The organism is Vogesella urethralis, from assembly GCF_007644045.2.
In the GTDB taxonomy this organism is placed as follows: domain Bacteria; phylum Pseudomonadota; class Gammaproteobacteria; order Burkholderiales; family Chromobacteriaceae; genus Vogesella; species Vogesella urethralis.
On record NZ_VMDW02000047.1, the window covers coordinates 1 to 96,848 of the forward strand.

General features: G+C 62.9%; 80 protein-coding genes, 2 tRNA genes and 1 pseudogene. 41 read left to right on the plus strand and 42 right to left on the minus strand.

Annotated elements, in window-relative coordinates:
* Positions 1-192 precede the first annotated feature (192 nt).
* Together FLQ03_RS01840 and FLQ03_RS01845 are read right to left on the minus strand one after the other, a co-directional pair.
* A complete protein-coding gene (locus FLQ03_RS01840; RefSeq protein ID WP_240802178.1) occupies positions 193-381 on the minus strand; it encodes a site-specific integrase in 189 nt (62 codons plus the stop codon).
* A gap of 304 nt (positions 382-685) precedes the next feature.
* Positions 686-1,386 (minus strand): annotated as a pseudogene (locus tag FLQ03_RS01845) (IS5 family transposase).
* A 1,207-nt stretch (positions 1,387-2,593) separates the two neighbouring features.
* Between FLQ03_RS01845 and FLQ03_RS01850 the strand changes: the two are divergent.
* Both FLQ03_RS01850 and FLQ03_RS01855 read left to right on the plus strand, forming a co-directional pair.
* On the plus strand, positions 2,594-3,658 hold the full coding sequence (locus FLQ03_RS01850) for an extracellular catalytic domain type 2 short-chain-length polyhydroxyalkanoate depolymerase (protein ID WP_144373033.1): 1,065 nt from the start codon (positions 2,594-2,596) through the stop codon (positions 3,656-3,658).
* Positions 3,659-3,699: 41 nt separating this feature from the next.
* Complete coding sequence (locus FLQ03_RS01855) at positions 3,700-4,131, plus strand: hypothetical protein (protein ID WP_144373034.1); 432 nt, start codon at positions 3,700-3,702, stop codon at positions 4,129-4,131.
* 169 nt (positions 4,132-4,300) lie between these two features.
* Here the strand turns inward: FLQ03_RS01855 and FLQ03_RS19060 are convergent, their stop codons facing one another.
* From FLQ03_RS19060 to FLQ03_RS01870, 3 genes are all read right to left on the minus strand, one after another.
* Entirely contained in the window at positions 4,301-4,996 is a 696-nt protein-coding gene (locus FLQ03_RS19060) for a hypothetical protein (RefSeq protein WP_170252281.1), read from the minus strand.
* A 227-nt stretch (positions 4,997-5,223) separates the two neighbouring features.
* Positions 5,224-5,979 carry a substrate-binding periplasmic protein gene (locus FLQ03_RS01865; RefSeq protein WP_144373035.1) on the minus strand — a complete coding sequence of 252 codons (756 nt, stop codon included), beginning with the start codon at positions 5,977-5,979 and terminating at the stop codon, positions 5,224-5,226.
* A 186-nt stretch (positions 5,980-6,165) separates the two neighbouring features.
* Positions 6,166-6,702, minus strand: coding sequence for an REP-associated tyrosine transposase (locus tag FLQ03_RS01870; RefSeq protein WP_144373036.1), 537 nt, complete (start codon positions 6,700-6,702; stop codon positions 6,166-6,168).
* Between the two features lie 348 nt (positions 6,703-7,050).
* Between FLQ03_RS01870 and FLQ03_RS01875 the strand changes: the two genes are divergently transcribed.
* The gene (locus FLQ03_RS01875) at positions 7,051-7,680 is read left to right on the plus strand and encodes a hypothetical protein (protein WP_144373037.1); all 630 of its coding nucleotides are present in this window, start codon (positions 7,051-7,053) and stop codon (positions 7,678-7,680) included.
* Positions 7,681-8,243: 563 nt separating this feature from the next.
* Here FLQ03_RS01875 and FLQ03_RS01880 read toward each other — a convergent pair.
* From FLQ03_RS01880 to FLQ03_RS01890, 3 genes are all read right to left on the minus strand, one after another.
* Entirely contained in the window at positions 8,244-9,266 is a 1,023-nt protein-coding gene (locus FLQ03_RS01880) for a ParA family protein (RefSeq protein WP_144373038.1), read from the minus strand.
* Between the two features lies 1 nt (position 9,267).
* Complete coding sequence (locus tag FLQ03_RS01885) at positions 9,268-9,606, minus strand: hypothetical protein (RefSeq protein ID WP_144373039.1); 339 nt, start codon at positions 9,604-9,606, stop codon at positions 9,268-9,270.
* 72 nt (positions 9,607-9,678) lie between these two features.
* Entirely contained in the window at positions 9,679-12,495 is a 2,817-nt protein-coding gene (locus tag FLQ03_RS01890; protein WP_144373107.1) for a valine--tRNA ligase, read from the minus strand.
* 198 nt (positions 12,496-12,693) lie between these two features.
* On the opposite strand from FLQ03_RS01890, the gene FLQ03_RS01895 reads away from it, so the two are divergent.
* Complete coding sequence (locus tag FLQ03_RS01895) at positions 12,694-13,911, plus strand: GGDEF domain-containing response regulator (RefSeq protein WP_144373040.1); 1,218 nt, start codon at positions 12,694-12,696, stop codon at positions 13,909-13,911.
* Positions 13,912-13,981: 70 nt separating this feature from the next.
* On the opposite strand, the gene FLQ03_RS01900 is transcribed toward FLQ03_RS01895, so the two are convergent.
* Positions 13,982-14,815, minus strand: coding sequence for an SDR family oxidoreductase (locus FLQ03_RS01900; RefSeq protein WP_144373041.1), 834 nt, complete (start codon positions 14,813-14,815; stop codon positions 13,982-13,984).
* A 147-nt stretch (positions 14,816-14,962) separates the two neighbouring features.
* On the opposite strand from FLQ03_RS01900, the gene FLQ03_RS01905 reads away from it, so the two are divergent.
* The 6 genes from FLQ03_RS01905 (at position 14,963) to folE2 (ending at position 21,374) form a co-directional block, all read left to right on the plus strand.
* The gene (locus FLQ03_RS01905) at positions 14,963-15,934 is read left to right on the plus strand and encodes a TerC family protein (protein ID WP_144373042.1); all 972 of its coding nucleotides are present in this window, start codon (positions 14,963-14,965) and stop codon (positions 15,932-15,934) included.
* Between the two features lie 138 nt (positions 15,935-16,072).
* On the plus strand, positions 16,073-16,306 hold the full coding sequence (locus tag FLQ03_RS01910) for an exodeoxyribonuclease VII small subunit (protein ID WP_144373043.1): 234 nt from the start codon (positions 16,073-16,075) through the stop codon (positions 16,304-16,306).
* A complete protein-coding gene (locus FLQ03_RS01915; protein ID WP_144373044.1) occupies positions 16,296-17,192 on the plus strand; it encodes a polyprenyl synthetase family protein in 897 nt (298 codons plus the stop codon). Before FLQ03_RS01910 ends, FLQ03_RS01915 begins: the two co-directional genes overlap by 11 nt.
* A 19-nt stretch (positions 17,193-17,211) precedes the next feature.
* Positions 17,212-19,065, plus strand: coding sequence for a 1-deoxy-D-xylulose-5-phosphate synthase (gene dxs, locus FLQ03_RS01920; RefSeq protein ID WP_144373045.1), 1,854 nt, complete (start codon positions 17,212-17,214; stop codon positions 19,063-19,065).
* 89 nt (positions 19,066-19,154) lie between these two features.
* Positions 19,155-20,447 (plus strand): MgtC/SapB family protein, encoded by a 1,293-nt coding sequence (locus FLQ03_RS01925; RefSeq protein WP_144373046.1) that lies wholly within the window; start codon positions 19,155-19,157, stop codon positions 20,445-20,447.
* 129 nt (positions 20,448-20,576) lie between these two features.
* Positions 20,577-21,374 carry a GTP cyclohydrolase FolE2 gene (gene folE2 / locus FLQ03_RS01930; protein ID WP_206210830.1) on the plus strand — a complete coding sequence of 266 codons (798 nt, stop codon included), beginning with the start codon at positions 20,577-20,579 and terminating at the stop codon, positions 21,372-21,374.
* A gap of 2 nt (positions 21,375-21,376) precedes the next feature.
* Here the strand turns inward: folE2 and FLQ03_RS01935 are convergent, their stop codons facing one another.
* On the minus strand, positions 21,377-22,168 hold the full coding sequence (locus FLQ03_RS01935; RefSeq protein WP_144373048.1) for an alpha/beta fold hydrolase: 792 nt from the start codon (positions 22,166-22,168) through the stop codon (positions 21,377-21,379).
* Between the two features lie 153 nt (positions 22,169-22,321).
* Here FLQ03_RS01935 and dsbD point away from each other — a divergent pair, with 153 nt between their 5' ends.
* Positions 22,322-24,070: a protein-disulfide reductase DsbD gene (dsbD, locus tag FLQ03_RS01940; protein ID WP_144373049.1), complete on the plus strand. Its 1,749-nt coding sequence runs from the start codon at positions 22,322-22,324 to the stop codon at positions 24,068-24,070.
* Between the two features lie 262 nt (positions 24,071-24,332).
* Here dsbD and FLQ03_RS01945 read toward each other — a convergent pair whose 3' ends face one another.
* Positions 24,333-25,475 carry an acyl-CoA dehydrogenase family protein gene (locus FLQ03_RS01945; protein ID WP_144373050.1) on the minus strand — a complete coding sequence of 381 codons (1,143 nt, stop codon included), beginning with the start codon at positions 25,473-25,475 and terminating at the stop codon, positions 24,333-24,335.
* Positions 25,476-25,666: 191 nt separating this feature from the next.
* Positions 25,667-26,851 (minus strand): acetyl-CoA C-acyltransferase, encoded by a 1,185-nt coding sequence (locus FLQ03_RS01950; protein ID WP_144373051.1) that lies wholly within the window; start codon positions 26,849-26,851, stop codon positions 25,667-25,669.
* Positions 26,852-26,988: 137 nt separating this feature from the next.
* On the opposite strand from FLQ03_RS01950, the gene arsN2 reads away from it, so the two are divergent.
* From arsN2 to FLQ03_RS01965, 3 genes are read left to right on the plus strand one after another with little or no spacing between them, the layout of a single operon-like run.
* Positions 26,989-27,414 carry an arsenic resistance N-acetyltransferase ArsN2 gene (arsN2, locus tag FLQ03_RS01955; protein ID WP_144373052.1) on the plus strand — a complete coding sequence of 142 codons (426 nt, stop codon included), beginning with the start codon at positions 26,989-26,991 and terminating at the stop codon, positions 27,412-27,414.
* A 31-nt stretch (positions 27,415-27,445) separates the two neighbouring features.
* A complete protein-coding gene (locus FLQ03_RS01960) occupies positions 27,446-27,874 on the plus strand; it encodes a VOC family protein (RefSeq protein ID WP_144373053.1) in 429 nt (142 codons plus the stop codon).
* A gap of 60 nt (positions 27,875-27,934) precedes the next feature.
* Positions 27,935-29,248 (plus strand): serine hydrolase domain-containing protein, encoded by a 1,314-nt coding sequence (locus FLQ03_RS01965; RefSeq protein WP_144373054.1) that lies wholly within the window; start codon positions 27,935-27,937, stop codon positions 29,246-29,248.
* Positions 29,249-29,326: 78 nt separating this feature from the next.
* On the opposite strand, the gene FLQ03_RS01970 is transcribed toward FLQ03_RS01965, so the two are convergent.
* Positions 29,327-29,731: a MerR family transcriptional regulator gene (locus FLQ03_RS01970; RefSeq protein WP_144373055.1), complete on the minus strand. Its 405-nt coding sequence runs from the start codon at positions 29,729-29,731 to the stop codon at positions 29,327-29,329.
* Positions 29,732-29,932: 201 nt separating this feature from the next.
* Between FLQ03_RS01970 and FLQ03_RS01975 the strand changes: the two genes are divergently transcribed.
* From FLQ03_RS01975 to FLQ03_RS02040, 14 genes are all read left to right on the plus strand, one after another.
* On the plus strand, positions 29,933-30,781 hold the full coding sequence (locus tag FLQ03_RS01975; RefSeq protein WP_144373056.1) for a 3-hydroxybutyryl-CoA dehydrogenase: 849 nt from the start codon (positions 29,933-29,935) through the stop codon (positions 30,779-30,781).
* Between the two features lie 307 nt (positions 30,782-31,088).
* Complete coding sequence (locus tag FLQ03_RS01980; RefSeq protein WP_144373057.1) at positions 31,089-33,071, plus strand: AMP-binding protein; 1,983 nt, start codon at positions 31,089-31,091, stop codon at positions 33,069-33,071.
* Positions 33,068-33,856, plus strand: coding sequence for an ABC transporter ATP-binding protein (locus tag FLQ03_RS01985; protein ID WP_144373058.1), 789 nt, complete (start codon positions 33,068-33,070; stop codon positions 33,854-33,856). Before FLQ03_RS01980 ends, FLQ03_RS01985 begins: the two co-directional genes overlap by 4 nt.
* A 110-nt stretch (positions 33,857-33,966) precedes the next feature.
* A complete protein-coding gene (locus tag FLQ03_RS01990; protein WP_144373059.1) occupies positions 33,967-34,854 on the plus strand; it encodes a branched-chain amino acid ABC transporter permease in 888 nt (295 codons plus the stop codon).
* 3 nt (positions 34,855-34,857) lie between these two features.
* The gene (locus FLQ03_RS01995) at positions 34,858-35,922 is read left to right on the plus strand and encodes a branched-chain amino acid ABC transporter permease (protein ID WP_144373060.1); all 1,065 of its coding nucleotides are present in this window, start codon (positions 34,858-34,860) and stop codon (positions 35,920-35,922) included.
* Positions 35,923-36,098: 176 nt separating this feature from the next.
* Positions 36,099-37,406 (plus strand): ABC transporter substrate-binding protein, encoded by a 1,308-nt coding sequence (locus FLQ03_RS02000; RefSeq protein ID WP_144373061.1) that lies wholly within the window; start codon positions 36,099-36,101, stop codon positions 37,404-37,406.
* A 61-nt stretch (positions 37,407-37,467) separates the two neighbouring features.
* The gene (locus FLQ03_RS02005) at positions 37,468-38,286 is read left to right on the plus strand and encodes an ABC transporter ATP-binding protein (protein ID WP_144373062.1); all 819 of its coding nucleotides are present in this window, start codon (positions 37,468-37,470) and stop codon (positions 38,284-38,286) included.
* Between the two features lie 332 nt (positions 38,287-38,618).
* Positions 38,619-39,854: a phenylacetate--CoA ligase family protein gene (locus tag FLQ03_RS02010; RefSeq protein WP_144373063.1), complete on the plus strand. Its 1,236-nt coding sequence runs from the start codon at positions 38,619-38,621 to the stop codon at positions 39,852-39,854.
* A gap of 222 nt (positions 39,855-40,076) precedes the next feature.
* Complete coding sequence (locus FLQ03_RS02015) at positions 40,077-41,576, plus strand: CoA-acylating methylmalonate-semialdehyde dehydrogenase (RefSeq protein WP_144373064.1); 1,500 nt, start codon at positions 40,077-40,079, stop codon at positions 41,574-41,576.
* Between the two features lie 65 nt (positions 41,577-41,641).
* A complete protein-coding gene (locus tag FLQ03_RS02020; RefSeq protein WP_144373065.1) occupies positions 41,642-42,802 on the plus strand; it encodes an acyl-CoA dehydrogenase family protein in 1,161 nt (386 codons plus the stop codon).
* A gap of 449 nt (positions 42,803-43,251) precedes the next feature.
* Positions 43,252-44,031 (plus strand): enoyl-CoA hydratase, encoded by a 780-nt coding sequence (locus tag FLQ03_RS02025; protein WP_144373066.1) that lies wholly within the window; start codon positions 43,252-43,254, stop codon positions 44,029-44,031.
* 167 nt (positions 44,032-44,198) lie between these two features.
* Positions 44,199-45,320 (plus strand): enoyl-CoA hydratase/isomerase family protein, encoded by a 1,122-nt coding sequence (locus FLQ03_RS02030; protein ID WP_144373067.1) that lies wholly within the window; start codon positions 44,199-44,201, stop codon positions 45,318-45,320.
* A 21-nt stretch (positions 45,321-45,341) separates the two neighbouring features.
* Positions 45,342-46,229 (plus strand): 3-hydroxyisobutyrate dehydrogenase, encoded by an 888-nt coding sequence (mmsB, locus tag FLQ03_RS02035; RefSeq protein ID WP_144373068.1) that lies wholly within the window; start codon positions 45,342-45,344, stop codon positions 46,227-46,229.
* Positions 46,230-46,494: 265 nt separating this feature from the next.
* On the plus strand, positions 46,495-48,234 hold the full coding sequence (locus tag FLQ03_RS02040; RefSeq protein ID WP_144373069.1) for a DEAD/DEAH box helicase: 1,740 nt from the start codon (positions 46,495-46,497) through the stop codon (positions 48,232-48,234).
* Between the two features lie 109 nt (positions 48,235-48,343).
* Here the strand turns inward: FLQ03_RS02040 and FLQ03_RS02045 are convergent, their stop codons facing one another.
* From FLQ03_RS02045 to FLQ03_RS02105, 13 genes are all read right to left on the minus strand, one after another.
* Complete coding sequence (locus FLQ03_RS02045; protein ID WP_144373070.1) at positions 48,344-48,943, minus strand: tetratricopeptide repeat protein; 600 nt, start codon at positions 48,941-48,943, stop codon at positions 48,344-48,346.
* Between the two features lie 152 nt (positions 48,944-49,095).
* Positions 49,096-50,148, minus strand: a complete 1,053-nt coding sequence (rsgA, locus tag FLQ03_RS02050; protein WP_144373071.1) for a ribosome small subunit-dependent GTPase A — start codon at positions 50,146-50,148, stop codon at positions 49,096-49,098.
* Positions 50,149-50,463: 315 nt separating this feature from the next.
* Positions 50,464-51,216, minus strand: coding sequence for a competence/damage-inducible protein A (locus FLQ03_RS02055; RefSeq protein ID WP_144373072.1), 753 nt, complete (start codon positions 51,214-51,216; stop codon positions 50,464-50,466).
* 4 nt (positions 51,217-51,220) lie between these two features.
* Positions 51,221-51,994, minus strand: a complete 774-nt coding sequence (locus FLQ03_RS02060; protein ID WP_144373073.1) for a YdcF family protein — start codon at positions 51,992-51,994, stop codon at positions 51,221-51,223.
* A gap of 106 nt (positions 51,995-52,100) precedes the next feature.
* Positions 52,101-52,811: an ABC transporter ATP-binding protein gene (locus FLQ03_RS02065; protein ID WP_144373074.1), complete on the minus strand. Its 711-nt coding sequence runs from the start codon at positions 52,809-52,811 to the stop codon at positions 52,101-52,103.
* Entirely contained in the window at positions 52,808-53,578 is a 771-nt protein-coding gene (locus tag FLQ03_RS02070) for an ABC transporter ATP-binding protein (protein ID WP_144373075.1), read from the minus strand. The genes FLQ03_RS02065 and FLQ03_RS02070 overlap by 4 nt, the downstream gene beginning before the upstream one ends.
* A gap of 3 nt (positions 53,579-53,581) precedes the next feature.
* Positions 53,582-54,640 carry an ABC transporter permease subunit gene (locus FLQ03_RS02075; RefSeq protein WP_144373076.1) on the minus strand — a complete coding sequence of 353 codons (1,059 nt, stop codon included), beginning with the start codon at positions 54,638-54,640 and terminating at the stop codon, positions 53,582-53,584.
* Between the two features lie 18 nt (positions 54,641-54,658).
* A complete protein-coding gene (locus tag FLQ03_RS02080; RefSeq protein WP_144373077.1) occupies positions 54,659-55,588 on the minus strand; it encodes a branched-chain amino acid ABC transporter permease in 930 nt (309 codons plus the stop codon).
* 496 nt (positions 55,589-56,084) lie between these two features.
* Entirely contained in the window at positions 56,085-57,434 is a 1,350-nt protein-coding gene (gene astB / locus FLQ03_RS02085) for an N-succinylarginine dihydrolase (protein ID WP_144373078.1), read from the minus strand.
* Positions 57,431-58,891: a succinylglutamate-semialdehyde dehydrogenase gene (astD, locus tag FLQ03_RS02090; RefSeq protein WP_144373079.1), complete on the minus strand. Its 1,461-nt coding sequence runs from the start codon at positions 58,889-58,891 to the stop codon at positions 57,431-57,433. The genes astB and astD overlap by 4 nt, the downstream gene beginning before the upstream one ends.
* Positions 58,891-59,922: an arginine N-succinyltransferase gene (astA, locus tag FLQ03_RS02095; protein WP_144373080.1), complete on the minus strand. Its 1,032-nt coding sequence runs from the start codon at positions 59,920-59,922 to the stop codon at positions 58,891-58,893. The genes astD and astA overlap by 1 nt, the downstream gene beginning before the upstream one ends.
* Entirely contained in the window at positions 59,919-60,956 is a 1,038-nt protein-coding gene (gene aruF, locus FLQ03_RS02100; protein ID WP_144373081.1) for an arginine/ornithine succinyltransferase subunit alpha, read from the minus strand. The genes astA and aruF overlap by 4 nt, the downstream gene beginning before the upstream one ends.
* Positions 60,957-61,061: 105 nt before the next feature.
* Positions 61,062-62,282 (minus strand): aspartate aminotransferase family protein, encoded by a 1,221-nt coding sequence (locus FLQ03_RS02105; protein WP_144373082.1) that lies wholly within the window; start codon positions 62,280-62,282, stop codon positions 61,062-61,064.
* Between the two features lie 525 nt (positions 62,283-62,807).
* Here FLQ03_RS02105 and FLQ03_RS02110 point away from each other — a divergent pair.
* On the plus strand, positions 62,808-63,791 hold the full coding sequence (locus FLQ03_RS02110) for a response regulator transcription factor (RefSeq protein WP_144373083.1): 984 nt from the start codon (positions 62,808-62,810) through the stop codon (positions 63,789-63,791).
* A 94-nt stretch (positions 63,792-63,885) separates the two neighbouring features.
* Positions 63,886-64,926, plus strand: a complete 1,041-nt coding sequence (locus tag FLQ03_RS02115) for an oxidoreductase (RefSeq protein ID WP_144373084.1) — start codon at positions 63,886-63,888, stop codon at positions 64,924-64,926.
* Positions 64,927-64,930: 4 nt separating this feature from the next.
* Here FLQ03_RS02115 and FLQ03_RS02120 read toward each other — a convergent pair whose 3' ends face one another.
* Both FLQ03_RS02120 and FLQ03_RS02125 read right to left on the minus strand, forming a co-directional pair.
* Positions 64,931-65,674 carry a response regulator transcription factor gene (locus FLQ03_RS02120; RefSeq protein ID WP_240802179.1) on the minus strand — a complete coding sequence of 248 codons (744 nt, stop codon included), beginning with the start codon at positions 65,672-65,674 and terminating at the stop codon, positions 64,931-64,933.
* Positions 65,656-67,692 (minus strand): PAS-domain containing protein, encoded by a 2,037-nt coding sequence (locus FLQ03_RS02125; RefSeq protein ID WP_144373085.1) that lies wholly within the window; start codon positions 67,690-67,692, stop codon positions 65,656-65,658. The genes FLQ03_RS02120 and FLQ03_RS02125 overlap by 19 nt, the downstream gene beginning before the upstream one ends.
* A 175-nt stretch (positions 67,693-67,867) precedes the next feature.
* Between FLQ03_RS02125 and FLQ03_RS02130 the strand changes: the two genes are divergently transcribed.
* The 3 genes from FLQ03_RS02130 (at position 67,868) to FLQ03_RS02140 (ending at position 71,863) form a co-directional block, all read left to right on the plus strand.
* On the plus strand, positions 67,868-69,508 hold the full coding sequence (locus FLQ03_RS02130) for an acyl-CoA synthetase (protein ID WP_144373086.1): 1,641 nt from the start codon (positions 67,868-67,870) through the stop codon (positions 69,506-69,508).
* A 382-nt stretch (positions 69,509-69,890) separates the two neighbouring features.
* Positions 69,891-70,202 (plus strand): DUF485 domain-containing protein, encoded by a 312-nt coding sequence (locus FLQ03_RS02135; protein ID WP_144373087.1) that lies wholly within the window; start codon positions 69,891-69,893, stop codon positions 70,200-70,202.
* Positions 70,202-71,863: a cation acetate symporter gene (locus FLQ03_RS02140; RefSeq protein WP_144373109.1), complete on the plus strand. Its 1,662-nt coding sequence runs from the start codon at positions 70,202-70,204 to the stop codon at positions 71,861-71,863. The genes FLQ03_RS02135 and FLQ03_RS02140 overlap by 1 nt, the downstream gene beginning before the upstream one ends.
* Positions 71,864-72,054: 191 nt before the next feature.
* Here the strand turns inward: FLQ03_RS02140 and pnp are convergent, their stop codons facing one another.
* The 7 genes from pnp to rimP form a co-directional block, all read right to left on the minus strand.
* The gene (gene pnp, locus FLQ03_RS02145; protein ID WP_144373088.1) at positions 72,055-74,190 is read right to left on the minus strand and encodes a polyribonucleotide nucleotidyltransferase; all 2,136 of its coding nucleotides are present in this window, start codon (positions 74,188-74,190) and stop codon (positions 72,055-72,057) included.
* A gap of 169 nt (positions 74,191-74,359) precedes the next feature.
* The gene (gene rpsO, locus FLQ03_RS02150; protein WP_144373089.1) at positions 74,360-74,629 is read right to left on the minus strand and encodes a 30S ribosomal protein S15; all 270 of its coding nucleotides are present in this window, start codon (positions 74,627-74,629) and stop codon (positions 74,360-74,362) included.
* A gap of 72 nt (positions 74,630-74,701) precedes the next feature.
* Positions 74,702-75,625: a tRNA pseudouridine(55) synthase TruB gene (truB, locus tag FLQ03_RS02155; RefSeq protein WP_144373090.1), complete on the minus strand. Its 924-nt coding sequence runs from the start codon at positions 75,623-75,625 to the stop codon at positions 74,702-74,704.
* Positions 75,622-76,065, minus strand: coding sequence for a 30S ribosome-binding factor RbfA (rbfA, locus tag FLQ03_RS02160; protein ID WP_144373091.1), 444 nt, complete (start codon positions 76,063-76,065; stop codon positions 75,622-75,624). Before rbfA ends, truB begins: the two co-directional genes overlap by 4 nt.
* 130 nt (positions 76,066-76,195) lie before the next feature.
* Entirely contained in the window at positions 76,196-79,126 is a 2,931-nt protein-coding gene (gene infB, locus FLQ03_RS02165; protein WP_144373092.1) for a translation initiation factor IF-2, read from the minus strand.
* Between the two features lie 46 nt (positions 79,127-79,172).
* On the minus strand, positions 79,173-80,648 hold the full coding sequence (gene nusA / locus FLQ03_RS02170) for a transcription termination factor NusA (protein WP_144373093.1): 1,476 nt from the start codon (positions 80,646-80,648) through the stop codon (positions 79,173-79,175).
* Positions 80,649-80,696: 48 nt separating this feature from the next.
* Positions 80,697-81,125 (minus strand): ribosome maturation factor RimP, encoded by a 429-nt coding sequence (gene rimP / locus FLQ03_RS02175; RefSeq protein ID WP_144373094.1) that lies wholly within the window; start codon positions 81,123-81,125, stop codon positions 80,697-80,699.
* A gap of 281 nt (positions 81,126-81,406) precedes the next feature.
* Here rimP and FLQ03_RS02180 point away from each other — a divergent pair, with 281 nt between their 5' ends.
* The 4 genes from FLQ03_RS02180 to dapE all read left to right on the plus strand — a co-directional run bounded on the left by FLQ03_RS02180 (position 81,407) and on the right by dapE (position 85,826).
* Positions 81,407-83,083, plus strand: a complete 1,677-nt coding sequence (locus tag FLQ03_RS02180; protein ID WP_144373110.1) for a long-chain-fatty-acid--CoA ligase — start codon at positions 81,407-81,409, stop codon at positions 83,081-83,083.
* 149 nt (positions 83,084-83,232) lie between these two features.
* Positions 83,233-84,348 (plus strand): PilT/PilU family type 4a pilus ATPase, encoded by a 1,116-nt coding sequence (locus FLQ03_RS02185; RefSeq protein ID WP_144373095.1) that lies wholly within the window; start codon positions 83,233-83,235, stop codon positions 84,346-84,348.
* A gap of 3 nt (positions 84,349-84,351) precedes the next feature.
* Positions 84,352-84,702, plus strand: coding sequence for an ArsC family reductase (locus FLQ03_RS02190; protein ID WP_144373096.1), 351 nt, complete (start codon positions 84,352-84,354; stop codon positions 84,700-84,702).
* Positions 84,699-85,826: a succinyl-diaminopimelate desuccinylase gene (gene dapE / locus FLQ03_RS02195; protein ID WP_144373097.1), complete on the plus strand. Its 1,128-nt coding sequence runs from the start codon at positions 84,699-84,701 to the stop codon at positions 85,824-85,826. The genes FLQ03_RS02190 and dapE overlap by 4 nt, the downstream gene beginning before the upstream one ends.
* A 79-nt stretch (positions 85,827-85,905) precedes the next feature.
* Here the strand turns inward: dapE and recR are convergent, their stop codons facing one another.
* From recR to hrcA, 5 genes are all read right to left on the minus strand, one after another.
* Complete coding sequence (recR, locus tag FLQ03_RS02200) at positions 85,906-86,505, minus strand: recombination mediator RecR (RefSeq protein ID WP_144373098.1); 600 nt, start codon at positions 86,503-86,505, stop codon at positions 85,906-85,908.
* 70 nt (positions 86,506-86,575) lie between these two features.
* The gene (locus FLQ03_RS02205) at positions 86,576-86,914 is read right to left on the minus strand and encodes a YbaB/EbfC family nucleoid-associated protein (protein WP_144373099.1); all 339 of its coding nucleotides are present in this window, start codon (positions 86,912-86,914) and stop codon (positions 86,576-86,578) included.
* A gap of 6 nt (positions 86,915-86,920) precedes the next feature.
* A complete protein-coding gene (gene dnaX, locus FLQ03_RS02210) occupies positions 86,921-88,936 on the minus strand; it encodes a DNA polymerase III subunit gamma/tau (RefSeq protein WP_144373100.1) in 2,016 nt (671 codons plus the stop codon).
* A 67-nt stretch (positions 88,937-89,003) separates the two neighbouring features.
* Positions 89,004-90,026, minus strand: coding sequence for a lytic murein transglycosylase B (gene mltB, locus FLQ03_RS02215; RefSeq protein WP_144373101.1), 1,023 nt, complete (start codon positions 90,024-90,026; stop codon positions 89,004-89,006).
* A 37-nt stretch (positions 90,027-90,063) separates the two neighbouring features.
* Complete coding sequence (hrcA, locus tag FLQ03_RS02220) at positions 90,064-91,083, minus strand: heat-inducible transcriptional repressor HrcA (RefSeq protein ID WP_144373102.1); 1,020 nt, start codon at positions 91,081-91,083, stop codon at positions 90,064-90,066.
* A 222-nt stretch (positions 91,084-91,305) separates the two neighbouring features.
* Here hrcA and recA point away from each other — a divergent pair, with 222 nt between their 5' ends.
* The 4 genes from recA (at position 91,306) to FLQ03_RS02240 (ending at position 96,593) form a co-directional block, all read left to right on the plus strand.
* Positions 91,306-92,370: a recombinase RecA gene (recA, locus tag FLQ03_RS02225; RefSeq protein ID WP_144373103.1), complete on the plus strand. Its 1,065-nt coding sequence runs from the start codon at positions 91,306-91,308 to the stop codon at positions 92,368-92,370.
* Positions 92,370-92,834 (plus strand): recombination regulator RecX, encoded by a 465-nt coding sequence (gene recX / locus FLQ03_RS02230; protein ID WP_144373104.1) that lies wholly within the window; start codon positions 92,370-92,372, stop codon positions 92,832-92,834. The genes recA and recX overlap by 1 nt, the downstream gene beginning before the upstream one ends.
* 156 nt (positions 92,835-92,990) lie before the next feature.
* Entirely contained in the window at positions 92,991-95,621 is a 2,631-nt protein-coding gene (gene alaS / locus FLQ03_RS02235; RefSeq protein ID WP_144373105.1) for an alanine--tRNA ligase, read from the plus strand.
* A 138-nt stretch (positions 95,622-95,759) separates the two neighbouring features.
* A complete protein-coding gene (locus FLQ03_RS02240; RefSeq protein ID WP_170252282.1) occupies positions 95,760-96,593 on the plus strand; it encodes a type 2 periplasmic-binding domain-containing protein in 834 nt (277 codons plus the stop codon).
* A gap of 57 nt (positions 96,594-96,650) precedes the next feature.
* On the opposite strand, the gene FLQ03_RS02245 is transcribed toward FLQ03_RS02240, so the two are convergent.
* Both FLQ03_RS02245 and FLQ03_RS02250 read right to left on the minus strand, forming a co-directional pair.
* Positions 96,651-96,726: transfer RNA gene (locus FLQ03_RS02245), tRNA-Asn, on the minus strand.
* A gap of 45 nt (positions 96,727-96,771) precedes the next feature.
* A tRNA-Asn gene (locus FLQ03_RS02250) sits at positions 96,772-96,847 on the minus strand.
* Position 96,848: the final 1 nt, after the last annotated feature.

Below are 96,848 nucleotides of genomic sequence, written 5' to 3' on the forward strand. Positions count from 1 at the left end.
GGGCTGTCACCGGTAGAGTACGAGAAGCAGTATTTCCAACGGCTCAAGAGTGTCTAGAGAAGCTGGGGCGATTCACTTCAGAGGTTAGCAGACCTAGGATCGGTCCTTTGCACAAGACAGCTCTGGCCGAAAAGCTCGGTGGCGACACGAGATTGCCGCCACCTGCTGGAAAAGTGTTGCAGTAACGACTACCTAAATTTCGATCTGCTCAGAAATTTCCAGAGCATCATCGACTTCGATCCCGAGATACCGCACCGTGCTTTCTAACTTGGTATGACCAAGCAAGATTTGCACCGCTCGCAGGTTCTTTGTCTTCAGAGGGGGCTTTTGGCCAATCAGCTTGCCTTTGTTCCATGCTTCACGTTTCTGAGTGGTGCCCATGACAGACTCCTTTTTGGTGGAAAGGAATCTGATTATTGGTGGCTACGCAGTACGACGAGGCGGAGACCGCGGATCGGCCTTAGCTACCATAGAGAGACGTGCGCCGTCGTGTCCGTTTGCTGCGGTAAATCGGACTCGCACAGTCAAGCGACTGATTCGCCTGATCGCAGGGCAGAGTTGCCTACGAGAGCCGAGGCAGCCCAGACAATACAGCAAAGCCTTCCGCAAATTGCATGCTATACATCATCTAGGCTTTGTTGCATAAATCAGCCGCAGGTCGAACTACCCCAATCCCCAGACGGATTTATCCCATACGGACCGTTTGCGGCGCGCCCAGGGCTGTGAAGCGATTCAAAATCGCGGCACAGATTTGAAGCCCCGCCACCTGCCGGTCAAAGTCCCGTGACTTGACGTGGTCCGCCAGTAACTTGAAGCAGTGCATCTTCGTTTCGACCAGACTGCGGCGATGGTAACCACTCCACTTTTTCCAGAGCGTGCGCCCCAGATACTTCACTGAGCGTAGCGACTCGTTGCGAGCCTGATTGCCCGGTGCATTCCCTTTCCAGAACTGGCCGTTTCGACGCGGAGGAATGATGGCCGCAGCCCCTCGCTCCGCTATCGCTGCGTGACACAGACGTGTGTCGTATGCGCCATCCGTGGTCACCGTCACCAACTTCTCGGTCGGTGGTATTTGCGACAGCAGCTCCGGCAGCATCGTGGCATCGCCCGTACGATTATCGGTCACTTCCATTGCCCGGATTTCCAGCGTTTGCGCATCTATGCCCAGATGCAGTTTGCGCCATTGGCGGCGGTAGTCAGCGCCGTGAGACAGAACTGGATGGCAGCATAGGAGAAAGTGGGCTGCCGTCCGCGTCTACCGGTGGCCACAGCCTGCCAGTTCATATCCTTGTCGAGCCAGAGAAGAAGCTGCCCTCGCTGCTTGAGGGACTGGTTGTAGGCCTGCCAGTTGATAGTTTGGTACTTGGGAGGGAGGGGCTTGCTCATGCGGTCATTCTACCGGACAGGCGCAAGCCCTGATTTGTGCAACAAAGCCTTGGTTTGCCACAAAATATGGCACAGAGGCACTTTCTATCAAGCAACAGTGAATTCCTTGAAGAAGTGACGCATACCAATGCGTTTTAGCATCCAGCGGGAGCAAGACTGAATCGCGGCGGCATTTATCTGATACCTCCAGGCTGCTTTACCGGCCATAGTGGACGAGATCCACGATACTTGCGTTCGTCCGCTATGGCCGACGATCTACCATGAGAGCTCACCTGCTCGGTTGCAGGTTAAATCGTACGATGTGCCTGCCCAACTACCTAGAATTGCTCGGTAGTTGCCGCTGCCCTTGTCGCTTGGTAGGTCATTAGACTGAGCCTGTCATTGTGACACCGGAAAGTAGAATGCCCTTCGACACCCCGTTACACGAGGAAATTGGTGGTGATATACTTCGCTTCATAGACACAGGGTTTTCCGGAAACGGTCGTGCCCTGTACTTTGAGGAAAAGCCCGCCCCGAGCGGGCTTTGGCCTTTCTGAGGCCCCTCGTGTTGGCCTAGCGCTATGCAGAACTCGTGCATTTGTTGCACAAGTTGGGATAGTACGCCCCCACCCAAAGCAATGTGCAAAGAATGCACACATCTGCCAGCCCCATCCGTCAGAAGCATAACGCCTATCAGTATGTGCACATACTGTGCCTCACCTGACCTAACTTCAAGCGTTTTCCGCTTCAACTACCAACTCATACGCGGCTTTACGCTTACCGTGAAGAAGCGTCTATTGAGACCAGGTGCCATGACATTACTATGTGGGAATACATAATTATTTTCACAACAGAATTGCTGTTCTTAATAGCATTTCAGAGGAAACATGGTCATAACTATGTAAATTTACCCACAATACAGCAAGTGATGATGATGGCCAGTACCCCGTCGCTGAAGGCTTCCAGCCTGGTTTTTCCCATGATGACTCCCCTTGGTGTGTGGTGTGGCCAGTATAGGCAGCCGCGGCAAAGGGGATTAACGAAGCACATAGCCATTTTGCAGTGCAACAATCATGCATATTTCATACAATGGACATACGCACTGCCGACAATGCAAACAAGCCGGCAGTTGGCCGCGCCACATGCCGGCCAGGGCGCAGGCAGACAGCGTAGCAGCAGGCCATGCCACAGCAGCGTTGACGGACCCTCACCAGACAGGAGCCATACCATGCAGCAAGTGTCGTCCCAGATCGTGCCCTTGGCACAATACGCGGTAGCAAAAGGGGAAAGTTCGGTGTCCGGTCTGTCGTCCGGCGCCTTCATGACCGTACAGCTGCACCTGGCGCATTCGGCCAGCTTCGCCGGTGCCGGCGTGGTGGCCGGCGGCCCCTACCGCGGCGTGGAAACCTTTCGCGGCGCCGCCTGGCTGGCAGAAGACGCCTACGAACTGAACGCGCTGCAACTGTGCATGGCACCGCTGACGCCGGAGCTGGCCCCGCCGGCGCGGCTGTCGGTAAAGCTGGCGCAAGAAGCCGAGCGCGACGCGCTGATCGACCCGCTGTCCAACCTGGCGCGGCAGCGCGTGTACGTGTTTACCGGCAGCGCCGACAGCGTAGTGAACAGCGCGGTGGTGGCGCAAACGCGCGACATGTACCGCCTGCTGGGCGTGCCCGACAGCCAGCTGGCCTACGACGACCAGCTGCCGGCCGGCCACTCGCTGATTACCGACAACCCGGAAGACTCGCCGCTTGGCAGCAACCAGCCGCCCTACCTCAACAATGGCGGCTTCATGCAATCGCACCGCATCCTGCAGCACATCTACCCCGGGCTGGCCGCCCCGGTTGCGCAAGCCAGCGGCCAACTGCTGCGTTTTGACCAGCGCGAATTCTTTGGCAACGACCCGCACGCTAGCATGGCCGATTTTGGCTACGTGTACGTCCCGCAAGCCGTGCTGGATGGTGCCCCGGCACGCGTGCATATCGCCCTGCACGGTTGCAAGCAAGGCTACAGCTACGTCAGCTACACGCTGGGTCAGGCCGATACCGCCACCCAGCCGCCGTACGGCAACCGCTACATCACTACCACCGGCTACAACACCATTGCCGACAGCAACAACCTGATCGTGCTGTACCCGCAAGCCGCCGGCAGCGACAGCACGCTGGCGCAAAACCCGGACGGCTGCTGGGACTGGTGGGGTTACACCAGCCGCAGCGCCGACTACCCCGACTATTACTCGCGGCAGGCACTGCAGATCCGCGCCATCCACGCCATGCTGCAGCGCCTGGGCGGCTAAGCCCGTACGCCCGGCCCCACCCACTACCGAGAGGACACACCATGACCCACGCCGACCACGCCCTGCCGCAGGCCGCCGCCCTGCCCGCTCACGCCCCCCGCCACGGCCAGCTGCTGGGCAACCTCGCCAGCCGCCACCAGCACAACCTCGGCGCCAGCCTGGCGCTGCTGCCGGCGCTGCTGCACACCGATACCTGGCTGGGGCTGGCCCAGCTGCAAGCGGCCAGCCTGCAAAAGCTGCTAGCGCAGCAAGACAGCTGGCTGGCGCAATGGCAGGGTTGGCTGCACAGCGCCAGCCAGCTGGGGCAGGCCAATACCGTCTCCAAGCTGATGGAACAGGAAGTGAACCTCACGCTGCGTGCGGTGCAGATCCTGGGCCAGCAAGCCGTTGACCTGGCCAGCCTGCAAGAAAACCTGGAAGTGAACTACGGCTACTGGGCCAGCCTGCAGGCACCACGCACCGAAGCGCGCTGAATGGCCGGCGCGGGCGCTGCCACGCCTAGCGGCGGCAGACCCGCGCCAAGGGTTGGCCGCCCGCTGCCTGCCCATGGACAACACAACGCCAGTTTGCACTTGCAAACTGGCGTTGTGTTGTACGCCGGCTTCGCGCCACGGCGAAGCCTGTCATTACCGCAAGCCCGCGTCAGGGCTCGCGAAACCGCCCCATCAGTTGCGTCAGGCGGCCGCTACGCAGCAGGTGCTGCAACTGCCAGCCCAGGCTGTCCGCCAGCGCCTGCTGCCCCGGCGCCAGCCACAGATAAACCGGCTGCGCCTCCACCCGGCGCCACGCCAGCGTTTGCGCGTAAGGCGCCAGCGCCGCTTCCATTTGCGGCCGGTAATGGAACAACAAGCAGTAGCGCACGCGGCCGGCTTCCACTTTTTTCAGGCAGGACTCATCGCTGGGAGAAGCCTCGCGCCGCAGCATGCCCTCGGTACGCTGCTGCAAGATCAGGATGCCGTGGGTGTAAGCCAGCCGCTCGCTGCCGACATGCGCCAGCTGGCGGGGCAGGCTGTCGCCACGGCGTGCCACCAGGTACAGCCAGGCCGTACTGAGGTAGGGCTGTACCCGAATCGCGTCTGGCACCAGGCTGCCGTACAGCGCGATGCGGCTGATATCCCCCACCACCTGGCCGCCAGCCAGCGCCTCCAGCGCCCGCTTGGGCGGCAGGTACTGCAAACGGTAGCTATCGGGCAATGGCGCAAACGCCTGATCAAGCACCTGCTTCAGGCGCGCCACGTGCGGCTCGTCCAGTGGCAAGGGCGACACCAACACCAGCGGTTCGGCGCTGGCATAGCCAAGCAGCCCGCACAACCAGGCACACAACACACGGCGCATCATCCGACCCTCCCCGCAAGGCTTTTACCCAGCGTAGAAGCCGCCATTGCCCACGGCAAGCTATCGCGTGTTTTTATCGAAAAGTGGCCGCCCCACCCCGCTGCAGCAGCGCTCAGTGCCGCACCCGGCGGGCGTGTCCGTCGCGGCAGGCGGACACGCCAGGCGGACGGGTGTGCCGCCGTCATGGCGGATGGCCGCGCAGCAGGCCGCGCCCTGCCGGCAAACCGTGGCTACCAGCCACGCGGGCAGGCCACCCCTTTCAGCAAGCGGGCATACTCGGCGCTGGCCTTAAGCCGCTGCAGGCCGCGATTGAAATCCGCCAGCAAGGCGGCGCTGCCCGGCAACTTGCGCGGCAGCAGCAGATGGGTAGTGAATTTGTCGGTCAGCAAGCGCGGATGCGCCTGCAGCTTTTCGGCCTCGGCCACCGAAAAGTGCCTGGCCAGCAGATAACACGCCACATTGCGCTCGATCGGCACCAGGTCTACCCGATGCGCCAGCAGTTTGCGCAAGGCCAGCAGGTCATCCGGCGTGGCGTCGCCTCGCAATTTGCCCTCGCGCAGCCCTTGCCACAGCTCGGGCGTGTACGTGTAATTGGCGATGATGGCCAGCCGGTACGGCTGCAGATCAGCCAGCGTTGTCCAGTCGAACGCGGTATCGCGGCGATGCACGAACACCCACTGCTCGGTCAGCACCGTGTCGCTTACCAGAAAGCGGCGGTTACGCGCCTCGCTGAAGCCCCAGTACGCGGTAGCATCCCAGCGGCCATTGGCCGTCTCTTCCAGCGCCCGCGTCCACGGCATGAAGTGGTACGTCACCGTATGCCCGGCCAAGGCAAACGCCTGGCGCACGATCTGCAACGCCACGCCCTGGTCGCCGCGCTCTTGCGTGGCGTAGGGCGGCAGCTCGCCGGTGGCAATACGCAAGGCATGCCCCTGCGCCAACGGCAGTAACAGCAGCAGCAACAGTACACACAGGGTCTTGGGCATGGCGCGATCCGGATGACATCCGGGTGCATCATATCGAAATTTTGCCGCCGCATCACATTACCCTGCCCCGGATACGCCCAGCCTGTTGTGGAGCGGCTGCGGCCAACCTTGCGCGGCATGGGGTAGATAGCGCCTTGTCATTCAGCTGCAAGCTGCAGGCCACACCCTAACCTAACCGGTTCCGGTTCATTCAATCCAGGCGGCACACCGGAGCTCACCCTCGTCGACACCACACCAATCTGGCGGATAGATGCCAGCTGCCACATAACGATGAAAAGACGATAACGGCCAATTCGCCACACACGACACCAGGCCGTGCTTTAGCGGGTTGCGATGGATGTAATCGACGTGACGGGAAAAATCTTGCTCGTCGCGCAGGGCATGCTCCCAATATCGGCGCTGCCACACCCCACGCTCCCCCTTGCTGATACGGCTTGCCGATGGGGGCAGCAGATCACCAACACAACGGGAAAAACCGGCCTTGATACGACGCCAGCGCTGCGGGTACGCCGTATCTCCCTGCGGCAGCGTCCAGATACAGTGCAGATGGTCCGGCATAATCACCACTGCCGGCATCTCGAAGGGAAAATCACGCATCACCACACGAAAAGCAGCACGCAGATGATCCACATGCCGCACCAGCGCATCCGAACGGCGATCCACCAACGCCACCGTGAAGAAATAGCTGCCACCGGGCACATAATAGCGACGGTAATTGGTCATCGATTACCTCCACAACGCAGTCCGCCGGAAGCCGTAGGATGGGTGCAGCGCAGCGGAACCCATCACCACACATGCACCGGCATTCGATGGCATAGCGCCAGCACCCGCACACCCCGCAGTACAAGCCGCAGGAAACGTAGGATGGGTGCAGCGCAGCGAAACCCATCACCACACATTCACCGGCATTCGGTGGTACAGCACCAGCGCCCGCACACCCGGCAGCACAAGCCGCAGGAAACGTAGGATGGGTGCAGCGTAGCGGAACCCATCACCACACATTCACCGGCATGCGGTGGTACAGCACCAGCGTCCGCACACCCCGCAGCACAAGCCGCAGGAAAACGTAGGATGGGTGCAGCGCAGCGGAACCCATCACCACACATTCACCGGCATTCGGTGGTACAGCACCAGCGCCCGCACAAGCCGCAGGAAAACGTAGGATGGGTGCAGCGCAGCGAAACCCATCAACACATATTCACCGGCATTCGCCAGCATTCGATGGGTTACGGCGCCAGCGCCTCCACCCATCCTACGCGGTTTGGCGACGCAAAAGAAAGTACCCCGCCGCCGCGCGGAAAGCGGCAGATCATCACGCCGCGCAACGGCACGCAAAACAAAAAGGTTGGCCGCAATATCGTGACAGCATGCGGCCAACCTTTCATTTTGTCGTGCAATCACATGACAGGTCTTGAATCCGCTGCGCGGATGATGATTACAGCCGGTTCCGCCCGGCAGGCAGGAAGGGGGCGGGTCGCCGCCCCCTTTCATCCCCCCTCGCCCCCGCGGTCCGCGAAACCCCGGCAAAAAGCCCACCGCAAGGCGCTGCCGAACTCGCCCTTCGCTAACGGCTCCGGGCTCAAACAAATCGGCCGCTTGCGCGTGCGAATTTTCGATTCGCCCAGCACAATCCTTGCGGCAGACTTTTTACCGGCGCTCCCCAAGGGGGCATGGGTCGCAGCACAAAGTTGGCCGCAGTAACGTAAATGTTTGCGGCCAACCGCACAGGGTACGGTAAACGTTAGGCTTCACTTACGTGGTGGGCACAACCTCCGGTTTTGCCCACCCTACGTCAAACCACTACCGCACCGGCGCCGCCCTGTCCCGTTGGCGCGAGCCGGGTAAAACGGTTTGCCCCAGGTTTTAAGCAGCCGATTTGTTTGAGCCCCGCGCCGTTAGCAAGGGGCGAGTTCGGCGGCGCCTGGGGCGGGCCGTTTGACACGGGGTTTCGAGCAGCCCCGGGTCGCCTTTTCTTTGGGTACTTTCTTTTGGCGACGCAAAAGAAAGTACCCCGCCGCCGCGCGGAAAGCGGCAGATCATCACGCCGCGTAGCGGCACACCAAACAAAAAGGTTGGCCGCAATACCATAAAGGCATGCGGCCAACCTTGCGGGGCGTGGCAACCGTGGGGATTCGGAGCGTAGCCCGGATAAGGCGCAGCCGCATCCGGGGAATACTTCCAACCACCGCGTACCAGATAATAACCAACCCCGGATGCGCCGTTGGCTTATCCGGGCTACGCACTAGGGGCTAAAATTTCAAAAATTACTTCCGGCCTTTAAACATCACAAATCCAATTAAAAGCAAACCAATAAAAGCCACAAAAAATGCCAAGAACCTAGAAAGCAACTCAAAGTCACTAAAGACCTTCAGGATACCATCTTGCCCATAAAGACCATAAATAAAACCAAAAGCTATTAAAAAGAATCCATACACAATTATTATTCTGTCTCGCAAGCCAAAATACTGCAAACGACTTTCAATAGCAGATGGCGCCAGAGCCCTTCTCTCAAAACGAATCCTACCCGTAAAACCCTCTTTATCGACCAGCCTATTCCAAACCTGCGCCAATGCTTCTTTGTAAAGAGTCCTAGAGATTTCATCCCAAAAATTCTTAGTCCCGAAGCTGCGCATAACATCCATATCAAATGGTATATTACCAAGGTGTGTTATACCCCCAGACAACGACGACCCTTCACTTTTGTTAGTCACCCTGTAAATTGGCGAATCAGAATCCAACCTCAGCTGTTCAATTAAGTTATCTGTAGTTATTTTTGATATATCGTCTGGCTCTTCAACACAAATTGTCACATCGGAATACAAATGACTAGCTGCAATCAATTCATCATAACCAGCTCTACTGTCGAGAAAAATATAATCATAATCACCATCAATCTTATCAATCAACCCTGATAACAACCTACCAGCCTCGGCTTTACTGTCCGGCATTAAATCCTGAAATTTAAGAATTTCATCAACTCGAGCAACGGATGGAAGAACATTAAAATTCCTGTATCGCGAAATGGAAAATTTACTTTTACCTGAGCGATCAACATCACCTTTATCTATAAAATATTCAGAAACCGACATTTCATCAATATCTGTCAGCTGAATGCGCTCTTTCTTATGAAAATATAGCAGTGCTGTCAATCCTCTCACAAAAACATCAAGATCAACAACAACAACAGAGTGATCCTCCGCACCCAGCATATCAGCCATGACTGCAGTCAACAGAGTTTTCCCTGTACCACCCTTACCACTAACTATATTGATAATTTTTGCAGCCACGCTATTTGCCCCTATAAATAACAAAGATAGAAATCAAACCTTGAAAAAAAACCCCAAGAACTAAAACAATAGGAGCAAGCACTTCCAAAGCCGCGTAATTAACCGCACCCCAATCGCCCCAGTATTTATACAAAACAATTGGCAATAAAAAGAATGAAAACCAAATCAGTCCGACAGAAATTTTCCCATAGTTGTTATCAACCATCGACTTTCTTTTAGTTAGCTTGGCAAAAAATTCAAAATAAACATAAATCCACAAATGCCCAGAAAAGAAAGCCATAATCAATACCGCCGGCGCAGTCACAAAGCCAAATATATACTCAATCGCTTTCTTTTCCATTTAAATCTCATTTGTCATTTTCGGAAGTGAATTTAAAGGGCTTTCGCCCTTTAAATTCACTTCCCAGATAGGTTAAACCAACTTGGCGAGCTGCACCTTGATCTTGTCCAGCTTGTCATTCAGCTCGGCCAGCTGCGCCTTGTCGCGCTCTACCAGGTGCGCCGGGGCTTTATCGATGTAGCCCGGTTTCTCCAGTTTGGCGGTCAACTTGGCCAGCTCTGCTTCCACCTTGCCCTGCTCTTTGGTGAGGCGGGCGGTTTCGGCGGCTTTGTCCACTTCCACCTTCAGCATCAGGCGGGCGTCGCCGGACATGGCTACCGGGGCGTCGTCGGCCGGCAGTGCCGCTACGATGCTGCCTTCGGTCAGGCGGGCCAGCAGCTTCAGGTACGGCACGAAGTCGGCCACCGAGGCGTCGGCGGTTTCGATGAACAGCGGCGCTTTTACCGCCGGGCCGATGCCCATTTCGCCGCGCAGGTTGCGCACGGCGTTCACCATGTCCTTGAAGGCATCCATGCGCGCGTTGGCGGCGGCATTGATCTTCTCCGGAACGGCTACAGGCCACTGCGCCAGCATGATGCTGTCGGTGTGCTTGGCGTTGGCCAGCGGGGCCACGGTTTGCCACAGTTCTTCGGTGATGAACGGCATCAGCGGGTGGGTGAGGCGCAACGCCACTTCCAGCACGCGCACGATGGTGCGGCGGGTGGCACGCTGCTGTGCTTCGTTACCGTTTTGCAGCTGTACCTTGGCCAGCTCCACGTACCAGTCGCAGTACTCGTTCCAGATGAATTCGTAGATCACCTGGGCGGCGAGGTCGAAGCGGTAGGTTTCCAGCGCGTTGGTGACGTCGGCTTCGGCTTGCTGCAGGCGGCCGATGATCCACTGGTCAACAAAGCTGAATTCCAGCGGCAGGGTTTCGTCCTGGCCGCAGTCTTTGCCTTCCACGTTCATCATCACGAAGCGGGTGGCGTTCCACAGTTTGTTGCAGAAGTTGCGGTAGCCTTCGGCGCGTTTGAAGTCGAAGTTCACCGAGCGGCCCAGCGTGGCGTAGCTGGCCATGGTGAAGCGCAGCGCGTCGGTGCCGTAGGCCGGAATGCCGTCCGGGAACAGCTTTTCGGTGGCTTTGGCGATGGCAGGGGCTTTTTCCGGGCGGCGCAGGCCGGTGGTACGTTTTTCTACCAACGGGCCCAGGGCGATGCCGTCGATCAGGTCGACCGGGTCGATGACGTTGCCTTCCGACTTCGACATCTTCTTGCCTTCGTGGTCGCGCACCATGCCGTGGATGTAAACGTCACGGAACGGTACTTTGCCGGTGAAGTGCTTGGTCATCATGATCATCCGGGCAACCCAGAAGAAGATGATTTCGTAACCGGTTACCAGCACGTTGCTGGTAACGAAGGCGTTGAGGTCCGGCGTGTCTTGCGGCCAACCCAGGGTGGAGAACGGCACCAGAGCCGAGCTGAACCAGGTGTCCAGTACGTCCTGTTCGCGGCGCAGGGTCTTGCCCGGCGCTTTGGCCTGGGCTTCGGCTTCGGTGCGGCCAACGTAGATGTTGCCGTCTTCGTCGTACCAGGCCGGAATCTGGTGGCCCCACCACAGCTGGCGGCTGATACACCAGTCCTGGATGTTGTTCATCCACTGGTTGTAGGTGTTGACCCAGTTTTCCGGGATGAAGCGCACTTCGCCACTGGCCACGGCGTCGATGGCTTTCTGGGCGATGGACTGGCCGGTGGCGTCGCCGTCACCCACTTTGCTCATCGCCACGAACCATTGGTCGGTCAGCAGCGGCTCGATCACGGTACCGGTACGGTCGCCGCGCGGCACCATCAGTTTGTGCGGTTTGGTTTCCAGCAGCAGGCCCTGGGCTTGCAGGTCGGCCAGCATGGCCTTGCGTGCGTCGGCGGTGCTCAAGCCGGCATAGGCAGCCGGCAGCTCGATGCTGCCCTGGGCGCTGCCGTCAAAGCCGAATACTTGCGCTTTGGTCAGGATGGTGGCGTCCAGGCTCATCACGTTGATCAACTGGGTGCTGTGGCGCTTGCCGACTTCGTAGTCGTTGAAGTCGTGGGCCGGGGTGATCTTGACGAAGCCGGTGCCGAATTCTTTGTCGACGTACTCGTCGGCAATCACCGGAATCTGGCGGCCGGTAAGCGGCAGCTCGACCAGCTTGCCTACCAGGTGGGCAAAGCGTTCGTCGGTGGGGTTCACCGCCACGGCCACGTCGCCAAGCAGCGTTTCCGGACGGGTGGTGGCCACGGTGATGAACTCGTCGCTGCCCACTACCGGGTATTTGATGTGCCACATATGACCGTCTTCTTCCTCGGAAACCACTTCGAGGTCGGAGATGGCGGTGCCCAGCTTGGCGTCCCAGTTGGACAGGCGCTTGCCACGGTAGATCAGGCCTTGCTCGTACAGGCGCACGAACACTTCGGTCACCACGTCGGCGCGCACGTCGTCCATGGTGAAGTATTCACGGGTCCAGTCTACCGAGCAGCCGACACGGCGCATCTGGCTGGTGATGGTACCGCCGGATTTTTCTTTCCATTCCCATACCTTGGCGGTAAAGGCGTCGCGGCCCAGGTCGAAGCGGCTGATGCCCTGCTCGGCCAGCTGGCGCTCTACCACGATCTGGGTGGCGATACCGGCGTGGTCGGTACCCGGAATCCACACCGTGTTGTCGCCCTTCATGCGGTAGTAGCGGGTCAGGCCATCCATGATGGTCTGGTTGAAGGCGTGGCCCATGTGCAGCGTACCGGTCACGTTGGGCGGCGGCAGCTGGATGGCAAAAGACGGCTTGGTGGTGTCCATGTGCGGCTTGAAGTAGCCGGACTGTTCCCATTGATCGTACCAGCGACGTTCGATGTCGCCCGGCTCGTAACTCTTGGCAAGTTCCATGGTCATGGTGTGAATTCGATAGTGAGGCAAAAATGGCTGAAATTATAAACCGATCTGCTGCACTGCGTCCTGCCCGCTGCCAAGAACGTCTTGCAAACCGCACAAACGATGCGACAACGGACATGAAAGCCATGTATATATGGAAGTGATCCCCACTTTTTTGGCACGGTTGGCCGCAACGCGGCCGTGCAGACACGCATGAGCAACAAAATCCTACTGGTAGAAGATAACACCGCGGTGCTGCGCACCATGCAGCGCATCATCGAGAACGACGGCTTCGAGGTGGTGTGTGCCACCACGCTGGCCGAGGTGCAGGCCATCCTGCAGTACGACGCCGATTTCATGGCCTGCGTACTGGATTACTGCCTGCCCGATGCACCGGACGGCGAGGCACTGCCGCTGGTGCTGAAACAGCAGATCCCAACCATCGTACTGACCGCCCGCAGCGACATGGAAACGCGCGAGAAAGTGTTGCTGCAGCCGGTGGTGGACTACGTGCCCAAAGACACGCCAGCCGCCTTCGAATACACCATCAAGATGGTGCGCCGCATTAAGGCCAACCCCGGCATCCGCGTGCTGGTGGTAGACGATTCGGCCACCATCCGCGGCTATCTGCGCCAGCTGTTGCGCCGCCATCGTTACGAAGTGCTGGAGGCAGCCGAGGCCGATACTGCGCTGCGCATGTTGCGCGACGACCCCAGCATCCGCCTGGTGCTGTCCGACCACGACATGCCGGGCAAGAGCGGCGTGGTGATGGTGAGTGAAATCCGCCGCTTCCGCAGCCACGAAGAGCTGGCCATCATCGGCATTTCCGGCAGCCAGGACCCGGCCATGACCGCCCGCTTCATCAAGGCCGGCGCGGACGACTACCTGAACAAGCCGTTCAACCACGAAGAGTTCTTCTGTCGCGTTACCCGCAACATCGAGTTCGTGGAAAACTTGCGTGCGCTATCGCGTGCGGCCAACGAAGACCCGCTGACCGGGCTGCCGAACCGCCGCTATTTCTTTGAAAACGTGCTGAAGCAGACACGGCCGTTTGGCGTGGCGATGGTGGACATCGACCACTTCAAGGCCATCAACGACCAGTTTGGCCACGATATCGGCGACCTGGCGCTGAAACTGCTGGCCGACCTGCTGCGGGCGCACTTCCCCGGCCGCCACATTGCGCGCTTTGGCGGCGAGGAGTTCGTGATCCTGCTGCAGGCGGAACGCGAGCAAGACATGCAGCCGGCGCTGGAAGCCTTCCGCGAGCAGGTATCGCAGATGGTCTACCCCACCGCCATGGGCGACTTGCGCTTTACGTTAAGCGTGGGCGTGGCCGCCGGCCAGAACGACATCAGCGCGCTGCTGAAGCTGGCCGACGACCGCTTGTACAAGGCCAAGCAACAGGGCCGCAACCGGGTGTGCATGGACTGAACACCCACGGTCGTCTTGTAGAAAACAAAAGCCCGCAGATTGCGGGCTTTTTGCTGGGCTGCGGCCAAGCTCAGGCAGCCTTGTTCAGCACCCAATCCAGCCAGCGCGTAGGCAGCAGGCGCTTCAGGTACCAGAACACCTTGGTCGGCGTGGTCACCCGGTAGCGTGCCGCCGGCCGTGGCGAGGCCAGCGCCTTTTCCACTACCGCCAGCACGGCAGTGCCCGGCAGCGTGAACGGCGCGGCGTGGCCTTCTTTCTTCAGCCGTGCCAGCTGCTTCTGGTAGCTGTCGCGGTGGGCGCTGGCGTCGATGTCCACATTGGCCAGAAACTTTTGCAGCGCATTGGGGCGGAAACGGCTTTCGATCGGGCCCGGCTCGATCAGGCTGACATGGATACCGGTGCCAGCCAGCTCCAGCCGCAGCGTGTCGCACAGGCCTTCCATCGCATACTTGCTGGCGTTGTAGGCGCCACGGTATTTCATGGCGGCAAAACCCAGTACCGAGCTGTTGAACAGGATGCGGCCACTGCCCTGGCGCCGCATGACCGGCAGCACGGCGTTGGTGAGTTCCCAGGCGCCGAACAGGTTGGTTTCAAACTGGGCGCGCATGGCCGGGCGCGAAATGTCTTCTGCCGCACCGGGCTGGCCGTAGCCTGCGTTGTTGAACAGCGCTTCCAGTCGGCCACCGCTACGGCGCAGTACCTCGTCCAGCGCCTGGCGAATACTGGCGCTGTCGTCTACATCCAGTAGCAGGGCATCGGCAAAACCGTCGGCCTGCAGGCGGGCAACGTCTTCGGCACGGCGGGCGCTGGCAAACACACGCCAGCCTTGCTGCTGCAGGCCGCGTGCCACGTCCAGGCCGATACCGCTGGAGCAGCCGGTGATGAGGATGTTTTTTTGCGCCATCAGTGAACCTGTGAAGAAAGGGGTGAGTCAAATTCGCGCATATGTAACAATATGTACATCGCAGCCGGACAGTACGCATGATTAACAAAACCGGCAAATAATAACAAATCCGCAACCACTGCCTTCACTCAAGGAGTATTCAAGACAATGGAACAGGCCCTCCCCTCGATCGGATCGCCTTTCTTCTACACGGTGTTCTTCGTGGCCGTGCTGATCATGATCGTCATCGATATGGTGGCGCTCAAGCAGAGCGGTTCGCACAAAGTCTCCATCAAGGAGGCCGCCACCTGGTCGGCCATCTGGGTTGCCGTGGCGTGTGCCTTCGGCGGCTGGCTGTGGTGGTACCTGGCCACCGACCCGGCCTATGGCGAAGCCGTTGCCAACCAGAAAACCCTGGAGTTCTTTACCGGCTACGTGATTGAAAAATCGCTGGCGGTAGACAACATCTTCGTGTTCCTGATGATTTTTGCCTTCTTCAAGGTGCCGGCGGAATACCAACGGCGCGTGCTGCTGTACGGCGTATTCGGCGCCATCATCCTGCGTACCATCATGGTGTTCCTGGGCGCGGCGCTGGTGAAGGAATTCAGCTGGATCCTGTACGTGTTCGGCGCCTTCCTGCTGTTTACCGGCCTGAAGATGATGCTGCCGGAAAAGGACGAAGAGCAGGACCTGGCCAACAACGGCCTGCTGAAGTTCCTGCGCAAGCACCTGCGCATGACCGACGAGTACCACGGTGAAGCCTTCTTCGTGGTGAAAAACGGCCTGCGCTACGCTACCCCGATGTTTGTGGTACTGGTGTTCGTCGAGCTGTCGGACGTGGTGTTTGCCGTAGATAGCATTCCGGCCATCTTCGCCGTCACCATGGACCCGTTCATCGTGCTGACGTCCAACATCTTTGCCATCCTGGGCCTGCGAGCGATGTTCTTCCTGCTGGCCGACGTGGCCGACCGCTTCCACCTGCTGCGCTACGGCCTGGCCATCGTGCTGTCGTTCATCGGCATGAAGCTGCTGCTGCTCAAGGTGTACCACATCCCGGTAGCGATCTCGCTGGGCGTGGTGTTCAGCGTGATTACCGCCTCGGTCATCGCTTCGCTGATGTTCCCCAAGAAAGCCGGCTAAGCCCGAGCCCCCGCCCCGGCGGGGGTTTTGCTTTGGGCCGGCCGTATCGCGTGCATGTCATGCAGGTTGCCGCTTTGTTGCGAAGCGGAAAACCCCTACAATGGCGGCCAACCTTATCGATGCAGAAGGACAAGCGCCGTGGCCAAAACCGCCAAAGCCCAGGCCAGCTTCGAAAGCGCGCTGGCGCAGCTGGAAGACATCATCCAGGCAATGGAAGGCGGCGACCTGCCGCTGGATACCGCCCTGACCTCGTACAAGCAGGGCATCGAACTGATCAAGTTCTGCCAGGGCAAACTGGCAGACGCCGAACAACAGCTGCGCGTGCTGGAAAACGACGAACTCAAGCCGCTGGACCTCACCGATGGCCAATAACCCCTTTACCGGCTGGATGACCCACACCCAGCAAACCGTGGAAAGCACGCTGGAAGCGCTGCTGCCTTCCGCCGAGCGCGCACCGCAGGTGCTGCACGACGCCATGCGCTACAGCACGCTGCAAGGCGGCAAGCGTGTGCGCCCGCTGCTGGCGTTTGCCGCCGGCGAGCTCACCGGCGCCGACGCGGCCAACGTGGCACGCGTGGCCTGTGCCGTGGAGATGATCCACGCCTACTCGCTGGTACACGACGACATGCCGTGCATGGACGACGACGTACTGCGCCGCGGCAAGCCCACCTGCCACGTGCAGTACGACGAAGCCACCGCCCTGCTGGTGGGCGACGCGCTGCAAACGCTGGCCTTCGACGTGGTAGCCACCCCGCTGCCGGGCGTAGACGCCAGCCGCCAACTGGCGATGGTGAAACTGCTGGCCCATGCCAGCGGTCACGCCGGCATGGCCGGCGGCCAGGCCATCGACCTGGCCAGCGTCGGCAAGGCGCTGGAGCAACCGCAGCTGGAATTCATGCACATGCTGAAAACCGGCGCACTGATCCGCGCCGCCGTGCTGTTGGGTGCCTACTGCGGCCAGGCAATGAGCAGCGCAGAACAAGACGGCCTGGACCACTTTGCCAAGCGCATGGGGCTGGCTTTCCAGGTGGTGGACGACGTGCTGGACTGCGAAGCCGATACCGCCACGCTGGGCAAGACCGCCGGCAAGGATGCGGCCAACGACAAGCCTACCTATGTAAGCCTGATGGGCCTGGGCGAGGCCAAACAGTTTGCCCGCGACCTGTACGACGACGCGCTGGCGGCGCTGGCGCCGTTTGGCGACCGTGCCGAACGCCTGAAACAGCTGGCCGACTACATCGTGGCCCGCTCGTTCTGACCATAACAAAAGCAAGATCATGACTACATTGCTCGACACCATACAGAGTCCCGCCGACCTGCGGAAACTGGACCGCAGCAAGCTGCCGCAGCTGGCAGACGAGCTGCGCGCGTTTCTGGTTGATTCGGTCAGCAAGACCGGGGGCCACTTTGCCTCCAACCTGGGCAGCATCGAGCTGACCATCGCCCTGCACTACGTGTTCAACACGCCGGACGACCGCCTGGTGTGGGACGTGGGGCACCAGACCTACCCGCACAAGATCCTGACCGGTCGCCGCGAACAGATGCACACCATGCGCCAGAAAGGCGGCCTGGCCGGCTTCCCCAAGCGCGACGAGTCCGAGTACGACACCTTCGGCGTCGGCCACTCGTCCACCTCTATCGGTGCCGCGCTGGGCATGGCGGTGGCCGCCAAGCTGCAGAACCTGCCGCGCAAGAGCATCGCCATCATCGGCGACGGCTCGATGACCGCCGGCCAGGCGTTCGAGGCGCTGAACAACGCCGGCGCGATGGACACCGACCTCTTGGTGATCCTGAACGATAACGACATGTCGATCTCGCCCAACGTGGGTGCGCTCAACAACTACCTGGCCAAGCTGATGAGCGGCCGCTTCTACGCCGCCGTCAAGGAACGCAGCAACAAGGTGCTGGGCATGGCCCCCCCGCTGCGCGACATCGCCAGCAAGATGGAAGAGCACGTGAAGGGCTTCTTTACCCCCGGCACGCTGTTCGAAGAGTTCGGTTTCAACTATATCGGCCCGATCGACGGTCACGACCTCGACGTGCTGGTGGATACGCTGAAGAACATCAAGAGCCTGAAAGGCCCGCAGTTCCTGCACATCGTCACCAAGAAAGGCCAGGGCTACAAGCTGGCCGAGAACGACCCGGTGAAGTACCACGGCGTCACCAAGTTCGACCCGGCCTGTGGCCTGGCCGGCAGCAAGACGGGCGGCAAACCGCAGTACACCCAGGTGTTCGGCGACTGGATCTGCGACATGGCCAAACTGGACCCGCGCCTGGTGGGCATTACCCCGGCCATGCGCGAGGGCTCCGGCCTGGTACGCTTTGAAAAAGAACACCCGGACCGCTACTTCGACGTGGCCATCGCCGAACAGCACGCGGTGACCTTTGCCGCCGGCATGGCCTGTGACGGGCTGAAGCCGGTGGTGGCGATCTACTCCACCTTCCTGCAACGCGGCTACGACCAGCTTATCCACGACGTGGCGCTGCAGAACCTGCCGGTGGTATTTGCCATCGACCGCGCCGGCCTGGTGGGCGCCGACGGCCCTACCCACGCCGGCTCGTTCGACCTGTCCTACCTGCGCTGCATCCCCAACATGACGGTAATGGCACCGTCGGACGAAAACGAATGCCGCCAGATGCTGTACACCGCGTTCAGCCTGGACACCCCCACCGCCGTGCGCTACCCGCGCGGCACCGGGCCGGGCGCCAGCATCGAACAGGCGATGGCCGCACTGCCGCTGGGCAAGGGCGTGCTGCGCCGCCAGGGTAACGGCAAGGTGGCGATTCTGGCCTTCGGCAGCATGGTGCAGCCGGCGCTGGCCGCGGCCGACGCGCTGGACGCTACCGTCGCCGACATGCGTTTTGTCAAACCGCTGGACGAGGCGCTGATCCGCGAGCTGGCCGCCAGCCATAGCCTGCTGGTGACCGTAGAAGAAAACGCCATTCTGGGCGGTGCCGGCAGCGGCTGTGCCGAAGTGCTGGCGGCAGCCGGCCTCTGCGTGCCGATGTTGCATCTGGGCCTGCCGGATGACTATGTTGAACATGGGGACCCGGCCGGGCTGCTGAGCGATTGCGGCCTGGACGCCGCCGGCATCCGGCACAGCATCGAAACGCGGTTGGCCGCAGGCTAGCCTGCCGCTGCCCGACAGGCCTGCCGCCCTGCGCCGCAGGCCTTTTTCTTTGCCGCGGGCCGCAACACTACCGTCAACAGGAAACAATCATGACAAGCCTGGACGTCAACCAGTGGCTACAACTGGACAACACCCCGTACGCCGCGCTGCCGATGCTGCTGTCCAGCCTCGGCATCGGCTTGCTGATCGGCGTGGAGCGCGAACGCAAGCGCCGCGTGCTGGCCGGTATTCGCACCTTTCCGCTGGTAAGCCTGCTGGGCACCATGCTGGCGATGCTTGCGGCGCAAACCACGCTGCCGTGGCTGATGCCGGCCGGGCTGCTGGCGGTGGCCATGCTGGGCTTTCTTCCGCTGGGCAACGGCGGCGGCGAAAGCCCGGGCCCGGAGCCGCGCACCACCTCGGTGATCGCGCTGCTGATTGCCTACACGCTGGGGCTGATGGTGGGGCTGGGCAATACCGAACTGGCCATCGCGCTGGGCATCATCACTACCGGCCTGCTGTACCTGAAGCCGGAGCTGTCCAACTTTTCCAACCAGCTGGAGCGGCAGGATCTGCTATCGCTGCTGCAGTTTGCCGCACTGACCTTCATCATCCTGCCCATCCTGCCCAACCAGGGCTTCGGCCCGTACCAGGCCTTCAACCCGCACCGCATCTGGCTGTTGGTGGTGCTGATCGTCGGCGTTGGCCTGGCGGGTTACCTGGCGGTGAAAATTCTGGGCGAGCGCGTGGGCGCGCCGGTGCTGGGCATTCTGGGCGGCCTGGTATCCACCACCGCCACCAGCCTGGTGTACGCGCGCGAGGCGGCGGCCAACCCTGGTTCGCTGCGGCTGTGTACCAAGGTGATCTTGCTGGCCAATATGGTGCTGTTTGTGCGCCTCAGCCTGCTGGCACTGGCCATCGCGCCATCTGGCGCCCGTAGCGTGGCCGGCATGATGCTGCCGGCGCTGCTGGCGGGCCTGGCCACCATTTTCTTGCTGGGCAAACGCAGTGCCACCCCGGAAAACACGCCCGAGCTGACGCTGAAAAACCCGGCCAAACTCAGCATTGCGCTGGGGTTTGCCGCCATGTTTGCCGTGGTGATGCTGTGCTCGGCCTGGCTGCGCGACCTGTTTGGCGAAAGCGGCTTGTACGTGGTGGCCATCGTATCCGGCCTCAATGACGTGGACGCCATCAGCCTGACCGCGCTGGAGCTGTTCGGCCAGCAGCAGTTGGCGCTGACCCCGCTGCTGGTGAGCATGGCGCTGGCCGTGTTCACCAATACGCTGTTCAAGTTTGGCCTGATCGCCAGCATCGGCGGCCGCGACCTGGCCCGCGCCTGCGCGCCGGCACTGGGTATGTCGATGCTAGGCCTGCTGCTGGGGCTATGGTTGGCCGCAAGCTAGCCGCCGCAGTCACTCACCACCCTATCCAGCCCGCCCTGCACTGCACGGCGGGCTTTTCTTATCCGTTTGCCGTAACTATCCATCGATGGCAATATGTTATACAGTAACATTTTTAATCGAATGCCGATCATGACCGCGCTTGCCATTCCCGACGTACAAAACCACCCCGACCTGCGCCGCATCCCCATCCGCGAAGTGGGCATCAAGGGCCTGCGCCACCCGTTGGCCATCCGCCAGCCGGACGGCCAGCTGCAGCACACCATTGCCGACTGCCAGCTCACAGTGGCGCTACCCGCGACGCAGAAAGGCACCCACATGTCGCGCTTTGTGGCGCTGATGCACGAGCAGCAGGCCGCGCTGGACGCCGAGGGCTTCGAGGCGCTGGTGCGCGCCACGGCAGCGCGGCTGGAAAGCGACAGTGCCCGCATCCGGCTAAGCTTCCCCTACTTCCGCCACAAGACGGCGCCGGCATCGGGTGTGGTTAGCTTGCTGGACTATCAGGTATGCCTGGACGGCAGCCTGCAACACGGCCACTACCGTTACCGGCTGCAGGTGACGGTACCGGTGACCAGCCTGTGCCCGTGCTCCAAGCAGATTTCGCGCTACGGGGCACACAACCAGCGCTCGCACATCATCATCGAAGCTGAAGCCAACAATAGCCTGAACGCCGACACGCTGATTGAATTAGCCGAGGCGCAGGCGTCGTGCCAGCTGTACGGCCTGCTAAAGCGCAGCGACGAAAAAGTGGTGACCGAGCAGGCGTACGACAACCCCAAATTCGTGGAAGACCTGGTACGCGACGTGGCTGTCGCACTGCAAGGCGTGGCCGGTATCCGCCACTTTGTGGTGTCGTCGGAAAACTTCGAGTCCATCCACAACCACTCGGCCTACGCCCGCATCGACAGCCGCGACCTGCAGGCCAGCTGAGCTCAGCCCGCCTGCAATAGATTGAGCACGAACGCGGCGCTGGCCTGCGGCTGCTCCATCGGGAACAAATGGCTGCCGGGGTGCCAGTGAATGCGGGCGCCGAAGTGCTTTTGCATGAAGGCCAGATCACTGGGGCCGGTAACATCGCTGCCTGCGCCGGCCACGTAGTGCATCGGCACCTGCAGTTGGCCGCGCAGCTGCCAGTAATGGTGCGGCAGCGTGCCATAGATATCGTGCTCCACCTGCGGGCGGAATAGCAGGCGGCGGCCACCCTGGCCGTTGTCTTCGGTACCCAGCTCGGCGTAGTCGTGCAGCACTTCGGGCGCCCAGCGCGCAAACGCGGCCTTGCGCGCAAAGTAGTCGTACACCGACGCCACGCTGGCCCAGTTATCGCGCCGCTTCAGGGTGCCGGTACCGCCGGGGGTCACGTTCTGGATAAAGCCCAGCCGCTTGGCCAGCCAGATGCCGAAGGCGCGCTGTGGCGACAACAGCGGCGAATCCAGCAACACCACGCTGCGAAAGCGCTCGGGGGCACGGATGGCCGCCAGGAACAGCAATATGCCGCCCAGCGAATGCCCCACCGCGTGCACCGGGCCGTGATAGCGCGCCTGCATGAAGGCCAGCATTTCGTCCACCAGCTGCGGCCAACCATCGCTTACCGGATAGCGCGGGTCGTGGCCGCTGCACGGCAGATAACCCACCTCGTAACCGGCCTGCTGCCACACCGCGTGCAACTGGCGGTACATCGGCGCCGGAAAACTGTTGGCGTGGGCAAAGTGAATGGTCTTATCCATATTGTTCTCCTCTGACGCGACATTAGCATAAGCAAACACTCGTTTAAACGCCTGCTGCCACCACGGTACGGTGGCTGTGATAAGCTGCGTCGCGCCGGAACGCCCTGCTGCCGGCGTGGTCTACCCCTGTTCATTTGTCTGCCCGAAACCATCATGCCCGCATTGTCGCGTCTGTTTCACTGGCTGTTCCCCTTGCTGCTGCTGTTGGCCGCCCTGCCGGCCAGCGCGCTGGACCCGAACGACCTGCTCCCTCCCGAAAAAGCGTTTGCCGCCCGCTTGGAACAACAGGGCCAGCAACTGCTGGTGCACGTGGATATCGCCCCCGGCTACTACCTGTACCGCGACCGCACCCGCATCGGCAGCGAGCCGGCCGGCGTGGTGGGCAGCCCGCAGCTGCCCGCCGGCGAAGCCAAGCAAGACCCGTACTTCGGCTTGCAGCAGGTGTACCACCAGCGTGTGACCTTCACCGTACCGATCACCCGCGCGCCGCTACCGGACAACTTCACGCTGCTAGCCACCATCCAGGGCTGTGCCGACGCCGGCCTGTGCTACCCGCCGTACACCCACAAGCTGAAGCCGGGCGACGGCCGCCTGGCCGACTGGCTGGCCCCGGCTGCCAGCGCTGACGACGCCGCCCCGACGCTGAGCCGGCAGCAATGGCTGGGCACGCTGCTCACCTTCCTGCTGGCCGGCATCGGCATGGCGTTTACCGCCTGCATGTACCCGCTGCTGCCGATTGTTTCCAGCATGGTGGCCGGCCAGGGCCAGCGCCTCAACAAGACGCGCGGCTTTGTGCTGACCTTTGCCTACGTGCAAGGCCTGGCGCTCACCTACACCGCCGTCGGCGTGATTGCCGGCAAAACCGGTAGCCTGCTCACGGTCTGGTTGCAGCAGCCAGCGGTGATTCTGGCCGCCAGCGCGCTGATGGTGGTGTTTGCGCTGGGCATGTTCGACCTGATTACCATCCAGCTGCCGTCGGCGCTGCAAAGCCGGCTGGCCAACCACAGCAACAAGCTGGGCGGCGGCCGCCTGGCCAGCGTGTTTGCCATGGGCGCGCTGTCGGCGCTGCTGGTCGGCCCCTGCGTGGCACCGCCGCTGGCGCTGGCGCTGGGCTACATCGGCCAGACCGGCGACGCGCTGCTGGGCGGGGCCGCGCTGTACAGCATGGCGATGGGCCTGGGCCTGCCGCTGCTGCTGGTGGGCACTTTTGGCGGCCACATCCTGCCGCGCGCCGGCGCCTGGATGCAGCAAGTGAAATACACCTTCGGCGTGGTAATGCTGGGCGTGGCCATCTGGATGGCAGGCCCCTTCCTGCCGGTCTGGCTGACCATGCTGCTGTGGGCGTCGCTGGCGCTGGGCAGCGCCTGGTGGCTGCTGCTGAGCCGGCAGCGGCCAACAGCACGCGGCGCCGGACGCTGGCTATTGAGCGCCATTGCCACCATGCTGACGCTGGCCGGCCTGCTGCAAATCGTCGGTGCCGCCACCGGCGCGCCGTCGCCGCGCTTGCCGCTGGCCGCTATCTGGCAAGGCCAATTGGCCGCCAAGCCGGCGTTCCAGCGCATTGCCAATAGCGCCGAGCTGGACGCCGCGCTGGCACAGGCCAAAGCTGCCGGCCAGCCGGTGTTGCTGGATTTTTACGCCGACTGGTGTGTGAGCTGCATCGAGATGGAAGAAACCACCTTCCGCCACCCCGACATCGCCGCCCGCATGGGCAAGCTGCGGCTGCTGCAGGCCGACGTAACGGCCAATAACGCCGAACATCAGGCGTTGCTGAAACGCTTCGGCCTGTACGGCCCGCCGGGCATCATGCTGTACAACGCACAGGGCGAGCTGGTGCACAAGGTGATTGGCTACCAGGACGCCGGCGACTTTGCCGCTTCGCTGGACAAGGTTGGCCGCTGACAGCATGGGTGGCCAAAGACGCAAGGGCCGGTGCACGCACCGGCCCTTGCCAGGCTGCACACAACTTACCCGCCAAAGCGTTACCGGCCCCGGCAAAGCCGGGCCGCACTCCATCGGCTGTTGAATTGGCAGCCTTACCGTTCACAACACAAAGCCCGTGTGCATGGCAAACAGGCTTTGTCTGCCATATCGCAAGGGCCGGTGCACGCACCGGCCCTTGTCACGTCTGCCCTGCGGCCAACCCTGGCCGCCAGCCCGGCACTTAGCGCAACGCGTCTTCCAGCGCCCGCGCAATCACCAGCTTCTGCACGTCCGACGTGCCTTCGTAAATCTGCGCCACGCGCACGTCGCGGTAGATGCGCTCCACCGGGTAGTCGCTCAGGTAACCGTAGCCGCCCAGCGTCTGGATGGCCGCCGAGCACACTGCCTCGGCCATTTCCGACGCCATCAGCTTGGCCATGCTGGACTCCTTCAGGCAAGGCTTGCCGGCGTCTTTCAACGCGGCAGCGTGCCACACCAGCTGGCGGGCCGCCTCCAGCCGCGCTGCCGCCTCGGCCAGACGGAAACCCACCGCCTGATGGCGGATGATGGGCTGGCCAAAGGTGTGGCGCTCGGTGGCGTAGCGGGTGGCAAACTCTAGCGCCGCCCGTGCCATGCCCAGGCACTGTGCGGCAATGCCGATGCGGCCGGATTCCAGGTTGGCCAGTGCGATCTTGTAGCCCTCGCCTTCCGCCCCCAGGCGGTGGCTGGCCGGCACCCGTACGTTATCGAACACGATCTGGCAGGTGTCCGACGCGTGCTGGCCCAGCTTGTCTTCCACCTTGGCCACGGTGTAACCCGGGGTGGCGGTCGGCACCAGAAACGCACTGATGCCCTTCTTGCCGGCTGCCGGGTCGGTTACCGCAAACACGATGGCCACGTCGGCGTGCTTGCCGTTGGTGATGAACTGCTTGACGCCGTTGATGACGTAATCGTCGCCGTCGCGCACGGCGCGGCTGCGCAGGTTGGCCGCGTCGGAACCGGCGTCCGGTTCGGTGAGGCAGAACGCCGACAGCCATTCGCCACGGGCGATGCGGCGCAGGAAAGTATCCTTCTGCCAATCATTACCGAAGCGCTCGATCGGGCCGCACCCCACCGAGTTGATGACCGAAATGATGGTGGACAGCGCGCCGTCACCGGCAGCGATTTCCTCGATCACCGCCGCCAGCGTCAGGTAATCGAAGCCGGCGCCGTCCCAGTCCGGCGATACCGTCAGGCCGAAGCAGCCCAGCTCGCCCAGCCCGCTCAGCGCCTGGCGCGGAAAGCTGTGCTCACGGTCCCACGCCGCCGCATGCGGTGCGACCTCGCTGGCCACGAAACGGCGTACCGCGTCCACGACCTGTTCTTGTTCTGTTGTCAGCAACATGCTGATTCCTTTGCTTTTCTATGCGTACTAGCGGCCAACCCTGCCTGTGCAGGCAAAGGCAAACCCTTTTGCCACGAAAGACACGAAAACCACGGACAAAACCTCCACAAGAACGCCGCCCATTTGGTGTTTTTCGTGGATTTCGTGGCTAAAAGATATCGGCCTGCGTGCCTTCCGTGGCAGAAAACAAGTTACACCAGCTCTACCGCCAGGGCGGTGGCTTCGCCGCCGCCGATACACAGGCTGGCCACGCCGCGCTTGCCGCCGCGCGCCTGCAGCGCCGCGATCAGCGACACCACGATACGGGCGCCGGACGCGCCGATCGGGTGGCCCAGCGCGCAGGCACCACCGTTGACGTTGACCTTGGCGTGCGGCAGACCCAGGTCGTGCATGGCGGCCATGGTCACCACGGCAAACGCTTCGTTGATCTCGAACAGGTCGACGTCGTCCGCCGTCCAGCCGGTTTGGGCAAACAGCTTTTGCATGGCGCCCACCGGGGCGGTGGAAAACCACGCCGGCTCGTGCGCGTGGGTGCTGTGGCCAACAATGCGCGCCAGCGGGGTCAGACCCTGCGCCAGCGCGTCGCTTTCGCGCATCAGCACCAGCGCGGCAGCACCGTCGGAAATGGAGCTGGCGTTGGCCGGCGTCACGGTACCGTCCTTGCGGAAAGCCGGCTTCAGCGTGGGGATCTTGTCCAGGTTGGCCTTCAGCGGCTGCTCGTCCACGCTCACCACCTCGTCGCCCTTGCGGCCGCTGATGGTGACCGGTGCAATCTCGCCGGCAAATGCACCGCTTTGGATGGCCTGCTGTGCACGGGTCAGCGACGCGATGGCGTATTCGTCCTGCGCGGCGCGGCTAAAGCCGTACTTGTCTGCGCAGGCTTCGGCAAACACCCCCATCAGCTGGCCCTTGTCGTAGGCGTCTTCCAGGCCGTCGAGGAACATGTGGTCCTTGATCTCGCCGTGGCCCAGGCGCAGGCCACCCCGTGCTTTCGGAATCACATACGGCGCATTGCTCATGCTTTCCATGCCGCCGGCCACCATCACCTTGGCCGCACCGGCTTTCAGCAGGTCGTTGGCCAGCATCAGCGCCTTCATGCCGGAACCGCACATCTTGTTGATGGTGGTAGCACCCGCCGCCAGCGGCAGCCCGCCCTTGATCGCTGCCTGGCGCGCCGGCGCCTGGCCTTGCCCGGCAGGCAGCACGCAGCCCATGATCACCTCTTCCACCGCATCCGGCGCAATGCCGGCACGTGCCACTGCGGCGCGGATGGCGACCGCGCCCAGGTCGCTGGCGCTCTGGCTGGCAAATACGCCCTGAAACCCACCCATGGCCGTACGGGCCATACCGACAATCACGATCGCTTCGTTGTGCATGATTCACGCCTCCGGTTAGATAACGTTTACGTTAACGTAAACATGGCAATCTTTTCAAGCCCGACACGGTACGCTGTGGCGTAGACACCGCAGCACAGATGGCATCATCATGATGCAGACAAAACAAGGTGACTACCATGCAAATCGACACCCTGGCCCAAGCCGAAGCCGCACAGCCACTGTTACACGCCGCCGGCCTGCCCTGCGACGATGTTTTCAGCCGCCCGGATCTCACCCTGTTCGGCATCCAGCAACACGGTCAATGGCTGGCGGTGGCCGGCATCGAGCGCCACCGTCACGACGGTTTGCTGCGCTCGGTCGCCACCGCGCCTGCCGCGCAAGGCCAGGGCCTGGCCAGCCACTTGTTGCAGCACGCCGAGCAGTGGGCCAGACACCAAGGCATGACCTCGCTTTATCTGCTGACGACCAGCGCCGCCCCCTACTTTGCCCGCCACGGCTACCAGCCACAGGTGCGCGAACAAGCACCGCAGGCCATCCGCCACAGCAAGCAGTTTGCCGGCCTGTGCCCGGCCAGCGCCACGCTGATGCACAAGACGCTGTGACACGCGGCCCCCCACCCTGCGGAGAAAAACCATGTTTTCGCACATCTGCATCGGCATCAACGACTTCGACCGCGCCCTCGCCTTCTACCGCCCGCTGATGCAGGCGCTGGGCATTCGCGAACGCTTTTGCGACCCGTCGCGACCGTGGGCCGGCTGGCAAAGCGAACCCGGCCCGCGGCCGTTGCTGCTGATCGGCAAGCCACTGGACGGCCAAACCGCCACGCCCGGCAACGGCCAGACCATCGCCCTGCTGGCGGCCACACGCAGCCAGGTGGACACAGCCTACCAGGCCGCACTGGCACACGGCGGCCGCTGCGAGGGCGCTCCCGGCCTGCGACCGCACTACCACGCACATTATTACGGCGCCTACTTTCGCGACCCGGACGGCAACAAATTGTGCGTGGTATGCCATGAGGCCGACGCCACCGCGACAGTCGGGCCAGACCGGACCACAACCTGACTTGCGGCCAACCCCGCCGCGACCAGCCCCTCCAACAGCCCTGCCCCGTGAAGGAATGCCATGCTTTCATCTCAAAAACACACTCTGACACTGCTGGGCAGCCTGCTACTGGCCAGTACCGCCCATGCCAGCAATACCCCGCCCGATGCCGCCGCCAGCGACCCGGCCACCTTGGGCTGGATGGTGGGTTCGCCACCACCCGCCGACAAGATCATCCGTTTCGAAGACGGCAGTTACTTCCGCTTTCCGCAAATGCGCTGGAGCGTGTCGCACTTTCGCCAGCTCATGCCCACCGTCAACATCTCGCGCGGGCTGGGGGCCACCACCACGCTGCCACGCGCACTGCGCAGCGATATCGACACGCTGACCTTCACCCCGACCGGCAGCAAGCAGCCCATCAGCTGGCAACAGTCGCTGGCGGCCAACTACACCGACGGCATGCTCATCCTGCACAAGGGCAAGGTGGTGTACGAACGCTACTTCGGGGTACTGAAGGCCGACGGCCAGCACGGTGCGATGTCGGTGACCAAAACCTTCATCGGCACCCTGGCCGCCCTGCTGGCGGCCGAAGGCAAGCTGGACCCTAGCCGCCAGGTAGCTCACTACGTACCGGAGTTGGCCGCATCGGCCTTTGGTAACGCCACCGTACGGCAGCTGATGGACATGACCACCGGCATCCGTTTCAGCGAAGACTACGCCGACCCCAAGGCCGAGGTCTGGGCGCACGCCGCAGCCGGCAACCCGCTACCCAAACCGGCGGACTATAGCGGGCCGCGCAGTTACTACGAATTTCTGACGACCGTACAGCCCGAAGGGCAACACGGCGAGGCCTTCCACTACCGCACCGCCAATACCGACGCGTTAGGCTGGGTGCTGACCCGTGTCAGCGGCCGCAACGTGGCCGATTTGCTGTCCGAACGCATCTGGCGGCGGCTGGGTGCCGAGCAAGACGCCTACATGAGCGTGGACAGCACCGGCACGCCGTTTGCTGGCGGCGGCCTGAATGCCGGCCTGCGCGACCTGGCGCGCTTTGGGCAGATGATGTTGCAGCAAGGGCAATACAGCGGGCAGCAGATCCTGCCGCGCAGCGTTATCGCCGACATCCGCCGTGGCGCCAGCCAGGCCGACTTTGCCAAAGCCGGCTACAGCCAGCTCACCGGCTGGAGCTACCGCAATATGTGGTGGGTCAGCCATAACGCCCACGGCGCGTACATGGCACGCGGCGTGCACGGCCAGGCGCTGTATATCGACCCGACAGCCCAGATGGTGATTGCGCGTTTTGCCAGCCACCCGGTAGCCGGCAATGCGGCCAACGATGCCACCTCGCTGCCGGCCTACCATGCCGTGGCCCGTCATTTGATGGGGCTGCACTAGGGTCGGTACGCGCTGGCCAACAACAAAAAGCCGCAGCACCCGCTGCGGCTTTTGCATGCCTACCACGATCAGGCCGGCTTACTCCGGCAAGCCGCCGCTGCGCTTTTCCATCCAGTGCTCGCACTGTGCCTTCAACTGGCCGATTTCGCGCAGCACCAGCTGGATGTCCTGCATCTGCTGCGTCAGCTGCTGTTCGCGGCGGGTCAGGATATCGACAAACTTCATCAGCTGCGGCTCGTCGTTGTTGGCCGCATCGTACAGCTCGAACAGCTCGCGGATTTCCTGCAGCGACAGGCCGATGCGCTTGCCGCGCAGCGTCAGCATCAGGCGCACGCGGTCGCGGCGCGAGTAGATGCGGCGCTGGCCCTGGCGCTCCGGGGTGAGCAGCCCTTCCGACTCGTAAAAGCGGATGGCACGGGTGGTCACGTCGAACTCCTGTGCCAGTTCGGAAATGCTGAATGTGCGGTCTGCTGCTGCAGTCACGTCGTCTCCTGATTCTGTGCGGACGGTGAAAAAAGCCGATGAAGCGTCGCCATATTGTAATACGGCGACGCCAAGCCGGCACGCTGCCAGCCTGCCGCCGCAACAAACCGAAACACGACCTGCTTGCGATGGCCAATAAGTTTACGTTAACGTAAACTAGAACTTATTGCCAGATCGGCAACATCCGAAGGAGAGCAAGCAATGACATCCCGCAGCGTAGGCGTGGTAGGAGCCGGCACCATGGGCAACGGTATTGCCCAGGTTTTTGCCCAGGCAGGCTTTAACGTGATCATGACAGACGTATCGCAAGCCGCACTGGACCGCGGCCTGGCCGCCATCAGCAGCAGCCTCAGCCGGCTGGTGAAGAAAGGCGTGTTCAACGACAACGAGGCCGTGTCCATTCTGTCGCGCATCCGCGGCAGCACCGCGCTTGCCGATCTGGCCGGTTGCGAACTGGTGGTGGAAGCCGCCACCGAAAACGCGCAGATCAAGGAGCAGATTTTCCGCCAACTGGCCGACGCGGTACCGGCCGACACCCTTCTGGCGTCCAACACTTCGTCGATCTCGCTGACCACCATCGCCTCGTGGGTGAAAAAGCCGGAGCGCGTGATCGGCATGCACTTCATGAACCCGGTGCCGGTAATGCAGCTGGTGGAAATCATCCGCGCGCTGCAAACCAGCGACGACACCCACGCCCGCATCCACGCCCTCAGCCTGGAATTGGGCAAGACCCCGGTGACGGTAAAAGACGGCGCCGGCTTCGTATCCAACCGCGTGCTGATGCCGATGATCAACGAGGCCGCCTTCGTGCTGTACGAAAACCTGGCCAGCGCCGAAGACATCGACACCGTGATGAAACTGGGCATGAACCACCCCATCGGCCCGCTGGCGCTGGCCGACCTGATCGGGCTGGATACCTGCCTGTCGATCATGGACATCCTGTACCGCGAGTTCCGCGATTCCAAATACCGCGCCTGCCCGCTGCTGGTGCAGCTGGTAGCCGCCGGCCACTTGGGCCGCAAGAGCGGCAAGGGTTTTTACCGTTACTGATCAAGCCGTTCCGTCACCGCGCCGCCGGCGTTGTGACGGAAGCGCCACATGGCGCAGTGCAATATCCGTCTATCCTATTGCAACCCTGTTGCATAAAACTGAGCGCTTGCTTTAGCTTACACCCATCAAGTTGACGTTTACGTCAACGACAAGGCCACAAGCCTTGCATCACCTGCGCAGCCCACCCCCCGCTGCCGCCCTGTTTGTCCCGGTTTGATTGCTGCACTACCCGCAAAGCCCCGCCAGAGGGCTGCTTGTACCCCGGCTGCGCTTGCGGCCAACACAAGAACCCAGGAGACACAAAGAGATGGCAAAGCCTGAAACCCTTCGCCCTGCCGCTGCCCAGGAAAGCGTGCCCGACACCTTTCCCAAGCTGCTGCAAGCCCACGCCGCCCAGCGCGGCAAGCGCCCCGCCATGCGCGAGAAAGACCTCGGCATCTGGCAAACCTGGACCTGGGAACAGGTAGCCGCCGAAGTGCGTGCCCTGGCCCTGGGCCTGGCGGCCAAGGGCTTCAAGCGCGGCGACCGCCTGGCGGTTGTAGGCGACAACCGCCCGCGCCTGTACATGGCGATCATGGCGGCACAAAGCATGGGCGGCATTCCGGTACCGCTGTACCAGGACGCGGTGGCGGAGGAAATGGTGTTTGCGCTGGCCGATGCCGGGGTGGCAATGGCGGTGGTGGAAGACCAGGAGCAGGTAGACAAGCTGCTGGAAATCCGCGACCGGCTGCCGGCGCTGCAGGCCATCGTCTACGACGACCCGCGCGGCATGCGCCACTACCAGCACGATGGCGTGTACGACATGGCCGAGATCCTTGGCGCCGGCCGCATCCATCACGACGAGCACCCGCTGTTCTACCAGAGCATGCTGGAAATGGGCCGCGGCAGCGACCCGGCCATCATGCTGTACACCAGCGGCACCACCGGCAACCCCAAAGGCGTGCTGCACACCTACGACAGCATGATCATCACCGCGCGCAATGCGGCCAACCTGGAAGGGCTGACCGAGCACGAAGAAGTGCTGGCCTACCTGCCGATGGCCTGGGTGGGCGACAACCTGTTTTCCTACGCCCAGTCGCTGGTGACCGGCTTTTGCGTGTCGTGCCCGGAAAGCAGCGACACGGTAATGACCGACATGCGCGAGATCGGCCCCAGCTACTACTTTGCCCCACCGCGCGTGTACGAAAACCTGCTGACCCAGGTGATGATCCGCATGGAAGACGCCGGCCGCTTCAAGTACTGGCTGTTCCATTACTTCATGAACCACGCCCGCCGCGTGGGCACCGACATCCTGGAAGGCAAGCCGGTAGGCTTCTGGGACCGCCTGGGCTACAAGCTGGGCGAATACCTAGTGTACGGCCCGGTGAAGAACGTGCTGGGTTTCACCCGCCTGAAGCTGGCCTATACCGCAGGCGAAGCCATCGGCCCCGAACTGTTCGACTTCTACCGCGCCATCGGCGTCAACATCAAGCAGCTGTACGGCCAGACCGAGGCCTACGTGATGGTGTGCGTACACCCCAACGACAAAGTAAAGCCGGACACCGTGGGCGTGCCGGTGCCCGGCGTGGAAGTGAAAATTGCCGACAACGGCGAGGTACTGTTCCGTGGCCCCGGCACCTTCCACAGCTACTGGCAGCGCCCGGACGCCACCAGCGAAACCCGTAACGACGAAGGCTGGGTGTTCAGCGGCGACGCCGGCTACTTCGACGAAGATGGCCAGCTGAAGATCATCGACCGCGCCAAAGACGTTGGCCGCCTGCGCGACGGCAGCCTGTTTGCGCCCAAGTACCTGGAAAACAAGCTGAAGTTCTTCCAGCACATCAAGGAAGTTGTCGCCTTCGGCGACGGCCGCGACTACGCCACCGCCTTCATCAACATCGACCTCACCGCAGTAGGCAACTGGGCCGAAAAACGCGGCCTGGCCTACACCGGCTACACCGACCTGGCCGGCCAGGAGCCGGTGTACGAGCTGATCCGCGAGTGCATCGAGAAAATGAACGCCGACCTGGCGCGCGACCCCAAGCTGCACGGCAGCCAGATCAAGCGCTACCTGATCCTGCACAAGGAGCTGGACGCCGACGACGGCGAGCTCACCCGCACCCGCAAGGTACGGCGCAAGTTCATCGCCGAACGCTACGCACCGCTGATCGAGGCCCTGTACGACAACAGCCGCGAGTGCAGCATCGACACCGTGGTGAAATTCGAAGACGGCCGCAGCGGCCAACTGCGCGCCACGCTGCAGATCCGCGACGCCCGCACCTTTAGCGCCATCAGCCAGGAGGCCGCATGAACCCGCACCGCAAAATCGGCGACGTCATCCTGCAAGCCGACGCCATCTCGCTGTCGTTCGGCGGCGTGAAAGCGCTGACCAACATCAGCCTGGAAGTACGCGAGCACGAGATCCTGTCCATCATCGGCCCCAACGGTGCCGGCAAGAGCTCCATGCTCAACGTGATCAACGGCGTCTACCACCCGCAGCAGGGGCGCGTGGTGTACCGCGGCCAGGCGCGCGAGCGCATGCGCCCGCACCAGGCAGCACGGCAAGGCATTGCGCGCACTTTCCAGAACATCGCCTTGTTCAAGGGCATGAGCGTGCTGGACAACATCATGACTGGCCGCAACCTGAAGATGCGCGCCAACTTCATCCAGCAGGCGCTGTACTGGGGCCGCGCCCAGCGCGAGGAAATGGCCCACCGCGCCTACGTGGAAAAGATCATCGACTTCCTGGAAATCCAGCACATCCGCAAAACCCCGGTCGGCCGCCTGCCCTACGGCCTGCAAAAACGGGTGGAGCTGGCGCGCGCGCTGGCCGCCGAACCCAGCCTGTTGTTGCTGGACGAGCCGATGGCCGGCATGAACGTGGAAGAAAAGCAGGACATGTGCCGCTTCATCCTCGACGTCAACGACGAGTTCGGCACCACCATCGTGCTGATCGAACACGACATGGGCGTGGTGATGGATATCTCCGACCGCATCGTGGTGCTGGACTACGGCAAAAAGATCGGTGACGGCAGCCCGGACGAAATCCGCGTCAACCCCGACGTGATCGCCGCCTACCTCGGCGGCAGCCACTAACCCCCCAGCCTGCAGCCCAACCCGTGCCCGCGCGGCACGGACGCCCTCGCCTTGCCGGCAAGCAAGACAGGGGCATGCAAGATTGGCCGCAGACATGAAAGGAGCAAGTCATGGAATGGCAGTTTTTTCTGGAGGTGCTGGTGGGCGGCCTGCTTGCCGGTGTGATGTATTCGCTGGTGGCGCTGGGCTTCGTGCTGATTTACAAGGCGTCCGGCGTGTTCAACTTTGCCCAGGGCGCGATGGTGCTGTTTGCCGCGCTGTCGTTCGTGTCCATCCAGGCGATGGGGGTGCCGTTCTGGCTGGCGCTGCTGCTGACGCTGGTGCTGATGGTGGCGCTGGGCGTGGGCATCGAACGCGTGGTGCTGCGCCCGCTGGTGAACCAGCCGCCGATCACCCTGTTCATGGCCACCATCGGGCTGTCCTTCTTTCTGGAAGGCATGGCGCAGATGGTGTGGGGCACCGACGTGCACGGCTTGGAGCTGGGCATTACCGACGAACCATTCGACGTAGCCGGCGTGTTCATTTCCAAGTTCGACCTGTTCGCCGCTGCCGTCGGCGGCACGCTGGTAGCGGCACTGGCGCTGTTCTTCAGCAAGACCAAGCTGGGCCGGGCGCTGCGCGCCGTGGCCGACGACCACCAGGCCGCGATGTCGGTCGGCATTCCACTGAAACACATCTGGGCCATCGTGTGGGGCGTGGCCGGCTTTGTGGCGCTGGTGGCCGGCTTACTGTGGGGTTCGCGGCTGGGCGTGCAGTTTGCGCTGACGCTGGTGGTGCTGAAGGCCTTGCCGGTGCTGATTCTGGGCGGCTTTACCTCGATTCCGGGCGCCATTGTCGGCGGCCTGATCATCGGCGCCGGCGAGAAGCTGGCAGAGGTGTACCTGGGGCCGTTCCTGTCCGGCGGCATCGAAAACTGGTTCCCGTACATGCTGGCGCTGCTGTTCCTGCTGGTACGTCCTGAAGGCCTGTTCGGCGAAAAACACATCGAGAGGGTGTAAACCATGTTCTACCGTGAATCGGGGCAGTTCAAGAGCAGCTACGCGGCCGACGCCGCCATCTTTACCATCGCACAGGACCGCAGCTTCATGCTGGCGCTGCTGGCGCTGGCCTTCGTGGCCGTACCGGGGCTGGCCAGCGACTACCTGCTGTCCGGCATCCTGATCCCGTTCCTGATCCTGTCGCTGGCGGCGCTGGGGCTGAACATCCTGACCGGCTACGCCGGCCAGCTGTCGCTGGGTTCGGCGGCCTTCATGGCGGTGGGGGCGTTCGCTACCTACAACTTCATGATCCGCATCCCCGGCATGCCGCTGCTGCTGGCGCTGTTCCTGGGCGGGCTGTGCGCGGCGCTGGTGGGGGTGGCGTTCGGGCTGCCGTCGCTGCGCATCAAGGGTTTTTACCTGGCGGTGGCCACGCTAGCCGCGCAGTTCTTCATCGAGTGGGTGTTCACCAAGTTCAGCTGGTTCAGCAATGACAGCAGCTCCGGCGTGATCAGCGCCCCGGCGATGCAGATCTTCGGCTACGCCATCGACACCCCGGCCAGCAAATACCTGCTGACGCTGTCCATCGTCGCTTTCATGGCGCTGGCGGCCAAGAACATGGCCCGCGCCAGCATCGGCCGCGCCTGGATGGCGGTGCGCGACATGGACGTGGCCGCCGAGGTGATCGGCATCCGCATGCTGCGCACCAAGCTGCTGGCGTTTGCCATCAGTTCGTTCTACTGCGGCGTGGCCGGCGCGCTGTACGCCTTCGTGCTGCTGGGCACGGTGGACGCGCAAGCGTTCGACCTGCACCGCTCGTTCCAGATCCTGTTCATGATCATCATCGGCGGCGTCGGCAGCATCCTGGGGTCGTTCCTGGGCGCCGCCTTCATCGTGCTGCTGCCGATCTGCCTGAACCTGGTCGGCCAGCTGTTTCACGGCGCCATCAGCACGCAGTTTCTGGCCAACCTGGAAATGATGCTGTTCGGCGGCCTGATCATCTTCTTCCTGATCGTAGAACCGCACGGCCTGGCGCGGCTGTGGCAGATCGCCAAGGAAAAACTGCGCGTGTGGCCGTTCCCGCATTGATTGCTCTTTGCCACAGAAAACACAGAAAAACACAGACATAGCCACTTCAGTGCCGCCAACACCTGACGGCCAACCCTTCCATGTTTTCCGTGGATTCTGTGGCAGAAAAAGTATTTGAAAGGTTGGCCGCAAACCAGCCACCCAGCAGCAACACAACAACATCCGGAGAGATCACCATGAAACAGACCATCATCGCCGCATCCCTGGTACTGGCCACCGTGGCCGGCAGCGCCATTGCTGCCGACCAGTTCATCCCCATCCCCAGCTACCGCGTGGGGCCGTACGCGTCCGGCGGCGCCAAGTTCTACGGCGGCATGATCGACTACCTGAACTACGTCAACCTGAAGGAAGGCGGCGTCGGTGGCGTGAAGCTCACCTACGAAGAGTGCGAAACCGAATACAAGAACGACCGTGGCGTAGAGTGCTACGAGCGGCTGAAGGCCAAGAACGGCGGTGCCAGCGCCTTCAACTTCATGTCCACCGGCATTACCTACGCAGTGATGGATCGCGCCGACAAGGACAAGATCCCGCTGATGACCATGGGCTTCGGCCGTGCCGACGCGCAGGATGGCCGTGCCTTCAAGTACACCTTCCCGCTGATCACCAGCTACTGGAGCCAGGCCACCGCCAAGATCCAGTTCATCGGCCAGCGCCTGGGCGGCATGGACAAATTGCGCGGCAAGAAGATCGTCAACCTGTACCACGGTTCGGCCTACGGCAAGGAAACCATTCCGGTGCTGGACGCCATGGCCAAGAAGCACGGCTTCGAGCTGAAACACATCGAGGTGCCGGCGCCGGGCACCGAACAACAGTCGCAGTGGCTGGACATCCGCCGCGAGCGCCCGGACTTCGTGGTACTGCGCAGCTGGGGCGTGATGACGCCGGCAGCGCTGAAATCGGCGCAGAAAGTGGGCTACCCGCGTGAGCAGATCGTGTCCAACTGGTGGGGTGGCTCGGAAGAAGACGCCATCGCCGCCGGCGACGCCGCCAAGGGCTACATTGCCGGCAGCTTTGCACTGGACGGCAAGCAGTTCCCGGTGATCCAGGACATCGAAAAAGTGGTGTACGGCGCCGGCAAGGGCAACCTGTCGGACAAAGGCTTCATCGGCACCGTCAACTACAACCGCGGCGTGGTCAGCGGCATCCTGATGGTGGAAGCCATCCGCGCCGCGCAGAAGAAATACGGCGCCAAGACGCTGAACGGCGACCAGATCCGCTGGGGCATGGAAAACATCAACATCGACGCCAAACGCCAGCAGGAGCTGGGCGTGAGCGACATGTTCCCGCAGGTGCGCACCAGTTGCCAGAACCACGAAGGCAGCGGCTACACCCGCTTCATGCAATGGGACGGCAAGGACTGGAAACCGGTATCGGGCTGGATCAAGGCCGACACCAGCGTCACGCTGCCGCTGATCAAGGCCTCGGTCGAAAAATACGTGCAGGAAAAAGGCATCACCCTGCGCGATTGTGCCGCCGAGAAGTAAGCCACCCCCACCAGACCCACCCGGCCGGGGCAGCTGCCCCGGCCCCGGAAGGAGCCACGCCATGCAAGCAACGCCTACGCCCTACCTGCTGTCGGTCAACAATATCGAAGTCATCTACAACCACGTGATCCTGGTACTCAAAGGCGTGTCGCTGGACGTACCGGAAGGCCAGATCGTGGCGCTGCTGGGCGCCAACGGTGCCGGCAAAAGCACCACGCTGAAAGCCATCTCCACCCTGCTACGCTCGGAACGCGGCGACGTCACCAAAGGCAGCATCGAGTTTCGCGGCCAACGTATCGACGCGTTGACGCCGGACCAGCTGGTGCGCCAGGGCGTGGTACAGGTGATGGAAGGCCGCCACTGCTTTGGCCACCTCACCGTGGAAGAAAACCTGCTGACCGGCGCCTACACCCGTGCCATCAGCCGCAGCGAGATCAAGCTGGCGCTGGAGCGCATCTACCATTACTTCCCGCGCCTGAAAACCCGGCGCCAGAGCCAGGCCGGCTACACCAGCGGCGGCGAGCAGCAGATGGTGGCCATCGGCCGCGCCATGATGGCCGACCCGCGCATGATCCTGCTGGACGAACCGTCGATGGGGCTGGCGCCGCAGATCGTGGAGGAAATCTTCGAGATCGTGCGCGAGCTGAACGAAAAGGAAGGCGTCAGCTTCCTGCTGGCCGAGCAGAACACCAATGTGGCGCTGAAATACGCCCACTACGGCTACATCCTGGAAAACGGCCGCGTGGTGATGGACGGCAGCGCCGACGACCTGCGCAGCAACGAGGACGTGAAGGAGTTCTACCTGGGCCTGGGCGGCGACGGCCGCAAGAGCTTCCGCGACGTCAAGCACTACCGCCGCCGCAAACGCTGGCTGGCGTGATGTTTTGCCACGGAAGCAACGGCTAACCTTTTGCCACGAAAAACACGAAAGACACGAAAAACCCGGCAAACCAAGAACGCCATGCGCGTATCGCTGCGGCGCTAGCGGACCGGGCGGCTGCCGGATGCCGTTCGTGAGATGCCTGACGAAGCATGCATGGCTTCATGCCGTGCCATCCTGCAGCAGCGTCGTTCCCGCACCCTGCATGCGGTGCATCACGCGGCCTGGTGACACCTGGGGTTGGCTTTTGTTCGTGTTTTTTCGTGGATTTCGTGGCCAGAAACAGCTGCCGCGACGGCCACGACGCATCCATCAACCAGGAAACCGCCACCATGCCCCATCTCGACGCACTGGAAACCCGCGCCCACAGCGACCGGCTGGCTGCGCTGCTGGCACGCCTGCCGGCCCAGCTGGCGCACGCCAAAACCCATAGCCCGGCCTACGCCCGCCTGCTGGCCGACGTAGACTGCCAGCGCATCACCAGCCTTGCCGCGCTGGCCACGCTGCCGCTAACGCGCAAATCGGCGCTGTTGGCCGCACAGCAGGCCAGCCCGCCGTTTGGCGGCTTTGCCACGCTGCCCCCCGGCCAGATGGCGCGGCTGTTTGCCTCGCCCGGCCCCTTGTACGAACCCCAAGGCCAACACGGCAACGGCTGGCGCCTGCAGCGCGCCCTGTACGCCGCCGGCTTTCGCGCCGGCGACGTGGTGCACAACGGCTTTTCCTACCACTTCACCCCCGGCGGCTGGATGATGGACGCCGGCGCCCGCGCGCTGGGTTGCGCGGTGTTTCCCGGCGGCACCGGCCAGACCGAGCTGCAAGTGCAGGCCATGCGCGACCTGGGCGCCAACGGCTACACCGGCACGCCATCGTTCCTGAAACTGATCCTGGAAAAAGCCGAACAGCTGGGCGTGGCACTGCCGCGCCTCAACAAGGCACTGGTCAGCGGCGAAGCACTACCGGCCAGCCTGCGCGCCTGGTTTGCAGAACGCGGCGTCACCGTGTTCCAGTGCTACGCCACCGCCGACCTGGGGCTGATCGCCTACGAAAGCCAGCCCGGCGCCGGCATGGTGGTGGACGAAGACGTGCTGCTGGAGCTGGTCAGCCCCGGCAGCGGCCAACCCGTCGCCGACGGCGAGGTCGGCGAGGTGGTGGTCACCACCTTCGACAGCGCCTACCCGCTGCTGCGCTTTGCCACCGGCGACCTGTCGGCCACGCTGCCCGGCCCGTCGCCGTGCGGGCGCAGCAATGTGCGCATCCAGGGCTGGCTGGGGCGCGCCGACCAGAGCGCCAAGGTAAAGGGCATGTTCGTACACCCGGAGCAAGTCCACACGGTGGCCGCCCGCCACCCGCAGCTGGGCCGCGTGCGGCTGGTGATCCGCCAGCTCGACCACCAGGACCAGATGACGCTGCACGCCGAGTGCCCTGCCCCGCACGACGCCGCCACCCTCGATAGCGTGGCCGCCACGCTGCGCGAGCTGACCAAGCTGCGCGGCGAGGTCTGCCTGTGCGCGCCTGGCAGCTTGCCGGCCGACGGCAAGATCATCGCTGACGAGCGCAGCCTGGCCTGATCGGCTAGCTGCTGGCCGGTGTGCGGGCGATGGCAGCATCGCTCTCCGATACCGCACCGGCCAGCACGGCTGTACCACTACCGCCACACGCCCCTTGTTTTCCGCCTGCGGCCAACATGCAAGGTGGAAAAAACCAAGCACTTGCTTTAATTTGATGCTTAATTGACGTTTACGTTAACGTATACTCAAACCGTGCCCACACGGCCTCACAGGAGAACACCCATGTCGCACCTGCCCACCGTCAAGCTGCTGATCGGCGGCGAATTTGTCGAATCGCGCACCACCGAATGGCGTGAGGTCGTGAACCCGGCCACCCAGGAAGTGCTGGCGCGCGTACCGATGGCCACCGCCGACGAAGTGGCCGCCGCCATCGCTGCCGGCAAGACCGCGTTTACGCGCTGGAAGAAAACCCCGATCGGCACCCGCGCCCGCATCTTCCTGAAGCTGCAGCAGCTGATCCGCGACAACATGAAAGAGCTGGCCGCGCTGCTTACCGCCGAACAGGGCAAAACCCTGGCCGACGCCGAGGGCGACATCTTCCGCGGGCTGGAAGTGGTGGAACACGCGGCCAACATCGGCACCCTGCAGCTGGGCGAGTACGCCGAAAACGTGGCCGGCGGCGTGGACACCTACACCGTGATGCAGCCGCTGGGCGTGTGCGCCGGCATTACCCCGTTCAACTTCCCGGCCATGATTCCACTGTGGATGTTCCCGATGGCCATCGCCACCGGCAACACCTTCGTGCTGAAGCCGTCGGAACAGGACCCGCTGGTGACCATGCGGCTGGTAGAGCTGGCGCTGCAGGCGGGCGTACCGGCTGGCGTGCTGAACGTGGTGCACGGCGGGCCGGACGTGGTGAACGCGCTGTGCGACCACCCCGACATCAAGGCCATCAGCTTTGTCGGCTCCACCCGCGTCGGCACCCACGTGTACAACCGCGCCAGCCTGGCCGGCAAACGCGTGCAGTGCATGATGGGCGCCAAAAACCACGCCATCGTGCTGCCGGACGCCAACAAGGAGCAGGCGCTGAACCAGCTCACCGGCGCCGCCTTTGGCGCGGCCGGCCAGCGCTGCATGGCGCTGAGCGTGGCCATCCTGGTGGGCGAGGCGCAACAGTGGCTGCCGGACCTGGTGGCCAAGGCACAAAGCCTGCGCGTAGGCGCCGGCATCGACAACCCGGACCTGGGCCCGGTAATCAGCTGCGCTGCGCGCGAGCGCATCCACGGCCTGATCGAACGCGGCGTCGCCGAAGGCGCCACGCTGGCGCTGGACGGCCGCCAGGTCAGCGTAGCCGGCTACCCGCACGGCAACTTTGTCGGCCCCACCATCTTCAGCGACGTGAAGCCGGGCATGAGCATCTACGACCAGGAAATCTTCGGCCCGGTACTGTGCCTGATGGCCGCCGACACGCTGGACGAGGCCATCGAGCTGATCAACGCCAACCCCAACGGTAACGGCACCGCCATCTTCACCCAGAGCGGCGCCGCCGCCCGCCGCTTCCAGGAAGACATCGACGTCGGCCAGGTGGGCGTCAACGTACCGATTCCGGTGCCGGTGCCGCTGTTCAGCTTTACTGGTTCGCGCGCCTCAAAGCTGGGCGACCTGGGCCCGTACGGCAAGCAGGTGGTGCTGTTCTACACCCAGACCAAGACCGTCACCAGCCGCTGGTTCGACGACGACGCCAGCAGCGGCAAGGTGCAGACCACCATCTCGCTGAAGTAAGTGCCGTCGCGCAGCGGGCAATACAGCCTGCTGCGCTTGCAATAGATCAGGCAAAAGGAAACACGATGGACTTTGCACTCAGCGACGAACAGCTGGCCTTCCAGGACAGCGCCCGCGAGTTTGCCCGCTGCGAGCTGGCGCCGCACGCCGCACACTGGGACGAACAGGAAATCTTCCCGCTGGACGTGCTGCGCCGCGCCGGTGAAATGGGCTTCTGCGGCCTGTACACCCCCACCGAATACGGCGGCCTGGGCCTGCCGCGACTGGACGCCGCCATCATCTTCGAGGCGCTGGCCGCCGGCTGCACCAGCACCACCGCCTACCTCACCATCCACAATATGGTGAGCTGGATGATAGGCAGCTTTGCCCGCCCCGACGTGGCGGCAGAATGGGTACCGGCGCTGGCCGCCGGGCACAAGTTTGGCAGTTACTGCCTCACCGAGCCGGGCGCCGGCTCCGACGCGGCCAACCTGCGTACCCGCGCCGAGCGCGACGGCGAACACTACGTGCTGAACGGCAGCAAGGCCTTCATCAGCGGCGCCGGCAGTACCGACGTGCTGGTGGTGATGGCACGCACCGGCGGGCCGGGCGCCAAAGGCATCTCGGCACTGGTAGTGCCGGCCGACCTGCCGGGCATCCAGTACGGCAAGAAAGAAAAGAAAATGGGCTGGAACAGCCAGCCCACGCGCACCATCACCTTCGACAACGTGCGGGTGCCGGCGGCCAACCTGCTGGGGCAGGAAGGCCAGGGCTTCACCTTCGCCATGAAAGGGCTGGACGGCGGCCGCATCAACATCGCCACCTGCTCGGTGGGCACCGCCCAGGCCGCGCTGGAAGCCGCCACCCGCTACGTGCAGGAACGGCAGCAATTTGGCCAGCCGCTGGCCGAGCTGCAAAGCGTGCAGTTCCGCTTGGCCGACATGGCCTGCGAGCTGATTGCCGCGCGCCAGATGGTGCGCCTGGCCGCCTGGCAGCTGGACAACGGCAGCCCCGACGCCACCGCCTACTGCGCCATGGCCAAGCGCCTGGCCACCGACACCGGCTTCAAGGTGGCCAATGAAGCGCTGCAACTGTTTGGCGGTTATGGCTATATCAAGGAGTACCCGCTGGAACGCTATGTACGCGACAACCGCGTGCACCAGATTCTGGAAGGCACCAACGAGATCATGCGCGTCATCACCGCCCGCCGCCTGCTGCAAGACGGCGCGCTGGACAGCCTGCGCTAAAGAGCAAAGGCAGATTGGCCACGAAAACACACAAAAGGCACAAAAAAAACGAGGGCAAGCCGGGCAGATCACACAACAGCAGCCTGCCTTTTCCGTGCCTTCGGTGCATTCCGTGGCAAAAGAGAAAACGCACTGTTACTTAGCCACAGCGAGCCCTTTCGTGTTTTTTCGTGGGGTTCGTGGCCAACAAGCAGATGCCGTACCGAGGTTAAAGGCAAAAACAGATTGGCCACGAAAACACGCGAAAGGCACGGAATAAACGAGGGCAGCCCGAGCTAATCACACAACAGCGGCCGCCTTTTCCGTGCCTTCGGTGTCTTCCGTTGCAAAAACAAAACGCACTATTACTTAGCCACAGCGAGCCCTTTCGTGTTTTTTCGTGGGGTTCGTGGCCAACAATCAGATGTTACTTAGCTAGCAATTCGACAGCACAATCAGGAAACCACACCATGTCCTACACCAACCTCAACGTGGAAAAGATCGGCCACACCGCGCTGGTCACCATCGCTAACCCGCCGGCCAATACCTGGACGCTGGACAGCCTGCAGGCCCTGCAGCAGCTGGTGGCCGACCTGAACGCCGACCGCAGCATCTACGCACTGGTAATCACGGGCGAAGGTGAAAAATTCTTCAGCGCCGGCGCCGACCTCAAGCAGTTTGCCGACGGCAACAAAGGCCACGCCGCCAGCGCCGCCATGGCCTTCGGCGCCGCCTTCGAGGTGCTGTCCGGCTTCCGTGGCGTCAGTATTGCCGCCATCAACGGCTACGCCATGGGCGGCGGGCTGGAGTGCGCGCTGGCCTGCGATATCCGCATTGCCGAAGAGCAGGCGCAGATGGCGCTGCCGGAAGCCGCCGTCGGCCTGCTGCCGTGCGCCGGCGGCACGCAGAATCTGCCGTGGCTGGTGGGCGAAGGCTGGGCCAAACGCATGATCCTGTGCGGCGAGCGGGTAGACGCCGCCACCGCGCTGCGCATCGGCCTGGTGGAAGAAGTGGTAGCCAAAGGTGGCGCCCGCGACGCAGCGCTGGCGCTGGCCGACAAGGTTGGCCGCCAGTCGCCGGTGGCGGTCAGCGCCTGCAAGACGCTGGTGCAGCGCGCCCGCTACGCGCCGCCGGCGGCCAACCTGATCCACGAGCGCGAGCTGTTTACCCAGCTGTTCGACAGCGAAGACCAACGCGAAGGCGTGAACGCCTTCCTGGAAAAACGCACGCCGGTGTGGAAGAACGCCTGATCTTTTTTTGCCACGAAAAACACGAAAAGCACGAAAGTAAAACCAACCCGGCTACCGTTGGCAGACAGTAAAAAACCTGAGCCATGCGGAGAAATGTTTCGTGTCTTTTGTGGTTTTCGTGGCAAGACGGTTTTCGTATCAACACCTCGCCATTACCAAGGAACCCCATGAACGAGCTTGTGCTGTTTGACGAAATCGCCACCACCGCCGGCATGCGCCTGGGCGTGGCCACGCTGAACGCCGAAAAGGCGCTGAACGCGCTGAACCTCGACATGATCCGCTTGCTGGACGCGCGGCTGTCGATCTGGGATGCCGACGACGGCATCGCCGCCGTGCTGCTGCGCGGTGCTGGCGACAAGGCCTTTTGCGCCGGCGGCGACGTGCGGGCGCTGCGCGACGCGCTGCTGGCCGACGACTGCTACCCCAACCCGGTGGCCGAAGACTTCTTCACCCGTGAGTACGCGCTGGACTACCGCATCCACACCTATCGCAAACCGCTGCTGGTATGGGGCAGCGGCATCGTGATGGGCGGTGGCCTGGGCCTGATGGCCGGCGCCAGCCACCGCGTAGCCACCGCCAGCACCCGCATCGCGATGCCGGAAATCACCATCGGCCTGTACCCGGACGTGGCTGGCAGCTGGTTCCTGCAACGCATGCCGGCCAAGAGCGGCCTGTTTCTGGGCCTGACCGGTGCGCCGCTGAACGCCCGCGACGCCCTACTGGCCAACCTGGCCGACCACATCCTGCCACAAAACGGCTGGGACACGCTGCTGGCGGCGATGGCTGCCAGCCACTGGCAGGCCGACCCGGCGGCCAACCATGCCCGCCTCACCGCTTTGTTGGGCGAGCTGGAAAACCTCAACGCCGACAGCGTGGCCGAGAGCGCACTGCAACGCAATCTGCCGGCCATCCACACGCTGATGAACAAGGGCTCGCTGCACGCCATCGACCACGCGCTGCGCCACACGGCTTTCGAAGACCCGTGGCTGGCCGCAGCCGCCAAGACCTACCTGGCCGGCTGCCCCACCAGCGCCGCCGTCACCTGGGAAATCTTCCGCCGCGCCCGCCACCTGTCGCTGGCCGAGGTCTTCCGCATGGAGCTGGCGCTGTCGCTGAACTTCTGCGCCGGCCCGGAATTCCGCGAAGGCGTGCGGGCGCTGCTGGTAGACAAGGACCGGCAGCCGAAGTGGGCCCGCCCCACGCTGGCCGACGTGGACAACCACACCGTGGCCGGCCACTTTACCCAACCCTGGCGCGCTGCCGACCACCCGCTGGCCGCGCTGGCCTGATCACCGAAGCAAGGACACAAAATGACGCATATCGCATTTATCGGCCTGGGCAATATGGGCGGCCCGATGGCGGCCAACCTGGTGAAAGCCGGCTACACCGTCAACGGTTTCGACTTATCGGCTACCGCGCTGGAACACTTTGCCGCCGCTGGCGGCCGCCCGGCAGACAGCGTGGCCCACGCCACTGATGGCGCCGAGGTCATCATCTCGATGCTGCCCGCCGGCCAGCACGTGGAAAGCCTGTACCTGGGCGAAAGCGGTCTGTTTACCCGCCTGCCGCCCGGCACGCTGGTGATCGACTGCAGCACCATCGCCGCCCACACCGCGCGTGGCGTGGCCGAAGCCGCCGCCGCGGCTGGGCTGCGCTTTCTGGACGCGCCGGTGTCCGGTGGCACCGCCGGTGCCGCCGCCGGCACCCTCACCTTCATGATCGGCGGCGATGCGGCCAACGTGGAAGCCGCGCGCCCGCTGCTGGCCAGCATGGGCAAAAACCTGTTCCACGCCGGCGCTGCCGGTGCCGGCCAAACCGCCAAGGTGTGCAACAACATGCTGCTGGGCATCCTGATGGCCGGCACCGCCGAAGCGCTGGCGCTGGGCGTACAAAACGGGCTGGACCCGGCCGTGCTGTCGCAAATCATGGGCAATAGTTCTGGCAGCAATTGGGTGCTGGACCGCTACAACCCGTGGCCCGGCGTGATGGACACGGCCCCCGCCAGCCGTGGCTATAGCGGCGGTTTCATGAGCGAGCTGATGCTGAAAGACCTGCGCCTGGCCAGCGAAACCGCCAGCCAGAGCCAGGCGGCCAACCCGATGGGCAGCCAGGCGCAGCAGCTGTTTGAGCAGCACGTGGCGGCCGGCAACGGCAAGCTGGACTTCTCCAGCATCGTGCAGCACTTCACCGCACGCTAAGGCGCCGGCCACGCACCGGCATACGGCTGCCAAGCTGCCTTGATGGCGCTGGGCAGCCGTTGCATTTTGAATATTTGCTATAAAACCATGCGGTTTGCTCACATGGCAGCGCTATTCAATGTACACTTGCATCTTCGCGTCCCCACCAATCAACGCGACACCCCTCTGGCCAGGCAGCCTGCCGGCCCACCCCTTGAACTAATTGATTTGTCCGCCCGGATTGGTATTGCCATTGCAATGGGCAGACACCCTGATTGCACAATAAATGTCCGAACTGACTTTTGACGCACTAGGTCTGGCCGAGCCGCTGCTGCGTGCCGTGGCCGACACCGGTTACACCAGCCCCACCCCGATTCAGGCGCAAGCCATTCCGCAGGTGCTGCAAGGCGGCGACCTGTTGGCCGCCGCCCAGACCGGCACCGGCAAGACTGCCGGCTTCACACTGCCGCTGCTGCACCGCCTGATGGACAAACCGTCCAAACAGAAAGGCCGTCCGCGCGCGCTGGTACTGACCCCCACCCGCGAACTGGCCGCCCAGGTTGAAGAATCGGTCCGCGAGTACGGCAAATACCTGCCGCTGAAATCGATGGTGATGTTCGGCGGTGTCGGCATCAACCCGCAAATCGCCGCCCTGCGCAAGCCGGTAGACATCCTGGTGGCCACCCCGGGCCGCCTGCTGGACCACGCCGGCCAGAAAACCGTCGACCTGTCTGGCGTAGAGATCCTGGTGCTGGACGAAGCCGACCGCATGCTGGACATGGGCTTCATCCACGACATCAAGAAAGTGCTGGCCCTGCTGCCGGCCGAACGCCAGAACCTGCTGTTCTCGGCCACATTCTCGAAAGAGATCAAAACCCTGGCCGACAAGCTGCTGAACCAGCCCAAGCTGGTAGAAGTGGCCCGCCCGAACCAGACTAACGAACAGATCACCCAGAAGGTGCATCTGGTGGACCGTGACCGCAAGACCGAACTGCTGATCGAAATGATCAAGGCCGGTGACTGGCACCAGGTACTGGTCTTCACCCGCACCAAACACGGCGCCAACCGCCTGGCCGAGAAACTGGAAAAAGCCGGCATCGCCAGCATGGCCATCCACGGCAACAAGAGTCAGGGTGCGCGCACCAAGGCGCTGGCCGGCTTCAAGGACGGCAGCCTGCCGGTACTGGTCGCCACCGATATCGCCGCCCGCGGCCTGGACATCGAAGAACTGCCGCACGTGGTGAACTACGAGCTGCCCAACGTGCCGGAAGACTACGTACACCGCATCGGCCGTACCGGCCGTGCCGGCTGCCAGGGCGAGGCCATCTCGCTGGTATGCGTCGACGAGCTGGGCTTCCTGCGCGATATCGAAAAGCTGACCAAACAGAGCATCGAACGCTTTACGGTACCGGGCTTCGAAGCGGACCCGGACGCCGAGCCGCAAGCCATCGAAATCGGCCTTGGCCGCTACATCCACGGCGCCCTCACCCCGACCACCGCCCCCAAAGGCGGTAGCAACAACCGTCGTGGCGGCGGCAACAACAACCGCCAGCGCCAGGGCAAACCGGCTGCCGACAAGGCAGAAGGCCAGGCGCAAGAAAAACGCGCCCCGCGTGCTGCCAAACCGGCAGGTGAGCAAGCAGCACAAGGCGCCCGCAAGCCCGCTGGCCAGAACGGCGAAGGCCGTCGCAACGGCCAGGGCGGCAAGCCGCGTGGTGATGCGCAGCCGCAGCAAGCCAAGGCCGCCGACAAAGCGCGCCAGCGTCAGGAAAAACCGCGCAACAAGCAGCCGCAGGGCGAGCCGAACGGCAACTTCTACTACGATGACGGCCCGCGCCAACCGACGCTGACCATGCACGAACTGGGCATGGGCACGCTGCCGACGCGCAAACCGCGCCAGCAAGCCGGCAACGGCATGGGCCAGCCGGCGCGCAACCAGGGCGGCCAAGGCTTCGGCAATGGCCGTGGTGGCAAACCGCGCCAGCAGCAATCGGCGCTGTTCAGCGCGCCGAAACGCAAGCCGTAAGCAGCGGCGGCACACGCCACAAAAAACCCCTGACAGCGATCGCGGTCAGGGGTTTTTTCATGCCACAAGCACAGGCGGGTTTGTCTGCCCTGCGCTCAGCTCGTGCAGGTTAGCGGTAATCGCGATCGGCACCCGGCAAGCGCTGCAGCGCTTGCTGACGCAAACCCTCACCCAGCCTGGCCAGCGCAAGGCCTTTGCCGTACAGCGCCCGCATATGCTGCGGGTTGGCTTGCAGCGCGGCTTCGAAATCCGCTAGGGCATCCGCGTCCCGCTGCAGCAGCAACCAGGCCTGCCCGCGCGACACCAGTGCGTTGGCCGCATTACCGGGCTGCGCCAGTGCCTGCTGGCAGTCTGCCAGCCCGGCCTCGGCCTGCCCGGCTTGCACTCGGACCACGCAACGCGTACCCAGGTAGCGGGCATTGCCCGGCGCATTCGCCACCGCGACGTCGAGATCGACCAGCGCAGGTGCCAGCTTGCCTTGCCCGCGCAGCAGCTCGCCACGGTTGAAACGCGCGGCGGCGTGCTGTGGCTGGCTGGCCAGCACGTTCTCCAGCAACGGCAGCGCGGCTTCCGGCTGGCCTTGCTCCAGCAGATGGTGAGCTTGCTGTACAAGCGTATCTGGCGTATCGGCTGCAACAGCATGGCTAGCAGCCAGCATGCAGAGCAGGCTGGCAAGCGCGTATCGGTGTAATGAAACGGAGTGGGACATGGGGCGCCTCGTAGAAAATTGCTGGCTGGCTCACCCACGGGTTGGCTGGCTAAGGCCAGCATTATTGCAAATGACATAAGCAGAAACAAGCCAGACACCGTGGCACAGCATACGGGCAGCACGCGGTAACGCACCGCCCGCCTGTGTCAGCTTTATTCCAGCTTCTGCTTTTGCCGCATCGCCTTGCTGCGCCGTTTCCATACCGCTTGCTGAGCCTTGCGTTGCAACAGGCTTTCCTCGCCGCGCTGCGCCTCGCGCAGCAGCTTGAAGTAGTTGTGCAGCCGGTCAGCATCCACCGCATTGCGCACCGCACAGCCAGGCTCTTGCTGATGGCGGCAATCGCGGAACTGGCAATGCGCCGCCAGCGCCTGGATATCGGCAAAGCTGTCGGCCAGCTGCTCAGCATCCAGGTCGGGCTGCAGCGTACGCACGCCAGGGGTATCGATCAGGCACCCTCCGCCCGGCAGGCAGTGCAAGCTGCGCGCCGTGGTGGTGTGCCGGCCACGGCTGTCGCCCTCCCGCACCGCACCGGTTTGCTGGCGTGCGTCGCCCAACAATGTGTTGCCCAGCGTGGACTTGCCGGCACCGGAGCTACCCAGCAGCACCAGCGTCTGCCCTGCCCCCAGCCACGGCGCCAGTTGGCCGCAACTGGCAGCATCGGTGCCGTTCAGCGCCAGCACGTGCTGGCAGTGCGGTATACGCTGGCGCACCGCCTGGATGGCCGCGTCGGGGTCGGCACACTGGTCGGCCTTGCTCAGCACCACCACCGGGCTGATGCCGGCGGCCTGCACCATGCTCAGGTAGCGCTCCAGCCGGCGCAGGTTGAAGTCGCCATCCAGCCCCATCACCAGCAAGGCCGTATCGATATGGCTGGCAATGCGCTGGCGCTGACCGTGGCTGTCGCGCCGCGACAGTGCCGCCGCCGGGGCAAAACGCTGCAGCAGCCACCAGCCGCCGTGGCTATCGCAACGGGCCAGTGCCCAGTCACCCACTGCGATGCCGTCGTCGGCTTGCAGGGCTTGCCACAGGCCGCTACCCAGGCGGCAAACGTGCTCGTGTTCGCCATCATGGACGGTAATGACATCTCGCTGCACTTCACTGACACGGCACAGGGTGGCGTCGTATTGCGCCTGTTGCAGCAGCGATTGCAACAGCGCGGGCGTCAGGCCGATGGCGGCCAGACGGGTAAAATCGAATGTAAACATGAAGGTTTCCGTGACGGGCGCGCGTGCAGACACGCGAGCCATGCCCGTAAAGGGCCTACGCTGCAGCCAGGCTGCAGCACCGGTATGAGGTAGCCGGTGACACGGAATGAGGGGTAAAGCAGGATGCGCGTGGCGCAGGGGAACAGCGTGATACCCGCTCAGACGGTGACCGGCACGGTGGCAATATCCATTTTTTCCATGTCGGTCTCCTTGGCGGTATTTATCGAAGTGCCAGTATGGTCAGCACGATGGCGTGCGGTCAAGCACAGCAAGGTTGGCCACGGCGGTGGCGGCCAACCTTGTGGCGATTAGCACTCAGTCCTTGGCCTGCACGGTATAGCCCTTGGCTTGTAGCGCTTTTTGCCATTCGCTCAGTGCGATGTCCACCAGCGCCGGCTGGCCGCTGAAACCGAACTCGATATGCATCTGCGCAATACGCTCGTTGCCGAAACTGGGCAGGCTGGACAGGCGCAAGGCCGGGTAGCAGGCGACAAAGTCCTGCATCAGGCTGATCAGGTCGCCTTCGCGTGCGTCCAGCGCAATGCAGCCGCGCTCGACGTCCGGGCTGTCGCTGAACAGCTGACGGTAGTGGTTATCCAGCACCCACTCCACCATCGGCCACGCCATATTCGGGAAGCCGGGCACAAAGTGCACGTTGGCGCAGCTGAAGCCGGGAATCTGGTTGACCGGGTTAGGAATGATGCTGGCGCTGGCCGGGAAGGTGCCCATATTGATGCGGTGCGGGTAGGCTTCGTCGCCAAAACGGCCTTCGATCAGTGCGCGGGCCTCGGGGTGCACGGTCAACGGCTCGCCCAGCGCCGCCGCGGCACAGGCGCGGGTGTGGTCGTCGGGGGTGGCGCCGATGCCGCCAAAGCTGAACACCAGGTCGCCGCTGGCAAACGCACGACGCAAGGCGGCTTCGATACGTGCCGGGTCGTCGCCCAGGTACTCGGCCCACGCCAGCTTCATGCCGCGCGCGGCCAACATGCGGATCAACGACTGCATGTGCTTGTCCTGGCGTTTGCCGGACAACAGTTCGTCACCAATGATCAAGGCACCGGTTTTCATGGTTTCAGCTTCCAAGTTGTTGACGGATTGTATAGTACAACATTCCAACAAGCTCGCGCAGTGCCTGATGCGTTTCCTGCATCGCCACGCCGGAAGGCAGCCACAGCACCAGGCCTTGGCCGTCGTAACGCACATAGCCGGTGGACCCCGGCAACACCTGCAGACCGGTCTGGGTAAAGAACGGCAACGCCCGCGACATGTGCCAGGCCTGGGTGACCAGCACGATACGCTGTATGCCGTCACGCGCCAACAGCGCCTGGCTATAACGGGCATTTTCGAGTGTGGTGCGCGACGCCGGCTCCTGCCAGCGCGCAGTCAGCCCGTAGTGCTGCTGCAGTACCCGCGCCATCACCACCGCCTCGGGCTCGCCCCCCAACGGCGCGCCACCGGATAGCAGTAAAGGCAGGCCGGTCTGCCGCGACAGCCAGGCGCCGTATTGCAGGCGCTGGTTAGCCGCGCCGCTCAGCACGTTGGCCGCGTACTCCGGCGCCGGCTTGACGCCGCCGCCAATCACCACGATGGCCTGGGCCGTACGCGCTTGCGCCAGCGTCAGCGGCGGGTAGCGCTCCAGCCAGCCGTTCAGCCACAACGCCGTTACCGGCAGGCTGAGCAGGTAGGCCAGCAGCGCCGTCATGCCCAGCACGCCGTATTGCAGCAGTGGGCGGCGGCGCAAGCAGAGTACGGCAGCCAGCGCAGGCAGCAGGTAAACCAGTGGCGGCAATATCAGCGCGCCCAGCAGTTGGTGCCACAGCACCAGGGTGTCGGTTTGAGCAGTCATCAGGCTTTCCAGACATCAGGCTGCTGCATGATATCGGCAGTGCCGGCCGCAGCACAAAACAAAAACCCCCTGCCTGGGCAGGGGGCTTGGGGACAGGCAGTGCTGCTTAGTCGCCGAGGTAGGCGTTACGCACGCGCTCGTCGGCCAGCAGCTCTTGCGCCGGGCCGCTCATGGTGATGCGGCCACTTTCCATTACGTAACCGCGCTGAGACACCTCCAGCGCCAGCTTGGCGTTCTGCTCTACCAGCAGCATGGTCACGCCTTCCTTGGCCACCATCTGGATGATCTCGAAGATCTTTTCCACGATCAGCGGGGCCAGACCCATCGACGGCTCGTCCAGCAGCAGCAGCTTGGGCTGGGAGATGATGGCACGCGCCATCGCCACCATCTGCTGCTCGCCACCGGACAGCGTACCGGCCAGCTGCTTCTGGCGCTCCTTCAGACGCGGAAACAGCTCGTAGCCGCGTTCGATGTCGCGCTGGATGCCGTCCTTGTCGTTACGGTGGTAGCCACCCATCTGCAGGTTTTCCTCGACGGTCAGCTTGCCGAAGATGCCACGGCCTTCCGGTACCATCACCAGACCGTTACGCACGAAGTTATAGGAGGCGATGCTGTCGGTTTCCTTGCCATCAAACGTGATGGAGCCACCGGACTTTTTCACCATCCCCACCAGGGTCTTCAGCGTGGTGGTCTTGCCGGCGCCGTTGGCACCGATCAGGGTCACCAGCTCGCCCTTGTTGATATGAAAATCGATGCCACGAACGGCCTGAATGCCGCCGTAAGACACTTGCAGGTTTTTGACGTCCAACAGGCTCATGAGTGTGCCGCTCCCAGGTAAGCTTCAATGACTTTCGGATCCTTGCGCACCACTTCCGGTACGCCTTCGGCGATCTTCTTGCCGTAATCCAGCACGGCAATACGGTCGCACAGGCCCATCATCAGCTTCACGTCGTGTTCGATCAGCAGCACGGTCACGCCGTCGTTGCGGATCTTTTCCATCAATACCTTCAGGTCTTCGGTTTCCTTCGGGTTCATACCGGCTGCCGGTTCGTCCAGCGCCAGCAGCTTGGGCTCGGTCGCCAGCGCACGGGCAATTTCTAGACGACGCTGGTGGCCGTACGACAGGTTGCGGGCACGCTCGTGCGCCACATCGTCGATACCCACGTACTTCAGCAGTTCCCAGGCTTTGGCCTCGATGGCTGCTTCCTCGTCACGCGTGGCTTTGGTACGCAGGATGGCACCCAGCGCACCCGCCTTGGAGCGGATATGGCGGCCAACCATCACGTTTTCCAGCGCCGTCATTTCGTGGAACAGACGGATGTTCTGGAAGGTACGGGCAATACCGCCCGCTACCACGATGTGCGGAGGCGCACGGAACATGTCCTTGCCGTCGAAGGTGAACACGCCTTCATCCGGCGTGTACAAACCGGTCAGCACGTTGAACATGGTGGTCTTGCCGGCGCCGTTCGGACCGATCAGGCCGTAGATCTCACCTTTATTGATATGCAGCGCCACATTATTCAGCGCGTGAAGGCCACCAAAGCGTTTGTGGATGCCTTCGATTTTCAGCAGTACTTCAGCCATGGCTTAACCTTTCTTGGCATCTTCAAACTCGGCCTTGCGGCGCTTGGACGGCCACATGCCTTCCGGACGGGTCAGCATCATGATCACCATGGCCAGACCGAACAGCAGCATACGGGCGTTTTCCGGGTCGACAATCATCTTGCCGAAGGCGTGCATCTGCAGCGGGCCAATCACATCACGCAGGATTTCCGGTGCAATGGTCAGTACCACCGCGCCCAGAATCACACCCGGGATGTGACCCATGCCGCCCAGTACCACCATGGCGAGGATCATGATCGACTCCAGCAAGCCGAACGATTCCGGCGAGATGAAGCCCTGGAAGGAAGCAAACAGGCCACCAGCCACACCACCGGACAACGCGCCCAGGGCAAAAGCCAGCAGTTTGATGTTGCGGATGTTCAGACCCATCGCCGAGGCGGCAATCTGATCTTCACGCATGGCTACCCAGGCACGGCCGATACGGGAGTACTGCAGACGGTAAGCCATGATCACCACGCCCACGGTCAGCACCAGGAACAGGTAGTAGTACATGTGTACCGGGTTCAGCGCGAAGCCAGCCACGTCGATGGTTTTGCCCATCGAGAAGCCACCGATCTGGATCGGGTCGATCAGGTTGATACCCTGCGGGCCGTTGGTGATGTTCACCGGCGCGTTCAGGTTGTTCATGAATATACGGATGATCTCGCCGAAACCCAGGGTCACGATGGCCAGGTAGTCGCCCTTCAGCTTCAGCACCGGCGTACCCAGCAGCAGGCCGAACAAGGCAGCGCACAGCGCACCCAGCGGAATGCTGATGTAGAACGGCAGGTGGATGTCGAAGTGCGGCGAACCCAGCAACGCGAAGGTGTAGGCACCCACGGCATAGAAGGCGATGAAGCCCAGATCGAGCAGACCGGCAAAGCCCACGACGATATTGAGGCCCAGCGCCAGCATTACGTACAGCAAGGCGAAGTCGATGGTGCGAACCCAAGAGTTACCCAGGGTGCTACCCACCACGAAAGGCAGCACTGCCAGCACGATGGCCGAGGCAATGAACACGCCGAGTTTTTTGTTGGTATTCATAGCGAAACGTACCCCGTGTTAAGCGCGATCGGCCATCTTTTCGCCCAGCAGGCCGGACGGACGGAAGATCAGCACAGCAATCAGCACCATGAAGGCAAAGATGTCCTGATAGTGCGAGCCCAGGAAACCACCGGTCAGATCGCCGATGTAGCCGGCGCCCAGACTCTCGATGATACCCAGCAGGATACCGCCGGCTACCGCGCCACCCAGGTTGCCGATGCCACCCAGTACCGCTGCGGTAAACGCTTTCAGACCGATCATGAAGCCCATGTAGTAGTGGGCCTGGTCGTAGTTGGTTGCCACCATCACGCCGGCGATGGCGCCAAGGGCGGAACCCATCACGAAGGTAGCGGATACGATGGTGTTGACGTTAACCCCCATCAAGCCGGCAACTGCCGGGTTCTGGCTGGTGGCCCGCATGGCGCGGCCCAGCTTGGTTTTTTCTACCACCACCAGCAGGCCAGCCATCAACGCGATACACAGCACCACGATGCCGACTTGCAGCTGGGTGATGGTGGCACCGAATACGTCGATGGTGTCATGGCTCAGGATGGGCGGGAACGGAATGTAGTTACGGCCCCAGATCAGGATGGCAGCCTGCTGCAGCACGATGGACAGGCCGATCGCAGTAATCAGCGGTGCCAGCTTGGGCGCATTGCGCAGCGGGCGGTAAGCCACGCGCTCGATCACGAAGCCCAGCAGCATGCACGCCGGAATCGCAACCAGAAGACCGATCAGCACCAATGCGGGGCCAGGCAGCCCGACACCGGCGTTGGTCAACGCGGTGATGACGGTGATGGTAACCATGGCGCCAAACATCACCACTTCGCCGTGCGCGAAGTTGATGAGGCCCATGATCCCGTACACCATGGTATAGCCAAGTGCAATCAGGGCATAAATACTGCCCAGCACAAGGCCATTCAGGATCTGTTGCAGAAAAATGTCCACGGTGGGATCTCCTTAGATTGATGGTCCCGATAGCTTTTTTGGGGGTTTACCCTCTATATGCCATCTTGTTGGCTTACCACTACAGACTGTCAACTCCAGCAGTAAGCCGAGCGGATTATGTAGGTGTATCCAATTGACTGTCAATCTTCCAGAAAGCCAGTTTTCACCTTTTTGGCCATTTTTTTTAATTTTTTGCAAGTTATTGATTTTATTGATTATTTTTAGTCGAAATGGCGCCACAGCAATATATTGCAGTGCAAAATATTACGCATTTGGGATGTTATTTTTGTAAAAGCTGAATTTCACAAATTTTCGTTTTCCAACCAATTGAACGCAGTAAATATTCCTTTCCGAAAATTCATGTTGCGATGGCGTTTCGTTTAGCACCTAGGTTCGCAAACGATATTCTGTATACAATCTACCGTATTCGGTTTTGATCGCAGCATGAAAAAAGCCGCAGCCCGGAGGCTGCGGCTTTATCGGCCGGTGGCGACGCTCAGACCAGCTGGAACGGATAGACCGAACCCAGCCCCAGAATGCCGCTTAGCTCATCCAGTGCGGTGCGACATTCCAGCAGCAGTTGCGGATCGGCCAGATCCTCTGGCGCCAGGCGGTCGCGATAATGACGGTCCACCCAAGCATTAAGCGTGCCAAACAGCTGCTCGCTCATCATCACGTTCGGGTTCACCGCCGCGATCTCGCTGGCAGACAGTGCCACGCGCAGCCGCAGGCAGGCCGGGCCACCACCGTTCTGCATGCTTTGCTTCAGATCGAACACCTTCACCTCGGCGATGGGGCCGCCGCTGGCTACCAGCTTCTGCAGGTAGGCCCACACACGCTCGATGTTGCGGCACTCTTCCGGCACCACGATGATCATCTTGCCGTCAGCCCGCGACAGCAGCTGGCTGTTGAACAGATAGCTCTTCACTGCCTCTTCCACCGTCACTTCGGCCTGCGGCACCTCGATGGGCACAAACTGTCCGCCCACGGCGGCCAACTTGCGCGACAGCTCGTCCAGCACCGCCTGTTGCTGCAGGAAGGACTTCTCGTGATGGAACAGCACATTGCGGTTGCCCACCGAGATCACGTCATTGTGGAACACGCCGGCATCGATGGTGTCCGGGTCTTGCTGCGCGTACACCACGCCTGCTTCGCTCAAGCCGTGCAGGCGCGCGACGGCATGGCAGGCTTCCAGCGTCTGGCGCGCCGGAAAGCGCGCCGGTTTCGGGTAACGGCTGTCAAAAGCTGACGCACCGAACACGAAGAACTCCACCCCTGCCCCATCGTATTCGTGACAGAAACGGGTATGGTTGGCCGCGCCTTCGTCGCCGAAGTGCATCTGCGCCGGCAGCGCCTCGTGCACCATGAAACGGCTGTCATCGGCAAACATCGCTTGCAGGATGCGGCGCGTGGTCGGGTGCTCGATGGAGCGGTGAAACTTGTTGTTGAGGTTGGCCGGGGTAAAGTGCACGCGGCCGTCGGCGGTATCACCGGACGGGCTGACCGTGGCGGCGTTGGCCGTCCACATGCAGGAAGCCGACATGGCGGCGGCCAGAATAGCCGGCGCTTCCTTGGCAGCACGGGCAATCACCTCGGCGTCGCTGCCGCCAAAGCCCAGGCGGCGCAGGCTGGCCACATCCGGGCGCTCGTGCGGGGCCAGTACGCCCTGCTTGAAGCCCAGATCGTGCAGCGCCTTCATCTTGGCCAAGCCTTGCTTGGCGGCCAGGCGCGGGTTGGACGCCGCGTTCTGGTTGCCGGTAGAGGCCACGTTGCCGAACGACAGGCCGCTGTAGTTGTGCGTCGGGCCGACCAGGCCGTCGAAATTCACTTCAAAGGCTTGGCTCATAGCGTCATCCCCGGGGAAAGTTGGGCCGGCACGGTCAGGCTGTCGCACTCCAGCGACGCCACCGGCCAGGCGCAGTAATCGGCTGCGTAGTAGGCACTGGGACGGTGATTACCGGAGGCACCAATGCCCCCGAACGGTGCAGCACTGGAGGCGCCGGTCAGCGGCTTGTTCCAGTTCACCACGCCGGCGCGCGCTTCCAGCAGGTATTGCTCGTACTGCGCACGGTCGTCGGACAGCACGCCACCGGCCAGGCCGAAGCGGGTGTCGTTGGCGATGTCGATGGCTTCGTCGAAGTCGCGGTAGCGGATCACCTGCAGCAGCGGGCCGAAGAACTCTTCGTCCGGGCGCTGCGCTGCGGTGCTATCGATAATACCGGGGCTGAGCAGCGCGCCTTCGTCCGACAGCCGGCGCATGGCCAGCAGTGCCTTGCCGCCACTGGCCAGCAGCTTGTCCTGTGCGGCCAACAGTGCATCTGCTGCAGCATTGGAGATCACCGAGCCCATGAACGGCTGCGGCTCTTCATTAAACAGGCCCACTTTCAGCCGCGCCGTCACCTCTACCAGGCGTGCCAGGAAAGCATCGCCCTCGGCGCCTTCGGCCACCAGCAGGCGGCGGGCGCAGGTGCAGCGCTGGCCGGCCGAAATGAAGGCCGACTGGATCACGTGATGTACCGCCGCGTCCACCTCGGCAACCTTGCCGACGATCAGCGGGTTGTTGCCGCCCATTTCCAGCGCCAGGATTTTTTCCGGTTGGCCGCCGAAAGTCTTGTGCAGCAGGTTGCCGGTAGCCGAGCTGCCGGTAAAGAACAGGCCGTCGATGCCGGCGTGGTTGGCCAGCGCAATGCCGGTATCGCGTGCGCCTTGCAGCAGGCCGATCACACCGGCCGGCAGGCCAGCTTCCGCCCACAGGCGTACCGTTTCCTGCGCCGTCCACGGCGTCAGCTCGGACGGTTTGAAGATTACGGTATTACCGGCGATCAGCGCCGGCACGATATGGCCGTTGGGCAGGTGGCCCGGGAAGTTGTACGGGCCGAACACCGCTACCACGCCGTGCGGCTTGTGCCGCAATACCGCCTGCGCGTCGCCCATGGCGGCACTGCGCTCGCCAGTGCGTTCGTGGTAAGCCTTGATCGAGATCTCTACCTTGTTGACCATAGTGGTCACTTCGGTCTGCGCTTCCCACAGCGGCTTGCCGGTTTCGCGGGCAATGATCTCGGCCAGCTGCGCCTTGTTGGCCGCCAGCAGTTCGCCAAAGCGGCGGATGATGGCGATGCGGGCGTCCAGACCCAGGCGCGCCCACGGTTTGAAGGCAGCGCGGGCGGCGGCCACTGCGCGGCCAACCTGCTCGGCGCTAGCGGTCTTGCCCTGCCAGATCGGCTCGGCAGTGGCGGGGTTGGTTTTGCTCAGCAGGTCGCCTTCACCGGCAACCCAGCTGCCTTGGATGAACTGGGTAGTCACTATGCACTCTCCTTGGGCGACAGCGTGACAACGCGTACCGTATCGCCTTCTTTGATATTCAATGCCGCCGCTTGCTCGGCGTTCAGGGTGACGCTGCCGTCGCCACGTACCAGCTCGGCCAGGATGACGCGGAAGTTGTCGTAGCCGGTGTTGGCCACCAGGTACCAGTCGGCCTCGCCAGCCGGCTGGCTACCGATACAGGCCGACAGCAGGCGGCTGTCGCGCACCGCACGCACGTCCTGCACGTAGGCTTGCACCGTCGGGCCGGCGTCGAAAATGTCGACGTAGCCTTCGTAACGGAAACCTTCGCTGTGCAGCATGGCCACTGCCGGGCGGGTGTTGTCGTGGGTCTGGCCGATGACGGCTTGCGCCTCCGGCGGGAGGAAGTCGATGTACACCGGAAACTTGGGCATCAGCTCTGCCACAAACGACTTCTGCCCTACCCCGGTCAGGTAGTCGGCTTCGGCGAACTCGATGGAGAAGAAATGCCGGCCCAGTGCTTCCCAGAACGGCGATTTGCCGTCGGCGTCGGACACGCCGCGCATCTCGGCCACCACCACTTTGCCGAACAGCTGGTGGAACTGCGCCAGAAACAGGAAGCGGCTTTTCGACAGCAGGCCACCGTTCTTGTTGACGCGGTAATCGGGGTGCAGGAACAGCGTGCACAGTTCGCTGTAGCCGGTGTGGTCGTTGGACAGGAACAGCGTCTCGTGGCGGGTGTACACACCCAGCTCTTCGGAGGCGTGCACGATGTTGCCGACGCGGTAGTTGTACCAGGGCTCTTTCAGGCCGACCGCCGCTTCCAGCGCGCAGATGCCGCCAACACGGCCGGTGGCGGTGTCTTCCAGCACGAACACATAGCCGCGCTCGGCCAGGTCGGCCTCGCCGCTGAAGCTGCGCTCGGAACGTGCAATACGCGCGGCAAGGCGGTCTTCGTTGACGGGCAGGCTGGTCAGACCGACACCGGCGCTGCGCGCCAGCTCCATCAGGCCCGGCAGGTCGCCGGCTCTTACGGGACGAATCACCATCATGCTTGTACTCTCCCGTGTTCCGGCAACAGCGGCACCGCGCACAGGCGCTGGCCATTGCCGACGCCCAGTGCTCGGGCGGTTTCCTGGGTAATGAAAATCACGTCGCCCACCACGCTGGCGTGGGCCTGGGTGGCGGCAAACTGGCCACTACGATGGTTGGACAGCAGCATTTCCTGGCTACCCGACGGCAACGACGGGCCGGCTTCCACCGCGTAGGTGTGTTGCTGGCGCAGGCTGAACAGCTGGTCTACCTCGGCGGTCAGCACCGCGCCGCCGTCGAAGATATCGATGTAGTCGTCGGCTTCGAAACCCTCGCGCGACAGGATGCTGAACGGGCGCTCGAAGTCGGGGTGAATCTGGCCGATGGCGTTCTGCGCCTGGTCTGGCAGCAGTGGCACGTAGATCGGGTAAGTCGGCATCAGCTCGGCGATGAAGGTTTTGCTGCGCTGGGCGAAGGCCTGCTCCACCTGCGGGAAATCCATATTGAAGAAGCGGCGACCGATGGCGTCCCAGAACGGCGACTGGTTGTCGGCATCCAGCATGCCCTGCATTTCCACCAGGATGCGGCGGCCAAAGCGCTCGCGGGCAGCGGCCATATACAGCAGACGGGCACGCGACAGCAGCTCGTAAGCGCGCATTGTGTACTGCGGGTCGCAGTAGAAACCGCACAGCTGTACCAGGCCGGTCAGGTCGTGACACATGGTCAGCACGTGGATGCGGTTGTTCACCTTCAGTGCACGCGACGCGTGCACCATGGTTTCGCTGCGGTAGCTGTAGAACGGCTCTTCAAAGCCGGCGGATGCGCTGATGGAGGCGGTACCGACCACGCGGCCTTCGTCCTCCAGCACAAACATGTAGTACTCGCGTCCGGTACCCGCAATCGCCTCGTGTTCGAAGGCGCCCAGCGAGTTCTGGATCTTTTCGTAAAGCTTTTCCCGATTGTTCGGCAAGCTGGTTACGCCGATTCCGCTCTCCACCGCCATGTGTTCCACATGCGGCAGATCGGAAATGCGTACAGGGCGCACGATCAGCATGTCAGCCTCTCTCTCGTTGTAATGTGAATGCAGGCGCAGGGCAGCCCGCACCGCTGCCCAGGCAGGCAGCGGCGTTCCTTTGTATTGGGATGAAACGGGACGAACTTAGCTGCGGCTAGCGGCAACCACGCTGGCCACGGCGGCATCGAAGCGGGCCAGGCCGTCATCGATATCCTGCTCGCTGATCACCAGCGACGGCGCAAAACGCACCACCGACAGGCCTGCTACCAGCACCATCAGTTGCTGGGCTTCGGCCGCTTTCAGGAAGTCGCGGGCGCGACCGGCAAACTCGTCGGACACCACGGCACCGATCAGCAGGCCCATGCCGCGTACTTCCTTGAACACGTTGTACTTGGCGTTGATGGCGTTCAGGCCGTCAACAAAGCGCTGGTGCTTGGCACGCACGCCAGCCAGCACTTCCGGGCGGCTAACGATTTCCACCACTTTGCCGGCCACGGCGGCAGCCAGCGGGTTACCGCCGTAGGTGGTGCCGTGGGTGCCTACTGCCAGGCTCTTGGCGATGGCGTCGGTGGTGAGGATGGCGCCGATCGGGAAGCCACCGCCCAGGCCCTTGGCGCTGGACAGGATATCCGGGGTAATACCGTATTCCTGGTAGGCGTACAGCGAGCCGGTGCGGCCAACGCCAGTCTGCACTTCATCGAACACCAGCAGCGCCTTGTGCGCGTCGCACAGCTCGCGCGCGGCTTGCAGGTAAGCCTGGGTCGCCGGCAGCACGCCGCCTTCGCCCTGTACCGGCTCGATCACCACGGCGCAGGTCTTGTCGGAGATGGCCGCTTTCAGCGCATCGATATCGTTGAACGGTACGTGGGTAATGCCGGCCGGGTTGGGACCGAAGCCTTCGGCGTACTTGGGTTGGCCGCCAACGTTGACGGTAAACACGGTACGGCCGTGGAAGGAGTTGGTGCAGGAAATGATTTCGTACTTGTCGGCGCCGAAGTGGTCGGCGGCGTATTTGCGCGCCAGCTTGAAAGCGGCTTCGTTGGCTTCGGCACCGGAGTTGCAGAAGAACACGCGGTCAGCGAAGGTTTTCTCTACCAGCGCGCTGGCCAGCTGCAGCGCCGGCTCGTTGGTGAACACGTTGGACACGTGCCACAGTTTGCCGGCTTGCTCGGTCAGCGCCGCCACCAGCTCCGGGTGGCAGTGGCCCAGCGAGTTCACGGCAATGCCGCCAGCCAGATCGATGAACTCGCGGCCGTCCTGGTCCCATACGCGGGAACCTTCACCGCGCACCGGAATGAAACCGGCCGGGCTGTAGTTGGGGACCATGACCTGGTCGAAAGTGGCGCGAGTGACGGTCTTGCTCATTGATGAGTTCCTTCCTGCAATTTGTCGCAATTATTGTTCGTTACAGCCTGTGCTGCGTTTTGCACACGCCGTTACACAAGTCTTGCAACGATTCTAATCGAATCCTCGGCGCGCACCATATCCTCTTTGCGACATGGGCTTACACATTTCCCTGCCTTGTCCAACAATACGCAGCGCAAAAAAATCCTTTCCATTCATAGCGTTAAATACACCACATTCAGATAAGCGCCATGCCTTGCCGCTTTTGAGCCATAGCCGACCGCTACCGCATGGCAAGGAATGCGCGGCCAACTTGCGGCAGGTCAGCCCGGCCGGCCTGCCGGCGTGGCAGACTACTGCCAGCAGTTATGTCGCACGGGTAAGCCATCCACAGCGCAAGCCGGCTGCAATTTCAGCGGCGAAATATCAAATTAACAGCTACCTTTTACAACAGATGCAGTAGAGTTAAGCCCTCATTCGCAAGCAGGTACACCAGTTGCCTGCGATGACGGCGCAAGCCATTCGCAAAACAGAAAGGAGACCGGCATGGCCGAAGCCAGGTTGCTGATCGTCGAAGACAGCAAGACGCAGCGCGCATTCTATGGCAGCGTTTTCGAGGGCCATTACACGCTGCGCTTTGCCACCAACGGCAAAGAAGCACTGGACTGTGTGGCAACGGAAGTGCCCGATGTCATCCTGCTGGACGTGGAAATGCCCGAGCTGGACGGTTACGCCGTGTGCCGCCAGCTGCGTGCGCAGGAGCACGAAATGCCGATCCTGTTCGTATCGGCCCACGTGGAGCTGTCCGACCGGCTGCAAGGCTACGATGTCGGCGGCAATGATTTCCTGTGCAAACCGATCGACCCGCGCGAGCTGGTACTGAAAGTGGAGCTGGTGCTGCGCCAGCGCGAAGAACAAATGCGGCTGCAGGAAACCGGCCGCACCGCCTTCTCGGCCGCCATGACCGCGATGAGCGCCATGTCGGAAATGGGCGTGCTGATCGACTTCATCCGCAACGTGTCCAAGCTGGGTAACTATGTGGACATCGCCGGCGCCATCTGCACCACACTGGAAGCGTACGGCCTGCACGGCTGCCTGCAAATCTACGGCACCGAAGGCGAACACCTGCAATCCACCGACGGCCAGGCCACGCCGCTGGAAGCCAGCATCATCGCCAACGCCCGCACGCTGACCCATATTTATTCGTCCGGCAGCAACACCTCGTTCAACTACCCGCATTGCTGCCTGGTGATCCGCGACATGCCGCTGGAAGACGAAGACCGTTGCGGCCGCCTGCGCGACCACCTGGCCATCCTGGCCGAAGTGGCCGCCACCCGCGCCCAGGCATTGGACGAGCTGCACCGCGAGATCAAGCAGCTGGAAGCCCGGCTGCAAGACCAGCAAGCCGCGCTAGTAGCGCTGCGCCGGCGCTTGCCGGCCGCCAGCGCCACGCTGGGCCTGAACCCGGACCAGCAAACCGGCCTCGGCCGCATCTTCGACCAGTTGCTGATCACCGCCCCCAGGGATTGAGGCGCAAGGTGCTGTAGCCACTGGCCTACAGCGCGCTTTTGCGGCAAGCTCTGCCTCCCTGCCCGCCGGCGCGGCCCCTGCATGGAGAGCAAGCATGACTACCCCCCTCAACGTCGCCCTGATCGGTTACGGCTACGCCGGCCGCACTTTTCACGCGCCGCTGCTGCGCGCCGAACCGCGTTTCCGCCTGCACACCATCGTCAGCAGCAAGGGCGAGCAGGTACTGGCCGAACAAGCCGGCGTGGCCGTGTGCAGCGACCCGGCACAGGCACTGGCCAATCCGGCTATCGACCTAGTGGTGATCGCCAGCCCCAACGACAGCCACTTCCCGTTGGCCGAACAGGCCTTGCAAGCCGGCAAGCACGTGGTGGTGGACAAGCCGTTCACCACCACCGCTACCGAAGCCCGTCTGCTGCAGGTGCTGGCCGGCCAGCGCCAGCGCCTGCTGTCGGTGTTTCATAACCGGCGCTGGGACGCCGATTTTCTGACCCTGCGCCAGTTGCTGGACGCCGGCACCCTGGGCCAGATCAGCCTGTTCGAGTCGCGCTTCGAGCGTTACCGCCCGCAGGTGCAGGTGCGCTGGCGCGAATCGGCTGTAGCCGGCGGCGGCCTGTGGTACGACCTGGGCCCGCACCTGCTGGACCAGGCGCTTCAGCTGTTCGGCACGCCGCAGGCGCTGCACGCCGATCTGGCCACGCAGCGCAACGGCGCCGTGGCTACCGATTACTTCCACGTCACACTGCACTACCCGCGCCTGCGTGTACTGCTGTCGGCCAGTTGCCTGGTCAGCGGCGGCTCGCCGCGCTTTGCCGTACACGGTGCGCTGGGCAGTTACGTGAAATACGGGCTGGACACCCAGGAAGCGCAGCTGAAAGCCGGCGGCCAACCTGGCGCAGCCGGCTGGGGGGACGACCCGCTGCCAGGCCTGCATTACGTGCAGCAGGACGGCGAGCCGCACGGCCACGCGGTGCCGATGCTGGCAGGCGACTACCGCCGCTACTACGCGGGCATCGCCGCGGCCATTCTGGACGGTGCGGCCAACCCGGTACCGGCCAGCGAAGCCGCGCTGGTGATGGAGCTGATCGAGCTGGGCATCGCCAGTGCGGCGCAAGGCCACACGCTGTCGGTACGCTGAACGGCTATACCCACTCCACCTTGCTGACAAACAGGTAGCCGGCGCCGTACACTGTCTTGATCAGGCGCGGGTTGTAGCTGTCGTCGCCCAGCTTGCGCCGCAGCCGCGAGATACGCACGTCGATGCTGCGGTCGTACGGCGACATATCATCCAGCCCCAGCAGCTGTTCGCGCGGTAACACGCGGTTGGGGCGCTCCAGAAAGCGCTGCAGCATCTGGCCTTCGCCCGCGCTGAGCGTGCGTTCGCTGCCGTCGGCAGCCACCAATTTGTAGCTGTCCATCTCGTAGCGCCAGCCGGCAAAGCTGGCGCAGCGCGGCGTCTGGCGCACGGCGGCGTCCACCGGTTGCTCGCAACGGCGCAGGATGCTGCGCACGCGGGCCACCAGCTCGCGCGGCTCGAACGGCTTCATGATGTAGTCGTCGGCGCCGGTTTCCAGCCCCATCACGCGGTCGCCAACGTGGCCACGCCCGCTGAGGATAATGACGCCGCAGCGCTGCTGCTCGCGCACCTGACGCACGATGCTCATGCCGTCCATGTCGGGCAGGCCCAGGTCGACGATCACCAGGTCGGGCGCTTGCTGGCGCAGCCGCTGCAACAAGGCGGCGCCGGTGCGGAAGGTTTCGCAGCGAAACTGGTAGTCGCGCAGGATGGTGGCAATCAGGCGGGCGATGGACAGGTCGTCCTCCACCACGTACACCAGCTTGTCAGCCAGCGGGGTTTCAACGGCATTCAGGCTTGCGGCAGACACAACATGACCTCGTCTAGCAATGCGGCCAACTCGGCCGGGGTAAAGGGTTTTTCCAGTTTCGGAAACGCCGGCACCTCGTGGCGGCCTTCCTCGTAACCGCTCATCAGCACCACACGGATGCGCGGCCGCAAGCGGCGCGCGACCACTGCCAGCGCGCGACCGTTCAGTTGGCCAGGCATCACGATATCGGTGAGCAGCAGGCCGATGTCGTCGATGTTCTCCAGCATGGCCAGCGCCTCGTCACCGCTTTCCGCTTCCAGCACCGGGTAGCCCAGGCTGGTGAGCTGCAGCCGCACCACGCGGCGCACTTCGGCGTCATCCTCCACCAGCAGCGTCAGCGGCCGCTCGCGCCCGCCGGCCTTGCCGCTGAAATCCAGCCGACCGGCCGGGCGGCCGGCCGGTTCGGTCTGCGGCAGCCACAGCACGAAGCGCGTGCCTTGCCCTGGCGTGCTGGCCACGTGCACGGCACCGCCCGATTGGCGGGCAAAGCTGTACACCATGGCCAGGCCCAGGCCGCTGCCGCTACCAAAACGCTTGGTGGTAAAGAACGGTTCGAACACGCGCAACAGGGTTTCCGGCGCCATGCCGACGCCGCTATCGGCCACTTCCAGTCGTACATAGCTGCCGGCCTGCAGCTGGCGCTCGGCGGCCTCACGTTCGTTCAACGGCTGCTGATCCACCAGCAGCTGTAGTTGGCCGCCATCCGGCATCGCATCGCGGGCGTTCAACACCAGGTTGAACACCGCGCTCTCCAGCTGGTGCTGGTCGGCCATCGCGTACAACGGTTGCGGCGGCCACTGCGTCTGCAGCTGGATGGTTTCCGGCAGCGAACGCCGGATCAATTGCAGCATGCCCTGCAACAGGCTGCCGGTATCGACGGCGCTGGGCAATAGCGGCTGCTGGCGGGCAAAGGTGAGCAGCCGCCGCACCAGCGACACCCCACGCTCTGCGGCCTGCAGTGCCGGCTCCAGATAATCCAGCACCGCCGGTTGCTGCTGGTGACGGCTGCGCAGCTCGGCCAGGTTGCCGATGACCACGGTCAGCATATTGTTGAAATCGTGCGCCAAGCCGCCGGACAGCTGACCGACGGCCTCCATCTTCTGCGCCTGCACCAGCGCCGACTGGGTCTGCTTCTGCTCGGTAATATCGAACGACAGCACGAAGCAGCCCAGCACCTCGCCGTCGGCGGCGATCTCCGGCACCAGCGTGCTGCGGGCAAAGATATGGCTGCCGTCGTCCTTCTGCATCGTGTATTCGTAGGTAACCTGGTGCCCGGTCAGCGCCTCGTTCACATAAGCCACTACCGCCGCGTAGAACTTGCTGCCCAGCGCAGCCTCGATGTGCTGGCCGACGATGTGTTCGTTACGGCGGCCGAACCAGTCGCTATAGCCCTTGTTGGCGTAACGGTAGATATGGTGCTTGTCGAAGTAGGCGATCAGCGCCGGGATGGTGTCGGTAATCAGCCGCAGCCGCTCTTCGCTGCGGCGCAGTGCGGCGGTGATCTGCTCGTTGGCCGCGTGGGCCTCGCGCAGCTGCTGATTGGCCGCTTCCAGCTCGGCAGTACGCGCCCGCACGTGCGATTCCAGGTCGGCCTTTTGCTGTTGCTGCAAACGCTCGCACGCTTGCTGCTCGGTCATGTCGGTGTACAGCGCGATGAAGCCGCCGGCCGGCAGCGGCTCGCCGCGCACACGCAGCACCGAGCCATCAGGGCGGATGCGCTCGGTATCGTGCGGCTCGAAACGCCACGCCAGCGCCACCCGCTCGGCTACCTGCTGTTCCGGGTCGCCAGGGCCGTACTCGCCGCGGTAGGCGTTATAGCGGATGTAAGCGTCGAACGGCGTACCCACCTTGCCCAGCTCGGGCGGGAAGTCCAGCAGCGCCAGAAAGCGCTGGTTGCACGCCACCAGTTTCAGGTCGGCATCGAACACGGTAACGCCCTGGTCCAGCAGATCCAGTCCGGACAGCAGCAGGGTATTGGCGGGCTGGGCAAACGATGAGGCGGCTGACTGTTGCGGCATGACGACGGTTTTCCGGCCTGCGGCCATGACAAACGATGACAGGGCCCGATTTTAGGCCAGCTGCTGGCAGAAAAGCAGCCTTGCAATCATTCGTTACAATTGCCACAAACTTGTGCAACGGTGCGCGGCAATCATCGTGTGATAACGACAGCATCACACAGAGGAGAGTACGCGGATGTCCCTGCACAGCTACCAGCAAGACCTGCCCCGCACGGCGGCCAACCATGTACCCTTGTCGCCGCTGAGCTATATCGAGCGCGCGGCAGCGGTGTACCCCGAGCGCACCGCCATCATCCACGGCGCCCAGCGTTACACCTGGCAGCAGGCTTACGAACGTAGCCGGCGCCTGGCCAGCGCACTGGCTCGCCACGGTATTGCCAAGGGTGACACCGTGGCCGTGATGCTGCCCAATATCCCGGCCATGCTGGACTGCCATTTCGGGGTGCCAATGTGTGGTGCGGTGCTGAACACCCTCAACACGCGGCTGGACCCGGAAGCCATCGCCTTCATGCTGCAGCACGGTGAGGCACGGGTACTGATTACCGACCGCGAATTCTCATTCACCATCGCCCCGGCGCTGGCGATGCTGGACAAACCACCGCTGGTGATCGACGTGGACGACCCGGAATACGCCGGCCCCGGCCAGCGCCTGGGCAGCATCGAATACGAAGCTTTCATCGCCGACGGCGACCCGGACTACGCCTGGCAGCTGCCGGATGACGAGTGGGACGCCATCTCGCTGAACTACACCTCCGGCACCACCGGCAACCCCAAGGGCGTGGTCTACCACCACCGTGGTGCCTACCTGAACGCCAGCTGCAATATCCTGGACTGGGGCATGCCGCGCCACGCAACCTACCTGTGGACGCTGCCGATGTTCCACTGCAACGGCTGGTGCTTCCCGTGGACGATGGCGGCCAACGTCGGCACCAATGTGTGCCTGCGCCGCGTCGACCCTCGGCTGATCTTCGATCTGATCAAGACCCACCGTGTCAGTCACTACTGCGGTGCGCCCATCGTGCACAACATGCTGATCAACGCGCCGGACGACTGCAAACAGGGCATCGAACATCAGGTGCATTGCCTGGTGGCCGGCGCCGCGCCGCCGTCTGCGGTGATCGAGGGCATGGAGCGGCTGGGCTTCAACATCACCCACGTGTACGGGCTGACCGAAACCTACGGCCCGGCGTCGGTATGCGCCAAGCAGGACGAATGGGCGGCGCTGGACATCGGCGGCCGCACCGAGCGCAACGGCCGCCAGGGCGTGCGCTACACCATGCAACAAGGCATGACGGTGATGGACCCCGCCACCATGACCGAAGTCCCGCACGACGGCGAGACCATGGGCGAAATCATGTTCCGCGGCAACCTGGTGATGAAGGGCTACCTGAAAAACGCACGCGCCACCGAAGAGGCACTGGCTGGCGGCTGGTTCCACACCGGCGACCTGGCCGTCATCCAGCCGGACGGCTACGTGAAGATCAAGGACCGCTCCAAAGACATCATCATCTCTGGCGGCGAGAATATTTCGTCGATCGAGGTGGAAGACGTGCTGTGCCGCTTCCCGGGCGTGATTTCCGCCGCCGTGGTGGCACTACCGGACCCGAAATGGGGCGAGGTGCCGTGCGCCTTCCTGGAAATGCGCGAAGGTGTAGACGGCGACGAGGCCGCTGTCATCGAGCACTGCCGCGCCCACCTGGCGCGCTTCAAGGTGCCCAAGCGCATCATCTTCGGCCCCATCCCCAAAACGTCTACCGGCAAGATCCAGAAATTCCTGCTGCGCCAGCAAACCAACGCGACCGCCGCCATCCAGTAACCAGCCGCACCGGCTCGGCCTGCGGCCAACCCTGCAACAGGGGTGTTCTGGTTGGCCGCAACGCGCCGGCAAGGCAGGCCTCGCAGCGCCGCTGCGAACATTTCCCCCCTTTAGCCCCCGCTTCGGCGGGGATTTTTTTTGCCAGCTGCGCCACGGTGCCCGCTGCTGTTGCGGCGCTACGACGCCTGGCGTTCTGCAGCGCGGGCCGCCCGCCTGGCCAGAACGCCAATCTGCCACTCGCAGCGGCACGTTCATGTTTCGTTACATTTCACACACAGTTACGCAAGGTTGGGCGTGAATCATCGGTGCATAACAGAGCAAACGCTCTACGCAGCCGCCACAGAGCGGCACCCCGCAACACTACCGAGAAGCAGGAGAAACCATGTCCGACAACGTGTCACACGCCATCCGGCAACATCCGCAGTTTTCCGCCCTGGTCAGGAAGCGCACCAGCCTCGCCTGGCTGCTGGCTGCGCTGACCCTGGCCAGCTACTACCTGTTCATGCTGGTCGTGGCCCTGGCGCCGGCCAGCCTGCACCAGCCGTTACAAAGCGGCGGCGTATTGTCATGGGGCGTCCCCGTGGGCGCCGCCATCATCGTGTTTACCTGGGCGCTGACCGGCTATTACGTTTACCGCGCCAATACCGAGTTCGACCGCCTGACCGCCACCATCTTGCAGGAGTGCCAGCCATGATGCGCCGTCTCGCTAGCTTGCCTGGCCTGCTGGCCAGCCCCTTGGCCCTGGCCGGTCCGGCCGTGGCCGGCGCGGTGGAAAAACAGCCGCTGAACGTGGCCGCCATCGGCATGTTCATGCTGTTCGTGTTGCTGACACTGGGTATTACCTGGTGGGCTTCGCGCCGCACCCGCTCCGCCAGCGATTTCTACACCGCGGGTGGCGGCATTACCGGCTTCCAGAACGGGCTGGCCATCGCCGGCGACTACATGTCGGCGGCCACGCTGCTGGGGCTGTCCAGCATGGTGTTTGCCAAGGGTTACGATGGCTTCATCTACACCGTCGGCTTCTTTGTCGGCTGGCCCATCATTACCTTCCTGATGGCCGAGCGCCTGCGTAACCTGGGCCGCTTTACCTTTGCCGATATCGCCAGCTACCGGCTGGACCAGACCAAGATCCGTACCTTTGCCGCCTTCGGCTCGCTGACGGTGGTGAGCTTCTACCTGATCGTGCAGATGGTCGGTGCCGGCCAGCTGATCCAGCTGCTGTTCGGTCTGGATTATCCGGTAGCCGTGGTGGTGGTAGGGCTGGTGATGATGGCCTATGTGATTTTTGGCGGCATGATCGCCACCACCTGGGTACAGATCATCAAGGCCGTGTTGCTACTGGCCGGCGGCACGGCACTGGCTCTGATGGCAATGTCGCGCTTCGGTTTCAGCTACGAAACGCTGGCGCGGGAAGCCATCTCCGTCCATAAGGACGGCCTGGCCATCATGGGGCCCGGCAGCATGCTGGCCGACCCGGTGAACGTAGCGTCGATGTCGCTGGGCCTGGTGTTCGGCATTGCCGGCCTGCCACACATCCTGATGCGCTTCTTTACCGTGCCCAACGCCAAAGAAGCCCGCAAGTCGGTGTTCTACGCCACCGGCTTCATCGGCTTTTTCTTTCTGGTGGTGTGTACGCTGGGCTTTGCCGCCATCGCCATCATCGGCAAGGACCCGCAGTATTTTGTCGGAGGCGAGCTGGGCGGCAAACTGGTAGGCGGCGGCAATATGGTGGCCATGCACCTCGCCAAGGCCGTGGGCGGCAACCTGTTCCTGGGCTTTTTGTCTGCGGTAGCGTTTGCCACCATCCTGGCGGTAGTAGCCGGCCTGGCGCTGGCCGGGGCCTCGGCCATTTCGCACGACCTGTACGCCACCGTGATCAAGAAAGGCAAGGCTGACGAAAAGAGCGAGCTGAAAGTGTCGCGCATTGCCGCCGTTGCCATTGGCGTGCTGGCTATCGTGCTGGGCATCCTGTTCGAGAAGCAGAACGTGGCCTTCCTGGTGGGGCTGACTTTCGGCGTGGCGGCGTCCACCAACTTCCCCATCCTGATCCTGTCGATGTACTGGAAAGACCTCACCACCCGTGGTGCGCTGATCGGCGGCTTTAGCGGCCTGATCTCGGCGGTAACGCTGGTGGTGCTGTCCAAGGCGGTATGGGTGACGGTGCTGGGCTACGAAGAGGCCATCTTCCCGTACGAGCATCCGGCGCTGTTCTCGATGCCACTGGCCTTTGCCGTCAGCGTGATCGTGTCGCTGCTAGACCGCAGCCAGGCAGCCGCTACCGAACGCGCCCGCTTTGACGAGCAATTCGTACGCGCACAAACCGGTCACGGTGCGGCAGCGGCGCACAATCACTAAACAGCCCCCCGCCGGCATCGCTGGCGGCACCCGGGCGCGCTACCCTGCCCCGCCGGTTTTGCCGGCGGGGCGTTTACCTTCTGCGGCCAACGTTGGGCCGCCGCGTCACCGTAAAACAAAACCGCCTGCTGCACAGGCAACAGGCGGTTTACCTCTGGCAGCCGTACCTTGCGGTACGGCTTGAGAGGGGCTTAGGCGCCGGACTTCAGACCCAGGTCACCCTGGCTGGCGTTCGGGTTGTCCAGCAGGGCCTTGATCGACAGGCGAACGCGGCCGCGGTCGTCCATCTCGATGGCCTTCACTTTCACGATCTGGCCTTCTTTCAGGTAGTCGGACACGTTCTTGATGCGCTCGTGAGCGATCTGCGAAATGTGTACCAGACCATCCTTGCCCGGCATGATGGACACGATGGCGCCCACGTTGTTGTCCAGAATCTTCACGACCGGACCTTCGTAGACCTTGCCCACTTCCACTTCGGCAGTGATCTCTTCGATGCGCTTCTTGGCCGCTTCGGCGCCTTCGTTCGACACGGAGGCGATGGTGATGGTGCCATCTTCCTCGATGTTGATCTCGCAACCGGTGTCCTTGGTGATGCCGCGGATGGTTTCGCCACCCTTGCCGATCACTTCACGGATTTTCTCCGGGTTGATCTTCATCACGTACAGGCGCGGTGCGTGGCTGGACAGCTCTTGCGGGCCTTCGATGGCTTCTTTCATGTGACCCAGGATGTGCAGACGGCCTTCTTTCGCCTGCTCCAGCGCGATCTGCATGATTTCCTTGGTGATGCCCTGGATCTTGATGTCCATCTGCAGGGCGGTCACGCCAGCGGCGGTACCGGCTACCTTGAAGTCCATATCGCCCAGGTGATCTTCGTCACCCAGGATGTCGGTCAGCACGGCAAAGCGGTTGCCTTCCAGGATCAGGCCCATGGCGATACCGGCCACGTGGGCTTTCAGCGGTACACCGGCGGACAGCAGCGCCAGGCAGCCACCGCATACGGAGGCCATCGAGGACGAACCGTTGGATTCGGTGATCTCGGATACCACACGCATGGTGTAGCCGAATTCGTCTTCCGCCGGCAGTACCTGTGCCAGTGCACGCTTGGCCAGACGGCCGTGGCCGATTTCGCGGCGTTTCGGCGGGCCCATGCGGCCAGCTTCACCGGTGGAGTACGGCGGGAAGTTGTAGTGCAGCATGAAGCGGTCGGTGTACTCACCGGCCAGCGCATCGATGATCTGCTCGTCTTGCTTGGTGCCCAAGGTGGTGGTCACGATGGCTTGGGTTTCGCCACGGGTGAACAGCGAGGAGCCGTGTACGCGCGGCAGTACGCCGGTGCGGATGGCGATCGGGCGCACGGTACGGGTGTCGCGGCCGTCGATACGCGGCTCGCCGGACAGGATCTGACCGCGAACGATCTCGGCTTCCAGCGACTTGAAGATGCCCTTGATCTCGTTGGCCACCAGGGTGTCGGTGTCTTCGGTAATCAGCGCGGCTTTCACGGCAGCCCAGGCAGCGTTCAGCGCTTCGGAGCGGGCACCCTTCTGGCGGATGCGGAAGGCGTTGGCGATGGCTTCGCCGGAGATGTCACGGATCTGGGCGATCAGCGCTTCGTTCTTGGCCGGCGCTTCCCAGTCCCACATTACCGGGTTCACTTCGTCAGCAAACTCGTTGATGGCGGTAATGGCAGCCTGCATCTGGTCGTGACCGAATACCACGGCGCCCAGCATCACGGCTTCGGACAGCTCTTTGGCTTCCGATTCCACCATCAGCACGGCACGTTCGGTACCGGCAACCACCAGGTCCATTTCCGAGGTCAGCAGTTCGGTCTTGGTCGGGTTCAGGATGTATTCGCCGTTGGCGTAGCCCACGCGAACCGCACCGATCGGGCCGTTGAACGGCAGGCCGGAGATGGCCAGCGCAGCGGAGGCACCGATCATGGCCGGAATGTCGGAATCCACTTCCGGGTTCAGCGACATCACGGTGGCCACGATTTGTACGTCGTGGTAGAAGCCTTCCGGGAACAGCGGACGGATCGGGCGATCGATCAGGCGGCTGGTCAGGATTTCTTTTTCGGACTGTTTGCCTTCACGCTTGAAGAAGCCACCCGGGATCTTGCCGGCAGCGTAGGTACGCTCCAGGTAGTCCACGGTCAGCGGGAAGAAATCCTGGCCCGGCTTGACGTTTTTAGAGCCGACAACCGACACCAGAACCACGGTGTCTTCTACCGATACCAGCACGGCGCCAGAAGCCTGGCGTGCTACTTCGCCGGTTTCCAGGGTGACGGTATGTTTGCCGTACTGGAACGACTTGCTTACTTTGTTAAACACTTGAGGTGCCCTTTATAGGTACTTTATGCAACGGGAACCCCTATCAATCAGCACCGGCTCGATGCGGATTTATAGAGGCTCCCCCCGTTGACTCAATAGATGCGTAAAACAGGTACTGCAGAAACGAAAAAGTCGCAGACGGGCTGCGACTTTTCCGAATTCAAACCGATTACTTGCGCAGACCCAGACGAGCGATCAGAGCGCGGTAGCCTTCAGCATCGGTACGCTTGAGGTAGTCAAGCAGACGACGACGACGGCTCACCAGTTTCAGCAGGCCGCGACGGCTGTGATGATCTTTGGTGTTGGCTTTGAAGTGCGGAGTCAGGTCATTGATACGAGCGGTCAGCAGTGCCACTTGAACTTCGGTGGAACCGGTGTCGTTTTCTTTGCGCTGGAAATCTTTAACGATGACTGCTTTTTTTTCGGCGTTCATTGCCATGAGGAATTACTCCAATATCGGTTTAGGGCGGTGAAGCCCGACAAGTGTGACGAGCCGTGACCCATTCACACTTCACACAGTGGCTGCCGGAGCAGCACAGACCCGGACCGGGTGCAACAGACCATCGTCTCTTGCCTCTGCCAGACCGAGAAATTCCCGCGTTACCTCGCGGTAAACTCGGAAACGGCGCATTGTCTCACACTTTTCGCCGCTGCGCACGGCCTGGCCATGACAAAATCGGTCGGCGTCACGCGCGGCCAACGTTTGTTCGGCAAAGTGCTGCACCAGCACGTCTACCGGCAACAGCAATTGGCCGCGCACCTCGGGCGGCGTGGCTTCCAGCTGCTCCAGCGTGATGGCATCCTGCAGCTGAAAGCCGCCGGTGGTGGTGCGACGCAGACCGGTCAGGTGCGCGCCGCAGCCCAGCATCTCGCCGATATCCTGCGCCAGGGTACGGATATACGTGCCCTTGCTGCACAGCACGTCGATCACGGCGGTGTCGCCGTCAAAAGACAACAGATCAATGCGGTGGATCACCACATCGCGCGCCTCGCGCTTGATCTCGATGCCCTCACGCGCGTACTCGTACAAGGCCTTGCCCTGGTGCTTCAGCGCCGAGTACATCGGCGGCACCTGGCTGATGGGGCCGGTGTGCGCGGCGATGGCAGCCTGCAGTTGCGGCAGGTCAAATGCCACCGGTCGCTGCAGCACCACTTCGCCTTCGATGTCGCCGGTAGTGGTGACCGCACCGAACTTCACCGTAGCGCGGTAGCCCTTGTCAGCATCCAGCAGGTAAGACGAAAACTTGGTGGCCTCACCCAGACACACCGGCAGCAGGCCGGTAGCCAGCGGATCCAGCACGCCGGTATGGCCGGCCTTGGCCGCGCTGTACAGCCAGCGCGCCCGCTGCAGCGCGGTATTGCTGCTGAGCAGGTAGGGCTTGTCCAGCAACAGCACGCCGTTGATCGGCAACTTCACGCGGCGCGGTGCACTCATGCCTTGTCGCTACCTGCTGCATCTTCGGCGTCATCGGCTGCGTCATCGCCCTCGTCAGCCACGTCATCGTGCTGCACGGTGGTGGCGTTGCCGTTTACCTCGTCGATCAGACGGCTCATGTACACGCCGCGCTCGATAGAGTCGTCGTACACGAAGTGCAGTTGCGGCATGCTGAACAGGCGGATCTGCTTGCCCAGTTCGTTACGCAGGTAACCGGCAGCACTGTCCAGCGCCTCCTGGGTGATCTCGCGCTTGCTTTCTTCCATCACGGTGTAGAACACCTTGGCGTGCGAGTAGTCACGGGTCACGTCTACTGCAGTGATGGTTACCCAGCCCACGCGCGGGTCTTTCAGACCCTTGCGGATGGTTTCGGCCAGCTCGCGCTGGATTTGCTCGGCCACGCGGTCCGAGCGGGAAAACCCTTTTTTGGCTTTTGCCATGTTTCAACTCCCGGCCACGGCAAAGCGGGCGACAGCGTCTGCTGCCGTGTTTGCGGTGGCGATAAACAGGAAAAGGCGAGTGCCGGCCAGCCTTGCGGCCAACCTTGCACCCGCCTCGGTACTCAGTGCATTACAGGGAACGTGCGACTTCCACGATCTCGAAGACTTCCAGCTGGTCGCCTTCGTGGATGTCGTTGAAGTTCTTCAGCATCAGGCCACATTCGTAGCCTTGCTTCACTTCCTTCACGTCGTCCTTGAAGCGCTTGAGCGAGTCCAGTTCGCCGGTGTGCACCACCACGTTGTTGCGGATCAGGCGGATGCTGGCAGCGCGCTTGATCACGCCGTCGGTCACCATACAACCGGCAATATTGCCCACCTTGGATACCGGAATCACCTGACGGATTTCCACGGTACCGATGATCTGCTCTTTCTTCTCCGGTGCCAGCATGCCGGACATGGCGGCTTTCACGTCGTCTACCACATCGTAAATGATGTTGTAGTAACGGATTTCCACGCCTTCGCTCTCGGCCAGCTTGCGCGCTGCTGCATCGGCGCGGGCGTTGAAGCCCACCACGATGGCTTTGGACGCGATCGCCAGGTTGATGTCGGACTCGGAGATACCGCCCACGCCGGAGTGCAGGATGTTGACGCGCACTTCTTCGGTAGACAGTTTCTGCAGGCTGCCAGCCAGCGCTTCGTAGGAACCTTGCACGTCGGCCTTGATGATGACGGACAGGCTCTGTACTTCGCCTTCGGACATCTGGGCAAACATGTTTTCCAGCTTGGCGGCTTGCTGCTTGGCCAGACGTACGTCACGGAACTTGCCAGCACGGAACAGGGCGATTTCACGCGCCTTCTTCTCGTCGGCCAGTACCATCGCGTCTTCACCGGCAGACGGCACGTCGGACAGGCCCAGGATTTCTACCGGGATGGCCGGGCCGGCTTCGTCGATCGGCTTGCCGTTTTCGTCCACCATGGCACGAACGCGACCGAAGGCAGTACCTGCCAGCACGATATCGCCCTTCTTCAGGGTACCGGACTGCACCAGCAGCGTGGCAACCGGGCCGCGGCCTTTATCCAGGCGCGCTTCCACGATGATGCCCTTGGCCGGTGCATCCACTGCAGCGGTCAGCTCCAGCACTTCGGCTTGCAGCAGGATGGCTTCCAGCAGCGCATCGATGTTCAGGCCCATTTTGGCCGACACTTCGATGAACTGGGTATCGCCGCCCCAGTCTTCCGGCACCACTTCATGCGCCACCAGTTCCTGGCGGATACGCTCGGCGTTGGCACCTTGCTTGTCGATCTTGTTCACCGCCACCACGATCGGCACACCCGCCGCTTTGGCGTGGTGGATCGCTTCGATGGTTTGCGGCATCACGCCGTCGTCGGCAGCCACCACCAGCACCACGATGTCGGTAGCCTTGGCACCACGAGCACGCATGGCGGTAAACGCTTCGTGACCCGGGGTATCCAGGAAGGTAATCATGCCGCGCGGGGTTTCCACGTGGTAAGCACCAATGTGCTGGGTAATGCCGCCGGCTTCGCCAGCAGCCACTTTGGCGCGGCGGATGTAGTCCAGCAGCGAGGTTTTACCGTGGTCGACGTGACCCATCACGGTCACGACCGGCGGACGGGAGATCTGCTCGGCCACTTCCAGGGTTTCGCCGTCGGCCAGGTAGGCTTCCGGATCGTCCGCCTGCGCAGCTTTGCCAACGTGACCCATCTCTTCCACGATGATCAGCGCGGTATCCTGGTCCAGCACCTGGTTGATGGTCACCATCATGCCCATCTTCATCAGGACCTTGATCACTTCGGCAGCCTTCACGGCCATCTTGTGCGCCAGATCACCAACGGTGATGGTTTCCGGTACCAGCACTTCGTGCACGATCGGTTCGGTCGGGGTCTGGAAGGCGTGCTGGTTATTGGCATTCTTGTGCTTGCCACCAGCCTTGCGGGCTTTCCAGTCGTTGCTGGCATCGCCACCACGAGTTTTCAGGCCCTTGCCTTTTTTACCGTCGTTCCAGTCTTTGCCACCGCCTTTTTTGGCCGGGCCGCGCTTGTCTGCCGGACGGGCATCACCAGCGGGTGCCGGCGCAGCCGTTGCAGCAGCAGCCGGACCACGTGCCGGCGCACCGCCAGCCGCCGGGCGAGCACCCGGACCTGCTGGACGCTGACCACCCTGACCCGGGCGCTGACCCTGGCCAGCCGGACGCTGTTGGCCGCCGTTACGGTCACCAGTGCGCTCGGTACGCTCGCCACGCTGCGCATCGGTACGCTGGCCGGCAGCAGCTGGCTGCATGCGCGGCTGGGTCGGCTTGGCCGAACGCGGCAGCTCTTCGGCTTTCGGCTCGGGCTTGGCCACCACCGGTGCCGGCGCAGCGGCTTCGGCCTTGGCGGCCAGACGACGCGCTTCGCGCTCTTGCTTCTCGCGCAGCAGCGCTTGCTGACGGGCACGGAACTCTGCCTGACGGCGTTCTTCCGCCGCACGCGCATCCACTTCTTCCTGACTCAGGATAGAGGTGGGTGCCGGACGAGTCAGCGTCGGCTGTTTCACCGGAGCAACTGCTGCCGCGGCCTCAACGGCCGGTTTGGCTTCAGGCTTTTTCTCTTCCACTTTGGCAGCTTCCTGTTTCGGCGCTACCGGCTTGGCAGCCGGCGCTTCAACGGGCTTGGCAGCAACCGGAGCCGGCTTTTCGGCTACTGGAGCCGGCTCGGCAGCCTTCGGGGCTTCCTGCTTCGGCGCTTCTGCCTTGGCGTCTGCCGCTGCAGCCGGCTGGTCTTCCGGACGCACGAAAGTGCGCTTCTTGCGGGTTTCCACTTTTACGGTGCTACCAGCAGCGGTATGAATCTCGCTGGTCTGCTTGCGGGTAAGGGTGACCTTGCCTTCGTCGCGGGCACCGTGGGAGGACTTCAGGTAGTCCAGCAACTGTTTCTTGTCCTGTTCGCTCAGGGTGTCTTCCAGACTGCGCTTGCTGACACCAGCGTTCTTCAGCTGTTCCAGAAGACGTTCCGGGGACAGCTTAAGCTCACTGGCAAACTGCTTTACATTCGTCAAAACCATGCGTATTCCTAATTCCTTCTAGCATTCTGTCCGAGAGGCGGCTGGTTTAGTTAAACCAGTGTTCGCGGGCTTTCATGATGAGAGCGCGAGCCGCGTCGGCTTCCATGCCTGTCATGTCGACCAGATCGTCAACGGCGAGATCGGCCAGGTCGTCACGGGTGGTCACGCCGTTTTCGGCCAGTTTGCGTACCAGCTCGGCATCCAGTCCTGCCAGATCCTTGAGCTCGTCGGCCACTTCTTCCACTTTTTCTTCCGATGCAATCGCCAGGGTGAGGATGGCGTCACGGGCGCGGCTACGCAGCTCGTTCACCAAGGTCTCGTCGAAGCCATCGATCTCCAGCATTTCGGCGATCGGCACGTAGGCCACTTCTTCCAGCGTTGCAAAGCCTTCCTGCACCAGCAGGGCAGCCATTTCTTCGTCCACACCCAGATGCTGGATGAAGTGCTCGCGCAGCTTGGCATCCTCTTCCAGGTGTTTTTCTTCCGCTTCGGTCACGGTCAGGATGTTCAGGTTCCAGCCGGTCAGCTCGGCGGCCAACTTCACGTTCTGGCCACCACGGCCAATGGCCAGCGCCAGCTGCTCTTCCTCGACCACTACGTCCATGGTGTGACTGTCTTCGTCCACCATGATGCGGTTCACTTCGGCAGGCGACAGCGCGTTGATCACGAACTGGGCAGGCTCGGCCGCCCACAGCACGATGTCGATGCGCTCGCCGGCCAGTTCCTGGGTCACGGCTTGCACGCGGGAGCCGCGCATGCCGATGCAGGTGCCTTGCGGGTCCAGACGCGGGTCGTTGGACTTGACCGCCATCTTGGCGCGCATACCCGGGTCACGGGCGGCTTCCTTGATTTCCAGCATGCCTTCTTCGATTTCCGGCACTTCCAGCTCGAACAGCTTCACCAGGAACTCGCGGGAGGTACGCGACAGCACCAGTTGCGGGCCACGACCCAGACGGTCGATGCGCAGCAGGCAGGCCTTCACGCGGTCACCCACGCGCAGGTTTTCCTTCGGAATCATCTGGTCGCGCGGCAGTACTGCTTCCAACTTGCCGCACTCGACGATGGCGTTGCCACGTTCGATGCGCTTGATGGTGCCGGTGATCAGGCTCTCGCGGCGCTGCAGGAACTCGTTCAGCACCTGCTCGCGCTCGGCATCACGGATCTTCTGCAGAATCACTTGTTTGGCAGCCTGAGCACCGATACGGCCGAACTCTACTGCTTCCATCGGCTCTTCGATCACGCTACCCAGCTCGGCGCGCGGGTCACGCTCGCGAGCCTCTTCCAGGCTCAGCTCGCGGTCTTCGTATTCCAGTGCTTCGGCGTCCACCACGGTCCAGCGGCGGAAGGTCTGGTACTGGCCATTGTGACGGTCGATTTCTACGCGAACATCCAGCTCGTCTTCGTTGAACTTCTTCTTGGTAGCAGACGCCAGCGCCATTTCCAGCGCCGAGAAAACCACCTCGCGGTTGACGTTCTTCTCGCTCGCCAGAGCGTCAACCAACAGCAAAATCTCGCGACTCATGCAATCCTCCAAATTCCGTATTCTTGTACGCGGCCAACGTCCTGCGAATTAAAACTCCGGCTCCAGGCGGGCCTTGTCGATATTCGTCAGGGGAATGGCCACGCTACGACCATCTTCCAGCGCCAGGCTCACCACACCATCGGCGATGCCCTGAATGCGGCCCATGAAGCGCTTTTGCTGCTCCACCGGCAGGCGGGTGCGGATCTTGGCAAGGCTGCCGGTGAAACGCACGTAGTCCGCTTCTTTCTTGAGCGGACGATCCAGACCTGGCGAAGACACTTCCAGACGCTCGTAATCGATGTTTTCCACCATGAACAGACGCGTCAGGTGATTGCTCACCGTTACGCAGTCTTCCACGGTAATGCCACCCGGTTTATCCATGAACACGCGGAAACCACCCCCGGGGGTCATTTCAAAATCTACAAGTTCATACCCCAAACCGGGCAGCGTGTTCTCGAGCAGCAAACGTACATCCATGGGCATCCAATTCCAGAAAAGAAAAATGGGCGAAGAACCGCCCATCCCTAAAATGCCGCGATTATAAACCACTCTTCGACAAAAGAAAACCGAGCCTTGGCGGCGCAAACCAAGCACATGCTTTGCACCGGGTCAGACATACGGTACAGTTGTCGCGCGTTGCGAAACGAACGTTTGCCAAAACAATCTATATTGAATCTGCACCCAAGCAGATCCCTAGCGCTACCCCACCAAAAACAACCGGGGGGCCACGAACCAACACGATGGAGAAGACTAACGCCATGGAAAAAATCTGGCTGAAGAATTACCAGGACGGGGTTGCTGCCGAGATCGACATCAACGAATTCAAGTCGGTGTCCGAAGTATTCGAGCGCAGTGCTGCCAAGTTCCGTGACCGCCCGGCCCTGGCCTGCATGGACAAGATCCTCAGCTACGGTGAGCTGGACCAGTTATCGGCCAACTTTGCTTCTTATCTGCAGAACACACTGGGCCTGGGCAAAGGCAGCCGCGTCGCCATCATGATGCCCAACCTGCTGCAGTACCCGGTGGCGGTGTTCGGCACCCTGCGCGCCGGCTGCACCGTGGTCAACGTCAACCCGCTGTACACCCCGCGCGAGCTGGAACACCAGTTGAAGGATTCCGGTGCCGAAACCATCGTCATCCTGGAAAACTTCGCCAACGTACTGGAACAGGTACTGCCGCGCACGCCGGTGAAAAACGTGGTGATCGCCAGCATCGGCGACATGCTGGGTTTCCCCAAGCGTCTGATCGTCAACTTCGTGGTGCGCAAGGTCAAGAAAATGGTGCCGCCATGGCAGATTGCCCGCCATACCTGCTTCAACGACGCGCTGTCGCAAGGCGCCCGCCAGCCGATGCGCAAGGTCGATATCGGTCACGATGACATCGCCTTCCTGCAATACACCGGCGGCACCACCGGCGTCTCCAAAGGCGCCATGCTCACCAACGCCAACATCATCGCCAACATGCTGCAAGCCGGCGAGTGGGTAAAACATGCAGTACGCGAAGGCCAGGAAATCATCGTTACTGCGCTGCCGCTGTACCATATCTTTTCGCTCACCGCGAACCTGATGGTGTTCACCGAGCTGGGCGCGATGAGCATCCTGATCACCAACCCGCGTGACATCCCGGGTTTTGTAAAAGAGCTGAAAAAATACAAGGTTACCGCCATCACCGGCGTCAACACCTTGTTCAACGCCCTGCTGAACAACCCCGACTTCAAAACCGTAGACTTCTCCACCTGGCGCCTGGCGCTGGGCGGTGGCATGGCGGTACAGAAGGCGGTGGCCGACAAGTGGAAGGACATCACCGGCACGCCGCTGATCGAAGCTTACGGCCTGACCGAAACCAGCCCGGCTGCCTGCATCAACCCGCTGGACCTGAAAGCCTACAACGGCACTATCGGTGTGCCGATTCCGTCCACCGAGATCCAGATCCGCGACAATGAAGGCCGTGAAGTCGGCGTAGGCGAAGCTGGCGAGCTGTGCATCCGCGGCCCGCAAGTGATGAAAGGCTACTGGCAGCGCCCGGACGAAACCGCCAAGGTCATCGACAGCCAGGGCTTCCTGGCCACTGGCGACATGGCGATGGTGACACCGGAAGGCTACGTCAAGCTGGTCGACCGCAAGAAGGACATGATTCTGGTGTCCGGCTTCAACGTGTACCCGAACGAGATCGAAGACGTGGTTGCGCTGCACCCAGGCGTGCTGGAAGTGGCCTGCATCGGCATTCCGGACGACAAATCGGGTGAAGTAGTGAAGGTGTTCGTAGTGAAAAAAGACCCGGCCCTGACAGAAGCCGACGTACTGAGCCACTGCCGCACCAATCTCACCGGCTACAAGGTGCCCAAATCGGTGGAATTCCGCCAGGAACTGCCGAAGACCAACGTGGGCAAGATCCTGCGCCGCGCCCTGCGCGACGCCGAGGTCAAACCGAGCTGAACCACACCCCCGCATGCACACAACCCGCCCAGAAGGCGGGTTTTTTCTTGCCTGCGGCCAACGCAGCCGGCATGACGATAAATGCCATCGCGCCGCGTTTCGCGTTAGACTAAGCGCATGAACGTCACCTGCCCCGCGCACCGCTTACCATGCTGATGCTGCCGTTTTTCAAGCTGATGGCCGACAAGAAGGCCAGCGACCTGTTTTTTTCCTGCGGCACCCCTCCCCAGATCAAGATCGACGGCCAGACCCTGCAGGTCAACGACAAGCCGCTGACGCCGGACAACGTCAAACGCCTGGCCTACAGCCTGATGAGCGAGGACGAAATCGCCACCTTCGAAGCCGAGATGGAAATGAACTTCGGCCGCCAGGTAGACGGGCTGGGCAACTACCGCGTCAACATCTTCCGCCAGCGCGGCCAGGTGGCGATGGTGATCCGCTACATCACCCCCAACATCCCCAGTCTGGCATCGCTGAACCTGCCCGACTCGCTGCAAGACCTGATCCGCCAGCGCCGCGGCCTGATCTTTATCGTTGGCTCCACCGGCTCCGGCAAAAGCTCCACCGTCGCCGCCATGCTGGAGCACCGCAACCAGACCCAGCCCGGCCACATCCTGACAGTAGAAGACCCGATCGAATTCATCTTCGAGCACAAGCGCGCCATCATCAACCAGCGCGAGATCGGCGTGGACACCCACAGCTACCAGAATGCGCTGAAGAACGCCATGCGCGAGGCGCCGGACGTGCTGATGATCGGCGAGATCCGCGACGCCGAAACGCTGACCTACGCCATCAACTACGCCCAATCGGGCCACCTGTGCATTTCCACGCTGCACGGCAATAACAGCTACCACACGCTGAACCGCATCATCAGCTTCTTCCCGCTGGAAAACCGCAACGCGCTGCTGATGGACCTGGCCGCCACACTGAAAGCCGTGGTATCGCAGCGGCTGGTGCAAACCGTGGACGGCAAGCGCCGCCCGGCGATGGAGATCATGTTCAACACCGCCCACGTATCGGAACTGATCCGCAACGGCGACATCGACAAGATCAAGGAAGCCATCGAAAGCAGCATGAGCGAAGGCTCGCAGACTTTCGAGCAGTCGCTGTTCCGCTTGTACAAGGACGGGCTGATTTCGCTGGACGAGGCGCTGCAGAATGCCGACTCGCCCACCAACCTGTTCTGGCTGATCAATCACGACAGCGCCAGCGGCCAGGACAAACAGGACACCACCACCTTCACCGGCTTTACACTGAACCACTAGACCATGATCACCCTCTACGGCATTCCCAACTGCGACACCGTCAAGAAGGCCCGCACCTGGCTGAGTAGCCAGCAACTGGACTTCACTTTCCACGACTTCAAGAAACAGGGCATAGACGACGCCACCTTGCGCACCTGGATCGCCGCCATCGGCCTGGACAAGCTGGTCAACCGCGCCGGCACCACCTGGCGCGCACTGGACGACGCCGAGAAAGCGCAAGCGGCCAACCCCGACACCGCCATTGCCCTGCTGCAAGCCAAACCATCGCTGATCAAGCGCCCGGTGCTGGACAACGGCGGCAAGCTGCGCGTCGGCTTCAAGGACGTGGATTACGCAGCGGAGTTCGGCCGATGAGCAGCACACTCGACCTCACCCAGGCGCTGATTCGCCAGGACTCCATCACCCCGCGCGACGAAGGCTGCCAGGAGATGATGATCGCCCGCCTGGAAGACCTGGGCTTCACCATCGAGCGCATGCCGTTCGGCGACGTCAGCAACTTCTGGGCACACCGCGGCCACGGCGCCCCGGTACTGTGCTTTGCCGGCCACACCGACGTGGTGCCCACCGGCCCCCTGGACAAATGGGACAGCCACCCGTTCGAACCCACCATCCGTAACGGCCACCTGTTCGGCCGCGGCGCCGCCGACATGAAAGCCTCGCTGGCTGCCTTCATCACCGCCAGCGAACGCTTCATTGCGGCCAACCCCGACCACGCCGGCACCCTGGCCTTCCTGATCACCTCGGACGAAGAAGGCGTGGCAGCAGACGGTACGGTGCGGGTGGTCGATGCGCTGGAAGCGCGCGGCCAACAGCTGGATTACTGCATCGTCGGCGAACCCACCTCGTCGCAGGTATTTGGCGACACCATCAAGAACGGCCGCCGCGGCTCGCTGTCCGGCCACCTGATCGTGCACGGCATCCAGGGCCATATCGCCTACCCGCACCTGGCGAAAAACCCCATCCATCTGGCGGCCCCGGCGCTGGCCGAGTTGGCCGCCGAAGTATGGGACCACGGCAACGACTACTTCCCGCCCACCAGCTGGCAGGTGTCGAACATCCACGCCGGCACCGGCGCCACCAACGTGATTCCGGGTAGCTGCGAGATCAAGTTCAACTTCCGCTTCAGCACCGAACACACCGCAGAGACGCTGAAAGACCGCGTGCACGCCATTCTGGACCAGCACCAGTTGGCCTACGAGCTGCACTGGGCGCTGTCGGGCAACCCGTTCATCACCGCACCGGGCGCGCTGACCGACGCCATCAGCCAGGCCATCGTGGACACCTGCGGCGTGACGCCGGAGCTGAACACCACCGGTGGCACCTCGGACGGCCGCTTCATCAAGCGCATCGCGCGCGAGCTGGTGGAATTCGGCCCGATCAACGCCAGCATCCACAAGCTGAACGAATGCGTGTGCGTGGACGACATCGAGCCGCTGGCCTGCGTCTACGAAAAAACGCTGCACACGCTGCTGCGCTGATCACCAGCCCCGCAGGCAAAAGCCAGCCCCGCAGGGCTGGCTTTTTTGTTGCCGGATAGCACCCGGGATACTGGCGCGCCTAGCCGACGTTGCGGCGCTCGTACATGGCTTGGGCCAGCGTGCCCGGGTCCACGTTTTCCAGCTCGCCGCCCACCGGCATGCCCCGTGCAATGCGGCTGACGCGCAAGCCCTGCGCCTTCAGCATCTCGCTGATCAGATGCGCCGTCACCTCGCCTTCGGCGGTGAAGTTGGTGGCAATGATCACCTCCTCCACCTGGCCATCGGTAGCGCGTGCCACCAGCCGTTCCAGGTCGATGTCTTTCGGGCCGACGCCATCCATCGGCGACAGGCGCCCCATCAGCACGAAGTACAGCCCGTCGTAGCAGCGCGTCTGCTCCAGCATCAGCAGGTCGGCCGGCATTTCCACCACGCACAGCAAATCCTGGCGCCGCTCGGCGTCGGCGCAGACATTACACAGCGGGGTTTCGCTGAAGGTATGGCAGCGCTCGCAGTGGCGCAAATTCATCAACGCATGGTCCAGCGCACGCGCCAGCTTGTCAGCACCGCCACGGTCTTTCTGCAGCAGATGGAACGCCATGCGTTGCGCGGACTTGGGGCCGACACCGGGCAGCACTTTCAGCGCCGCGATCAGCTGGTCGAGCGAGGGCGGGTTCTTCATGGAGGCTCCAGTAAAAAAGGTTGGCCGCAAGCAACTGCCTGCGGCCAACCTTGATCAGATCAGCGAACGATCAGAACGGCAGCTTCATGCCGGCCGGCAGGTTCATGCCGGCGGTAAAGCCCTGCATGCGCTCGGCGGAGGTTTCGTCGGCCTTGCGGCTGGCGTCGTTGAACGCGGCGGCGATCAGGTCTTCCAGCATGTCCTTGTCTTCCTTGGCGTCGGCCAGCAGGTCGTCGCTGATCGATACGCGGCGGGTAACGTGGGAGCAGGTCATCACGACCTTCACCAGACCGTTACCGGCCTGGCCTTCCACTTCCACCTGGGCCAGTTCTTCCTGGGCTTTTTTCATGTTTTCCTGCATTTGCTGGGCCTGCTTCATCAGGCCAGCGATACCGGCTTTACCAAACATCGCGGCTTACTCCTGAACGGGTTGTATTGTATCGGCGAGCAGCATGGCACCCATTTCCTGCACCAGCTGCCTGACCACCGGGTCGTTTTCCATGATCTGACGCGCTTCCGCCTGCAGCTCGCGCTTGGCGCGGGCATCGCGCATGGCGGGGGTCTCCATGTCGAGGGTCTCTACCGACACCCTCAAGGTGATGTCCCGGCCGAGATGCTCGGCCAGAACGGTTTTCAGTTTGTCCTGGTAATCGCGCGTGGCCATGCTGCGGAAGGCTTCCGGCACTGCCAGGTCGAACAGGCCGTTATCCCACTGCTTCAGCGCGGCGTTCTGCGCCAGCATGCGCGCGGCGCCCAGCTTGTTGCCCAGGCGGCGCACCAGCTCGGCCCAATCGCCGTCGAAGGCCGGGGCGGCGGGCTCGGACGGCGCGTCGGCCATCAATGCGCCGAAATCCTCGTCCATCATCATGGCGTAGGCCGGCAGCTCGTCATCGCTGGCGGTATCCAGGTTTTCCGGCTCGCGCTCGTCGTCTGCATCGACCGCCTCGCTGGCCGGCGCCGGGGCGATGACGGGTGCGGCGACCGGTGCAAGTGCTGCCACGGGAGCAAGCACCGCCGGCTTGGCGGGCGCAGTCACGGCGGCCGGGGCCGGGGCGTCTTCCCAAGGCGCCGGCTCACGCGGCGCGGCCGGGGCCGCTTTGGCAGCGGCGACGACTAGCGGCGCAGCAGGCCGCGCAGGCTCGGGTTCCGGCTCGGCCGGTGCCGGCTTGTCGGCGGCCGGCGCACTGCGCTCGGCCGGTTTCATGCCCAGCTGGGCCAGCGCCGCCCGCGCCGGCGATACACCGGCAGCCGCAGCCGCCGAGGCAGCCGGGTTGGCCGCATGGCCAGCCGGGGCCGGTTGCGACGGGCGCGCCGACGGCAACGGCCGCGCCACACTGTCGCCACCGTTTACCGGGTGGAAAGCCAGCATGCGCAGCAGCGTCATGCTGAAGCCAGCGTGTTCGTCTGGCGCCAGCGCCAGGTCGCGGCGGCCGTGCAAGGCGATCTGGTAGTACAGCTGGACGTCTTCCGGCGCCAGCGTGGCGGCCAGCGTAAACAGCGCGTCGCGCTCCGGCTCGTCGCCGGCAATGGCGTCGGGCACGGTCTGCGCCAGCGCGATCTGGTGCAGCACGTTGGCCAGCTCGGCCAGCGCGCTATCAAAACCGATACCACGCGCGGCCAACGCTTCCGCTTCGGCCATCAGGCGGGCACCATCGGCGGCGGCCAGCGCGTCCAGCAGGGTAAACAGATAGCGTTTATCCACCGCGCCCAGCATGGCGCGCACGCCCTCTTCTTTCACTTCACCCAGCCCGTAGGCGATGGCTTGGTCCAGCAGCGACTGCGCGTCGCGCATGGAGCCAGCGGCGGCGCGGCCCAGCAGCGCCAGCGCCGGGCTTTCGTAGGCAATGCCCTCTACGTCCAGCATGTGCGCCAGATGGCTGGCCACCTGCTGCGGCGTCATGTTGCGCAGGCTGAACTGCAGGCAGCGGCTCAGCACCGTCACCGGCACTTTTTGCGGGTCGGTGGTGGCCAGGATGAACTTGACGTGGGCCGGCGGCTCTTCCAACGTCTTCAGCATGGCGTTGAAGGCACTTTTGGACAGCATGTGCACTTCATCGATGATGTAGACCTTGTAGCGGCCCATGGTGGGCGTGTACTGGGCGTTTTCCAGTACTTCGCGGATATTGTCGATACCGGTATTGGACGCGGCATCGATTTCCAGCAGGTCGACAAAGCGGCCGGCGTCGATCTGCGTGCAGGCCTGGCACACGCCACACGGCTCGGCCGTGGTGCCGGTTTCGCAGTTCAGGCTCTTGGCCAGAATACGGGCAATGGTGGTCTTGCCCACGCCACGGGTACCGGTGAGCAGGTAGGCGTGGTGCAGGCGGGATTCTTTCAGCGCATTGGACAGGGCGCGCACCACGTGCTCCTGGCCGACCAGGTCGGCAAAGCGCTTGGGGCGCCACTTGCGGGCGAGAACTTGATAGGTCATGGCGGCCGATTCTAAAGGGATTCGCCAGCGATGGCGACTATTTCTGCGCTGGCCGCCCCGCCCCGATTCAGTTCACGCTGCCTTGGCTGGCGGCCATTCTGGCCTGCAGAAAGCGGGCGCGCATTTCCTGCGACAGCTCGTGCGCCACCATCGCGTACAGCGTGCTCTTGTTGTAACGGGTGATGGTGTAGAAGTTGTTCAGGCCCAGCCAGTAGCGAGTGACCCCCGGCGCCACTTCCAGCGGCACCAGCACCGCCAGCGCATCGTCGCGCACCGGCGCTTGCGGCAGCACGCCACGCGCTTTCAGCTCGGCCACCGTGTAGTGCAGGTTGAACTTGTCGGCGGCCAACTCGTCCGGCACCGTGCCCGGCGCCAGCTCGGCCGGAATCACCACGTCGTCGCCCCCCAGCCAGCCGTGCTCGCGGAAGTAGTTGGCCACGCTGCCAATGGCGTCGGCCGGGTTGTTCCAGATGTCCTTGTGGCCATCGCCGTCAAAATCTACCGCCCACTTGCGGTAGCTGGACGGCATGAACTGCGGCAAGCCCATGGCGCCGGCGTAGCTACCCTTCAGGCTCAGCGCGTTGACGTTCTCGCTGCGCGCCAGGCGGAAGAACTCGGTCAGCTCGGCACGGAAGAAGTCGGCACGGCGCGGGTAATCGAACGCCAGCGTGGTCAACGCATCGGCCAGGCGGAAGCTGCCGGTGTTGCGGCCGTAGCGCGTTTCAATGCCGATGATGGCCACGATGATCTCGGGCGCCACGCGGTAGGTCTCGGCGGCACGTTGCAGCGTGGCTTCATTTTGCTGCCAGAAGGTCACGCCCTCCTGCATCAGCTTGTCGCTATAGAAGTTGGGGCGGAACTGGTACCACGGCCGTGCGGTGGACGGCTTGTCCATGATGGCGATGATGTTCGGCTTCGGCTCCACATTGGCAAACACGGTTTCCAGCTCGGCACGGGTCAGCTCGCCGCTGGCGACCTGCTCGTCGATATAGCGCTGCACGTCCGGGCGCATCAGTAGCGCCACGTCGGCATGGGTGGCCACGCTGGCCAGCAGCAGGCCGGCCGCGGCCAGCACGGTCTTGAAAGTCATGGCGATTATCCGCAGGAAAGGTTGGCCGCAAGGCGGCCTAGTCATTGAAATTGAGGGCGCTGGACACCAGGCGTGCGGTGATGTCCACAATCGGAATCACCCGCTCGTAAGCCATGCGCGTGGGCCCCACCACGCCCAACGTGCCCACTACCTGGCCGTTCAGGCGATACGGCGCGATCACCACGCTGCAGTCGTCCAGCGTCATCACGCCGGACTCGTCGCCGATGAAAAGGTTCACCCCCGGCGCGCGGCGGCTTTGCTCCAGCAGCTGCAGCAGCTCGGTCTTACGCTGGAAGGTATCGAACAGTTCGCGCAGCCGGTTCAGGTCGCCAGAGAAGTCGCTGACATTCAGCAGCTTGCCCTCGCCGCTGATCACCAGGTCGTCGCCGCCAGACAGCGCTTGCTGCCCGAACAGGATGGCCATCTGCATCAGCTCGGAGATGTCGCCGCGCAGTTGCTGCAGCTCCTCGCCCACCCGGCTGGCAATGCGGTCGAAGGCGTGGCCGGCGTAATGCTGGTTGAGGAAGTTGGCCGCCTCCACCAGCTCGCTGCTGCTGTAATCGCGCGCGGTGTTGAACAGGTGGTTCTGCACATCGCCTTCCAGCGTCACCAGAATCAGCAGCACCCGGCGCTCGGACAAGCGCAGGAACTCCACCTGGCGGAAGGCAGCGTCGGCGCGCTGCGGCGTCATCACCACGCCGGCAAACTGCGTCAGCTCCGACAGCAGCTGCGACGCAGCCTGTACCACGCGCTGCGGGCTATCCGGCTGCAGGTTGTGGCGCAGCTCGGCCACCGCCGGCTCCCCCAGCTGCTGCACGGTAAGCAAGCGGTCGACAAACAGCCGGTAACCACGCGGCGTGGGCACACGCCCGGCCGACGTGTGCGGCGAGGCGATCAGGCCCAGGCCTTCCAGGTCGGCCAGCATATTGCGGATGGACGCCGGCGACAGCTCCAGGCCGGACACCGCCGCCAGCGTCTTGGACGCCACCGGCTGGCCGTCGGCGATGTAGCGCTCTACCAGAACCTTGAGCAGATGTTGGGTGCGATCGTTCAGCATGCAGCCATTCTGTCACAGCTTGCCGCATCGCCAAAGCCCCGCCGCGACACGGCCAACCGGGCCGGCCATTCGTGCGATAATCAGCGCTTGGCCAGCCACCCTGCGTGGCCGGTGTGGCGTTCTTGCACCGGCGGCTGCGTTTTTATTTGGCAGGCCGGATGAAAACGTACATAATCAAACCCATCACGAATTTGAACTCAACGATTTCCGATTGGAGCAAGCATGGCAGAGCGTTCCGAAGACAAGAGCAAGGCACTGAGCGCAGCGCTGGCGCAGATTGAAAAGCAGTTCGGCAAAGGCTCGATCATGCGCATGAGCGACAACCAGATCACCGAAAACCTGCAAGTGATCAGCACCGGCTCGCTGGGCCTGGACCTGGCACTGGGCGTGGGTGGCCTGCCGCGCGGCCGTGTGGTGGAAATCTACGGCCCGGAATCGTCGGGTAAAACCACGCTGTGTCTGCAAGTGGTAGCCGAAGCCCAAAAACTGGGCGGCACCTGCGCCTACATCGACGCCGAAAACGCGCTCGACCCGCAATACGCGCAGAAACTGGGCGTCTCGGTAGAAGACCTGCTGATCTCGCAACCGGACACCGGCGAACAGGCACTGGAAATCTGCGACATGCTGGTGCGCTCCGGCGGCGTGGACGTGATCGTGGTGGACTCGGTTGCCGCGCTGGTACCGAAGGCCGAAATCGAAGGCGAGATGGGCGACAGCCACGTCGGCCTGCAGGCCCGCCTGATGAGCCAGGCGCTGCGTAAACTGACCGGCAACATCAAGCGCACCAACACGCTGGTGATCTTCATCAACCAGATCCGCATGAAGATCGGCGTGATGTTCGGCAGCCCGGAAACCACCACCGGCGGTAACGCGCTGAAGTTCTACGCCTCGGTGCGCATGGACATCCGCCGCATCGGCGGTATCAAGAAGTCCGACGAAGTGGTAGGTAACGAAACCCGCGTCAAAGTAGTGAAAAACAAGGTATCGCCGCCGTTCAAGCAAGCCGATTTCGACATCCTGTACGGCGAAGGCATCAGCCGCGAAGGCGAGATCATCGAGCTGGGCGTGGAGCACGGCTTCATCGACAAATCCGGTGCCTGGTACGCCTACAACGGCCAGAAGATCGGCCAGGGTAAGGACAACACCCGCGAGTGGCTGAAGGCCAACCCGGCCATCGCCCAGGAAGTGGAACGCAAGATACGCGAAGCCGTCGGCGTGAAAGTACAGATCACCGAAGGCCAGCCGGACGAAGACGACGCCCTGCTGGACGACACCTTCGACGCCTGATGAGTACGGGCAAAAGCCTGAAGGCGCGAGCCGTCGACCTTCTTTCCCGCCGCGAGCACACGCGGCTGGAACTGAAGCGGCGGCTCGCGCCGTTTGCACAGGAAGGCGACGACCTCGACGCCGTGCTGGACGAACTGGCCGGCAAGCACTGGCAATCGGACAGCCGCTTTGCCGAGCAGTTTGCCGATAGCCGCAGCCGCAAGTACGGCAGCCGCCGCATCGCCATGGAAATGCGCGAACGCGGCGTGGACGCCGACACCATCAAGGCCACGCTGTCCGGCCGCAGCGACCTGGCCACCGCGCGCCAGCTGTGGCTGAAGAAATTCGGCCAGCCACCCGCCGACGCTGCCGAACGCGCCAAACAGATGCGCTTTCTGGCCAGCCGCGGTTTCGGCATGGACACCATCCGCCAGGTAATCAAGGGCAGCGACGACTGGCCCGACGAGCACGACGGCGATTTATAGCAAGCGGCACCGCCAGCCGCGCCAAAAAGCCGCGTTTCGGGTGTAAAGGTTGGCCGCAAGGCTTGCCAGCAACGTGTGCAGTTGCCACAATCGACCCGATATTCACGCGTCGCGTGTCGCCGTTTTCAGAATCCGATTCAATACGACCCAATCCCTATGAAAACTTCTGCCATCCGCCAGAAATTCCTGGAGTTCTTTGCCTCCAAAAACCACCAGGTTGTGGCTTCCAGCAGCCTGATTCCGGGCAACGACCCCACCCTGATGTTCACCGTCGCCGGCATGGTGCAGTTCAAGGACCTGTTCCTGGGCTTCGAAAAGCGCGACTACACCCGCGCCACCACCAGCCAGAAGTGCCTGCGCGCCGGCGGCAAACACAACGACCTGGAAAACGTCGGTTACACCGCGCGTCACCACACCTTCTTCGAAATGCTGGGCAACTTCAGCTTTGGCGACTACTTCAAGCACGACGCCATCACCTACGCCTGGGAATTCCTCACCGGCGAGCAATGGCTGAACCTGCCGAAAGACAAGCTGATGGTCACCGTGTACGCCAGCGATGACGAAGCCTACGACATCTGGCACAAGACCGTTGGCCTGCCGGCAGAGAAAATCGTCCGCATCGGCGATAACAAGGGCGCACCGTACGCGTCCGACAACTTCTGGACCATGGGCGACACCGGCCCCTGCGGCCCGTGTACCGAGATCTTCTACGACCACGGCCCGAGCGTGGCCGGCGGCCCTCCGGGCAGCCCGGACGAAGACGGCGACCGCTTCATGGAAATCTGGAACAACGTTTTCATGCAGTTCAACCGCGACGAAACCGGCACCCTGCACCCGCTGCCGAAACCGTCCGTCGACACCGGCATGGGCCTGGAGCGCCTGTCCACCGTGCTGCAGAACGTGAAGTCCAACTACGAAACCGACGCCCTGGCCTGCCTGGTGCGCGCCGCTGCGCGTGAAACCGGCGTGCCGTACAGCCAGGACGTGCCGTCGCTGAAAGTGATCGCCGACCATATCCGCGCCTGCTCGTTCATGATCGCCGATGGCATTCTGCCGTCCGCCGACGGCCGCGGCTACGTACTGCGCCGCATCGCCCGCCGCGCCATCCGCCACGGCTACAAGCTGGGCCAGAAAGGCCTGTTCTTCCACAAGATCGTCGCTGATCTGGTGGCAGAGATGGGCGACGCCTACCCGGAACTGCGCCAGAAGCAGGCCGAGATCGAAGACGCACTGCGCGCCGAAGAGATCAAGTTTGCCGAAACGCTGGATACCGGCATGGCGCTGGTTGACGCCGCACTGGCTGGCGGCAAAACCGCCATGGACGGCGACACCATCTTCAAGCTGTACGACACCTACGGCTTCCCGGTCGACCTGACTGCCGACATCTGCCGCGAGCGCAATATCGAAGTGGACATGGCCGGCTTCGAGCGCGCCATGGAAGCGCAGCGCACCCGCGCCCGCGCCGCATCGGCGTTCAAGGTTGCCGGCAACCTCAGCTACGAAGGCAGCGATACCACCTTCCACGGCTACAGCCAGACCAGCGTCGACGCCCGCATCGTGGCCCTGTACAAAGGCACCGAGCAAGTGGACGCCCTGGCAGCCGGCGACGACGGCGTGGTGGTACTGGACCACACCGCCTTCTACGCTGAAGGCGGCGGCCAGGTCGGCGACGTAGGCGAAATCTCGGTCACTGGCGGCGTAGACGCACTGTTCGACGTGGCCGACACCCAGAAAGTGAAAGCCGCCGTCTTCGGCCACACCGGCCGTCTGGCCCGTGGCGCGCTGAAAGTGGGCGACACCGTACAGGCCACCATCGACCTGCACAAACGCCTGGCCACCACCCGCAACCACTCGGCCACCCACCTGCTGCACGCTGCACTGCGCAAGGTACTGGGCAGCCACGTGGCGCAAAAAGGCTCGCTGGTGAACCCGGAGCGCACCCGCTTCGACTTCGCCCACGGCCAGCCGGTGACTGCCGACGAGATCGCCGAGATCGAGCGCCTGGTCAACCACGTGATTGCGGCCAACTACGACGTCAAAGCCGAACTGATGAGCTTCGACGACGCCGTGCGCGCTGGCGCCATGGCGCTGTTTGGCGAGAAATACGGCGATGAAGTACGCGTACTGACCATGGGCGACTTCTCTGCCGAACTGTGCGGCGGTACCCACGTACAGCGCACCGGTGACATCGGCTTCTTCAAGATCGTGACCGAAAGCGGCGTAGCTGCCGGCGTGCGCCGTATCGAAGCCGTTACCGGCGAAGGCGCGGTGGCCTACGTACAAGCCCAGGACGCCCTGCTGAAAGCCGCTGCGGCCAACCTGAAGGCACAAAGCAGCGATGAAGTACTGGGCAAGATCGGCAGCCTGCAGGCCGATGTGAAAGCGCTGGAAAAAGAACTGGCCGCCATCAAGGCCAAACTGGCCGCCAGCGCCGGCGACAGCCTGGCCGAGCAAGCCAGCGAAGTGAACGGCGTCAAGCTGCTGGCCGCGGAGCTGGAAGGCGCCGACAACGCCACCCTGCGCGACACGCTGGACAAGCTGAAAGACAAGCTGGGCTCCGCTGTGATCGTGCTGGGCAGCAAGGCCGACGGCAAGGTAGCGCTGATCGCCGGCGTCACCAAGGACCTGACCGGCCGCTTCAAGGCTGGCGAACTGGTGAACCACGTGGCACAGCAGGTAGGCGGCAAAGGCGGTGGCCGTCCGGACATGGCCCAGGCCGGCGGCACCCAGCCGGAAAACCTGGCTGCCGCACTGGCCAGCGCCAAAGACTGGCTGGCTGCCAAGTAAGACAGCCACCCGGCAAGCAACACCCCCGCGCCCAGGCCCGGGGGTGTTTTTTTGATGACGCGCCGGCAAAGCAACACATCCTTGCAGTTCGACCCGCATCAGCCACACTGAATGGGTAGCCCAGCCGGACACCCCGCCATGCACCCTGCCCACCCGCCTCGCTCCAGCACTGCCTACCGCCGCAAGCTGCGTGGCCTTCGCCTGACTGGCGTGCTGTTGCTGGGCTGTTGCAGCGCTGCTGGCGCGCAGCAAAACAGCAACGAGCTGATCGCCGTCACCGAGCCTTGGCCACCCTACAACACCTTCAGCAACGACGAGACGCCAGACGGCGCCCACGGCCTGATTGTGCAGCGCGCACTGGCGCTTGGCGGCCTCAGCGCCACGATCAGCGTTTATCCGTGGGCACGCGCCATGGCGCTGGCAGAAAACCGCCCCAACACGCTGCTGTTCAGCCTGGCGCGCACACCCGAGCGGGAAAGCCGTTTTATCTGGATAGGCAAGCTCAGCCAGACGCAACAGTTTCTATGGCGACTGCCTGCTCACCAGAGCAGCAGCAACCTGCAACAGATCATTACCTGCTGCAGTATCTGTACGGTACGCAAGGATGTCAGCGAAGAGGCGCTACGGGAACAGGACAAGACGCAACGGCTGCAGCTGGTGCTGACCGGCAGCCACCACGACTGCCTGCGCATGCTACGGGGCGGTAGCGTGCAATTCATGGCCGGCTCGCCATACCGGATCAAGGCCACGCTGCTACAAGCCAGCTTACCCGCCAGCCTGCTGCAACGCGACGTGGCCATCGCCCCGCCGCGCGAGCTGTATCTTGCGGCCAACCTGGACACCCCTACAGGCACTATCCGCAAACTGCAACAAGCGATGCAGCAATTGCAGGACAGCGGTGAAAGCGAACGGCTGCTGCAACAGGTACTGGCCAGGCCGCTACCGATGGCAGAGAAACCGGCACCGCCATGATGGCAGCGCACAAAGCAAAAAAGACAAACCCGCCAAAAGGCGGGTTTGTCTTGATGGTGGCTCCCCGAGCAGGGCTCGAACCTGCGACCTGCGGATTAACAGTCCGTCGCTCTACCGACTGAGCTATCAGGGAACATACTGCATGAAGCACCGCCCGAAGGCTTTACTTCCAAATTGTTGGCTCCCCGAGCAGGGCTCGAACCTGCGACCTGCGGATTAACAGTCCGTCGCTCTACCGACTGAGCTATCAGGGAA

Excerpts from the sequence above, each read along its gene's own strand:
- FLQ03_RS01935 (WP_144373048.1), bottom strand. The coding sequence starts at position 22,168 with ATGGATAAGACCATTCACTTTGCCCACGCCAACAGTTTTCCGGCGCCG.
- FLQ03_RS01975 (WP_144373056.1), top strand. The coding sequence starts at position 29,933 with ATGACATCCCGCAGCGTAGGCGTGGTAGGAGCCGGCACCATGGGCAAC.
- FLQ03_RS01850 (WP_144373033.1), top strand. The coding sequence starts at position 2,594 with ATGCAGCAAGTGTCGTCCCAGATCGTGCCCTTGGCACAATACGCGGTA.
- rbfA (WP_144373091.1), bottom strand. The coding sequence starts at position 76,065 with ATGGCAAAAGCCAAAAAAGGGTTTTCCCGCTCGGACCGCGTGGCCGAG.
- mltB (WP_144373101.1), bottom strand. The coding sequence starts at position 90,026 with ATGACTTTCAAGACCGTGCTGGCCGCGGCCGGCCTGCTGCTGGCCAGC.
- FLQ03_RS02000 (WP_144373061.1), top strand. The coding sequence starts at position 36,099 with ATGAAACAGACCATCATCGCCGCATCCCTGGTACTGGCCACCGTGGCC.
- FLQ03_RS02125 (WP_144373085.1), bottom strand. The coding sequence starts at position 67,692 with ATGCCGCAACAGTCAGCCGCCTCATCGTTTGCCCAGCCCGCCAATACC.
- arsN2 (WP_144373052.1), top strand. The coding sequence starts at position 26,989 with ATGCAAATCGACACCCTGGCCCAAGCCGAAGCCGCACAGCCACTGTTA.
- FLQ03_RS01885 (WP_144373039.1), bottom strand. The coding sequence starts at position 9,606 with ATGGAAAAGAAAGCGATTGAGTATATATTTGGCTTTGTGACTGCGCCG.
- FLQ03_RS02110 (WP_144373083.1), top strand. The coding sequence starts at position 62,808 with ATGGCCGAAGCCAGGTTGCTGATCGTCGAAGACAGCAAGACGCAGCGC.
- aruF (WP_144373081.1), bottom strand. The coding sequence starts at position 60,956 with ATGCTGATCGTGCGCCCTGTACGCATTTCCGATCTGCCGCATGTGGAA.
- FLQ03_RS01870 (WP_144373036.1), bottom strand. The coding sequence starts at position 6,702 with ATGACCAATTACCGTCGCTATTATGTGCCCGGTGGCAGCTATTTCTTC.
- FLQ03_RS01895 (WP_144373040.1), top strand. The coding sequence starts at position 12,694 with ATGAGCAACAAAATCCTACTGGTAGAAGATAACACCGCGGTGCTGCGC.
- dapE (WP_144373097.1), top strand. The coding sequence starts at position 84,699 with ATGAGCAGCACACTCGACCTCACCCAGGCGCTGATTCGCCAGGACTCC.
- FLQ03_RS01980 (WP_144373057.1), top strand. The coding sequence starts at position 31,089 with ATGGCAAAGCCTGAAACCCTTCGCCCTGCCGCTGCCCAGGAAAGCGTG.
- infB (WP_144373092.1), bottom strand. The coding sequence starts at position 79,126 with ATGGTTTTGACGAATGTAAAGCAGTTTGCCAGTGAGCTTAAGCTGTCC.
- FLQ03_RS01865 (WP_144373035.1), bottom strand. The coding sequence starts at position 5,979 with ATGCCCAAGACCCTGTGTGTACTGTTGCTGCTGCTGTTACTGCCGTTG.
- FLQ03_RS02205 (WP_144373099.1), bottom strand. The coding sequence starts at position 86,914 with ATGTTTGGTAAAGCCGGTATCGCTGGCCTGATGAAGCAGGCCCAGCAA.
- FLQ03_RS02005 (WP_144373062.1), top strand. The coding sequence starts at position 37,468 with ATGCAAGCAACGCCTACGCCCTACCTGCTGTCGGTCAACAATATCGAA.
- FLQ03_RS01960 (WP_144373053.1), top strand. The coding sequence starts at position 27,446 with ATGTTTTCGCACATCTGCATCGGCATCAACGACTTCGACCGCGCCCTC.
- dxs (WP_144373045.1), top strand. The coding sequence starts at position 17,212 with ATGACTACATTGCTCGACACCATACAGAGTCCCGCCGACCTGCGGAAA.
- mmsB (WP_144373068.1), top strand. The coding sequence starts at position 45,342 with ATGACGCATATCGCATTTATCGGCCTGGGCAATATGGGCGGCCCGATG.
- rimP (WP_144373094.1), bottom strand. The coding sequence starts at position 81,125 with ATGGATGTACGTTTGCTGCTCGAGAACACGCTGCCCGGTTTGGGGTAT.
- FLQ03_RS02190 (WP_144373096.1), top strand. The coding sequence starts at position 84,352 with ATGATCACCCTCTACGGCATTCCCAACTGCGACACCGTCAAGAAGGCC.
- dsbD (WP_144373049.1), top strand. The coding sequence starts at position 22,322 with ATGCCCGCATTGTCGCGTCTGTTTCACTGGCTGTTCCCCTTGCTGCTG.
- FLQ03_RS01875 (WP_144373037.1), top strand. The coding sequence starts at position 7,051 with ATGGGTGCAGCGCAGCGGAACCCATCACCACACATTCACCGGCATTCG.
- FLQ03_RS02015 (WP_144373064.1), top strand. The coding sequence starts at position 40,077 with ATGTCGCACCTGCCCACCGTCAAGCTGCTGATCGGCGGCGAATTTGTC.
- FLQ03_RS01840 (WP_240802178.1), bottom strand. The coding sequence starts at position 381 with ATGGGCACCACTCAGAAACGTGAAGCATGGAACAAAGGCAAGCTGATT.
- FLQ03_RS02025 (WP_144373066.1), top strand. The coding sequence starts at position 43,252 with ATGTCCTACACCAACCTCAACGTGGAAAAGATCGGCCACACCGCGCTG.
- FLQ03_RS02040 (WP_144373069.1), top strand. The coding sequence starts at position 46,495 with ATGTCCGAACTGACTTTTGACGCACTAGGTCTGGCCGAGCCGCTGCTG.
- FLQ03_RS02105 (WP_144373082.1), bottom strand. The coding sequence starts at position 62,282 with ATGAGCAAGACCGTCACTCGCGCCACTTTCGACCAGGTCATGGTCCCC.
- rpsO (WP_144373089.1), bottom strand. The coding sequence starts at position 74,629 with ATGGCAATGAACGCCGAAAAAAAAGCAGTCATCGTTAAAGATTTCCAG.
- FLQ03_RS02065 (WP_144373074.1), bottom strand. The coding sequence starts at position 52,811 with ATGAGCCTGTTGGACGTCAAAAACCTGCAAGTGTCTTACGGCGGCATT.
- FLQ03_RS01965 (WP_144373054.1), top strand. The coding sequence starts at position 27,935 with ATGCTTTCATCTCAAAAACACACTCTGACACTGCTGGGCAGCCTGCTA.
- astA (WP_144373080.1), bottom strand. The coding sequence starts at position 59,922 with ATGATGGTGATTCGTCCCGTAAGAGCCGGCGACCTGCCGGGCCTGATG.
- FLQ03_RS02055 (WP_144373072.1), bottom strand. The coding sequence starts at position 51,216 with ATGAAAACCGGTGCCTTGATCATTGGTGACGAACTGTTGTCCGGCAAA.
- recX (WP_144373104.1), top strand. The coding sequence starts at position 92,370 with ATGAGTACGGGCAAAAGCCTGAAGGCGCGAGCCGTCGACCTTCTTTCC.
- FLQ03_RS02075 (WP_144373076.1), bottom strand. The coding sequence starts at position 54,640 with ATGAATACCAACAAAAAACTCGGCGTGTTCATTGCCTCGGCCATCGTG.
- FLQ03_RS01905 (WP_144373042.1), top strand. The coding sequence starts at position 14,963 with ATGGAACAGGCCCTCCCCTCGATCGGATCGCCTTTCTTCTACACGGTG.
- FLQ03_RS01925 (WP_144373046.1), top strand. The coding sequence starts at position 19,155 with ATGACAAGCCTGGACGTCAACCAGTGGCTACAACTGGACAACACCCCG.
- FLQ03_RS02115 (WP_144373084.1), top strand. The coding sequence starts at position 63,886 with ATGACTACCCCCCTCAACGTCGCCCTGATCGGTTACGGCTACGCCGGC.
- FLQ03_RS02045 (WP_144373070.1), bottom strand. The coding sequence starts at position 48,943 with ATGTCCCACTCCGTTTCATTACACCGATACGCGCTTGCCAGCCTGCTC.
- FLQ03_RS02180 (WP_144373110.1), top strand. The coding sequence starts at position 81,407 with ATGGAAAAAATCTGGCTGAAGAATTACCAGGACGGGGTTGCTGCCGAG.
- FLQ03_RS01855 (WP_144373034.1), top strand. The coding sequence starts at position 3,700 with ATGACCCACGCCGACCACGCCCTGCCGCAGGCCGCCGCCCTGCCCGCT.
- astB (WP_144373078.1), bottom strand. The coding sequence starts at position 57,434 with ATGAGCCAAGCCTTTGAAGTGAATTTCGACGGCCTGGTCGGCCCGACG.
- FLQ03_RS01990 (WP_144373059.1), top strand. The coding sequence starts at position 33,967 with ATGGAATGGCAGTTTTTTCTGGAGGTGCTGGTGGGCGGCCTGCTTGCC.
- FLQ03_RS02060 (WP_144373073.1), bottom strand. The coding sequence starts at position 51,994 with ATGACTGCTCAAACCGACACCCTGGTGCTGTGGCACCAACTGCTGGGC.
- recA (WP_144373103.1), top strand. The coding sequence starts at position 91,306 with ATGGCAGAGCGTTCCGAAGACAAGAGCAAGGCACTGAGCGCAGCGCTG.
- dnaX (WP_144373100.1), bottom strand. The coding sequence starts at position 88,936 with ATGACCTATCAAGTTCTCGCCCGCAAGTGGCGCCCCAAGCGCTTTGCC.
- FLQ03_RS01995 (WP_144373060.1), top strand. The coding sequence starts at position 34,858 with ATGTTCTACCGTGAATCGGGGCAGTTCAAGAGCAGCTACGCGGCCGAC.
- rsgA (WP_144373071.1), bottom strand. The coding sequence starts at position 50,148 with ATGTTTACATTCGATTTTACCCGTCTGGCCGCCATCGGCCTGACGCCC.
- FLQ03_RS01900 (WP_144373041.1), bottom strand. The coding sequence starts at position 14,815 with ATGGCGCAAAAAAACATCCTCATCACCGGCTGCTCCAGCGGTATCGGC.
- nusA (WP_144373093.1), bottom strand. The coding sequence starts at position 80,648 with ATGAGTCGCGAGATTTTGCTGTTGGTTGACGCTCTGGCGAGCGAGAAG.
- FLQ03_RS02070 (WP_144373075.1), bottom strand. The coding sequence starts at position 53,578 with ATGGCTGAAGTACTGCTGAAAATCGAAGGCATCCACAAACGCTTTGGT.
- FLQ03_RS01890 (WP_144373107.1), bottom strand. The coding sequence starts at position 12,495 with ATGGAACTTGCCAAGAGTTACGAGCCGGGCGACATCGAACGTCGCTGG.
- FLQ03_RS01915 (WP_144373044.1), top strand. The coding sequence starts at position 16,296 with ATGGCCAATAACCCCTTTACCGGCTGGATGACCCACACCCAGCAAACC.
- hrcA (WP_144373102.1), bottom strand. The coding sequence starts at position 91,083 with ATGCTGAACGATCGCACCCAACATCTGCTCAAGGTTCTGGTAGAGCGC.
- FLQ03_RS02140 (WP_144373109.1), top strand. The coding sequence starts at position 70,202 with ATGCGCCGTCTCGCTAGCTTGCCTGGCCTGCTGGCCAGCCCCTTGGCC.
- FLQ03_RS02130 (WP_144373086.1), top strand. The coding sequence starts at position 67,868 with ATGTCCCTGCACAGCTACCAGCAAGACCTGCCCCGCACGGCGGCCAAC.
- FLQ03_RS02240 (WP_170252282.1), top strand. The coding sequence starts at position 95,760 with ATGCACCCTGCCCACCCGCCTCGCTCCAGCACTGCCTACCGCCGCAAG.
- alaS (WP_144373105.1), top strand. The coding sequence starts at position 92,991 with ATGAAAACTTCTGCCATCCGCCAGAAATTCCTGGAGTTCTTTGCCTCC.
- FLQ03_RS01950 (WP_144373051.1), bottom strand. The coding sequence starts at position 26,851 with ATGCACAACGAAGCGATCGTGATTGTCGGTATGGCCCGTACGGCCATG.
- FLQ03_RS02135 (WP_144373087.1), top strand. The coding sequence starts at position 69,891 with ATGTCCGACAACGTGTCACACGCCATCCGGCAACATCCGCAGTTTTCC.
- FLQ03_RS02020 (WP_144373065.1), top strand. The coding sequence starts at position 41,642 with ATGGACTTTGCACTCAGCGACGAACAGCTGGCCTTCCAGGACAGCGCC.
- folE2 (WP_206210830.1), top strand. The coding sequence starts at position 20,577 with ATGACCGCGCTTGCCATTCCCGACGTACAAAACCACCCCGACCTGCGC.
- FLQ03_RS02185 (WP_144373095.1), top strand. The coding sequence starts at position 83,233 with ATGCTGATGCTGCCGTTTTTCAAGCTGATGGCCGACAAGAAGGCCAGC.
- FLQ03_RS19060 (WP_170252281.1), bottom strand. The coding sequence starts at position 4,996 with ATGATGCGCCGTGTGTTGTGTGCCTGGTTGTGCGGGCTGCTTGGCTAT.
- recR (WP_144373098.1), bottom strand. The coding sequence starts at position 86,505 with ATGAAGAACCCGCCCTCGCTCGACCAGCTGATCGCGGCGCTGAAAGTG.
- FLQ03_RS01945 (WP_144373050.1), bottom strand. The coding sequence starts at position 25,475 with ATGTTGCTGACAACAGAACAAGAACAGGTCGTGGACGCGGTACGCCGT.
- FLQ03_RS01985 (WP_144373058.1), top strand. The coding sequence starts at position 33,068 with ATGAACCCGCACCGCAAAATCGGCGACGTCATCCTGCAAGCCGACGCC.
- FLQ03_RS02010 (WP_144373063.1), top strand. The coding sequence starts at position 38,619 with ATGCCCCATCTCGACGCACTGGAAACCCGCGCCCACAGCGACCGGCTG.
- FLQ03_RS02030 (WP_144373067.1), top strand. The coding sequence starts at position 44,199 with ATGAACGAGCTTGTGCTGTTTGACGAAATCGCCACCACCGCCGGCATG.
- truB (WP_144373090.1), bottom strand. The coding sequence starts at position 75,625 with ATGAGTGCACCGCGCCGCGTGAAGTTGCCGATCAACGGCGTGCTGTTG.